This is a genomic window from Streptomyces sp. NPDC085481, assembly GCF_044541845.1.
Classification (GTDB): domain Bacteria; phylum Actinomycetota; class Actinomycetes; order Streptomycetales; family Streptomycetaceae; genus Streptomyces.
Genome location: NZ_JBITTJ010000015.1, coordinates 1 through 113,829 on the forward strand (window position 1 = coordinate 1; position 113,829 = coordinate 113,829).

The 113,829-nt window shown below is 72.3% G+C and carries 89 protein-coding genes, 1 tRNA gene and 8 pseudogenes (1 of these 98 only partly in view); 41 read left to right on the top strand and 57 right to left on the bottom strand.

Features of this window, described 5'->3' with window-relative positions; genetic code table 11:
- From ACIGEZ_RS27465 to ACIGEZ_RS27480, 4 genes are all read left to right on the top strand, one after another.
- On the top strand, window positions 1-339 hold a 339-nt coding region (locus ACIGEZ_RS27465), incomplete at its 5' end, for a DUF4097 family beta strand repeat-containing protein (protein ID WP_399835885.1).
- A 528-nt stretch (window positions 340-867) separates the two neighbouring features.
- On the top strand, window positions 868-2,685 hold the full coding sequence (locus ACIGEZ_RS27470; protein WP_399835888.1) for a protein kinase: 1,818 nt from the start codon (window positions 868-870) through the stop codon (window positions 2,683-2,685).
- A gap of 332 nt (window positions 2,686-3,017) precedes the next feature.
- On the top strand, window positions 3,018-3,539 hold the full coding sequence (locus ACIGEZ_RS27475) for an ATP-binding protein (RefSeq protein WP_399835890.1): 522 nt from the start codon (window positions 3,018-3,020) through the stop codon (window positions 3,537-3,539).
- Window positions 3,540-3,898: 359 nt separating this feature from the next.
- Window positions 3,899-4,108 (top strand): hypothetical protein, encoded by a 210-nt coding sequence (locus ACIGEZ_RS27480; protein WP_399835893.1) that lies wholly within the window; start codon window positions 3,899-3,901, stop codon window positions 4,106-4,108.
- A gap of 61 nt (window positions 4,109-4,169) precedes the next feature.
- Here ACIGEZ_RS27480 and ACIGEZ_RS27485 read toward each other — a convergent pair whose 3' ends face one another.
- From ACIGEZ_RS27485 to ACIGEZ_RS27500, 4 genes and pseudogenes are all read right to left on the bottom strand, one after another.
- Complete coding sequence (locus ACIGEZ_RS27485) at window positions 4,170-4,706, bottom strand: hypothetical protein (protein ID WP_399835896.1); 537 nt, start codon at window positions 4,704-4,706, stop codon at window positions 4,170-4,172.
- A gap of 38 nt (window positions 4,707-4,744) precedes the next feature.
- Window positions 4,745-4,849: pseudogene (locus ACIGEZ_RS27490) on the bottom strand (helix-turn-helix domain-containing protein); the annotation flags it as partial.
- Window positions 4,850-4,934: 85 nt separating this feature from the next.
- The gene (locus ACIGEZ_RS27495; RefSeq protein WP_399835898.1) at window positions 4,935-5,603 is read right to left on the bottom strand and encodes a class I SAM-dependent methyltransferase; all 669 of its coding nucleotides are present in this window, start codon (window positions 5,601-5,603) and stop codon (window positions 4,935-4,937) included.
- Window positions 5,604-5,664: 61 nt separating this feature from the next.
- Window positions 5,665-7,122 carry an MFS transporter gene (locus ACIGEZ_RS27500; RefSeq protein WP_399835901.1) on the bottom strand — a complete coding sequence of 486 codons (1,458 nt, stop codon included), beginning with the start codon at window positions 7,120-7,122 and terminating at the stop codon, window positions 5,665-5,667.
- 251 nt (window positions 7,123-7,373) lie between these two features.
- Here ACIGEZ_RS27500 and ACIGEZ_RS27505 point away from each other — a divergent pair, with 251 nt between their 5' ends.
- From ACIGEZ_RS27505 to ACIGEZ_RS27515, 3 genes are all read left to right on the top strand, one after another.
- The gene (locus tag ACIGEZ_RS27505; protein WP_399835903.1) at window positions 7,374-8,654 is read left to right on the top strand and encodes a GNAT family N-acetyltransferase; all 1,281 of its coding nucleotides are present in this window, start codon (window positions 7,374-7,376) and stop codon (window positions 8,652-8,654) included.
- A gap of 109 nt (window positions 8,655-8,763) precedes the next feature.
- Complete coding sequence (locus ACIGEZ_RS27510; protein WP_399835905.1) at window positions 8,764-9,489, top strand: dienelactone hydrolase family protein; 726 nt, start codon at window positions 8,764-8,766, stop codon at window positions 9,487-9,489.
- Between the two features lie 309 nt (window positions 9,490-9,798).
- Window positions 9,799-11,070, top strand: a complete 1,272-nt coding sequence (locus tag ACIGEZ_RS27515) for a ricin-type beta-trefoil lectin domain protein (protein WP_399835907.1) — start codon at window positions 9,799-9,801, stop codon at window positions 11,068-11,070.
- 73 nt (window positions 11,071-11,143) lie between these two features.
- Here the strand turns inward: ACIGEZ_RS27515 and ACIGEZ_RS27520 are convergent, their stop codons facing one another.
- From ACIGEZ_RS27520 to ACIGEZ_RS27530, 3 genes are all read right to left on the bottom strand, one after another.
- The gene (locus ACIGEZ_RS27520; protein WP_399835910.1) at window positions 11,144-11,530 is read right to left on the bottom strand and encodes a VOC family protein; all 387 of its coding nucleotides are present in this window, start codon (window positions 11,528-11,530) and stop codon (window positions 11,144-11,146) included.
- Between the two features lie 362 nt (window positions 11,531-11,892).
- Window positions 11,893-13,005: an ABC transporter substrate-binding protein gene (locus ACIGEZ_RS27525; protein ID WP_399835912.1), complete on the bottom strand. Its 1,113-nt coding sequence runs from the start codon at window positions 13,003-13,005 to the stop codon at window positions 11,893-11,895.
- 287 nt (window positions 13,006-13,292) lie between these two features.
- Window positions 13,293-13,859, bottom strand: coding sequence for an NADPH-dependent FMN reductase (locus tag ACIGEZ_RS27530; protein ID WP_399835914.1), 567 nt, complete (start codon window positions 13,857-13,859; stop codon window positions 13,293-13,295).
- Between the two features lie 193 nt (window positions 13,860-14,052).
- Here ACIGEZ_RS27530 and ACIGEZ_RS27535 point away from each other — a divergent pair.
- The 3 genes and pseudogenes from ACIGEZ_RS27535 (at window position 14,053) to ACIGEZ_RS27545 (ending at window position 15,999) form a co-directional block, all read left to right on the top strand.
- Window positions 14,053-14,870: pseudogene (locus tag ACIGEZ_RS27535) on the top strand (lipase family protein).
- A 208-nt stretch (window positions 14,871-15,078) separates the two neighbouring features.
- Window positions 15,079-15,579, top strand: a pseudogene (locus tag ACIGEZ_RS27540) (hypothetical protein); the annotation flags it as partial.
- A gap of 66 nt (window positions 15,580-15,645) precedes the next feature.
- On the top strand, window positions 15,646-15,999 hold the full coding sequence (locus tag ACIGEZ_RS27545; protein ID WP_399836380.1) for a helix-turn-helix domain-containing protein: 354 nt from the start codon (window positions 15,646-15,648) through the stop codon (window positions 15,997-15,999).
- 76 nt (window positions 16,000-16,075) lie between these two features.
- Here the strand turns inward: ACIGEZ_RS27545 and ACIGEZ_RS27550 are convergent, their stop codons facing one another.
- From ACIGEZ_RS27550 to ACIGEZ_RS27565, 4 genes and pseudogenes are all read right to left on the bottom strand, one after another.
- Window positions 16,076-16,681, bottom strand: a complete 606-nt coding sequence (locus ACIGEZ_RS27550) for a DUF998 domain-containing protein (protein ID WP_399836382.1) — start codon at window positions 16,679-16,681, stop codon at window positions 16,076-16,078.
- 159 nt (window positions 16,682-16,840) lie between these two features.
- A pseudogene (locus ACIGEZ_RS27555) lies at window positions 16,841-18,448 on the bottom strand (MFS transporter); the annotation flags it as partial.
- Entirely contained in the window at window positions 18,445-18,603 is a 159-nt protein-coding gene (locus ACIGEZ_RS27560; protein WP_399835916.1) for a hypothetical protein, read from the bottom strand. The pseudogene ACIGEZ_RS27555 and the gene ACIGEZ_RS27560, both read right to left, overlap by 4 nt.
- Window positions 18,600-19,851 (bottom strand): annotated as a pseudogene (locus tag ACIGEZ_RS27565) (glycosyltransferase). Before ACIGEZ_RS27565 ends, ACIGEZ_RS27560 begins: the two are co-directional and overlap by 4 nt.
- 578 nt (window positions 19,852-20,429) lie before the next feature.
- Here ACIGEZ_RS27565 and ACIGEZ_RS27570 point away from each other — a divergent pair.
- The gene (locus ACIGEZ_RS27570; RefSeq protein WP_399835918.1) at window positions 20,430-20,978 is read left to right on the top strand and encodes a rhodanese-like domain-containing protein; all 549 of its coding nucleotides are present in this window, start codon (window positions 20,430-20,432) and stop codon (window positions 20,976-20,978) included.
- Window positions 20,979-21,037: 59 nt separating this feature from the next.
- Here ACIGEZ_RS27570 and ACIGEZ_RS27575 read toward each other — a convergent pair whose 3' ends face one another.
- From ACIGEZ_RS27575 to ACIGEZ_RS27585, 3 genes are all read right to left on the bottom strand, one after another.
- Window positions 21,038-21,964 carry an LLM class F420-dependent oxidoreductase gene (locus tag ACIGEZ_RS27575; protein ID WP_399835921.1) on the bottom strand — a complete coding sequence of 309 codons (927 nt, stop codon included), beginning with the start codon at window positions 21,962-21,964 and terminating at the stop codon, window positions 21,038-21,040.
- Between the two features lie 92 nt (window positions 21,965-22,056).
- A complete protein-coding gene (locus ACIGEZ_RS27580; RefSeq protein ID WP_399835924.1) occupies window positions 22,057-23,115 on the bottom strand; it encodes a hypothetical protein in 1,059 nt (352 codons plus the stop codon).
- Window positions 23,116-23,532: 417 nt separating this feature from the next.
- Window positions 23,533-25,098, bottom strand: coding sequence for a phospholipase (locus ACIGEZ_RS27585; RefSeq protein WP_399835926.1), 1,566 nt, complete (start codon window positions 25,096-25,098; stop codon window positions 23,533-23,535).
- A 212-nt stretch (window positions 25,099-25,310) separates the two neighbouring features.
- Here ACIGEZ_RS27585 and ACIGEZ_RS27590 point away from each other — a divergent pair, with 212 nt between their 5' ends.
- Window positions 25,311-26,210, top strand: a complete 900-nt coding sequence (locus ACIGEZ_RS27590; RefSeq protein ID WP_399835929.1) for an NAD-dependent protein deacetylase — start codon at window positions 25,311-25,313, stop codon at window positions 26,208-26,210.
- A 291-nt stretch (window positions 26,211-26,501) separates the two neighbouring features.
- Window positions 26,502-28,445, top strand: a complete 1,944-nt coding sequence (locus ACIGEZ_RS27595; protein ID WP_399835931.1) for a calcium-binding protein — start codon at window positions 26,502-26,504, stop codon at window positions 28,443-28,445.
- Between the two features lie 119 nt (window positions 28,446-28,564).
- Here the strand turns inward: ACIGEZ_RS27595 and ACIGEZ_RS27600 are convergent, their stop codons facing one another.
- Both ACIGEZ_RS27600 and ACIGEZ_RS27605 read right to left on the bottom strand, forming a co-directional pair.
- Window positions 28,565-29,107, bottom strand: a complete 543-nt coding sequence (locus ACIGEZ_RS27600; RefSeq protein ID WP_399835934.1) for a hypothetical protein — start codon at window positions 29,105-29,107, stop codon at window positions 28,565-28,567.
- Window positions 29,101-35,310: a DNRLRE domain-containing protein gene (locus ACIGEZ_RS27605; RefSeq protein ID WP_399835937.1), complete on the bottom strand. Its 6,210-nt coding sequence runs from the start codon at window positions 35,308-35,310 to the stop codon at window positions 29,101-29,103. The genes ACIGEZ_RS27600 and ACIGEZ_RS27605 overlap by 7 nt, the downstream gene beginning before the upstream one ends.
- Before the next feature lie 373 nt (window positions 35,311-35,683).
- Between ACIGEZ_RS27605 and ACIGEZ_RS27610 the strand changes: the two genes are divergently transcribed.
- The gene (locus ACIGEZ_RS27610; protein WP_399835940.1) at window positions 35,684-36,226 is read left to right on the top strand and encodes a GNAT family N-acetyltransferase; all 543 of its coding nucleotides are present in this window, start codon (window positions 35,684-35,686) and stop codon (window positions 36,224-36,226) included.
- A 98-nt stretch (window positions 36,227-36,324) separates the two neighbouring features.
- Window positions 36,325-39,093 carry a S8 family peptidase gene (locus ACIGEZ_RS27615; RefSeq protein ID WP_399835943.1) on the top strand — a complete coding sequence of 923 codons (2,769 nt, stop codon included), beginning with the start codon at window positions 36,325-36,327 and terminating at the stop codon, window positions 39,091-39,093.
- 96 nt (window positions 39,094-39,189) lie between these two features.
- Here ACIGEZ_RS27615 and ACIGEZ_RS27620 read toward each other — a convergent pair whose 3' ends face one another.
- From ACIGEZ_RS27620 to ACIGEZ_RS27635, 4 genes and pseudogenes are all read right to left on the bottom strand, one after another.
- Window positions 39,190-39,627: a hypothetical protein gene (locus ACIGEZ_RS27620; protein WP_399835946.1), complete on the bottom strand. Its 438-nt coding sequence runs from the start codon at window positions 39,625-39,627 to the stop codon at window positions 39,190-39,192.
- On the bottom strand, window positions 39,624-42,863 hold the full coding sequence (locus ACIGEZ_RS27625) for a M36 family metallopeptidase (protein WP_399835949.1): 3,240 nt from the start codon (window positions 42,861-42,863) through the stop codon (window positions 39,624-39,626). The genes ACIGEZ_RS27620 and ACIGEZ_RS27625 overlap by 4 nt, the downstream gene beginning before the upstream one ends.
- A gap of 170 nt (window positions 42,864-43,033) precedes the next feature.
- Entirely contained in the window at window positions 43,034-47,092 is a 4,059-nt protein-coding gene (locus ACIGEZ_RS27630; protein WP_399835951.1) for a hypothetical protein, read from the bottom strand.
- 105 nt (window positions 47,093-47,197) lie between these two features.
- Window positions 47,198-47,383, bottom strand: a pseudogene (locus ACIGEZ_RS27635) (metallophosphatase); the annotation flags it as partial.
- Window positions 47,384-47,757: 374 nt separating this feature from the next.
- Here ACIGEZ_RS27635 and ACIGEZ_RS27640 point away from each other — a divergent pair.
- A complete protein-coding gene (locus ACIGEZ_RS27640) occupies window positions 47,758-48,141 on the top strand; it encodes a tyrosinase cofactor (protein WP_399835954.1) in 384 nt (127 codons plus the stop codon).
- Window positions 48,142-48,164: 23 nt separating this feature from the next.
- Window positions 48,165-48,992 (top strand): tyrosinase family protein, encoded by an 828-nt coding sequence (locus ACIGEZ_RS27645; protein ID WP_399835957.1) that lies wholly within the window; start codon window positions 48,165-48,167, stop codon window positions 48,990-48,992.
- 45 nt (window positions 48,993-49,037) lie between these two features.
- On the opposite strand, the gene ACIGEZ_RS27650 is transcribed toward ACIGEZ_RS27645, so the two are convergent.
- The 4 genes from ACIGEZ_RS27650 to ACIGEZ_RS27665 all read right to left on the bottom strand — a co-directional run bounded on the left by ACIGEZ_RS27650 (window position 49,038) and on the right by ACIGEZ_RS27665 (window position 53,164).
- Window positions 49,038-49,184, bottom strand: coding sequence for a hypothetical protein (locus ACIGEZ_RS27650; protein ID WP_399835959.1), 147 nt, complete (start codon window positions 49,182-49,184; stop codon window positions 49,038-49,040).
- Window positions 49,185-49,208: 24 nt separating this feature from the next.
- Window positions 49,209-50,795: a carboxylesterase/lipase family protein gene (locus ACIGEZ_RS27655; RefSeq protein ID WP_399835962.1), complete on the bottom strand. Its 1,587-nt coding sequence runs from the start codon at window positions 50,793-50,795 to the stop codon at window positions 49,209-49,211.
- Between the two features lie 58 nt (window positions 50,796-50,853).
- Window positions 50,854-51,783: a 5'/3'-nucleotidase SurE gene (gene surE / locus ACIGEZ_RS27660; protein ID WP_399835964.1), complete on the bottom strand. Its 930-nt coding sequence runs from the start codon at window positions 51,781-51,783 to the stop codon at window positions 50,854-50,856.
- 106 nt (window positions 51,784-51,889) lie between these two features.
- On the bottom strand, window positions 51,890-53,164 hold the full coding sequence (locus ACIGEZ_RS27665) for an MFS transporter (protein ID WP_399835968.1): 1,275 nt from the start codon (window positions 53,162-53,164) through the stop codon (window positions 51,890-51,892).
- A gap of 594 nt (window positions 53,165-53,758) precedes the next feature.
- On the opposite strand from ACIGEZ_RS27665, the gene ACIGEZ_RS27670 reads away from it, so the two are divergent.
- The 3 genes from ACIGEZ_RS27670 to ACIGEZ_RS27680 all read left to right on the top strand — a co-directional run bounded on the left by ACIGEZ_RS27670 (window position 53,759) and on the right by ACIGEZ_RS27680 (window position 57,302).
- Entirely contained in the window at window positions 53,759-54,475 is a 717-nt protein-coding gene (locus ACIGEZ_RS27670) for a phosphatase PAP2 family protein (RefSeq protein ID WP_399835971.1), read from the top strand.
- A gap of 126 nt (window positions 54,476-54,601) precedes the next feature.
- On the top strand, window positions 54,602-56,152 hold the full coding sequence (locus ACIGEZ_RS27675; protein ID WP_399835974.1) for a carboxylesterase/lipase family protein: 1,551 nt from the start codon (window positions 54,602-54,604) through the stop codon (window positions 56,150-56,152).
- Between the two features lie 142 nt (window positions 56,153-56,294).
- Window positions 56,295-57,302 carry a LacI family DNA-binding transcriptional regulator gene (locus ACIGEZ_RS27680; RefSeq protein WP_399835977.1) on the top strand — a complete coding sequence of 336 codons (1,008 nt, stop codon included), beginning with the start codon at window positions 56,295-56,297 and terminating at the stop codon, window positions 57,300-57,302.
- 22 nt (window positions 57,303-57,324) lie between these two features.
- On the opposite strand, the gene ACIGEZ_RS27685 is transcribed toward ACIGEZ_RS27680, so the two are convergent.
- The 3 genes from ACIGEZ_RS27685 to ACIGEZ_RS27695 all read right to left on the bottom strand — a co-directional run bounded on the left by ACIGEZ_RS27685 (window position 57,325) and on the right by ACIGEZ_RS27695 (window position 59,319).
- Window positions 57,325-57,657 carry a hypothetical protein gene (locus tag ACIGEZ_RS27685; RefSeq protein ID WP_399835980.1) on the bottom strand — a complete coding sequence of 111 codons (333 nt, stop codon included), beginning with the start codon at window positions 57,655-57,657 and terminating at the stop codon, window positions 57,325-57,327.
- A 266-nt stretch (window positions 57,658-57,923) separates the two neighbouring features.
- The gene (locus tag ACIGEZ_RS27690) at window positions 57,924-58,229 is read right to left on the bottom strand and encodes a hypothetical protein (protein ID WP_399835982.1); all 306 of its coding nucleotides are present in this window, start codon (window positions 58,227-58,229) and stop codon (window positions 57,924-57,926) included.
- Window positions 58,230-58,368: 139 nt separating this feature from the next.
- Window positions 58,369-59,319 (bottom strand): alpha/beta hydrolase fold domain-containing protein, encoded by a 951-nt coding sequence (locus ACIGEZ_RS27695; RefSeq protein WP_399835985.1) that lies wholly within the window; start codon window positions 59,317-59,319, stop codon window positions 58,369-58,371.
- A gap of 206 nt (window positions 59,320-59,525) precedes the next feature.
- Here ACIGEZ_RS27695 and ACIGEZ_RS27700 point away from each other — a divergent pair, with 206 nt between their 5' ends.
- The 9 genes and pseudogenes from ACIGEZ_RS27700 to ACIGEZ_RS27740 all read left to right on the top strand — a co-directional run bounded on the left by ACIGEZ_RS27700 (window position 59,526) and on the right by ACIGEZ_RS27740 (window position 69,394).
- Complete coding sequence (locus ACIGEZ_RS27700) at window positions 59,526-60,002, top strand: ATP-binding protein (protein WP_399835988.1); 477 nt, start codon at window positions 59,526-59,528, stop codon at window positions 60,000-60,002.
- 113 nt (window positions 60,003-60,115) lie between these two features.
- A pseudogene (locus tag ACIGEZ_RS27705) lies at window positions 60,116-61,777 on the top strand (AMP-binding protein); the annotation flags it as partial.
- A gap of 189 nt (window positions 61,778-61,966) precedes the next feature.
- Window positions 61,967-62,320 (top strand): annotated as a pseudogene (locus ACIGEZ_RS27710) (acyl-CoA thioesterase); the annotation flags it as partial.
- Entirely contained in the window at window positions 62,311-64,611 is a 2,301-nt protein-coding gene (locus tag ACIGEZ_RS27715) for an FAD-dependent monooxygenase (protein WP_399835990.1), read from the top strand. The pseudogene ACIGEZ_RS27710 and the gene ACIGEZ_RS27715, both read left to right, overlap by 10 nt.
- A 14-nt stretch (window positions 64,612-64,625) precedes the next feature.
- Window positions 64,626-65,657: a carbon-nitrogen hydrolase family protein gene (locus tag ACIGEZ_RS27720; protein WP_399835992.1), complete on the top strand. Its 1,032-nt coding sequence runs from the start codon at window positions 64,626-64,628 to the stop codon at window positions 65,655-65,657.
- Complete coding sequence (locus ACIGEZ_RS27725; protein WP_399835995.1) at window positions 65,654-66,781, top strand: cupin domain-containing protein; 1,128 nt, start codon at window positions 65,654-65,656, stop codon at window positions 66,779-66,781. Before ACIGEZ_RS27720 ends, ACIGEZ_RS27725 begins: the two co-directional genes overlap by 4 nt.
- Before the next feature lie 18 nt (window positions 66,782-66,799).
- Window positions 66,800-67,708, top strand: a complete 909-nt coding sequence (locus ACIGEZ_RS27730; protein WP_399835998.1) for a fumarylacetoacetate hydrolase family protein — start codon at window positions 66,800-66,802, stop codon at window positions 67,706-67,708.
- Window positions 67,709-67,798: 90 nt separating this feature from the next.
- Entirely contained in the window at window positions 67,799-68,506 is a 708-nt protein-coding gene (locus ACIGEZ_RS27735; RefSeq protein WP_399836385.1) for an Asp/Glu racemase, read from the top strand.
- A 60-nt stretch (window positions 68,507-68,566) separates the two neighbouring features.
- A complete protein-coding gene (locus ACIGEZ_RS27740; protein ID WP_399836000.1) occupies window positions 68,567-69,394 on the top strand; it encodes a PaaX family transcriptional regulator C-terminal domain-containing protein in 828 nt (275 codons plus the stop codon).
- A 24-nt stretch (window positions 69,395-69,418) separates the two neighbouring features.
- On the opposite strand, the gene ACIGEZ_RS27745 is transcribed toward ACIGEZ_RS27740, so the two are convergent.
- Window positions 69,419-70,069: a dihydrofolate reductase family protein gene (locus ACIGEZ_RS27745; protein WP_399836004.1), complete on the bottom strand. Its 651-nt coding sequence runs from the start codon at window positions 70,067-70,069 to the stop codon at window positions 69,419-69,421.
- A 154-nt stretch (window positions 70,070-70,223) separates the two neighbouring features.
- Here ACIGEZ_RS27745 and ACIGEZ_RS27750 point away from each other — a divergent pair, with 154 nt between their 5' ends.
- Both ACIGEZ_RS27750 and ACIGEZ_RS27755 read left to right on the top strand, forming a co-directional pair.
- A complete protein-coding gene (locus tag ACIGEZ_RS27750; protein ID WP_399836006.1) occupies window positions 70,224-70,472 on the top strand; it encodes a DUF6400 family protein in 249 nt (82 codons plus the stop codon).
- Window positions 70,456-70,686 carry a hypothetical protein gene (locus ACIGEZ_RS27755; protein ID WP_399836009.1) on the top strand — a complete coding sequence of 77 codons (231 nt, stop codon included), beginning with the start codon at window positions 70,456-70,458 and terminating at the stop codon, window positions 70,684-70,686. Before ACIGEZ_RS27750 ends, ACIGEZ_RS27755 begins: the two co-directional genes overlap by 17 nt.
- Before the next feature lie 3 nt (window positions 70,687-70,689).
- Here the strand turns inward: ACIGEZ_RS27755 and hypE are convergent, their stop codons facing one another.
- The 18 genes from hypE to ACIGEZ_RS27845 all read right to left on the bottom strand — a co-directional run bounded on the left by hypE (window position 70,690) and on the right by ACIGEZ_RS27845 (window position 88,890).
- On the bottom strand, window positions 70,690-71,763 hold the full coding sequence (hypE, locus tag ACIGEZ_RS27760; protein WP_399836012.1) for a hydrogenase expression/formation protein HypE: 1,074 nt from the start codon (window positions 71,761-71,763) through the stop codon (window positions 70,690-70,692).
- 4 nt (window positions 71,764-71,767) lie between these two features.
- Window positions 71,768-72,907: a hydrogenase formation protein HypD gene (hypD, locus tag ACIGEZ_RS27765; RefSeq protein ID WP_399836015.1), complete on the bottom strand. Its 1,140-nt coding sequence runs from the start codon at window positions 72,905-72,907 to the stop codon at window positions 71,768-71,770.
- Complete coding sequence (locus tag ACIGEZ_RS27770) at window positions 72,904-73,224, bottom strand: HypC/HybG/HupF family hydrogenase formation chaperone (protein WP_399836018.1); 321 nt, start codon at window positions 73,222-73,224, stop codon at window positions 72,904-72,906. Before ACIGEZ_RS27770 ends, hypD begins: the two co-directional genes overlap by 4 nt.
- Window positions 73,225-73,234: 10 nt before the next feature.
- The gene (gene hypF, locus ACIGEZ_RS27775; protein WP_399836021.1) at window positions 73,235-75,694 is read right to left on the bottom strand and encodes a carbamoyltransferase HypF; all 2,460 of its coding nucleotides are present in this window, start codon (window positions 75,692-75,694) and stop codon (window positions 73,235-73,237) included.
- Window positions 75,691-76,386: a hydrogenase nickel incorporation protein HypB gene (gene hypB, locus ACIGEZ_RS27780; RefSeq protein ID WP_399836023.1), complete on the bottom strand. Its 696-nt coding sequence runs from the start codon at window positions 76,384-76,386 to the stop codon at window positions 75,691-75,693. The genes hypF and hypB overlap by 4 nt, the downstream gene beginning before the upstream one ends.
- 2 nt (window positions 76,387-76,388) lie before the next feature.
- The gene (hypA, locus tag ACIGEZ_RS27785; RefSeq protein WP_399836025.1) at window positions 76,389-76,832 is read right to left on the bottom strand and encodes a hydrogenase maturation nickel metallochaperone HypA; all 444 of its coding nucleotides are present in this window, start codon (window positions 76,830-76,832) and stop codon (window positions 76,389-76,391) included.
- 116 nt (window positions 76,833-76,948) lie between these two features.
- Entirely contained in the window at window positions 76,949-77,065 is a 117-nt protein-coding gene (locus tag ACIGEZ_RS27790; protein WP_399836028.1) for a DUF6893 family small protein, read from the bottom strand.
- A gap of 20 nt (window positions 77,066-77,085) precedes the next feature.
- The gene (locus ACIGEZ_RS27795; protein ID WP_399836030.1) at window positions 77,086-77,601 is read right to left on the bottom strand and encodes a hydrogenase maturation protease; all 516 of its coding nucleotides are present in this window, start codon (window positions 77,599-77,601) and stop codon (window positions 77,086-77,088) included.
- A complete protein-coding gene (locus ACIGEZ_RS27800) occupies window positions 77,598-78,995 on the bottom strand; it encodes a hypothetical protein (protein WP_399836033.1) in 1,398 nt (465 codons plus the stop codon). Before ACIGEZ_RS27800 ends, ACIGEZ_RS27795 begins: the two co-directional genes overlap by 4 nt.
- Entirely contained in the window at window positions 78,992-79,630 is a 639-nt protein-coding gene (locus ACIGEZ_RS27805; protein WP_399836035.1) for a DUF6084 family protein, read from the bottom strand. Before ACIGEZ_RS27805 ends, ACIGEZ_RS27800 begins: the two co-directional genes overlap by 4 nt.
- Complete coding sequence (locus tag ACIGEZ_RS27810) at window positions 79,627-80,274, bottom strand: DUF5947 family protein (protein WP_399836037.1); 648 nt, start codon at window positions 80,272-80,274, stop codon at window positions 79,627-79,629. The genes ACIGEZ_RS27805 and ACIGEZ_RS27810 overlap by 4 nt, the downstream gene beginning before the upstream one ends.
- Before the next feature lie 17 nt (window positions 80,275-80,291).
- Window positions 80,292-80,852, bottom strand: a complete 561-nt coding sequence (locus tag ACIGEZ_RS27815) for a hypothetical protein (protein WP_399836040.1) — start codon at window positions 80,850-80,852, stop codon at window positions 80,292-80,294.
- Complete coding sequence (locus ACIGEZ_RS27820; protein ID WP_399836042.1) at window positions 80,849-82,633, bottom strand: nickel-dependent hydrogenase large subunit; 1,785 nt, start codon at window positions 82,631-82,633, stop codon at window positions 80,849-80,851. Before ACIGEZ_RS27820 ends, ACIGEZ_RS27815 begins: the two co-directional genes overlap by 4 nt.
- A 94-nt stretch (window positions 82,634-82,727) precedes the next feature.
- On the bottom strand, window positions 82,728-83,810 hold the full coding sequence (locus tag ACIGEZ_RS27825) for a hydrogenase expression protein HypE (protein WP_399836045.1): 1,083 nt from the start codon (window positions 83,808-83,810) through the stop codon (window positions 82,728-82,730).
- A gap of 58 nt (window positions 83,811-83,868) precedes the next feature.
- Window positions 83,869-85,566, bottom strand: a complete 1,698-nt coding sequence (locus tag ACIGEZ_RS27830; protein WP_399836047.1) for a hydrogenase maturation protein — start codon at window positions 85,564-85,566, stop codon at window positions 83,869-83,871.
- Between the two features lie 242 nt (window positions 85,567-85,808).
- Window positions 85,809-87,335 carry a carboxylesterase/lipase family protein gene (locus ACIGEZ_RS27835; RefSeq protein ID WP_399836050.1) on the bottom strand — a complete coding sequence of 509 codons (1,527 nt, stop codon included), beginning with the start codon at window positions 87,333-87,335 and terminating at the stop codon, window positions 85,809-85,811.
- A 9-nt stretch (window positions 87,336-87,344) separates the two neighbouring features.
- Window positions 87,345-88,037, bottom strand: a complete 693-nt coding sequence (locus ACIGEZ_RS27840; protein ID WP_399836054.1) for a TioE family transcriptional regulator — start codon at window positions 88,035-88,037, stop codon at window positions 87,345-87,347.
- A gap of 91 nt (window positions 88,038-88,128) precedes the next feature.
- Window positions 88,129-88,890, bottom strand: coding sequence for a class E sortase (locus ACIGEZ_RS27845; RefSeq protein ID WP_399836057.1), 762 nt, complete (start codon window positions 88,888-88,890; stop codon window positions 88,129-88,131).
- Window positions 88,891-89,167: 277 nt separating this feature from the next.
- Between ACIGEZ_RS27845 and ACIGEZ_RS27850 the strand changes: the two genes are divergently transcribed.
- Window positions 89,168-90,703, top strand: a complete 1,536-nt coding sequence (locus tag ACIGEZ_RS27850) for a fascin domain-containing protein (protein WP_399836060.1) — start codon at window positions 89,168-89,170, stop codon at window positions 90,701-90,703.
- A 43-nt stretch (window positions 90,704-90,746) separates the two neighbouring features.
- Here the strand turns inward: ACIGEZ_RS27850 and ACIGEZ_RS27855 are convergent, their stop codons facing one another.
- The gene (locus ACIGEZ_RS27855; RefSeq protein WP_399836063.1) at window positions 90,747-91,181 is read right to left on the bottom strand and encodes a VOC family protein; all 435 of its coding nucleotides are present in this window, start codon (window positions 91,179-91,181) and stop codon (window positions 90,747-90,749) included.
- A gap of 196 nt (window positions 91,182-91,377) precedes the next feature.
- Between ACIGEZ_RS27855 and ACIGEZ_RS27860 the strand changes: the two genes are divergently transcribed.
- From ACIGEZ_RS27860 to ACIGEZ_RS27875, 4 genes are all read left to right on the top strand, one after another.
- Window positions 91,378-91,866: a DUF1269 domain-containing protein gene (locus ACIGEZ_RS27860; protein WP_399836066.1), complete on the top strand. Its 489-nt coding sequence runs from the start codon at window positions 91,378-91,380 to the stop codon at window positions 91,864-91,866.
- A 98-nt stretch (window positions 91,867-91,964) separates the two neighbouring features.
- Window positions 91,965-93,059 (top strand): chemotaxis protein, encoded by a 1,095-nt coding sequence (locus ACIGEZ_RS27865; RefSeq protein WP_399836068.1) that lies wholly within the window; start codon window positions 91,965-91,967, stop codon window positions 93,057-93,059.
- 99 nt (window positions 93,060-93,158) lie between these two features.
- Entirely contained in the window at window positions 93,159-93,299 is a 141-nt protein-coding gene (locus tag ACIGEZ_RS27870; protein ID WP_399836071.1) for a hypothetical protein, read from the top strand.
- Window positions 93,300-93,386: 87 nt separating this feature from the next.
- Window positions 93,387-93,887, top strand: coding sequence for a DUF1269 domain-containing protein (locus ACIGEZ_RS27875; RefSeq protein WP_399836073.1), 501 nt, complete (start codon window positions 93,387-93,389; stop codon window positions 93,885-93,887).
- 124 nt (window positions 93,888-94,011) lie between these two features.
- Here ACIGEZ_RS27875 and ACIGEZ_RS27880 read toward each other — a convergent pair whose 3' ends face one another.
- The 5 genes from ACIGEZ_RS27880 to ACIGEZ_RS27900 form a co-directional block, all read right to left on the bottom strand.
- Window positions 94,012-95,226: an MFS transporter gene (locus tag ACIGEZ_RS27880; RefSeq protein WP_399836076.1), complete on the bottom strand. Its 1,215-nt coding sequence runs from the start codon at window positions 95,224-95,226 to the stop codon at window positions 94,012-94,014.
- A 90-nt stretch (window positions 95,227-95,316) separates the two neighbouring features.
- Entirely contained in the window at window positions 95,317-95,784 is a 468-nt protein-coding gene (locus ACIGEZ_RS27885; protein ID WP_399836078.1) for a MarR family transcriptional regulator, read from the bottom strand.
- Window positions 95,785-95,987: 203 nt separating this feature from the next.
- Complete coding sequence (locus ACIGEZ_RS27890; protein ID WP_399836081.1) at window positions 95,988-97,256, bottom strand: ThuA domain-containing protein; 1,269 nt, start codon at window positions 97,254-97,256, stop codon at window positions 95,988-95,990.
- A complete protein-coding gene (locus tag ACIGEZ_RS27895; protein WP_399836083.1) occupies window positions 97,253-99,514 on the bottom strand; it encodes an RICIN domain-containing protein in 2,262 nt (753 codons plus the stop codon). The genes ACIGEZ_RS27890 and ACIGEZ_RS27895 overlap by 4 nt, the downstream gene beginning before the upstream one ends.
- A gap of 45 nt (window positions 99,515-99,559) precedes the next feature.
- Entirely contained in the window at window positions 99,560-100,927 is a 1,368-nt protein-coding gene (locus ACIGEZ_RS27900; RefSeq protein ID WP_399836086.1) for a ricin-type beta-trefoil lectin domain protein, read from the bottom strand.
- A 280-nt stretch (window positions 100,928-101,207) separates the two neighbouring features.
- Here ACIGEZ_RS27900 and ACIGEZ_RS27905 point away from each other — a divergent pair, with 280 nt between their 5' ends.
- The gene (locus tag ACIGEZ_RS27905) at window positions 101,208-102,179 is read left to right on the top strand and encodes a LacI family DNA-binding transcriptional regulator (RefSeq protein ID WP_399836089.1); all 972 of its coding nucleotides are present in this window, start codon (window positions 101,208-101,210) and stop codon (window positions 102,177-102,179) included.
- 145 nt (window positions 102,180-102,324) lie between these two features.
- Window positions 102,325-105,411: a glycoside hydrolase family 3 protein gene (locus ACIGEZ_RS27910; RefSeq protein ID WP_399836092.1), complete on the top strand. Its 3,087-nt coding sequence runs from the start codon at window positions 102,325-102,327 to the stop codon at window positions 105,409-105,411.
- A 76-nt stretch (window positions 105,412-105,487) separates the two neighbouring features.
- Here the strand turns inward: ACIGEZ_RS27910 and ACIGEZ_RS27915 are convergent, their stop codons facing one another.
- The 5 genes from ACIGEZ_RS27915 to ACIGEZ_RS27935 form a co-directional block, all read right to left on the bottom strand.
- Window positions 105,488-106,558 (bottom strand): tetratricopeptide repeat protein, encoded by a 1,071-nt coding sequence (locus ACIGEZ_RS27915; protein ID WP_399836095.1) that lies wholly within the window; start codon window positions 106,556-106,558, stop codon window positions 105,488-105,490.
- Entirely contained in the window at window positions 106,558-107,628 is a 1,071-nt protein-coding gene (locus ACIGEZ_RS27920) for a tetratricopeptide repeat protein (RefSeq protein ID WP_399836097.1), read from the bottom strand. The genes ACIGEZ_RS27915 and ACIGEZ_RS27920 overlap by 1 nt, the downstream gene beginning before the upstream one ends.
- Window positions 107,625-108,950: a tetratricopeptide repeat protein gene (locus ACIGEZ_RS27925; protein WP_399836100.1), complete on the bottom strand. Its 1,326-nt coding sequence runs from the start codon at window positions 108,948-108,950 to the stop codon at window positions 107,625-107,627. The genes ACIGEZ_RS27920 and ACIGEZ_RS27925 overlap by 4 nt, the downstream gene beginning before the upstream one ends.
- Window positions 108,951-109,074: 124 nt before the next feature.
- Window positions 109,075-109,629, bottom strand: a complete 555-nt coding sequence (locus tag ACIGEZ_RS27930; RefSeq protein ID WP_399836102.1) for an HPP family protein — start codon at window positions 109,627-109,629, stop codon at window positions 109,075-109,077.
- A 435-nt stretch (window positions 109,630-110,064) separates the two neighbouring features.
- The gene (locus ACIGEZ_RS27935) at window positions 110,065-110,739 is read right to left on the bottom strand and encodes a DUF5701 family protein (protein WP_399836104.1); all 675 of its coding nucleotides are present in this window, start codon (window positions 110,737-110,739) and stop codon (window positions 110,065-110,067) included.
- Between the two features lie 139 nt (window positions 110,740-110,878).
- Between ACIGEZ_RS27935 and ACIGEZ_RS27940 the strand changes: the two genes are divergently transcribed.
- The 3 genes from ACIGEZ_RS27940 to ACIGEZ_RS27950 all read left to right on the top strand — a co-directional run.
- Window positions 110,879-110,952: transfer RNA gene (locus ACIGEZ_RS27940), tRNA-Pro, on the top strand.
- Window positions 110,953-110,955: 3 nt separating this feature from the next.
- Window positions 110,956-113,397, top strand: a complete 2,442-nt coding sequence (locus tag ACIGEZ_RS27945) for a hypothetical protein (RefSeq protein ID WP_399836106.1) — start codon at window positions 110,956-110,958, stop codon at window positions 113,395-113,397.
- Between the two features lie 201 nt (window positions 113,398-113,598).
- Window positions 113,599-113,829, top strand: the 5' portion of a protein-coding gene (locus ACIGEZ_RS27950) for a cytochrome P450 (RefSeq protein ID WP_399836108.1). It continues 960 nt past the right edge of the window; the window shows 231 of its 1,191 coding nt (coding positions 1-231); its start codon is at window positions 113,599-113,601; its stop codon lies beyond the right edge, outside the window.

Here is a 113,829-nt window from a genome sequence, read left to right on the forward strand (position 1 = left end):
GCCGCCCAGGCCACCGTGAAGCTCGACGAGACCGCGAGCACCCGCGTCACCCTCCAGGCCGGCGACATCACCATCGGCCGCCTCACCGGCCCCGCCCAGATCGGCACCCAGAAGGGCGACCTGACCATCACCGAGGCCCACCGCGGCACCGTCACCCTGCGCACCGAATCCGGCGACATCACCGTCGGCGCCGCCCGCGGCACCTCCGCCACCCTCGACGCCGGCACCACCTACGGCCGCATCCACAACGCCCTGACCAACACCGACGGCACCACCGCCGGCCTGAACATCCACGCCACCACCGCCCACGGCGACATCACCGCCCGCAGCCACTCATGAGGAGGAAGCGCACGCCTCATGGGCAGCTGAGGCTGCCCGAGTGGCGCGGCCTGCGCCCTCAGGAACGTACCGAGGACGGCACCTCCGCCTCCGCCCGGTACAACCGGCGCAGGCGGACCACACCGAGGTCCTGCTGGTACGTTGACGCCCCGCTGGTCGGTCTTCTCGGAGAAGCAGCCGCACCCGGTCTCCCGGATGCGGAACTTCGCAAGCATGGAAGCGTCAGGCCCGACGTACGGCACTCGACCCCAAACTCCTCGTCTTCACCGGCCCGTTCGACGGCGGGAGCGGCGAACCGCTCCAGGCGCAGTCGCCCTCCGGGGAACGTTCTCCACGGCCGCGAGGAGGGGTTCGGGTCCGCACGGCCAAAGTCCTGATCTCAGGTGAGATGTCTTGCCGATCACGGCTGTTGGAGGTGCGATCTGCCTGCCGAGGGCTGGGCCGTGCGCACTCGCACATTCGCGAACCCCTACCCTGGTGCCCGCCACACGGCGAATTTCGAACAGTGCGACGAACGGGATGTGACAGGTGACGGGGGAGAACGGCGCGGATCTGACCGGCGAGGTTCTGGGCGGGCGATACCGCGTGACCGCGACGATCGGCCGCGGTGGCATGGGTGTGGTCGCCCGGGCGGTGGACCAGTTGCTGAACCGCGAGGTCGCCGTCAAGGTCCTGCGGGCCTATACCGACGCCTCCCCGGCCGAACTGGCCGACCTGCGGGTCCGGATGCAGAGGGAGGCCCAGGCCGCCGCCCGCATCCGGCACAGCGGTGTGGTCACCGTGCACGACGTGGTCGAGGAGCAGGGGCTGCCGGTCATCGTCATGGAGTTGGTCGACGGGCCGTCCCTCGACGACGTGCTGGCGGAGCGCGGCTCACTTGATCCGCGCGAAGCGGCCGCGATCGGTGCCAAGCTGATGGACGCGCTCGACGCGGCACACCGGGCCGGGGTCCTCCACCGGGACGTCAAGCCCGGCAACGTACTGCTGGAGCGTGGGGGCACCTCCCCTGCCGGAGGCTATGGGGGAGGCCGGGTCGTTCTCACCGACTTCGGCATCGCCAGCATGGAGACCTCCGGCGACGAGGCCCTGGCCAAGCTGACCCAGAGCGGTCAGATCGTCGGCTCTCTCGACTACCTTCCACCGGAGCGCGCCCAGGGCCAGGTACCGGGCGCCGCATCGGACATCTGGGCGCTCGGCATGACGCTGTACGCGGCCGTGGAAGGGGCTTCGCCCTTCCGTCGTACGTCGGTGTGGTCCACGCTGGCGGCGATCGTCGGCGAACCGCTGCCGGAGCCCCGGCGCGCCGGACCGCTCGCCCCGGTGCTGCGGGCGCTGATGGCCAAGGACCCGCAGCAGCGGCCCGACGCCGCGCAGGCGCGCGAGATGCTGGAGGCGGCCGCCGGCGGCAGGAGGGCGGACCTCGCGGCGGCACCGGCGCCCCAGCCCGTCACTCCCCCCGGCTTCGGTCCCGCCGTCGCCGCGCCGTTCTCCCAGCCCGCTCCCCCGCCCGTCGCTCAGGCGGGCTTCGGTCCCGCCGCCGCACCGCTCTCCGGGCCCGCCCCCCAGCCCGTCGCTTCCCCCGTGTCGGCCGGCGTCTACGCCGCTCCTCCGGCGGCGGGCGCACCGCAGCCTGGCATGGCGCCCGGGATACCCGCCGGTCACTACAGCCGTTCCGAGACCCGTGCCACGATGGTCCGGGCGCGGCGCCGGCGCACCCGTACCATCGTCGCGGTGGCGGCCGCCACCGTCCTCACCTGCGGCGGAGTCGCCTACGCCCTGATGGACATGCGGGGCGTCGAGGGCGGCGGCGAGCCGGACACGGCACTTCCCGCGGCGAGCACCACCGCCGGCGGTGACCTGTCCGACGCCGGCGACACGACCGGCGGTCCGACCTCCCCGGGGGACTTGACGTCCGTCAACCCCGGCGAGACGCCGTCCAGCACCCCCTCGAAGAAGGATGAGGACCAGCAGACGGGTCCCACGCCGGCGCCCAGCGACCGAGGTGACAAGCCGGCCGGGAGCCCGGCAGCCTCTCCGAAGGCGACGCCGAAGGCAACGGTGAAGGAGCCCACCCCGGTATCGACGGCGTGCACCGGCTGGGCCCACTCGAACAGCAGCAGCGGCTACGGCCGGGCGTCCCAGAACACCCACCTCTACACCGGGCCGTACGCGGAGTGCTCCTATGTGACCGAGCTCAAGTCCGGCACGAAGATCTCCTACGAGTGCTATGTCACCAACGCCCATGCCAACAAGTGGATCTACGCCCGTATCTCGGGCACGGACACCGAAGGCTGGGTGTTCGGCGACAAGTCCACCGTCGACGGCGGCACTCTCGCCCGCTGTTGACGCTCCGCCGCCGGCTCGCCGCCCGGGCGGAAACCGGCACGCCACGGGGCAGACCGCCACGGGGCCTACCGGAGCCGGGACGCGGACCGCGGTCACGCGAACGGGGCAGGCGGTGCGGACGGCGCTCGTGACCTGCGAGCGCTTCCGCGCGAAGACGACGAGGCGCACCGCGAACCGCGCGACACCGGCGAGCGCGGAGGCGGACAGGTGGACGACCTGCTCGAGCACCGCACCGGGCTGCGCCATCAGGTGATGCAGGACGGACATCGCCACGCAGGTCACCACGTACGCGGCTGCCGCACACCGACCTGCTGACCGCTAGCCTCGGCACCATGATTGTTTGGCTCAACGGCACCCACGGCGCAGGCAAGACGACGACCAGTGCGCTTGTGCGGCAACTGATCCCGGATTCACGGGTGTTCGACGCCGAGAAGGTCGGCGAGACACTCATGGACATCACGCCGGGGCTGCCCGCCACGGACAACTTCCAGCACTGGCCCCCGTGGCGGCCACTCGTGGTCGAGACCGCCCGCCGCGTCCTCGACTACACCGGCGGCACGCTGGTGATGCCCATGACCGTCCTGGTCGAGGAGTACTGGCGCGAGATCAGTACGGGCCTCGCCCGCCATGCCATTCCGGTACGGCACTTCGTCCTCCACGCCGATCAGGACACCCTGCGCGGACGCATCGAGGGGGACGTCGTCTTGGGCCCCTCATCCTTCCGCCTCCAACACCTCGAGCCCTACGCCGAGGCAGCCCGCACGTGGCTGCACGGCGAGGCCGAGGTCGTCGACACCACACACCTCACGCCCGCCCAGGCCGCCCTGCGGATCGCCGAGGCCGTCACGGGGTGAGGCCGCCGGCCCGGCTGCCCGCTCGCCATCGGGGCGGGCGTACGAGCGCCGCGGCGATGGCGGGCGATCTCGACACCCGCGTACAGCCCAAGGGACCGCCCGAACTCGGCCGTCGAGCGGATCACCCCGAGCGGCGACACCAGCGGCGGACCCTCCGGCGGGCACGCGAGTCGTGGTCGGTGCGCCTATCCGGGTCACTTCCGGACGTCCCCCGAGCGGGAGACGCCCGGTGGGGGTAGGTCGTTTCGCGCAAGGTGGCCTTGGGACTCACGAGGAGATCAGCGATGTACGCGGTGATTCGGCGTTACGAAGGAGTGACCGACTCTGCCGAGGCAGGTCGCCGGGTGGACGAGGGATTCGTGCCTCTCCTCCGCCGGGTCCCCGGTTTCGTGGCTTACTACTGGGTGGACGCGGGGGACGGAGTGATGGTCTCCACCAGCGTCTTCGAAGACCGGGCCGGGGCCGAAGCGTCGGTCAGGGAGGCGGCGGACTTCGTCAGGGACAACCTCGCGTCGCTGCTCCCCAACCCTCCTCAGGTCACGGCCGGCCCGGTCGTGGCTGCCGGGTAGCGCCCGGCGAAGGAGTCGCCGGGCCCCGACCGAGCGAGCGGGCTCCGGGTAGGGCGCGGGTTCAGTCGGTGATGTACCAGTCCTTCTTGAGGTACTCCAGGGTGTAGCTGCCGAGGTCGCTCTCGGAGAACGTGGCGGAGGCCCGGACCGCTTCGACCGGCATCTCGATCTTGTCCGGCGTGCGCACGACGATCCGCTGCGGGTCGACCGTCGCGGTCTGCAGGGCCTTCTTCTGCGCGGGCGAGATCATCTGGAACACGGCGACGTACGTCGACGTGCACGGGCCGAACCCCTCGTCCTGTGCCTTCTTCGCGGCCGGCCCGGCCACTTCGCAGACCGTGTCGATGTCCTCACGGCCGAGGGCGTGGAGGTACTGCTCGTACCGCCGGATCGCGCCCTCCTTCGTCCTGGGCGCGAGCTGGTCGCCGGCCGGAGGGGCCGACGGCTTCCCGGTCCGGGCGGACACGGACGGCGCGGCCGACGGCTCCTTCGCCGGTGTGGACGCCGACGGCTGCGAAGGCTTCGCACCGGCGTCCTCCTGCGACTTCCCCGGACCGCACGCGCACGCCACCAGCGCCACACAGGCCGATACCGCCACGCCCACGATCGTCCGCGCTCTCATCCGGTCCCTTCCGGTCGCCTCGCGTCGTTGCAGACCACCCGCGCACACCCGAACGCCCTGGCCGGCGCGGAACGCTGAGGCCCGTTCGGATGGCGGCGGAAGGAATGGCGAAGCTGCATGCCCATCACCGTACGCCAGTTGGTCTACGGCTTGTGCACGGAGGGCGCAGTGCTTCCGTGCCGGGCGTGGCGCCCCGACCGGTCCTCAGGCGGGGCGCCTGGCCATGATGACCACGCCGGGCCCGCTCTGCTCGTCCGCGGGGAGCCGGAGTTCGGCTACCGGGCGCAGTCCGGCCTGCTCGATCAGGTCCACGAACTGTTCCGGCCGCCATTGGTGAGTGGTCCAGCGGACGGGCATTGCCCCGTAGGCCTCGGTGCGCACCAGGTCTTCGTCGCCGACGTGCGTTGCGGTGATGAGGTGGCCGCCGGGCTTCAGGGCACGCGCGAAGTGAGCGAGAACCTGGGGAAGGACGTCGCGGGGGAGGTTGAACAGTGACCACCACCCGAGCACGCCGCCCAGGGAGGCTTCTCCGAGGTCGAGGTCGGTGGCGGAGGCGACGCCGAAGCGGCATTGCGGATGGAGGCGGCGCGCGTTTTCGATCATGCGGGGTGAGAGATCGACCCCGGACACGTCGAGTCCGCGTTCGGCGAGGTAGGCGGTCACCGTTCCGGGCCCGCAGCCGACGTCGAGGACGGGCCCAAGGCCGCTCACGGTGTCGGCGAAAGCGTCGATCGATGCCTTGAGCCATGGGTGGGTGCGGATGTCACCGACTCCCGTCGTCACCACCATGTGGGCGTAGTTGTCGGCCACGCGGTCATAGGACTCTCGGACGACGTCGAGATCTGCCGGGCGGTCGATTCGGTGTGCGCGCATCAGCCAACGATAGGGTAGCCGTCTCGAGGAGCATCGGCTCCGCCGAGTCGTCGGGCGGCTGTCAGCAGCGCCGGCCCTGGCGCGGTGGCAGCGACGCCGCTCGGGGTCCTTCCCCGAGCCGGAACAGGGCGACGAGGAAGGTCAGGGCGATGCCCGCCGCCACCACGAACAGGGCGTCGCTGATCCCTTGGGCGGTGCCCTCGCGCAACTGCTGCCCCGTGAGTCCGTCGAGGCCCGCCGTCGCCACCAGCACCAACAGCGCGAGGCCCACGGCGGCGCCCATCCCGGAGCCGGTGGAGGCGATCCCCGCGGCGATGCCCTGATCCCGGTCGGACACCCCGGTGCCGGCGGCGATGAACATGCCCGTGAAGACGATGCCGTCACCGGCGCTCAGCGCGACAAGGCCCGGGACCAGTTCTGCGTACGAGCCGTCCGGGGAGACTGCCGCGCCGAGCAGCAGGGCACCGACCGCACCGACGGCGAGGGCGCCGAGCAGTGTGCGTCGCAGGCCGAAACGCGTCACGAGCTGCCCCGCGATCGTCGATCCCGCGACGACGACCGCTGTCGGGACGACGAAGCCGGCGCCGGTCTCCAAGGCGTCGTAGCCGAGGACCTGCTGGAAGTGGAGCGAGAGGAAGTACAGCACCGAGCCGAAGGTCGCCATGAACATGAACCCGATGACGACGCTCGTGACAAGGCTGGCGTTGGCCAGCAGCCGTGGCGGCACGAGTGGGTCGCTGCTCCGCCGCTCGACGAGCACGAAGACCGCCAGCAGGAGGAGTCCGGCCGCCGCACTGAGCAGGATGCCGGGCGAGAGCCAGCCGAGCCCCGGTCCCTGGACCAGCGCGAACACGATCAGGGTGACCCCGAGGGTGACGCTGAGCGCACCGGGCAGGTCGAATCTGCGGGTCCGGTCGCGCCGCGGGTCACGGGGGATCAGGACGAAGGCGAGGAGGAGTGCGGGGACCGCGAGGGCCACGTTGACGAGGAACACCGCCTCCCAGCCGAAGGCGTGGGTCAGCAGCCCTCCGAGGAGTACGCCGACCACCAGTCCGGCGGCGCCGGCACCGCCCCAGATCCCCAACGCGCGGTTGCGTACGCGGCCTTCGCGGAAGGTGACGTTGATGAGGGCCAGCGTGGTGGGGAAGACCAGCGCTCCGCCGAGGCCCTGGACCGCGCGGGCGGCCAGGAGCGTTGCGGGCGCGGTCGCCAGTCCGCCCACGAGCGCCGCGGCCGCGTAGAGGGCGAGGCCGGTGGCCAGGATCCGGCGCCGCCCGAGGAGGTCCGCGGCCCGTCCGCCCAACAGCAGGAAACCGGCGGAGGAGACGGCGTAGGCGCTGATCACTGATTGCAGGGTCTGCGCGGAGTAGCCCAGGTCGAGGGCGATGTCGGGCAGTGCGACGACGACGATGTACTGGTCGAGCGAAACCGTGAACATGGCGAACGACAGCAGCGCGAGGATCGCCGTGTCACGGTTCCAGCCGAGCCCGCTGGGTCGCGTCGCCCCGACAGATGCCACAGCAGCACTCCTTGGCGGGGAGCCCGTAGGGTTCGGCACGTACAGGAATGCACCAGTATGTCACGAAGGTCCCTGATGGCGGCGCGCGTGGGAGGTGGCAGGCGGTGTCGCGGGGGCGGGTCCGGGCTGTGCTGTGACCCCGGCCCGCGGGCCCCCGCCGTAATTCGCTTGCCGTGGCCGCGGGTCGACGATGCACTGTGGCCGGGCGCCACGAGAGGTGGAGCCGGAATCCCGAGGAGGCAACCGCAGCAATGGAGATCCGTTCCACGACCGATGACGACCTTGACGTCTTCGTCGACACCGTCCATGCCGCGTTCGGGCGCTTCCCGGAAACCCCGGTCGAGGGCGGTGGGCTGTGGTGGTCGGCACTCGAAACGGACCGGTGCCTGCTCGCCGTGACGGCGGAGGGGCGGCCCGTCGGCACCGCCGCCGCGTACTCCTTCGATCTCACCCTGCCCGGTGGGAACCCCGTCCCGGCCGCCGGGGTGACCGCCGTCGGCGTCCTGCCCTCGCACCGTCGCCAGGGCGTGCTCAGCACGATGATGCGGCATCAGCTCGCCGAGTTGCAGGCCCGTGGGGAGTTCCTCTCCGTGCTGCTGGCCTCTGAGGCCCCGATCTACGGCAGGTTCGGCTACGGCCCGGCCACTTACACGCAGCGGCTTACGGTGCGGCGCGACCAGGCGGCCCTCGCCGTTCCCCGGGCGCGTACGACGGCCGACGGGCCAGGCGCCGGCTCGGACTTCGGCTCGGGCAGCAGCTCGGGCCTCGGCCCGGACACCGGCTCGGACACCGGCTCGGTCGAGGTGCTGCGTCGCGCCGAGTGCGGCGGGATTCTGGAACAGGTCTACGACCGCTACCGCCGCGCACAGCCCGGCGCGCTGTCCCGGCCGCACCGCTGGTGGGCGCTGCGCGCGGGGCAGCCCCCGATCTCGCCGGCGCCGCGCTACGTCGCCGTCCACCGGGACGCCGACGGCGTCCCGGACGGGTACGCCAGCTACTCGGTCGGCGACCCCGCGACCTTGACGGTCGACGAGACCATCGCCACCGACGACGCCGTCTTCACGGCCCTGGCCCGGTTCGTGCTCGGACACGACCTGGTCTCTCAGGTCGTGTTCAAGCACGTCCCGCCCGAGCACCCGCTGCGCTGGCAGTTCGCGGACTTCCGCGCCGGCGAGGTGAGCGGCGACACCGACTGGCTCTGGGTGCGGCTGCTTGACGTCCCGCGTGCGCTGACCGCGCGCGGCTGGTTCGCCGACGGCGAGGTCGTCCTCGATGTCGACGACCCGTTCCTCGGCGAGCATGACCGGTATCTGCTGACCGTCCGGGGCGGCAAGGCCGAATGCGTCGCGACGGACCGGAAGCCCGACCTGTCCCTGGACGTGAGCGACCTGGGCTCGGTCTACCTGGGCGGCACCGCCCCGAGCACTCTCGTGCGTGCCGGACACATCCGGGCCCACCACCCGGGCGCGGCCGCTCTCGCTGACACCCTCTTCCGCGCCGAGCGCTCCCCGCACTGCCTGCACTGGTTCTGACCGCGCGCTCGCCACGGGGCCGGCTCTCTGACGTCGCCACTCGACGGCGATGTTCTGCCGAGGGTGAAGACCGGCCCGACCACGCTCGACAGTCAGTACCGTCAGTCTCATGACGACAGTCACCACGCGCACGGTCGAATACCCGGCCGACGGCCTGACGATGATCGGGCACCTCGCCCTCCCCGACGGTGGCGACCGCAGGCCCGCTGTCCTGATCGGGCCCGAGGGGACGGGCCTCAACGACTTCCAGCGCCGCCGGGCCGACGCACTCGCCGAACTCGGGTACGTGGCGCTGGCCTTCGACATCCACGGCGGGCGCTGGTTCACCGACCCACAGGAGATGCTGGCGCGCGTCACCCCGCTGCTCGCCGACCCCGGCCGGATGCGGGACATCGGCCACGCGGCACTCGATGTGCTGCGCGCCGAACCGCGGACCGACCCCGACCGCATCGCCGCCATCGGCTACGGCACCGGGGGCGCGATCGCGCTGGAACTCGGGCGGAACGGCGTCGACCTGCGCGCGATCGGGACGGTCAACGCGCTCACCACGGGCCGACCGGGCGAGGCGGCGCGCATCCGTTGCCCCGTGTGGGCCGGGGTGGGGTCGGAAGACCCCATCATGTCGCCCGCGCAACGGGAGGCGTTCACGGCCGAGATGCAGGCCGCGGGCGTCGACTGGCGCCTGGTGGTCTACGGCGGAGCCCTGCACGCCTTCCACCACCCGCCGGTCGACCAGGAGGTGGTCCCCGGAGTCGGCTACCACCCACAGCACGCGCAGCGAGCGTGGCGCGACATCGTCGAACTGCTCGCCGATTGCCTGCCCGTGGCGCCATGAGCCAGAGCGCGCCGGGCGCACGGACCCGCCGCCGGTTCGGGCCCGCGGCGGCGGTTTCCGGTCGCGGGGAGTAGCGCGTGCTGGTGAGCGTCGACCCGGTTCCGGGCGGCGGGGCCAATGCGTACGCGTACCCCACCGGCGCCGGCCCGACCCGGTGACGGCAGCACGAGCACGTCGGTGTCCGGCCGCGTCGCGCGACGCGGCCGGACACGCGCGACTGAGAGCGCTCCCAAACTCTTGACCGGGGCACGACAACAGGGTTCACTCGACCACGCTCAAGTCCAGACCTTCCTGGAATCGAGGCCCTCCATGTCCGTGCCTTCACTCAGCCGTGCGTTACGCCTTGCGGCGGTCGCCACCGCCGCTCTGACCCTCGCCCTCAGCTCGGGACCCGCCACGTCGGCCACCCCGCGACCCGCTCCGGCGGCGGCCGCCGGCGCCGTCACCTTCGAGGACACCTTCGACGGCCCGGCCGGCGCGGGTGTCGACCCCGGCAAGTGGCAGATCGAGACCGGGGACAACGTCAACAACCATGAGCGGCAGTGGTACACGCCGGGCGCGGCCAACGCCGCTCTCGACGGTGGCGGCAATCTGGTGATCACCGCCCGGCGCGAGAATCCCGGCAACTACCAGTGCTGGTACGGCCGGTGCGAGTACACGTCCGCCCGGCTGAACACCGCCGGCCGGTTCACCCAGACGTACGGGCACGTCGAGGCCCGGATGAAGGTGCCGCGCGGGCAGGGCATGTGGCCGGCGTTCTGGATGCTCGGCCATGACATCGGCCAGGTCGGCTGGCCGAACAGCGGCGAGATCGATGTCATGGAGAACGTCGGGTACGAGCCGTCGACCGTCCACGGCACCCTCCACGGGCCGGGGTACTCGGGCGGCGGCGGGATCGGTGCCGCGTACACCCTCTCGGGCGGCCGCGCCTTCGCCGACGACTTCCACACGTTCGCCGTCGACTGGGCGCCGGGCTCCGTCAGCTGGTCGGTGGACGGGCAGGTCTACCAGCGCCGCACGCCCGCCGATCTCGGCGGCAGGCAGTGGGTGTTCGACAAGCCGTTCTTCCTGATCCTGAACCTCGCGGTGGGCGGCGACTGGCCGGGCAACCCGGACGGGTCGACCCCCTTCCCGAGCCGGCTCGTCGTCGACTACGTGCGCGTCACCACGTCGGACGGCGGCGGGGGCGGCGGTCCCACCGGCACCTTCGTCGGCCTGGCGGGCAAGTGCCTGGACGTGGCCGGGGCGCAGTCCGCCAACGGTACCCAGGTCCAGCTCTACACCTGCAACGGCACCGCCGCCCAGCGCTGGACGCTGCCGGGCGACGGAACCGTACGGGCACTCGGCAAGTGCCTGGACGTCAACGGCGGCTCCACCGCATCGGGCGCCAAGGTCCAGCTGTGGGACTGCAACGGCACGGGTGCCCAGCGCTTCGACTACAACGGCACCACCCGGGACCTGGTGAACATCCCGGCCGACAAATGCGTGGACGTCCGCGAGAACAACTCGGCCGACGCGACCCCGGTACAACTCTGGTCGTGCAGCGGGAACCCGAACCAGAAGTGGACCTTCACGGGTTGACCCCGGCCGCCCGGCTCGAGACCGACCTCGCCCAGCGAGTCACCCTGCGCCGCCGCGTAGCGGGCCGACTGCCTCAGACGTCGGCGTCCTGCGGGTACCAGCGCAGTTCGACGGTGTTGCCGTCGGGGTCCTTTACATAGACCGACTGGGCCGAGCCGCGGGCGCCCCAGCGCGGAACGGGGCCCTCGATGACGTCGAACGTTCCGGAATCGATGACCTCCTGCCAGTCGAGGGGGTCCACGACCAGGCAGATGTGGTCGACGTTGGACTCGCCGCGCGGGCGGGCGAAGAGGTCGATGACGGTGCTCTCGTCGATGCGTATGGACGGGAAGGACACCTTGCCGGCCCGCCACTCCTCCACCCGCTCGGGTGCCAGGCCCAGAGCGCCGGTGTAGAACTCCAGGGCCTTGTCGACGTCCGTCACGTTGAGGACGAGATGGTCGAAGGCTTTGACACGCATGAGGGATCCTCGGGTCGTGTGGGACTGCCCCACCACGGGCCGGCGACCGGCCGTGCGGGTGGTGCCGGTCGGGCACCAGGGATCTTTCTACCTTGTTGATCACCAGCGCGTGCCGGGACCGCCGCGAAAGCCGCACCCGCCTCCCCCGACCTCATCAAGTCGGGCCGGGCCGGGCCGGCGGTTTCGCACCGGTGGCGAGGAGGCCGTCGACGAGGATGAGCAGCTGATCGGCGGCGAAACCGGGGCGGGCGTGCCCGAGGGCGGGCGACGAGTCCGTCCATGAACAGGCCGCGGAGGGTGCGCCGGTAGGCCTGGGGGTGACCTCGTCCGAGTAGATCCGGGCAGTCGGACCTCCCGCGCTCTCAGCCGGCGTGGAGGACGCGCAAGTGGTCGGGCTTCTCCGGGTCTCGGTCGACGACTTGGATGGGCGTCCCGGTCCATTGCCACACACCGACGCCCGGCGTGCGCGAGAAACGGATCCTTCCGCGGGTGCCTTCGACGGCGACGTGCGGCCAGGCTTCGGCGATGCGCGCCCGGTCCGTGCCGTGAGAGCGCAGCAGATCGGCGAGGACGGCGATCGTGTCGTAGCCCTCGAAGGCGACGAAGGAGGGCGCTTCTGCCAGCCGCTCGCGAAGGGCCTTCTCGACTCGTGCGCCGAGTGGGGTGAGGCGCTCGGGCAGGTAGCGCAGGAACGGGATCCCGGCGCCGTCGTCGCCGAGCGATGACGCCCATTCGGCGAGCTCCGGTTGCCCGGCAGGAGCGCCCATCACGATCTCGGCGAGGCGCTGGTCGTTGCGGACGGACTTGACGATCGACACTGCCGGCTCCGGGTGGCCGACCAGGAGGAGGAGAGCGGTCGCGCGTTGGTCGACGAGTTCGTCGCACACCGCCGCGGGGGTGAGCGCACTCATGTCGAGCTCGAAGACGGAGCCGCCGCGCGGAGCGAGGTAGTCCCGCAGAATGCGGGTCCCGGATGCCCAGTAGACACTCGGCTGGGCCGCTACGGCGATCCGGCGGTGGCCCGCGCCGAAGAGGAAGTCCGCGTAGACGTGCCAGCCGCGGGACTGCGGCGGGCAGAGGCGGGCCACCCACCCAGTCGGCTGTTCGGTGAGCGCGTCGAGAACCGCTGACGAGCAGAGGTACGGCAGGCCGAGGGCGTCGGCCCTGGCAGCGGCGGCGCGAGCGACGACGCTGTGATACTCCCCCGCCAGGGCAGCCACGCCCAGGCCGGCCAGTTCGTCCACGACCGCCGCGGCCCGCTCCGGATCGGCCGCGGTGTCCCGGACCACCAGCTCGAGCGGCTTTCCGGCGATTCCTCCGGCGTCATTGACTTCGCGTACGGCCAGCTCGAGTCCGGCCGACAAGTGCCGGCCGGCCTCGACCCAGCCAGGCCGGGTCAGCGGAGCGAGGGCGCCGATCCGCACGGTCGGTCCGTCGGTCCGCTCCGCTCCCGGTGGCGATGGTGGCGTGGTCATACGACGGCGTCTCCCCAGTGACGGTTCGGAGGCAGCTTGCCCACACGGCTGAGTGGACGTCAGTGGCGCCGAGAGTAACGGAGCCGTTGATGGCCGGTTTCGGCAGCCCCGGCCCATGACCCCGCCGGCCCCCGGGCCCCAGTCCCTGCAACAGGACCACGCAGCCCCGCCGGGCAGTCGTGTGAGGTGGTGGCTCCTGACGTCGACCTGCCGCGGGAGCGGGCAGGGCGGCGATCGGCTCCGGGAGCTCGGGAGGGTGTCGCACCACGGTCCTTCCTTCCCGGGAGTCACGCGCGGTCCGGTACGGCCACCTGCTCTGCGGAGGCCGACAGGAGCCCGAGGGCCTCGCCGAGGCGCCGGCGGGCCTCCGGATCGGTGATGAGCCCGTCGGCAGCGAGCGTTCCCCGGTCCACCGGGAGCCTCAGACAGGCCGGCAACACCACGTGGGCGCCGGTGTATCCGAGCACGGTCCGCAGGGTGGCCTCCGCTCCCTGACCGCGGCCGGGGGCGGCCGCGTTGACCCAGGCGGCCGGCTTGTCGGTGATCTCGGTGCCGCCGACCGTCCAGTCGAGCAGGTTCTTGAACGACCCCGGCAGCGTCCCCGCGTACTCGGGGGTGCAGATCAGGAGGCCGGCCGCCTGCTCGATGACCGCCCGGAGCGCGGTCACGGGCGCCGGAAGCGGGTCGGTGTCGTCGTCGGGGCTGAAGTGCGGAAGGTCCGCGAGGCCCTCGTAACGGACCGCGCGCAGTCCGACCGAGGGAGCGAGCGCTTGCGCGGTGCGCAGCACGGCCTCGTTGGTGGAGGCGGCCCGCAGGCTTCCCGACAGCAGGAGGATCAACGGTGGAGTCGACATCCTCCCAACCTAGGCAGATCGTCGGGCCCTTGGCCAACGTGTTGTCGCCGGGGGGCTCGGCGGGGCGCACACGTGCCCCGCCGAATACGTTCGTGCGCCCGCCGAATGCCTCGCACCCTTCCCATGCCGCGACCTCCGCGAGAGCCAAGATCGACGAACGTCTCCGGCTCGTTCGTCGAAAGGTCGACCCGCCGTGTCCGTCCCCGCCCCGGATCACTCCGCTTCCGGTTACTCCCTGTCTCATGCCTATTGGCTCGCCCAGGCCGCCCGTGCCGCCTACAAGACCCCGGAAGAGGCCGAACGGCAGGCCCGGGAATGGGGGTTCGACCGGTTCCGGCACTTCACGTCCCCGCACACGATGCCGTTCCCGATCGAGGACACCCAGGCCTACGTCGCCGCCTCGGACCGCATGGTGCTGGTCGCGTTCCGCGGCACCGAGTCCCAGCAGATCCGCGACTGGCTCACCGACACCACCACCCCGCCCGTCCCCGGCCCCGCCAGGAAGGGCTTCGTCCACTTCGGCTTCCACCGCGCCCTGGACGTCGTGCACCCGCAGATCCGCGACACCGTCGCCGAATTCAAGGACGACGACCAGACGGTGTGGTTCACCGGGCACAGCCTCGGTGGCGCTCTGGCCATGCTCGCCGGCGCCCGCATGTACTTCGAGGCTCCGAACCTGACCCCTCACGGCGTCTACACCTACGGTCAGCCCCGTACGTGCGACCGGCTGCTGGCCACGGCGTACGACGCCGCGCTCAAGGGCCGCACCTTCAGGTTCGTCAACAACAACGACATCGTCCCCCTGGTCCCTCCGGCCCCGCGTTCCACCACGTCGACGCGGTTCGCTACATCGACTCCGCGGGCCGGGTCCACGACCGCATGCCCGCCGTCGGCCTGCTCGCCGACAAGATCAAGGGTGCCACCGCGGACCCCTTCGCCCCCACCAGCGACGGAGTGCGCGACCACGCCATCGACCGCTACATCACGCACCTGCGCAACAACCTCACCTGACCACGGCCACGCAGCGGCGCCTGAGGCCCACGCACCCGCCCGGCCCGGGCGCCCGCCGCCTCCCGGAACGCCTCCCGGAACGCCTCGCGAATCGTGCCGGATAATCGTTGGAGCGCGGCGAGAGCAGGGGACGTACGTGGAATCAGAGCATCAGCAGACAGGACGATCCACCTCGACCGAGAAGTTCGAGTGGTTCTGTGACACCGTGTCGAACCACGTCATGCCCGTGCGGCTCAGCGCCTTGCACGCGGCAGGCTTCGACGCGGAGGTGTCCGAACTCGATCTCGGGGCCTTGCGACTGTCGACGGTGAGCTGCTCGCCCGTGCTGTCCTACCGCACGACGGCGCATGTCCGCAGGGGGGATCCCGAGCACTACCAGCTGGCACTGGTCACTCGGGGGCCGTTCCGGATAGCCCAAGGGGACCGTCAGGACTCCGTGGCGACCGGCAACCTCGTGCTGACGGACACGTCACGGCCGAGTGAGGGCTCCAGCACGGAGGAGCGGTCCGAGACGGTCATTCTGCAGATCCCCCGCTCGATCCTGCCGTTGCGGCAGGACAGGGTCGACGAGCTCGTCGCGCAGGGCATCCGCGGCGACACGGGGACCGGGGCGATCCTTGCCGGCTTCCTGAAGACCCTGGTCGACCACGGCCCGAGCTGTGGGCCGTCGGAGCTCGCCGGCATGGGGTCCGTCGCCCTCGACCTGGCGACGGCGTGTCTGGCACAACAGCTCGGCAGCCCCCGCGCGGCGCCGGCCGAGGTCCGCGCCCAACTGATGCTTCAGCGGGTCACCCGTTTCATCGAAGACAACCTGGGTGACCCGGACTTGACCCCTCAGGCGATCGCCGACCGCCACAACATCTCGCTGCGCTCCCTTCACTCCCTCTTCAGCGGCCGGTCCCTCAGCGTGGCGGCGCACATTCGTGCGAGCCGGCTCGAGCGCGCACGCGAGGATCTCGAGCGTGTGGAGTTGAGCGGCGTGCCGGTGCAGGCGATCGGGGCTCGCTGGGGGTTCTCCGGTCCCAGCGTGTTCAGCCGGACCTTCCGCAACGCGTACGGTGTGGCTCCTGCCGAACACCGCGCGGTCACCGTCCGGGCGAGGACTGGAAGCGGGTTCGAGCAGTCCTGACCGTGATCGGCCCAGGCGCGGCGCGACGCGACGGTGGACCGGGCGACCGACGCCGACGCTGGACCTGCCACCTCGATCAGCGGCCGCCCCGGTCCCCCGCCGGAGTCCTGGAAGTGCGCCACGCGGAGAAGGCGATGACCGCACCGGTCGCGATGATCCACAGGATGCTGGGCCAGGCGGACGCGCGCTCGAACGCTCCTTGGTCGCTGGGGTCGGGTCTGACCCCCGTGAGCACGGCGCAGACGACGGACACGACACCGCACACGATGCCGACCGAGCCCCAGTACGGCCGACGCGCCCGCCGGAGCATGACCCCCAGCAGCAGTACGCCGACGGCTCCGAAGAAGAAGCACGTTCCGGCCGACAGCAGATGCAGCTTCGGGCGGAGGTTGTAGGGGTTGAGGCCGGTGGACACGAGTCCCAGTCCGCTGACGACCAGTAGCCCGAAGGCCGCGTTCCTGAGACGGCCCGGCGGGAGGAGGGCCGCGTTGAGGACGGCGCCGAGGGTCAGGCACAGTCCCCCGACGATCCACGCGACGTCGGCGGCCTCGTGCCAGGGGGAGCAGAACCGGAATCCTTCGATGCGACTGCATCGCGTGACTCCGAGCGCCGAAATGATCTGGCGCACCACGTTCCGACTCGTGGCGTGGGGAAGGACGATCACGTTGTTGACCACGAGCATCTGGACCAACGACGCCCAGAGCAGGCCCCCGACTGCGAGTCTCCTCGACGCCGTGACGGTGAGTCCGCGCAGGCGTCGCTGGTCCACGGCCTTCCCCGTCACGGCCTTCCCCGTCACGGTCCTGCCCGTCACGGTCCTCCCCGTCTTCGTGACCGCGGGCGCGGATTCGCCCGTGACCCGCGTCCCCGGGTGGAGCAGCGTGCACAGGTACGCCACCCCCATCGCGATGGCCATCCCGTAGAACACCCACCGGTTGGCCTCGGCGAAGTCGAGGCGGATGTCCTGGATGGAGTCGCGCATCGCCGTGGCGGTCGGCCCACTGCCGGTGGGCTGATGGTCGTCCGGGTGTCCGGTGATCGTTTCCGCGATGCCGCGGGCCAGGCCGTGGGCTTCGCCCTCCGCCATGCCCTTCGCAGTGAGCGTCTGCGCGACCCGGCCGGTCGTGACGTGGGTGAGGAGTGTGCCGAAGACCGCCATGCCGACGGCGGCCGCGTAGTTGCGTACCGTCTGGGTGATGCCGGTGACCTCGCCGTACGAGGCTCCGATCGCCCGGTTCACGGCGTCGGTGGAGGCCGGAGAAAGCAGGAGGCCGATGCCGGCGCCGGCGAGGCAGGCGTAGGGCCACTGGTCGTGGGCCGACAGGTCCGTCAGTCTGCTCGCCCACAAGGCGAATCCCACGCAGCCCAGCGCCGTACCGAGCCTCATGGCGGGCCGGGCCCCACGCTTGTCGAGGATGCGGCCGCCCCACTGGGCGGCGAGACCGAAGCCGGCGAAGAAGTACAGGATGTAGAGACCGGCCTGGTTGGGCGATGCGCTGAGCGAGACCTGCGCGTACACCGAGACGAAGAACATCACGGGGACGAACGCGAGCGTCGAGAAGAAGAGCACCAGCGTGTCGGCCGTGAACGCCCGGTCGCGGAAGACGCTCAGCCGGATGAGCGGTTCTGTGGTGCGCAGTTCGTACGTGCAGAAGATCGCGAGGACGACGAGCCCGCCGATGATGCACGCCCAGGTGGCGGGATGGCTCCAGCCCCAGGCGGATGCCTGCTGGAACCCGAGTACGTTGAGCCCGATACCGGCTGCCACGAGCACGGCGCCCAGCGTGTCGATGCGTTCGCGCCGGCGGACGTCGGGGAACCGGGCACGGGCGGTGAGGACGAGCGCGACGACGGCGACGGGAAGGTTGACCCAGAACACGGCGCGCCAGGTCCACGCGGTCAGCCAGCCGCCGAGGAGGGGTCCGAGGGCGGTGAGCGCTCCGGCGAGGACGTAGAACAGGGCGAGCGCCCGACCCCGTTCGCCGACCGGGAAGACGGCGACGACGACGGCGAGAGCGGCGGGGAAGACCAGGGCCGCGCCCAGTCCTTGGGTGGCGCGGAAGATGACGAGCCAGGTCTGGGCGAAGCCGCCGGCCGGAACCGAGCCGCAGAGGACGGACGAGACGACGAAGACGAGCATGCCCGCCACCAGTACGCGGCGGTGCCCGAGGATGTCGGCCAGCCGCCCGCCGAGGGCGAAGAAGGCGGCGAGCGCGAGCAGGTAGGCGTTGACCACCCGCTGCATCCCGGAGGCGGAGAGGCCGAGTTCCTCGGTGATGCTCGGAGCTGCGATGCTGACGATCGTCTGGTCCACGAAGACCATCGCGACGGCGAAGACCATGGCCGTGAAGGCGAGGGTCCGGTTCTTCTCCTGTCCCCTGGACAGGGCGGGCCCCGGGGGATGCGACCCCCGCCCGGCGGATGCGACCCCCGGGGCCCCTTCCCTCATCCTGCGGCTTCGACGAGCGGCTCGGCGGTGCGGGACTCGTTCCTCGGCGACCTGGAGCCGAAGGCGCGTTCGAGGGAAGGGAAGCCGCCCTCCCGGACGACCCCGTAGCGGTCGCGGTCGCGCCACAGGCTGCGGCCCGAGCGCTCGGTCTTCATTCACCCTCCAGGCCGCGCGCCTGGCGAGAGAGCGCCGCCTGGACCGGCGCCACGCCGTCTTCCTGTCGGAGTCGCTCGGCGAGGGCGGTGGCTCGCCGGCGGTACGCCGGATCGCGGGTGGCGGCGGTCAGCGCCGCGGCAAGGGTGTCCGGTGCGGTGAACCCGCTCAGGGGTACGGGGCCGGGTGAGACGCCGAGGGCGGCGAGCCGCGATGCCCAGAACGCGCCGTCGAACCACATCGGCATGGGTACGGCCGGCACACCGGCCCGCAGTCCCGCGGCCGTCGTCCCGGCTCCCGCGTGATGCACCACGGCCGCCATCCGAGGAAACAGAAGGGAGTGCGGCACCTCTCCCACGGCCAGCATGTCGTCACCCTCGGCGGCCAGGCCGCTCCATCCGGACTGGATCACCCCGCGCAGTCCGGCCGCGCGCAGCGCGCGCACGAGCAGGTCGCTCACTCTCCGGGGGTCGACCACGGTCAGGCTGCCCAGGCCGACGAACACCGGCGGAGGGCCGGAGTCCAGGAAGTCGCGGAGCTTCTCGGGGAGTTCGGCGGTCGGCGAGTCGTACGGCCACCAGTAGCCGTCGACCGTCAGGCCCGGGCGCCAGTCGGCCGGGCGGGAGACCACCGACGCGCTGAAGCCGTGGTGCACCGGCCAGCTCCGGCGCTCCCGGTTCCGGCGCCGGGCCTGGGTACGGTGACGGGGACCGCCGAGTTCGGCCTCGACGGCACGCGCGGCCTTGCCGAACGCGAGTTCCAGAGCGGCGCTGACCGCCCGCCCCGCGAGCCGGTTGCCCGCACCGCCGTAGGAGCGGGTGCCGGTGACCGGCGGGGGAAACGCCTTTGTGGGCGCGAGCGGCTGCAAGTACACCCCCCCTGCTCGGCAACCCCAGGCCCTCCGCAATGGCGTGGCCCAGTGGCGCGACGGAGCCGGAGAGGAGGAGCACGTCGCTCTCGCGCGCCGTGTCCACCATTCCCGGCGCTATCGCCTCGACCAGTCGACGGGCCATGGCCAGGATCCAGGCCAGCCGCCCGGGACCGTTCCGGCTGGTCAGCAGCCGCCGGCCGTGCTCCGAGCGCAGCTCGGCCTGCGGATCGACAGGCAGGCCCCGGAAGCCAAGCCCTGCTTCGCGTACGAGGCCGGCGAAGGACTCATGGGTCACGAGGGTGACATCGTGACCCGCGCGCATCAGCCCGTGCCCGAGCCCGGTGAAGGGCGCGACATCACCTCGGGAACCCGCTGTCATCAGTGCAACACGCATCGCGATCAGTATCGGGGGCGAGGTCCTCCCCGCCAAGAAGGCGCTCCCAGCGGCGGGACGTTAGCGGGACGCAAGTGGGGCGGCAGTGGCGCGGCAGGACGGCGGCGGAGCCTGGATACCGACCGCGTTCATTGACCTCGGACAGGAATCCCATGCCTCGATCCTCACCTCACGATTGCCCCGTCGGACCACGACCGGGGTTTCACCGGCCGGCACACGTGGTGACGAGCGATGCCTCGAACAATCTCATGGCTGCGAACACGGCCGACCGGATGAAGAACCTCGGAGGCGACGGGGTGACCCAGGACGCCTGCCCGAAGTGGCGCCGGCCTTGAACACGACCTGACGACGGGTTTGCCGAGCACATCACCCGATCACCATGGCCAGTCCGTCCCCGCGGGGTTCCGTTTCGACTTGTTGCCGCGGCGTGGCGGCCGCATGGCAACCCCATGGCGACACCGCCCGTCGTGGCCGCCGCGCGGTGTCGCGCGTCTAGCATCTCGGGAACGGCCCTGCTTGCAGTGCGGGGCCGGTCCCCCCTCGCTGCCAAGGGCAGGTTCGTCATGAGCATCTCCCCCACTCTCACCGTCGGCGAAGCAGAGCCGCGACTGCCCGAGCTGAACGTGGTCGACGTCCGTACGCCGGGCGAGTTCGCCTCCGGCCGTCTGCCCGGCGCCGTCAACGTCCCTCTGGACCGCATCGAGGACAGTCTTTCCGACCTGCGCGACGCCTCCGCGAGCAAGCCGCTGCTGCTGGTGTGCGCCTCCGGTGCCCGCTCCGGGAAGGCCGCCTCGGCGCTCGCCGTCCACGGGGTCGCCGCGGCGAGCCTCACCGGCGGCACCCGGGCCTGGACCGCCGCCGGGCACCGTCTCGAGTACCCGCCCGGCCCCGTCCGGTCGGTCTGGGGGATGGAGCGTCAGGTGCGCTTCGCCGCCGGGGCCCTGGTGCTGCTCGGCCTTCTCCTCGGGCTGCTGTTCCACCCGGCGTTCCAGGTGCTGTCGGCCGGGATCGCCGGAGGTCTGGTGTTCTCGGCGCTGACCGACACCTGCGGCATGGCGGTGGTACTCGGCCGGCTTCCCCTCAACCGGCGGGGCGCGGCGCCTCAGGGGTGAGGCGCGCCGCCGCAGGCCGCAAGGCGTGGTGACGACTCCCCGGCCTATGGGGGCCGGGCTCAGCCCCGTGAGAGTTCGCCGAGCAGCTTCCAGGTGCGGCGCCGGTCGTCCTCGCCGCTGAGGTCCGTCGCGGTGAACACCACCTCCGTGGCTCCCGCCTCCCGGTAGCGCCGCACCTCGGCGGCGACGGTCTCCTCGTCGCCGAGGACGGCCAGGTCGGCGGCCCGGTCGACGCCGGAGAGTTCAAGGACGCGCTGGTAGGAGGGAATGCGCTCGTAGAGCGCCAGCGACTCGACCGCGCGCTGCCGCACGCCCTCGGCATCGGCCGTGACCGCGCCGGGCACCAGAGCCACGATCCGGGGCGCGGGCCGGCCCGCCGCCTTCGCGGCGGCCGTCACGGCCGGGACGATGTGCTCGGCGAGTGCACGGGGACCGGCCAGGAACGGCAGGATGCCGTCGGCGAGTTCGCCGCTGACCCGCAGGGCCTGCGGCCCCATGGCGGCGACGAGCACCGGTACCGGCGGCTGGGCGCCCGGAACCGCCGCCGAGTACGGCGTCGTCGCCGTCAGCAGCTCTCCGTGGAAATCGACTTCGCCCGTTTCGAGGAGGGGCCGCAGAGCGGTCAGGAACTCCCTGAGCAGACCGATGGGACGCTGGTACGGAAGGCCGAAGCCCGACTCGGTGAGGTGCCGGGTGCCGAGGCCGAGGCCGAGGTGATAGCGGCCGCCGGTGGCGGCCTGGGCCGTCTGTGCCTGGCTGGAGACGAGCAGCGGATGACGGCCGAATATCGGGATCGCGGCCGTCCCCACGTGCAGGCCCGGCACCTCGCGCCCCACGATCGCCGCCAGCGAGGGCGAATCGTACGCGAAGGACTGGCCGAACCACGCGGAGTGCAGGCCGGCGTCCCGCGCCTCGCGCGCGAGCGCCACGGTGCTGTCGAGGGAGAGCTGCCGGGAGGTCGAACTGAGCGTTACTCCAAGGGTCATGTACGCCACAACCGGCAGAGCACGTGGCGGCATTCCTGCTTCGTGTGAACGTCATGTGGCGCGCACCAGGGCGGTGCGCGCCACATGAGAGGTCAGCCGGTCGGCAGACCGAGGCCGTAGTAGGTGACGTGGTAGCCGTCCACGTACCCCGCCTCACCACCGACGATCAGATCGGTGGGATCGGTCGCCCCCGCCGCCCTGGCCGTCGCCACCATCATCTCGGCGATCGCGCGTCCCTTCGGCTCGCCGGGGCCGCCCGCGTCCACGCGCCACACCGGATCGTCGTCGCTGAAGACCGATGCCGTGAGCGGGTGCTCGGCGACCGTGCCCCAGCCGAGTGCCGCCGGATCGACATCGTCCGGCGCGAAGCAGCCGATCGAGAGCCGGTCGCCGCACGCCACGTCGAACAGGAGGGGCGCGCTGCGGCCGTTGCGCCCGTAGATCGGCATGCCGATCCGGATGCCCAAGGCGGTGGTCTCGGCGGGCAGCGATCCCAGGAAGTCCCCCAGCGACCGGGTGACGGTTTCCCAGCTTCGGGCGGTCCAGCCGCCGGGGAAGCCGAGGCCGACGTTGGCCTGGTCGCGGTTGCTGCCGAAGAAGCCGCTGATCGAGTGTTCCTCGCCGACCCCCTGACGCCAGAACCAGTTCTCCGCCGGGTCGGTGGGCTGCAGCACCAGCTCCGGCCCCGACTTCCCGGCGCGCAGTTCGAGAGTGTCCGGCCTGCCGCGCCAGCGCAGGAAGGGCGCCCCCCAGAGCGGTCCGTTGTCGTAGAAGGGGCCCATGTCGCCGTGCGAGCCCATGATGGACGGCGCGCCCAGCGCGGCGGTCACCTCCTCCTTCGCGGCGCGGAAGGCGGCTGCCTGCGCTGCGGCGTCCGGCGCGGGAGCCGCCACCGGGACCGCGATCTCCACGTACGACTCGCCGTCGACATAGCGCTTCTCGTAGGTGCCGACCGGGCGCAGGCGGGCATCGCCCGAGGGCCGACCCGTGATCAGCACGGGAGCGTCCGGCGTGCCGCTCCAGGCCCACCCCAGCTCCGCCGCCACGGCCCTCAGGCCCTCCGGCGTCCAGCCGTCGGTGTCCGCCGCGACGAGTCGCCGGGCGAGCTCCCCGATGGATTCCTGTTCAGTGCTTCCCCGTTGTGCGTTCATCGGGCCATCGTGCCGCACCACGGGCCGGCCGCTTGTGGCGGGGTGGGCAGGGGCAAGGCCCCGCCCGGCGCTCCTCCGGCCCTTGTGTCGCTGTGGTGAGGGCGAGTACGGCGGTCACTCGCGGTCTCCCTTGTGGCGCCGGACGAAGAAGTGCCAGCCGGCGACGAGCAGGGGTTGGACGGCGAGCCAGATGAGGAGCCATCCCCACCACGTCACGACTCGGATCCTTCGGCCGCCGGGGCCGACCGCAATGACATCTCGTGTGCTCCTGAAGGACGGGCGGGCGATGTTGCCGTGCACAACGAGACGACGGCGTTCTCCGAACGCCCCCTGAGGGCGGGGAGACGACGAGGTTCGTCGACGTCCCCGCGCGCACTCGGGTCGGCGCACCGGCCGACCCGAGGTGCCGGACGGCCGTCAGCCCTGGCAGACGCCGCGGGTGTAGTCGTACGTGGCGGTCGCCTGCGAGTACTTCCACTGCGGGGCCAGCAGTCCGTCCGCCAGCTGGCGTGCGGCGGCGGGGCTCTCGATCACGTAGCCGAAGTCCTGGAGCCAGGACGGGTACAGGTTCTTCGAGCCGATGTAGAAGGCCGCGTCGTCGACCGAGACCAGCTTGTGGTGCTGGGCGTACGGCTTGCCGTCCGCCCAGGTCTCCTTGTCCGAGGCGCGGAACGTCGCCAGCTGCAGGCCCCCGCACATCGCGGCCTTGGCCTTCCGCTCGTCGCCGGTCAGGGCCTTCAGGCGGCCGCGCAGGGCGTCGCTCACCTCGGAGAGCGACTTGATCTGCGAGTAGCCGCCGCTGCCGATGGTGCCCCGGTTGGCCGGGTCGCTGACGACGATGCGTACCTTCACACCGGCGGCGAGCTTCGCGGCGAGGGTGTCGTAGAGCCGGATGTCGTAGCGGGGCAGGGGCGGGCAGGTCGCGTTCATGTCCTGCTGCGAGATCTCGACGTGCTCGGTCGCGCTGGCGACCAGGGCCCGCAGGGCGCTCTCCTCCGGGTTGACCGTGTCGTAGTCCCGGTCGGAGTTGGTGTAGTCGTGCACCCCGATGCCGCACGTGGTGTCGGAGGCCGTCGGCAGGACGGGCTTGAACGCCGAGCTCGGGTCGCTCTGCCGGATCCCGACGCCGAGGCCGCCCACCGCGAGGGCGGGGATGTCACCGCCGGACGCCGGGGCGGCGGGCCGGGGCAGCGTGGGCAGGCAGCCCGCGCCATTGGAGGAGGCGAACCAGACGGTGGTCCAGCTGCTCTTGTTGCGGCAGGTCCAGTCCCACAGGGTGTCGAGGTAGCGGCCGGCGGAGCCCGCCGCCGGGCCGGACAGCGCGAGGTCGACGTCGTTCACCGGGTGGGTGGTGTCGAGGTAGTCGTCCTTCCAGCTGTTGATGCCGCCCGTGATCACCGAGGCGCCGTCCACCACCACCAGCTTGGAGTGGTTCCAGGAGAAGCCGGTCTTCGAGGTCGTCATCGAGGCCACGTTGAGGGTGACGCTCGCGGCCGCAGGGCCCAGCTTGCGCACCAGCTCGTCGCGGTAGGAGGACGGGATCACGTTGGCGTGGTAGATCGGCGCGGCGCCGACCATGACGCGGACCTGGAGCCGGTTGCCCTTCTGCGTGGCCTCCTTCAGGCCGGCCACGATCGCGCCCTGGAAGCCGCCGTTGGGGAACGGGGCCAGGGTGGATATGTCGACGCTCTGGCGGGCGTTGGCGATGTCCTCGCGCACCTTCTCCAGCAGGCGTCGGGAGCCGGAGCGGTCGGCGCAGGTGGGATCGCCCCAGCAACCAGGGGTCTGGAGCAGCCAGTCGGAGCCGCCGGGGGTGGAGGCACCCAGCCGGTTACCGTTCGTCCGCTCCCAGACCGAGCCCTCCAGGCCCGGGGAGACCTGGCGCAGGGACTGCTCCACCGCGTCCAGGTGCGGGGTGGGAGCGTCGGCGAACGCGGGGGCGGCGGACAGCAGGAGGGTGGAGAGCGCGAGAGGGAGGGCCATCGTGCGGATGGTGCGTGCCAATGTGGTTCCTTGATTGGGGGGGGTGGCTCGGGCCGGCGGCGCCGCGAACGGGGCCTCGGCCTTGATCAACTCGCGCAAGTTACCAGTTGGTAGCCTGCGTTCACCGCAGCCCCGACTGCTTTCGGCCGTTGTCGCAGATCCCGTTGAGCGGCCGGAAGGACTCAGGTGGGCCCGTTCCGTACCCTGGCGGCATGCGCGTACGCCCCACTCTGAGCTGGACCCCCTCCGAGGACCTCCCGCCGGGCACCACGGACCCGGGGCCGGTCGCCGATGCGCTGAGTGCCGGTGGGGTGCTGGTGCTCAGCGGGGCGGGCATCTCCACGGAGTCGGGCATCCCCGACTACCGGGGCGAGAACGGGAGCCTGAGCCGGCACACCCCGATGACCTACCAGGACTTCACCTCCAGCGCCCAGGCCCGGCGCCGGTACTGGGCCCGCAGTCACCTCGGCTGGCGCACCTTCGGCCGCGCCCGCCCCAATGCCGGACACCGGGCCGTCACCGCTTTCGAGCGGCACGGCCTGCTCTCGGGGCTGATCACCCAGAACGTCGACGGCCTGCACCAGGCCGCCGGCAGCGAAGGTGTCGTGGAACTCCACGGGAGCCTCGACCGGGTCGTCTGCCTCTCCTGCGGCGGCTTCAGCCCACGCCGCGAACTCGCCCGACGGCTCGAGGAGGCCAATCCGGGCTTCGCCCCGGTCGCCGCCGCGATCAACCCGGACGGTGACGCCGACCTCACCGACGAGCAGGTCGGCGACTTCCACGTGCTGCCCTGCGCCTTCTGCGGCGGGGTCCTCAAGCCCGACGTGGTGTTCTTCGGCGAGACGGTGCCACCGCGGAGGGTCGAGCACTGCCGCGCGCTGGTCCGCGAGGCGACCACGCTGCTGATCCTCGGTTCCTCACTCACGGTGATGTCCGGACTCCGGTTCGTCCGCCAGGCGGCCGAGGCCGGAAAGCCCGTGCTGATCGTCAACCGGGACCCGACCCGAGGCGACCGGCACGCCCGCGCCCGGGTCGCCCTCCCCCTGGGAGCGACCCTGACCACCGTCGCCGGCCGGCTCGGCATCCCCCTCGATGGCCAGGCCACGGCCTGACGGGAGCGCTCGGCCGCGACCCGCCTCCGGGCGACGCCGACCGTCAGCACGCACACCGACCACTCACCCCCCTGAGTGGGATTGCCTCGCCCAGCGAGCGCAGTCCCGCGAGCCGCTCCGCCGCCGCCCACGGCGCCGACTGGAAGCTGTGCCCCGTCACTGACGGTGGCCGTCCGTGAGGCGGCCCCAGGCGGAGAGGCCCGTATGTCCACACTCATTCCTGGCCGTGGCGGGACACGGAAGGGCACGCGAAGACGAGACGGGCGGGGCCGGAACACGGCCGCGTTCGTCGTGGGAGTCTCCCTGTCCCTCGTCCTGAGCCTGCCCGGAGTCGCGACGGCGGCGCCGGGCGACCTCGACACGAGCTTCAGCGGAGACGGAAAGGTCCCCTTCGGTGTCGCCAATGTCGAGGCCAACCAAGATGTCCTGGTCCAGCCGGACGGCAAGATCCTCACGCTCGGCACGGGGTTCGACTTCGACGGCCCGAGCGACTTCCTGCTGGTGCGCCACAACGCGGACGGCAGCAGGGACACGTCCTTCGGCGGCGGCGACGGCGTCGTCGTCACCGACTTCGGGGGTGGCACCGACGACCAGGCCCGGGCGCTGACGCTGGTCGGCAGCGACATCGTCGCGGCCGGCAGCAGCACAGCGGAGGCCGGGCCGGCCCAGGTCGCGGTGGCCCGCTACCACGCGGACGGCTCCCTGGACACCTCCTTCAGCGGAGACGGCAAGCTCGTGACCGGTCTCGGAGGCACGACGGCCACCTCCGCCAACACGGTGACCACGGGGACCGACAACCGGATCCTGCTCGGCGGCGTCTACGGCGGTGACGCGATGGTGGCCGCCATCACCCCGGCCGGCGTCCCCGAGGCCGGCTGGGGCGACGACGGATCGGGCAAGACCGTCTTCCCGTACGCGGGCGGCGGCTCCGCGGTCAACGCCCTGACGCCGGCCGGAGGCGAGACCTACATCGCGGCCGGGTCGAGCCCCGCCGGCTTCGGCCTCATGCGCTTCTTCCAGGAGTTCGGCGGCACCGACCCGTCCTTCGGCGACAACGGAAAGGTGGCGACGCCGTTCGGCAACGAGATCCGGGGCGTGGCGCTGGCGAGCGGGCTGAAGATCGTCGCGGGCGGAACGACCGGCAGCGGGGTCGGCGCCCAGTTCGCCGTGGCCCGCTACAACCCCGACGGCACGCTGGACACGACGTTCGGCGGCGGCGACGGCACCGTGACCACGAACTTCGGCGGGAACGGCGCTGTCGGGAACGACATGGAGATGCAGGGCGACGGGAAGATCGTCGTCGCGGGCGGATCCAGGGGTGACTTCGCGGTCGCGCGCTACAACGCGGACGGTTCGCTGGACACCTCCTTCAGCGGCGACGGCCTGGTCACCACCGACATCGAGACCTTCTTCGACGAAGGTCAGGCCGTGGACCTGCAGTCCGACGGCAAGATCGTCGTCTCCGGTTCCGACGGCGACCACCAGGCCGTCGTCCGCTACCTGGTGAGCGGCGCCCCGCAGCCGCCCAGCGTGGACCTCTCGGTCACCAAGACAGGGCCGTCGACCGTCAGCCTCGGCGACCAGGCCACGTACACGATCCGGGTGACCAACAACAGCGCCACGACCAATGCCACCGGGGTCGCCATCTCGGACACGCTCACCGGTGGCTCGGGCACGCTGCTGTCGGCCACGCCCAGCCAGGGCGGGCCGTGCACGGTGAACCCGACCACGATGAAGTGCACTCTGGGCACGCTCGCCCCGAGCGCCTCGGCCACCGTCACCGTGGTCGCCGAGCCGCGCGCCACGGGCACCCTGACCGACTGGGTGGCGGTCGGGGCGGTCGAGGCCGATCCGACTCCGGCGAACAACAACGCCAACGCGGCCACGACCGTGAACAACGCGCGCGGCTGCACGATCGTCGGTACGAGCGCCACCGAGACGATCAACGGCACCTTCGCCAACGACGTGATCTGCGCCCTCAGCGGCAACGACACGGTCTACGGCAACGGCGGCAGCGACACCGTGTACGCCGGCGCCGGTCACGACTGGGTCAGCGGCGGCAACGGCAACGACCGTCTGATCGGCCAGACCGGCAACGACCGGCTCCGCGGCGACGCCGGCAACGACAACCTCGACTCCCGCGACGGGGTCGGCGGCAACGACGCCGTGGAGGGCGGCGTCGGCTTCGACACGTGCACCACCGACGCGGGCGACTCCCGCTCCAGCTGCCCGTGACCGGTCCCTTGGCGACGCGACCGCGGTCAGCCGCCACATGAGGATGCGGGGCTCCGAGTGGAGCCCCGCATCCCGTTTCCTGCCGTCCCTCCCATGGCTGGACGGATCAGCCGGTCAGCTCATCGCCGGAGTCCGGCCCGTTCGGCCGGACAGGACAGTTGTCCGTCGATCTCCTCGGCGGTCATGGGGTGTCCCTTGATCGTCCAGAACTCGTTCGCCGGCTGGTGCTTCGCTGCCTCGCCCAGGTCGACGAGGTCCCCGACGGAGTCGTCCTGGCCCGCGTAGGTGACGGACACGTCGACCCGGGGCGGGGGCGGCGAGGGTTTCCCGGCCGTGGAGGCCTTGCGGTAGTCGTCGGGTGACCAGAGTCGCAGCAGACCGTGGTCGGCCGATCGGTCCTGTGGGCCCTCGGCCCACCACAGCAGTCTCTCCTTCTTCGTCTCGTCGCCCGGATCCCATACCTCGACCCGGGACAGCTTCTCGCCCGCGCACACCGGGACCTTGACCTCGATCGCCTGGTCCGTGACCCGGAAGCCGAGCACCAGGCTCTCGTCACCCGGGTGTTCCGGCAGCACCGGGCCACACGCCGTGGTCAGCACGCCGACGAGGAGAGACAGTGCCAGGCCGGTGGCCTTCGACGTGCGCCGGCCGTGCCTCAGCACCGGTAGCCGCCGTTCCGCCATCCCGCCTTGCGCTCCCACCGGTTGCGGCAGGGGTTCGCGCCCGCGCGCAGGTAGCGGATGCCGAAGCCGAGGCCGTAGCGCAGCCATTGGGACCTGTGCCTCTTCTCGTGCCTGATCCGGTCCCGTGTGACGTAGGAGCGGTTGTTCGAGGTGAAGTACGTCGTACCGAGAGTGGTGCCGCCACGGGCGTGGAGGCCCCAGCCACCTTGGCACACCCTCATGCCGTACCGGTACCGGCACTTGTAGCCCATGAATCGGCTGACGCCGGCGAGCCCGTAGCCCAGACCGCGCGCTCCCCAGCTGCGGACCTTCTTGTACCGCCAGAACTTCCACGTCCAGCGCTTGCCGTCGAGGTCGAACTGGTTGATCGGATCGCCGGGGTAGGCGTACGCGTTGGCGCCGCCGCCGAAGACGGGGTCGACGGACAGGAAGCGGCCGGTGCGGGGGTCGTAGAGGCGGACGCCCATGAGGATGACGCCGTTGGGGGTCTCGGCGGAGCGCTGCTTGCCGCCGAGCCAGCCGTAGCGGGCGGGGTCGGTGCCGGGCAGCGGGTTGCCGTACTCGTCGTAGGTGTTGACGACGGGGGTGCTGCCGTCGGCCAGCGGGATCCGGGTGCCGATGTCGCCGTGCAGGTTGGAGAGCTGCAGGACGGCGTCGCCGGTGGCGCCGGTGGTGGCGACCAGGTTGCCTGTCAGGTCCTCGACGCAGCGGCTGATGCCGTTGGTGTCGGTGGTCCAGTCCGGGTTGTCGCTGTCGCCGCCGTAGTGGTTCGTCCTGGTGACGGGGGCGCCCCAGGTGCCGTCCTCGGCCTGCTCCTCCGTGGTCCAGGAGGCGAGGCGGCTGCTCGCGTCCAGGTTCCAGGTGGTGCGCTTGCCGTTCGCGGTGATCTGGCGGGCCAGGTCGTTGGCGTAGTAGCCGGTCTGGGTGCCGTCGGCCTGGGCCGTGGTGCGGCCGAAGGCGTCGTAGACGGTGCCGGCGGCGATCAGCCGGTCGGCGCTGTCGTAGGCGTAGTTGACGGTGTTGGTGGTGGGGGCGCCTCCGTCGACGTCGTCGACCGTGGTGGTCCGCGCGGTGCGGTTGGTGTTGTCGTCGAAGGTGTACGCCCGGTGGGTGGTGACGCCCGCCACGGAGTCGTCGGCCTTGGTCAGCCGGCCGGCCGCGTCGTAGGTGTACTGGTGGAAGGTGCCGCCGCCGGTGTAGACGGTGCGCGTGACGACCTGGTCGTGGATGTTCTGGCTGGTGGACTCACCCTGGATGGTCCAGCCGGACTCCCAGTGCCAGTAGCGCGAGGTCTCGCTGCCGGTGGGATCGAGGTTGAACTGGACGTCGATGTTCCACGGCAGCACCTCCTTGTACAGGCGGCCGTCGGAGTCGTACGAACCGGTGACGTCGCCGATCGTGCCGAGCACCGAGTCGTGGACCCGGGTGGGCAGCCCCGCGGGGTTGTCGTAGTCGTACGTGACCGTCGACGGCGCCGAGTCGGAGACGCGGGTCCTGCGGCCGCGGCTGTCGTACTCGGTACGGGTGATGTTGCCCGCGCCGTCGTCGTACGCGATCTCCCGGCCGAGCAGGTCGGCGGTGTGGGTGATGGTGGCGGTGCCGTTGGCGACGCTCGCCACGTCACCGGTCGTCGCGTCGTACGTGGTGGTCTGCGCCGGCACGGCCGTGCCGGTGCCGCCCGTCACCTGGGTCTGCTTCACGCGGCCCGCGGCGTCGTAGGTGCTGACGGTGGTGCGGGTGACGCCGTTGGCGGTCTCGGTGAGCTTGGCCGGGTTGCCCCAGCGGTCGTACTCGGTGGTCTTCACGGGCAGTTCGGAAGGGTTGGCGCCGCCGCCGGTGATGGCGCCGGCCGGGCCGGTGGAGCACACGAGGTCGGCCCAGGCCGGGCGGCCGGCGCACTCGCCGGTGCCGGTGGCGGACCAGTAGCGGGTCACGGTCGCCCCGGCGTCCGTGCCGGTGGACTTCGGCAGCGTCGTCTTGATCACGCGGCCCTGGGCGTCGTAGCCGGTGGTCTTGGTCAGCTTCAGCCCGCTCGGGTCGGTGATCTCGCTGGTGGGAAGGCCCTTGACCCAGTCGTAGACGGTGGCGGTGGTGCGCACGTCGCCGTCACCGGGGTAGCCGTCGATCCAGGCGCCCACCTTCACGGTGGTGACCTGGTCGCTCACCGTCGCGGTGCCGTCGGTGGGACGGCCCTCGTCGTAGCTGCTGACGGAGTGCTCCCGCGCGGCGACCTGGACGCCGGCCGGAAGGTCAGGGCTGTCCGTGTCACCCGCGAGGGCGCGGGTGAGGGTGACCAGGTGCAGCGGGCCGGACTCCTCCAGCTTCCGCTTGCCGTCGGCCGAGTAGACGGAGACGGTCCCGAGCAGCCGGGCGCGCTCGGCCGGGGAGGCCGCGAGAATGCCCAGTTCGCTCTGGGTGTTGACCTGGTAGTCCGCGCTGCCCACGGCCAGCTCGCGGTTGGTCGCCGTCAGCTCGAGGAGCGTGTTGCCGAAGCGGTCGTACTGCTTCACGGTCAGGTGCCGGCCGGGCAGGCCGGTGTTGACCTCGCGCCCGGAGGGGTCGGTGTAGGTGAGGGTCGCCTTGTCGTAGTCGGCCGCGCCCAGGGCGCCTCCGTCGTGCGACGCCGGGACCTGGTCGGCGGGGAAGACGGCCGTGGCATCCGTGGGCGCGTCGGTCTGGCCCCAGGCGACGGTGTCGCCGGGCGCGACCTGGTGGGGCGCCGTGGTGCCGGACAGCGGCACGTCGTAGACGACGGACGTGATCGCCCGGGTGCCGTCCTGCTCGTCCTTGGAGCCGGCCTTCAGGTTCGGGCGGGACACCGCGAGCAGCATGCCGTCGCCGGCCACCGCGCTGTTGCCTGCCCTGCCGTATTCGAACGTCCACGGCAGCTCGCCTGCCGGGGTGAGGGTGGTGACGCGGCCGGCGGTGTCGTAGCCGTACGCGGTCTTCAGCGCCGGGGAGACCCGCGGGTCCCACTGCTCGCGCAGCCGGCCCTGGTCGTCGTAGGCGTACTGGGCGATCGGCGTGGCGGTCGCGGCCGAGGCACCGGGGTCGGTGGCCCACAGGCGGATCTGCTTGGCGTGCCCCGCGAAGTCGCCGAAGGTGCCCGACGTGGCGGTGGTGGAGGTCGCGTAGACGTACTCGAGCATCCGGCAGCCCGCGGTCGACGGCGTCGCCGCGCAGATGTCCGCCGTGACGGCCGACGTCGGAGCGATCACGTACCTGGGCCGGGCCAGCGTCTTGCCGGCCACCGTGACCTTCTCCGAGATCACCGTGGTGGTCGACTTGTCCGTCGGGAGGTAGGAGCTGGCCAGCTGCCAGGTGGTCGCCGTGGCGTCGACCTTGGCGAAGACGGAGGTCGTGCCCTCGGTGTCCTTCAGGGTGAACGAGCCCGTCAGGCTGCCGGTCAGCGTCAGGTCCTCCGCGCCGGTCTCCGGCTTCCAGCCTCCGCTGGTCGCGGTGAAGCCGGTCTCCTCGCCGTCCACGTCCACGATCGCGACCGAGGTGGCCGAGGTCTTGCGCACGTAGGCCCAGTCGCTGTCGCTGATCTCGGCGGTGGTGCCGGCGGTCCACTGCGGACCGAAGATCGCCGCCTGCCCCTCCTGCTGGGCGCCCTTGGCCGGGCGCCGGGAGGAGAAGGTCCGCGAGACGCTCATGTCGAAGGCGGAGGCGTCCGTCGACGACAGACCGAAGTCACCGGTGAGCGTGTTCACGCTGCCCGGGCCGACCTCTTCGCTCGGCGCTTCGCCGGCATCGCGGTCCACCGTGATCCGGGTGGCCGGGGAGGCGTCCGTGGTGGTGCCGTCGGTGAACACCGCGCGGACGTCGACCGGGCCGTCCTCGCTGAAGGTGTCGGTCACGTTCCAGGTCAGCGCCTCGGCGTTGCCGCCCGTGACGGTGGCGGGCCAGGCGGTGAGGGTGGAGCCGTCGGCCTTGCGGCGGACGTCCTGCGTGGGGATGTCCTGCCAGGTGTCGGTCTCACCGCGCCGGTACTGGTAGCGCACGCCGTTGTCGGTGGCCTTGCCCTGGCCCGTCAGGTCCGCACGCCGTGCCGGTCGGTCGCCGTCGCCCGGCGTGAGGAGCGCCGCGCCGGAGCCGGCGTAGAACGCGTAGGCCGTGGTGGCCGAGACGTTGCCGGCCGCGTCCTTGGTGCGCGCGGTCAGGGTGTGCTTGCCCGCGCGGAAGACGGGGTTGACGGTGACGGCGGTTCCGGTGGTGGCGGCCGACTGCCAGGCGTCGCCGTCCAGGTTCCACTGCACCTCCTTCACATCGCCGGCCGGCGGGGTGAAGGTGAACGTGCCGGTGAAGTCGCCGTTGGCGTCCGGTGTGCCCGACCACTGCCCGGCCGGGAAGCCGGTCGAGGACACCGCCGACGTGGCCGGGGCCGTGGTGTCGACGGTGAAGGTCCGGAAGGCCGACCAGGCGCTGGTCACGCTGCCGTCGCCGGCCCGTACCCGCCACTTGTAGCCGCCCACCGGCAGCGCCGCCGGCGTCCAGGTGGCCGTCGCACCCGAGGCGACGGCCGCGCTCGAGCCGGAGCGCAGTGCGGAGGTGCCGCCGGTGGCCCACACCTCGTAGTCCAGCGTGAGCTGCGAGCCGTCCCCGTCCAGGGAACTCGCCGACAGGGTCGGCGTGGTGTCGTTGGTGGCGCCCTGGTTCGCCGGGGAGACCAGCGTCGGTACGGCGGGTATGGAGTTGTAGGTGACCGACAGGTAGGGCGTGTTGGCGGCGGCGTTGCCGGAGTTGAACCGCTTCCAGCCGTACGGGTCCGCCTCGTCCGAGGCCCGCAGGCCGAGGTGGTTGGAGCCGTTGCCGTTGGCCGCCCATGCCGCGACCATCGAGGTCACGTCGGCGTTGACCCAGCCGTCGTTGCAGGAGCTGGAGAAGCCCTTGGTCTGGGTGCTGGTCGCGTACTTGGTGCCCCAGGTGGGCTGGCTGGTCCAGCGGGTGCTCGTGGAGGCCGCTCCCGTCGTCCACACCTCCCAGCCCTTGGCCGTGCACGACCAGGAGTGGAACTCGTACAGGTTCAGCTTCGCCGCGGTGATCTGCTTCCCGGTGATGTTGGCCATCGGGAACGACAGGAACGAACGGGCCACCTGCGCCGAGCCGTTGTTGCCGATCTTCAGCTCGGTCGCGGTCGACTGGTCCGTGCCGTAGCCCTGCTGGACGAAGGTGTCGAAGCTCGTGCCGACGTTGATCGACGGATCGATCGTGACCGGGAACTGCGTCTTCGCGTCCGCCAGGAAGGTCGCGTCCGGCGTCAGCGTGATCGTGACGGTGTCGCCGTCCTGAGCGACCTTCACCCCGACCTTCGCGGTGTGGGTGTGCTCGCCGGAGTGCCGGTCGGTCCGCGCGTCCCACATCACGGGCGCGGGCAGCAGACCGGCGGTCTTGCCCTTGGCGTCGGTGAAGGTGACCGCGCCGTCGTCGTGGGCCTTCGCGGTCAGCCCCTTCGCCGTCAGGCTGTAGGTGACCTGCCCGTTGGCGCCGACCGCGGAACGGTCCTTCAGCTCCAGGAACTGCTCGTAGCCGGTCCGCGTGGACTCGATGAGCAGGTCCGTGGCCGGCAGGGCCTCCTTGTAGCGGGCGACCGTGTTCTCGGCCCCCTCGATCGTCGGCCTGGGCAGCGCGCCGTACCAGCCGAGCTGCAGCTGCCGCCCCGCGCGGTCCTTCACCGTCACCAGCGGCACGGGGTCGGCGGCGCTCTTCGCTCCGGCGGCCTTCAGGCCCTTCGGAGCGGCCTTCCTCCCCGCGAGGGCCAGCCCGTGCGGGTGGCCCTTGGCCCGGATCGAGCCGTCGGCGGCCTGGACCAGCGACGGATCGACGTCCTGCCACGTGCCGTCGGCGGCCTTGAACCGGATCGGACCCGCGTACGCGTCCTCGGTCACCGTGCCGTCGGGGTTCACGTACGTCGTCGACGTCTCCGTACGGGCATCGGTGACCTCGATCCGTCGCTTCTGGATCCTGGCCTTCAGGCGGGCGGCCGCCTCCGAATCGGCGGTGGCGGGACCGAGGTCGGCCGATGCCCCCGTGGCCGCCTTCGTGCTCGCCGCTACGCGCGGCAGCGCGACCGCCTGGCCGGTGTCGATGACCAGTGCGGCCTCGAAGGCCATCAGCAAGGTGAGCGCCGCGGCGACGGTGCGTGGGGGTTTGCGCCGGGCTCTGTGAAAGAGAGATGACATGCGAATCCTCACTGGCGCAGTGACGTCTGCGCCGGTTCGTGATCTTCACATGGGGTGAACTCCCTGTCATGGACCCATCCTTGCAAGAACCTGAATGCCTGCCGTCACGGTCGCGACGGCCCAAGCGAAGTACCCGTTCTGCGCTGATAGATGACCGGGAGCAGTGGCCTCGATGTCGGGATATACGCGTTAAGTGAGGGCCCGCCGATGCCTGAGCTTTGAGTAACTCTTTACCGGTGGCGGACGACGAAGTGTGCGGGCAACGCCCCAATTGCGGGGATCGATCAGCCGTCTTCGGTGGCTGGAAATCGCCGCTCACGGTCGAGGGCATATTGGTTTGCCGCCCGCCTGCCCGGTCGTATAGGAATCTCACATGCTTAGGGGCAACAAGGTCGGGCTGAGGGCCCGACACCAGGACGACATCCCGATCCTGCGGACAGAGCTCTACGACGACGTGGTCAACTCCTCGCGGGCCGAAGGCGGGCCGTGGCGGCCGATCACGCCCGACTCGAAGGACCCGCGGCTCTTCGTGGACGACAAGGAGCAGGGGCACGTCCCGTTCTCCGTGGTGGAGCTGGAGGGCGGCACGCTGGTCGGCAGCGCGAACCTCTGGGGCATCGACAACCACAACCGGTCCGCGCACATCGGGCTTGGACTGCTGCCGGCCGCCCGCGGCAAGGGATACGGCACCGACGTGGTCGCGGTGCTGTGCCACTACGGTTTCGTCGTGCGCGGCCTGCACCGGCTGCAGATCGAGACGCTGTCGGACAACGCCGCGATGCTGCGCTCGGCCGAGCACAACGGCTTCGCCCGTGAGGGCGTGCTGCGATCCTCGGCCTGGGTGATGGGCGAGTTCCTGGACGAGGTGCTGCTCGGACTCCTCGCCCGGGACTGGAAGCCGGGCCCGGTGGCCTAGGGGGTCCCAGCAACGCTCGATAGGCCGTTCGATACCGTGTCGCCCTCTCATGCATGATCCGCGGGCATCCCCCACTGCCCGCTTCGAGATGGAGCGACATGAAACGACCTATATGGTCCACGGTCGTCACGGCGCTGATAGCCGTGACTCTCGGCGCCGTACCGGCCCACGCCGCACCGGCGAGCGCTGCGACGGCAACCCCCACGACGGCCGACCCCGTCGACCCCGCCCTCCGTAGCGAGGCCGCCGGCGGCGGCACGGTGCGGGTCAACGTCGTCACCAGGAGCCGTGCCGACCTGCCCGCCGCCGCCCGCGCCGGAAAGACGGGCAAGGCCCTGCAGACCCTGTCCACGGTGCCCGTGACCACGCTGCGCGTGGACAAGGCCGGCCTCGAGCAGCTGGCCGCCCAGCCCGGCGTCGTGAGCGTCACCGAGGACGTGGCCGCGTCCCCCGCCCTGGATTCGACCATTCCGGTCATCGGCGCGGACAAGACCATCGCCGCCAGCCGGACCGGCGCCGGCACCGCCGTGGCCGTCATCGACACCGGCGTCGCCGTCCACCATCCCTTCCTCGGCGGCCGAGTGATCGCCGAAGCCTGCTTCTCGACCAACGACGCCGCCGCCGGCGACACCAGCCTGTGCCCCAACGGCACCGAGCAGCAGGAGGGGCCGGGCTCGGCCGACGTGGAGACCGGGCCCTGCGCGGGCACCCGCATCTGCGATCACGGAACCCACGTCGCCGGCATCGCCGCCGGCAACGGGCAGGGCCTGACCGGAGCCCCCAAGACCGGTGTCGCCCCCGCCGCCGACATCATCGCCATCCAGGTGTTCCACAAGAACAGCACCGAGGCGGTCTGCGGCGCGGGCAAGGCGCCGTGCGTGAAGGCCTACACCAGCGACCAGCTCGCGGGCATGGAGAAGGTTCTGCAGCTCCGGCAGTCGGGTCTGCCGATCGCCGCGGCCAATATGAGCCTCGGCACCGGCACCGCCTACTTCCAGCACTGCGACACGGACGTCCGCAAGCCGGTCATCGACAACCTGCGCGCCGCCGGCGTCGCCACCGTCATCGCCGCCATGAACGAGGCCCAGCCCGCGGTGGGCGCTCCCGCGTGCGTCTCCTCGGCCATCGCGGTGGGCAGCACCACCGACGACGACCAGCTGTCCTCCTTCACCAACCGGGGCCCGCTGCTCGACCTCTTCGCCCCGGGCAGCAACGTCGTCTCCTCGGTCAGCGGCAACACCTACGCCTCGTACAACGGCACCTCCATGGCGACTCCGCACGTGGCGGGCGCCTTCGCGGTGCTCAGGCAGGCGTACCCGAAGGCGAGTGTCGCCGAGCTCGAGTCGCTCCTGAAGGCCACCGGGAAGCCCATCGCGAACACGACCGGCACCACTCCGCGCATTCAGCTCGACCAGGCACTGAAGCCGCTGATCACGGACTTCAACGGCGACGGCGTGGAGGACACGGTCGCCGGCGACCCGAAGGCGACCGTGGGCGGCGACGTCAACGCAGGTCTCGTACGGGTGGTGTACGGCGCCGGCAAGGGCACTGCCGAGATCAATCAGGACCTCGCCGCCGTGTCGGAGGGCGCCGAGCCCAGCGACTGGTTCGGGGAGACCTTCGCCACCTTCGACCACGACAAGGACGGCTACACCGACCTCCTGGTGGGCGTCCCCGCCGAAGACGTCGGCACGAACACGGACGCCGGTTCCGCCCAGATCTTCTACGGCGCCCCCGGCGGCCTTTCCACCGGCAAGGCCCCGCTCAACCTCGTCCAGGGCACCGGTGCGGGCTCGATCCTGTCCTCCGCCCCCGAGGCCGGAGACCGCTTCGGCGCCGCCGTCGCCGCCGGTCGGACCACCGCTGGTGAGCCGTACCTCGTGATCGGCGTGCCCGGCGAGGACCTGGGCAGCGTCGCGGACGCGGGCAGCGCGCACTACCTGCGCGGCAGCGTCAACGTCGCCGTCCACCAGGACAAGCCGGGCATGGGCGGCGCCGCGGAGGCCGGCGACAAGTTCGGCGCCTCTGTCGCGGCCTCCGCGAACCACATCGTCATCGGCTCGCCCGGCGAGGCGATCGGCACCCTGGCCAACGCGGGTGGCGTGCAGATCCTCAAGCACGAGCTGAGCGCCGACGGCATCCCGACCCCGGTCCAGGGCATCAGCCAGGACGACGACTTCGTGTCCGGCGGGTCCGAGGCGGGCGACCAGTTCGGCGCGTCCGTCTCGGCCGTCGCGTACGCGCCGTCCGCCACCTCGGCCGCGACCGACACCCTCTTCGCGGTGGGCTCCCCCGGTGAGGCCCTGGCGGTCGGCACCACGACCGTCAACCAGGCGGGCGCCGTCCAGGCCTTCCGCGTCACCGAGGCGGGCGCGGTCACCCAGACCGCCAACTTCAACGCCGAGGTCGTGAACGTGCAGGGGTCGGCGGAGGCCGGCGACAAGTTCGGCCAGAAGGTCGCCCTCGCGAACCTCGCCCCGCACGATCCCGGCGCTGCGGGGACCCTCGTCCTCGCGGTCGGCATCCCGGGTGAGGACGTCGGCACCACCGCGGACGCGGGCGCGGTGCAGACCTTCTACCCGTTCGGGGCTCCCGGCGACACCGACTTCTGGCTGGAGGCGGGCAACGCCTCCAGCCTGGTCGGCGCCCCGACGGCCGGCCACGCCATCGGCAACTACCTGGGCGCCACGGCCTCCCGGCTCTACGTCGGCGTGCCCAACTCCGCTCCGTACGGCGTCGCGCAGGCCCTGCCGTGGGGCAACGCCACCGGCGGCCGCACCGGTGCGACCGGCACGGTGACCGTCCACCAGCCGGGCCAGAACGGCCTCCCGGCGGCGGGCGCCGGATTCGGCTGGGCGATCGGCTGAGCGTGACGGTGATCCGGTCCTGACCGGACGCCGGTGACAAGTGAGGCCCCGGAGGATTTCCCCTCCGGGGCCTCGTCCGTCCTCGGATGTCCATCCTCACCGGACCCGGAAAGCGATCCGCAGCGGCCGCTCGCCCGGCCCTCCGGTGGTGTGCAGTTCCGCCTCGCCCCGTCCGGTGGCACGGATGTCCCAGGCGCGGAAGCCCGGATCGGTCTCGTAGCCGACCGGCACGAGGACGATCGCCGTGCCGTCGACGGCCGGGGTGGCCCCGCGCCAACTGCCGGAGAGGCGCAGCTGCGTGGTGCCGCCGGGAGGGAGTGTGATCGTGCGGCCGGCGTCGTCCTGGGTGAGGACGGCAGGGGCGGGCGGCGCGGGGGCGGAAGTGGTCGGCGCGGGGGCGGAAGTGGGGTCGGGGGTGGTGGTTCGGGCGGGCGGGGGCGGACGGTCGGGCGGGGGGCTGTCGGTGCAGGCGGCCGCCGCCACCCCGAGGAGCAGGGCGGCGACGGCGCGCGGCAGGAACGTCATCCGGGTCATACGAGCGGGATGTTGACGCAGGTGAGGATGGCCGCCTGGGCGGAGAGCTGCTGTCGGGTGGCGTGGGGGTCGAGGCGTACCTTCTCGGCGTTCTGGAGGACCTCCAGGAAGGGGGTGTCAGCCTTCAGGTCGCTGTCGGTGTCGACGAGTTCGTCCGGGTCGAAGGCACCGTTGGCGAAGTTGAGCCAGGCGGCGAGCAGTTGGCGGTCGAGGGAACGCTGGGGGTCCAGGAGCAGGTTGAGGAAGAGGACGTTCGCGGCCTTGTCCTGGGTCGACACGTCGACCTTCTCGGAGAACACCGCGCTCGCGTGCCGGACGATCTTCAGGTAGCAGTCCAGTGTCTGCTTCCCGAGCCCGGTGAGGTCGCCGGTCAGGTACTTGACGTACCAGACGTCGGCGAGCAGCGACAGCGGGGCGTTCCCCTGAACGATGACGGACATCCCGTCGCTGCCCGTGCCCCCGTCGTCGTCGCGTGCCGTGTAGGACAGGTCGTACAGGCAGGGCTTGGTGTACGTGTGGGCCTGGGCGTCCGTCAGGTCGCGCGGCTGGACGCTGGGGCTGCGGGCGGGATCGGGGTCCGGCGGGTTGACGAGCGAGGTTGTCGTGGTGGGCGGTGTCCCGTCGCCCCAAGCCCAGGTCATGGTCTCGTCGTCGCTGCCGGGGTCGGTGACCCGGGCGGTGTACCGCTTCTCCTCGCCCGCGTGGACGACGAGTGTCCGCCCGCCCGCGAGCGGCACGGCGCCGGTCTTGTCGATGGCGGCGGTCGGGTCGACGTTCGCGACGGTGACCGCGGCCTCGCGGCAGGTGGTGGTGTCGTCGTCGCTGCCGCAGACCTTCACGGTGAAGCTGCCGTTGTCGCCGAAGACGAGCTCGCGGCTGAAGGTGAGGGTGGCGTCGGGACGGTTGTTCTCCAGCTGTCCGGGCAGGGGCACGGGCTTGCCGTCGCCGGGGTCGATGGTGGCGGTGAGCGGGTCGAGCCAGCCCGGGTCCGTGACCGTGCCGGAGACGGTGAGCTTGCCGCCCTCCTCGCGCAGGCCCTGGACGGTGAAGGTCACCGTCGGCGCCACGTTGGTGACGGTCACGGTCGCCGTGTCGGAATCGGCTCCGGCGGCGTTGCCGACACGCAGTCCGACGGTGTACGTGCCGTCCTGGCCGACCCGGTCGAAGAGCGGGCTGACGCCGGTCGCGTCGTCGTAGGCGCCGTCGCCGTCGAAGTCCCAGCGGTAGGTGCCGCCGCCACCGGGGACGGTGGAGCCGCTCGCGTCGAGCCGTACGCCGGTGCCCTCCTTGGTGGCGTACGGCCCGCCCGCGTCGGCGGTGGGCCGGCAGCTCGCGGGGAGGTCGGTCGCGGGGTTGGCCTGGCTCTGGCTCGGTGAGGTGGCGCTCGCGCCCATGCCCCGGCGGGCGAACACGCCCCACAGCAGGCACTGGTCGGCACCGCCGTTGTCGGCGCGGTCGGCGGCGAGGATACCGTCGCGGGCGTCCAGGAAGTCGGGCGAGGACGGCGTCAGCTTCATGCCGTCGACCATCAGCTGCTCGTGCCGCTGCTTTCCGGTGGCGGAGCCGTACGCGCCGACGAGCGCGGTGCGCATGTCCCACATCGCGGTGGCCCAGATCTCGCCGTCGTCGTGCTCCTCGCAGCTGCCGTCGTCGCAGAGGTCGGCGTAGGTGAGGTCGCTGTCGTCGTAGGCGACGCGGCGTACGCCGGTGGCCCGGCCGTTGTTGTACTCGCCGTACACCGGGTCGTTCCACATCGAGGTGGCGATCGCGTCGCCCCAGCCCTCGCCGAGTGCGCCGGTCTGCGCGCCGTCGCCCATGTCGCCGCCGCCGACGAGCCGGTGGGACAGGCCGTGGCTGTACTCATGGGCGATGGTGTCGCCGTTCATGGCCCGGTGCACGTTGTGGTTGCCGCAGGAGGTGCGGCCGACGAAGAGCCGCATCGTCGGGTTCTGGCCATCGCCGGGGGTGCTGAAGTTGGCGTTGCAGGCGGAGTCCCCCTGTGCGTCGAAGTCGACGTACACCTGGGCGCGGTCGCTGCCGGAGCCGCCGTTGCCGAGGTTGTCCTCCTGGAAGTTGCCCGACGCCTCGTCGAAGCCGAGCCCGTAGAGGTGGTCGTGCATGCGGTTGGCGTAGTAGAAGGCCTGGGTGACGACCGCGTCCCGGTCGGTGGTGAGGTCGGTGCCACCGCTGGTGCGGAAGGCGTCCGTGAAGGTGTAGGCGAAGTGCTGGTACGCCGGGTCTCCGGCGGCCGGCGTCTGCGGCTGGTGGCCGAGCGTCTCCTGGCCGTCGAGGTCCTGGGAGACCTCGGCGTTGTTGCCGGTGGTGACCCGGCCGGTGACCCAGGAGCGGCCGAGGCCGCTGAAGGGGACGGTCGTCGCGCTGCCGAGGGTGGGGTTCTGGTCGGTGAAGACCCGGCCTTCAGGGCCCTCGTTGCTGGTGAGGTCGGTGCGCAGGAGGACGGTGCCGTTTCCGGCGTCGACGACGGTGTCGTACAGGTGGTGGTTGTCCGCGGTGATGGTGGTCCGCCAGGCCGGGCGGGCGGTGCCGTCGGCGAGCGGGAAGGTGACCCTCGTGGCGCTGGCGGTGCCGGGCGGGGTGTCGGTGCCGACGGAGGCCGCGGCCAGGTCCAGCGCGGCGCCTTTGTCGAGGGCCACGGTCCCGGTGGCCCGGGCGTGCGGGACGAGGCTGCCGGTGACCGTGAGGATGCGGCCCGCCGCGTCGACGGCGACCGACAGGCGCGCGCCGTGGACGGGGACGCCCCGGTCGCTCTGGCCGATGAAGACATGCCGTACGCCGTTGTGCTCGGTGCGGTACGACTTGACGACGGCGAGGGTGTCCAGGTCGGCGGCGGAGAGTCCGTAGAGGGCGGCGTGGTCGCGTATGTGGTCCAGCGCCAGGGCCTTCGGGTCGGTGGCACTGGTTCCGGTGAGGGCGTTGCGGCCCTGCGGGGTGAGCAGTCTCGGCGTACCGAACCGGCTCCAGCGGATCGCCGTGCCGTCGAGTTCCTGTGCGGCGCGCAGCTGCCCGGCCGTGGGCGCGACGCGCTTGTCGCCGCGTACGTCGATGTTCGGATACGGCCGATCCGGCTGTTCCTGGGCCGGTCGCTCCTGCGTCCCGGCGCGGGCGCCGGCGGTGGCGGTGGCGGCCGCCGGTGTGACCGTGACCGCCGGCAGTGCGAGCAGGATTGCTCCGATGAGCAGTGACCGTGCGCGCGCCGATAAGCGTGTGGGTGGCATCAAGCGTGTGGGTGGCATCGCTCTCCCCCGTCCGTTGGCTCCCTGACTGCGGACCGGGACACGGTACGTGTGCACGACAAGCCGGCGAAAGGGCGCGTCCAGGCCCGGCCGGAGCAACCAACTCCCTTGGGGAGGGCGCTGGTTGCCCACGGGCACGGAACACCGGCAGGTCAGGTCCTCCGGGCTTCCCACGCCCGCGTGAACAGTGTGGGCAAGGGGGCGGAGGGCACGGCCGCCATGTGCGACGTCGACCGGTGCTCCCTGGCCAGCGGCAACAGTCCGAGCTTCGCCACCTCGATGGGGAGGCGTGGCGGCTTCCGCTCCTGCCAGGCGCCCGGCAGGAACAGGGAGCGACCCGCTCGCGGCCTGGTGGCGCTCAACACGCGGCCCGATGCGGCCAGTTCGGCCTGGGCGGCTTTGAAGCGGGTGGACTTCCACCCGGTCCACGCCTTGACGTTGCGGTCCGAAGGGTCCGGCAGGGCGAGCAGCATCAGGTAGAGCGCCGCCGCGTCCTCGTTCAGCCCGAAGGCCTTGGCGCACTCCGCGACGAGATGCGGCACGGAGCGCGCGGGGTCCTGCTCCCAGCCCGGGGGCCGCTCGCCGTCAGTGGTCAGGTGTTCCCCGAGCGCGGCGAAGTCGTCGCTGAGCAGCAGCCGCAGATCCGCGAGGGCGGGCAGCCCCGAGGGGCTGGGCAGCCACTGGGAGGGCAGTACGGAGTCGAGGTAGGCGTCCAGGGCGTCCAGCAGCGGATCGTCGGGCCCCTTGAGCGCGGCGGGGTCGACCCGCAGATGACGCACGTCGAAAGCCGCGTCCGGCACCTCCGTGACCGCCGGATGAGCGGTGAGGGCCTCGGTGGAAGGAGGCTCCCCCATCAGGTAGTTGCTCTGCAGTGAGAAGAGGGTGAGCGGGCCCGGAGCCGAAGCCAGGTCCTCGCACAGCCTGGCGATCGCCGCACCGGCCACGGCGCGCAGCGGATCGCCGGCCGGAGTGCGGTAGGCCAGCCAGGCGGCGATCCTCGGCAGGGCCGGCACCTGGGGTTCGCCGACCAGGCCCGCCCCGTGCCGGTCGAGGCAGTGCGCCCCGGCGGCGAGCCGCCCCAGCAGCGCGGGGATCCGCAGGGCGGGCCACCAGCGCTCGCCCCGGCGCTCCGGCCGTGCGAAGGCCGCCTCCCCCTTGGGCGGGAGCATCTCCTTGGCTGCGAGAGGCAGTAGTGCGGTGGGTACGGGCAGGGGGCTGCCCAGCTCCTGCAGCCACCACTCGGCGGCGCGGTCCACGTCGGGGCCCGTGGTCCAGAGCTGCTCGGGATCGTCGGGGAGCAGCTTGTCGTAGAACGTCGTGAAGAACCGGGTGCCGAGCGCGGATGTCAGTGCGGTCACCGCCTGTTCCGCCTCGCTCCGCCGGATCTTCCAGGGCTCCAGATCAGCGGAGGGGTGGCGGGAGTGGTAGTCGTCCAGCTCCTCCAGCTGGTGTGGCGCGCAGGGGACGTGTGCCATCAGCAGCACGGTGGCCTCCGCCGTGGAAAGGCCCAACCGCTCGGCGAAGGCTCCGGCGAGCTCCGGACGGGCCGGCGCCGGGCCGTGCTCGCGGTACAGCGCCGCGAAACGCGCGAACCAGGCGGACGGACGCGCCGGCTCGAGGACATGGGCCCGCGTGAGCGTCACCCCCGCGGGCGCCAGTGGACCGTCCTCGGCGAAGGCGCCGTCGGGGGCGTACTCCCACAGCGTCCGGCGCGGCTTTGCCCCTGCGCTGCCCAGGACGAAGGCGACGGAGGTGGCCGTCCGGAAGACCTGCCCCAGGACCGGGGCGTAGTCGGCACGGCCGCCGGGCGCCTCGCAGTGGACGATCCGCCATCGACCCGGTTCGCCGGTGGCGACGGGGTGGGCGGCGTACGTCAGCAGCGACTGGGCCGCCGAACCGGACACCCTGTTGGAGACGGCGCACAGGGCGAGTGGCGCGGTGTAGGCGTGCCCCTGGTGGAACCGGTCGATGCGGAGCGACGTGTCGTAGGTGGTGCTGGGCGCCGCGAGATCACCTCCCCAGACGCCGGTCCCGTGCGTCGCGAGCCTCATCATCTGACGGCTCACCCGGAGGAAGGGCGCCTCCCGCCCGGCGTCGGGGTCCGGCCTCGTGTCGTCCTCGCCGGGGGTGAGGCGGCGGACGAGGCGCTCGATCCCGGCACGGCAGTTGACGGCCATGACCAACGAGCGGGCGGCCCGGCTGTTCATCGGTTCGCCGAGCTGCGGCAGTGCTTCCAGAACCGGTCCGCGAGCGGGGCCCCGGACACCCTCCCGCTCCACGTAGGAGGGCTGGAGCCGGCCGATCAGCTCCTCCACCTGGGCACGGGACACGGTGTCGGGCAGCTCGGCCATCAGCAGCGTCGTGACGTCCACGGCCGCGAACTCCGCTGCGGCGTCCGCGTCCTTGAGGAGCAGCTCCACCGCCACGCCCACGTGGACGAAACGGCCGAGCAGCAGGACCAGCTCCTCGAAGTCGACCCCCGCACGCAGCCTCGCCCGCTCGCGGTCGCACCAGGCGCGGATCTCCTCGTGCCCGATCGGGTTGTCGAACAGCTGGGGAACCTGCTGCCAGCCCTTGTTCTCGTGCGGCTGGTACCAGCTGTTGGACGCCAGGTCCTTGGTGGTCATCTCCAGATCGGCGCGCACCCGTGCCCGCAGCTCGCGGGCGAAACGCTCGTCCGCCTGCAGATGCTCGAGCCTCGGCCGGCGGTCGAGCAGGAGGTCGTGCAGAGAGGTCGGGCCGAGGAGCTCCGGTGGGTCGGCGACGGGCGCGCCGTGCTCCAGCAGCAGGTCGATCAGGTCGAGGGGCGTCCTTCCGTCGCCTCGTTCGCCCATCCGCCGATAACGGAACTCCACGGGGACGCCGTCGGCCGCCAACCGCGGCGCGATCCTCTCGGCGATCTCGTACACGACGCGCCACGGGCCGTTCCGGCCGCTGTTTCTCCGCACGCACGCGGACAGCCAGGCCGCGGCCTCGCCCACGGGCAGCCCCCCGGCCTCACCGGTGAGCCGTGCCAGCGCACCGGTGCGCTCCAGCAACTCCCGCCACAGTGCCGGGGAGTCTCCGAATCGGCCTGGACGCAGGTTCAGCGTCTGCTGCACCGCGGTGGGGGCGTGTTCGCCCAGGAGGTCCATGGCCGGGCCCTTGAGGCAGTCGGTCCAGAACTTGACGTCGGACAGCGAGACGGCGCCTGCGGCGAACATCTCTCCGAGCAGCACGGCCAGTTCCCGCTCGGGGTCGAGGCCGGCGGCCTTGGCGATCTTGCGTACGTCGACGGCGAGCTGCGGGTACACCTCGGACGAGGCCTGGACGCGGCGGATCACGACCCGGCGGAAGCCGGCGAGGTCCGCCTCGGTCGCCACTCCCTTGACGGCGAGCTCGCGGGCCCAGGCACGCAGGACCGTGGCGGAGAGGGCCTCGCCCTCGGCGTAGGCGAGGTAACGGCCCAGCAGCCACTCCTTGTCGACCTTTCGCGCCTGTATGCGCTCGGCGGTACGGGCCCGCCCGAACCAGGCGGCCGCGGTCGGCCGCTCGCGATCGCGCAGGGCCAGGTCGGCCATCTCGTCGAGAAGGGTGATCAGCAGCGCGGGAGCCGACTCCTCAAGGCCGTGGAGGACACTGTCGACGTCCGCCTTGAAGACGTACTGCCACTCGCTCGTGCGTCCCTGCAGGCTGAGGAGCTTTTGCACCGCGAGGTCCTCATGGCCCGGATGGGCGGCGACGACCCGTTCGGGGAAGGGGAGCGCACCGTCGGAGAGGTCCGGTATGCCGGTGGAGAAGAGGCCTTCCGGCTCCCAGTGCTCCTCGCGCATCAGGCGGTCCCGGTACGGGATGAGCTGTTCGGGAAGCAGCTGCGTCAGCGTGCGGCCGTCGAACCCGGCGTACGTACGGGCCCACAGGCCGCCGTCGCCCAACTCGTCACCGAGCTCGACGCCCTCGCTCTCCAGGGCCTCCTGCCACAGCGGATCGGCATCGGCCAGTGCACGCGGCACGCTCGCCCCGGCCAGTGCCCACTCGGCCGCCTGCCTGCGGCACACCTCACGCTGCTTCCTCAGATGCCTCCGTGCGTCGAGCAGCGCATCGAGCCCTGGCGCGCCGGCGATGGGGCCGGGGAAGGTCTTCAGTCTCCGCCCCTGCGGATTGCGGTAGACGATCTCCAGATCGTCCGTCAGTTCTGCGGTGTAGCCGTTGTTCTCGACACGCGTGCCCATGCGCCGGTCTCCCCGTGGTGCTGATCGATGGCTACACGCTATGCGGAGCCACTGACATCGCCCCTGCCAGGTCACGCGCTTGACGCTGACGTCCGCCCCGGTGGGTCAGTCCCTGCGGTACTGCGCCGGCGAGTTCTTCGCCGCCGGGCCCTCGTACGAGCCCGCCTGCCCGCGGTCCACATGGAAGGTGGTCAGCGCGCCGACGGGGGACGCCGGGTCACGGCGGTCGTCGATCACCCGCATGTGGGCGCTGAAGCGCTCCGGGGTGACCTCGTAGACGTCGTAGCCGTAGCCGTCCCACTGGTCGGTGAACATGAACGAGCCGCCGGGGCCACGCCGGAGCTCGCGACCGGGATCGGCCGCCCGGGGCGCGGCCGGATCCGGACAACCGTGCGGCGTGGGCCGCGCCACACCTCACACCCGGGTCCTGAAGATCGTTCACGAGATGATCACTTTCTCCGCAAGACTTTCGCTCCGGAGCGATCTCGCCCGTCCGGACAGCAAGATCAACTCCGTTCAACGCTGCACTTTTTACGACAAGTTGTCCGTATCGCAGCCAACCGGCCGCCGGCGATTTCTGCCGCGCCGAAACCCCCGGGTACTGATGGGTCCTGCCGGGGGCATATGACCAATCCCCGGACGCACCATCACCAGGGGGTTTCCTCATGTCCAGCATCACCCGCCGCACGGCACTCGGCGTCGCCGCCGGAGCCACCGCAGGCCTCGCCCTGGCCGGGTCGGCCGGCGCCGCCACACCGCGCGCCGCCACCCCGGCGGCCGGCCCGGCCCCGGCGTCCTTCGAGGAGGTCTACCAGGGCCGCCGCATCAAGGGCGGCCCCGCGCACGGCGGCGGCCACCACGGGGGACACCACGGAGGCGGCTACTCCGTCACGATCGATGGCGAGGAACTGCACGTCATGCAGAACGCCGACGGCACCTGGATCAGCGTGATCAACCACTACGAGCCCGTCGCCTCGCCCAAGGCGGTCGCCCGCGCGGCCGTCCGCGAACTCCAGGGCGCCCCGCTCGTTCCGCTCACCTTCGCCTGACCCGATCCAGGAGCCGCACCACCATGACCGTACGCAAGAACCAGGCCGCCCTCACCGCCGACGAGAAGCGACGCTTCGTCAGCGCCCTCCTCGAACTCAAGCGCACCGGGCGGTACGACACCTTCGTCACCACGCACAACGCGTTCATCATGAGCGACACCGACAACGGCGACCGCGTCGGTCACCGGTCGCCGTCGTTCCTGCCCTGGCACCGGCGCTTCCTCATAGAGTTCGAGCGGGCACTGCAGTCCGTCGACGCCTCCGTCGCCCTGCCCTACTGGGACTGGACGGCCGACCGCACCGCCCGTTCCTCGCTCTGGGCACCCGACTTCCTCGGCGGCACCGGTCGTGCCCGCGACGGCCAGGTCACCGACGGAGCGTTCGCCCGCACCGGCAACCGCTGGGCGATCAACGTCCGCGTCGACGGCCGCGACTACCTCCGGCGCGACCTGGGCGCCGGCGGACGCCAGCTGCCCACCCGCGCCGAAGTCGACTCCGTCCTCGCCATGGAGACGTACGACGCGGCTCCCTGGAACAGCTCATCGGACGGCTTCCGCAACCACCTCGAGGGCTGGCGCGGAGTGAACCTGCACAACCGCGTCCACGTCTGGGTCGGCGGCCAGATGGCCACCGGAGTGTCCCCGAACGACCCCGTCTTCTGGATGCACCACGCGTTCATCGACAAGCTGTGGGCCGAGTGGCAGACCCGCCACCCCAAGTCGACCTACCTGCCGGCCGCCGGCACGCCGAACGTCGTCGACCTGGGCGACACCATGCGCCCGTGGAACGACGTGACCCCCGCCGACATGCTGGACCACACCCGCCACTACACCTTCGACACGGCCGCCTGACGATCCACGGCCGCCTCGGCGACGTGCGGTGCGGTCAGGTCCGGATCACGCGAGCGGCGGCCCCGGAAACAGGCCGCCGCTCGCGTCGGCGACCCGGCCGGTGATCCAGCGTGCCGCGTCCGAGGCGAGGAACGCGACCAGCGGGAGGAGACGTCGGGCGCTGCCGGGCGCCGGTACCCACAGCAGGTGCACGGCGCCCGGCGGCGCCTCGTCGGGCTACAGCGGTGGACGCGGCGGGCGGGTCTTCCAGAATCCGCACTGGTGGCCCGCGGTGAAACGCGAACTCGTCCGCGTCACCTGGGGGTTGAGTGTGAGTACGGTTCCCGCGCCGGTCGTGGGCCAGGGGGTCTGCCCCGGGACGGTCGGCGCGCCGAAGCGGGCGAAGGCGCCCCAGTAGCGCTTCATCCGCGTCGCGAGCGCCACCTGGACGGGGGTCAGGGGACGGTCGCCCGCCGTGAAGTCGTGCAGGTACGCCAGCTCGGCGCTGTGCGCGTTCGACATGTCGAGACCGGGCACCTGGGCGCCGGCCAGGGTCGGGGAGTCCGGGTCGTCGAACTCGTAGACGTACGTGGGTACTTGTGTGGCGAACTTTTGAGCCGTCCAGGCGGTCTGACAGGCGAAGGTGGAGTCGGTCATGACCGCGGAGAGGGCCAGGTACGGCGATCCGAACGCGGACACCGGATAGCGGGCGAGCACGTCGGGGCCGTGGGCCCCGTAGCCCGCCAGAATCTGCGCCGTGTACTCCTCCTCCGTCAGCCGCGGCTGCGACAGGGCCACGAACAGCCGGGACTCGGAGCGGGTGCTGCCGATCAGCACCGGCACCTTGTTCCAGTCCCCGCTCCCGATCGCGGCGCCCGGATCCACCGGCAGCAGCCCGTCGCCGGAGGCCGGCCCCGAGGTCGGCCGCGTGCGCGCCGCTTCGACCAGCGTCGCGGCCGGGGCGGCACGCAGGCAGGCGGCGGCCCCGGCCGGGTCGGCGCAGCCCGCCGCCGCGGCGAAGGCCCGGGCCTGCTCCGCGGCCCGTGCGGTGTCAGGCGTCGGGAGCAGGGTGCACGGCCCGCTCTGCAGGACGGCGCGGTGGAACAGGCCGGCCGCCGCAGGCGCCGCGAGCAGTCCGCAGACCGACGCGCTGCCCGCCGACTGCCCCGAGACCGTGACGTTGCCGGGGTCGCCGCCGAACGGCGCGATGTTCTCCCGCGTCCAGCGCAGCGCCTGGACCTGGTCCATCAGGCCGAAGGAGCCGGAGCGGCGGGGGTCCTCCTGTGCGATTTCGGGCAGGGCCAGGTAACCCAGCTGGCCCAGGCGGTAGTTGATGCTCACCACGACGCTGTTCGTGAGGTCGGCCATCGTCCGGCCGCCGAACTGGGTGCCGGTGCCGATGGTGTACGCACCCCCGTGGATCCACAGGATCACCGGAAGCCTGGCTCCCGCACGGGCTCCCTCGGGGCGGTACACGTCCAGGTAGAGGCAGTCCTCACTGACGGCCGAGGGGTCCGCGAGACCGAACGGCGCGAACTGCACACAGGCCGGCGCCTGCCGGTCCGCCTCCCGTACGCCGCTCCAGCGGCGCGGCTCCCGCGGCGCCCGCAGCCGGGCCTCGCCGACCGGGGGTGCGGCGTAGGGGACACCGAGGAACTCCTGCGCTCCGTCGTGGTTCCGGCCGCGCAGCGGGCCTTGCTCGACGGTGACCACCGGCCGCGGGGACGCACCTCGGTCGGAGGCCGTGGCCGTCGAGGCCGGGAGTGCCGACGCGAGCAGCGTGAGCAGGGCGAGAGCCGTACCGAGCAGGGGTCTTGCCGGCATCGGCCGTTTTCCGGGTCGCTTCATCCGTCCTCCTGACGTGGCTGGTGTGGAGCGGTGGTCACGGGCGCAGACCGGCGATCAGGGCCGAGGTGGTGGCGTGGTCGGCGGGGCCGGTGTTCCAAGTGGCGTTCATCGGGCTGACGGCGATCCTGTCGGCGATGACGGCCTCGACGTCGCCGCCCTTCGCCGGCGTGCGCAGATCGACTGTCACGCCGACCTTCCAGGTGCCGTCGCCGGAGTCGGTGAAGTCCGGTTCGAGGATGGTCTGCGGGTCCTGGAAGGTGGTGGCCACGCCGGCGGCGGTGCCCTTGCCGTCGGGGCCGACGACGGGGTGGTTCACGTTGAGGCCGACGCCCTGGGGCAGCAGCGGTCCCGACCTCGCCCGTGCCCGCAGCCGGTCGATGAGCTTGACGGCGAAGTCGAGCGTCGGGCCCATCGCGTTGACGGTGGCGACCGGATCGGGCACCGAGACGCCGCCCGTGCTCAGCGCGATGGCGGGTACGCCGGACTCGAGCGCGGCGACGGCGCCGCCGACGGTGCCGGAATGGGTGGCGAGCCCGGCGACGTTCGGTCCGAAGTTGGTGCCGGACACCACCAGGTCGGGGGCGCGGCCCTCGAACACCTCGGAGAGGCCGAAGGCCACCGAGTCGCCGGGGGTGCCGTCGACGGCCCACACCTTCGGCTCGGGGTGCTTCACCGTGATCGTGGTGGCGCTCATCATCCTCGTACCCGCGCCGGTCTGGTTGGTGAGCGGGGCGACGATGGTGACGTCGTGTCCGGCGGCGGTCAGCCGCTCGTACGCCTTGCGGATGCCGGGCGCGTTGTAGCCGTCGTCGTTGGTGAGCAGGATGCGCAGCGGCGCCGGGGACGTCGTGCTCGGCTTCGACGCCGGGGCGGTCTGTGGCGAGGCGACCGCGGGCGCCGTTCCGGCGAGTGCCGGCGTACACAGCAGCAGGGCGGCCAGCGGCAGTACTCGCTTGCGTTGCACGGAGCGCTCCTTCGAGTGGGAGGAAGGCGAGGGTCGGAGATGAGGGGTGACCGGCGGGCGCACGACCCTCGGCGTGTGCCCGCCGGAGCCTGGGCTGTCGCCTGCGTCAGCGCACGCTGCGGATCGGGAGGATGGCGAGCGCGCCGATCAGCGACAGGGCGCCGCCGGCCAGGAACAGCGGGGTGTATCCGCCCAGGGCGGTGACGATGGCGGAGGCGACGAACGGGGCGACGATCTGCGGCCCGGCGTTCGCGATGTTGAGGACGCCCATGTCGCGGGCCGCGTCCTCCGCCCGGGGCAGGACCAGGGTGACGAGCGCGGTGTCGACGGCCATGAAGCAGCCGAAGGCGAGGCCGTTGAGCGCGCTGAACACCAGCATGCCGGTCCAGGTCGGGCTGACGACGGGGACCGCCATGACGAGGCCGGCCAGCGCGGCCGACACACCGACGAACACCTTGCGGCGGTTCCAGCGGTCGGAGAGCAGGCCGCCGACGACGGTGGACAGCGCGACGGCGACCATCGACACCGGGGTCAGGATCGCCATCGCGGCGGGCGGATTCAGCCCGGCGGGCAGCGCGATGTGGTCGCCCAGGATGTACAGCTGGTAGCCGACGACGGAGAAGTAGCCCAGCACCATCAGGGCGCGGCCGATGAAGGCCCAGCGGAAGTCGTGATTGGCCAACGCCGAGAGGAACGCGGCGAGTTGGGCGCCCTTGGGGGCTCTGGTGGTGGGTTCCGCCCGTGGGGTGTCACGGCAGAAGACGGAGAGCAGCAGGGCGGCGAGGGCCACGATCGCGCCGAAGACCAGGTACCCGGCGCGCAGGTGCGTCGCGGTCTGCGAGGCGACGAGAACGCCGGCGGTGCCGCCGATCGGCAGGCCGAGCCCCACCAGGGCGGAGGCCGTTCCCCGGCGGGCGACGGGGATGCGGTCGGGCACGATCGCGGTGACCGCGGCCTGGTAGGTGTTCATCGTCGCCTGGACCAGGCACCAGCCGATGCCGACGAGCAGCGCGGTGGAGACGCTGCCGAGGAAGGCCAGGGCGAGCAGCGAGGCGAAGGCGCCGCCGAGGATCCACGGGTTGCGGCGGCCGCTGCGGTCGGAGAGGGCGCCGGCGATGGGGTTGAAGGCGGTGGCGAAGATCGCGCTGATGCCGCCGATCAGGCCCAGGACGGCGACCTTGTCATCGGGGGCGATCGCGGCGACCTGGGTGGGCAGGAGGACGGATCCGACGCCCATGTAGAGCGCCATCATGGCCGAGTTGGCGACCAGGAGCAGGAGCATGAGCCCGCGCCGGCGCGGGGCGTCCGGCGCATCGGGGGTGGTGGCGGGGCCGGCGTCGGCCGGCGGGTCGATCGGGTCGGTGAGCTCGTTCGTGGCCATGACGACTCCTCGGGGGACGGAGCGGGGAGGTGGCGGGATCCGGGGACCTGGGTGCGGTCTGCTGAGGGGTGCGGTGCCGGTTCCGGTACGGGGTACGCGGGTGGGCGTTGCTCGGGTGAGGGAGGCGCCGCGTGAGCGGTCGCGGGGGCGGCGGTGTCACCGGGAGCCGCCGCGGACGGCTGCGGTACGGCGTGTTGTTACACGTGTCACTCGCAGCGCTTGGACCCTGTGTAGCACCCATTTCCGGCCCCCGCCAGAGCTTGTGCCGGGTCATTGCGCAGATCGCGACCCGAGCCGGGGCCCCACGTGGGGCACGTGTAACCAGCCGGTCGGCCGTGCGGACCAGGGCCATTGCGGCTCGAAACCCTCTTGCTCTTGTGGCGGCAGTCACCGTTCCGCAATACTCCGTGCCGCACCGTGACGGCCCCAACGGCTCCGGTGCTCCGGCGCGCCATCGGCCCCGTACGCTCACCGGCCGCCGGCCACTCCCCTCCCAGCCCCCCCTCTTCCGCGTACCCACCTTCCGCCGCACCCCCGCGCCCGCCTTCCCGCGTGCCCCCACCGCCCCGGGGTGAAGACCGTGAGAGGCCCGCCATGCCGCTTTCACCCGACGCCGCCCCGCCCCCGCGCCCCGCGCACCCTCCCCGCCACCACCTCCCGGCCGCTCCGCCGCGCCACGCGCTCGCCTCCGGGACCGCGTTCCTCGGCCCAGCACTGCTGATCGGCCTGCTGCTCCGGGTCGCCGACCGCCCCTTCTTCCAGGGCCTCGACGATCGCTGGGCGGCCTCCCTGGAAGGATCTCGCTCCGGCGCGGCCACCGACCTCGCCACCGTGCTCGACCGGCTCGGCGGCCCGATCGGCACGATCCTGCCTCTGATGCTGGTCGGCTGCCTCTGCGTCTACGGCCGCTGGCGCTCGGCGCTCTACGTGTTCTCGGCCGCGATCGTCGCCAACCTGGTCGTGGTGCTGCCCCTCAAACAGCTCGTCGACCGGCCGCGGCCGCCGCACGTCTGGGTCCTCGTCAACGACGGCTCGTACCCCTCCGGCCAGGTCTTCGGCGCCGTCACGCTGGTGGTCGCGGCCGCGGTCGTGGTGTTCCCGCCGCGTGCCCGGCGCTGGTGGTGGCTGTTCGGTGCCCCGTACGTCGTCACCATGATGTGGAGCCGTACCTGGCTGCACGCCCAGTGGCTCAGCGACACCCTGGCCGGCGCACTCGGCGGAGCCGGAGCCTGCCTGCTGCTGTGGCGGGCGTTCGCTCCCCTGCTGCGAACGGAGGCCGAGCGGACGGCGGACAACAGCCTCTGGACCTGACGGCCACGCACCGGCGGCCACCGCCAACGTTTATCGCGAATTATTGACGCTCGAAGAATCCACGCCATACCCTCGGACGTGTCGGGTGGGCGCGTGTTCGGCGCGCGACCCAGGAAGGATTGACCCATGGCTCTCACCCCAGGCCCTGAACACCCGCTGGTCGACCTCCCGGCAGGGCGCCTGCGCGGCGCGGTGGAAGGCGGGGTCGCCGTGTTCCGCGCCGTGCCCTACGCCGCTCCCCCGGTCGGCGACCTGCGCTGGCGCCCCGCCCGGCCGCACCCGGGATGGAGCGGCACGCGGGACGCGACCGCCGACGGGCCCAGCGCGCCGCAGCTCTACCTGGAGGGCGGGGACCCGGTCCTCGGCAGCCACGGATCGCCGCCGTTCGACGAGGACTGCCTGACCCTCGACGTCTGGACCCCGGCGGTCGACGAGGCCCGCCGCCCGGTGCTCGTGTGGATCCACGGCGGCGGCTTCGTCTCGGGCTCCGGATCACTGCCGAACTACTCCGGCGAGACCTTCGCCCGGAACGGCGACCTCGTGGTGGTGAGCGTCAACTACCGCATCGGACCGCTCGGTTACCTGTACACCGGCCCCGCGGAGGACAACCCGGAAGGCGCCGGCAACCCCTGGCTCAGCGACCAGCTGGCAGCCCTGCGCTGGGTCGCCGCGCACATCGCCTCCTTCGGCGGCGACCCCGGGAACATCACCGTCGCCGGGCAGTCGGGCGGCGCCCTGTCCACGGCCGCCCTCGCCGGACTCCCCGAGACCCGGGGCCTGATCAGGCGCGTGATCCTGCAGAGCCCGCCCTTCGGCCTCGATCTCCCCGGGCCGGACGCGTGTCTGGAGCGGACCGCCGCCTTTCTGGAACTGGCCGGCGTCAAGACCGTGGCGGAACTGCGCGAGGTGCCCTGGCCCGCGCTGATGGGCGCGACCGGCGGGCTGTTCGCCCGGACGACGCGCTGGGGCTACTGGCCGACCCCGTTCCTGCCCGTGATCGACGGGGTCACCCTGACGCGCCATCCGGTGGAGTCCCTGCTGCACGGCGCGGCGACCGGCGTCGACGTGATGATCGGCTGGACCCGCGAGGAGGCCAACTTCGGCTTCGCCCTCGACGCGGGGTACGCCACCGCCGGCCGCGAGCAGGTGACCGCCCGGATCGCCGAGACCCTCGGCGCCGAAGCGGCGCCCGGGGTGTACGCGGCGTACGAGCGGGCCCGGCCCGGCGCACGTCCCGTCGACGTGCTCATGGACCTGATCACGGACGAACTGTTCCGTGTCCCCGCCCTCCGGCTTGCCGAGGCCCGGGCGGAGTCGGGGCAGCCCGTCCGGGCGTACCAGTTCGATCTCCCCACGCCCGCGCACGAGGGTCGCCTCGGCGCCGCCCACTGCCTTGAACTCCCCTTCGTCTTCGACAACTTCGACCGGTGGGCGCACGCGCCGTTCCTGGCCGGGATCGACCCCGCGGTCCGCGACGGCCTGGCGCACATCATGCACCGGGCGTGGATCGCCTTCGCCCGCGGCGGCGACCCCAACCACCCGGCGATGCCGACGTGGGACCCGTACGACACGGACACGCGCACGACGATGCGCTTCGACTCGGTGGTGACCGCTCTCGGCGACCTCGCCGGTGACGCGCGCCGCCTGCACGGGGCGGCGCCGGGCCTCTTCTCCTAGCGGGCAGGGAGGCGGCCTCGCGGTGGGTCGCGGCACGACCGCGCGGCCCACCGCTCCCTTGACTTAACTCGTGTAACCTCGGCGGTGAAAGAAGGCACGCACGAAGGCACGAAACCCACCGCAAGGAGCGTCAAGGGACGTCATGGCCGAAGAAACCCCCGTCCCCGCCTCGATCACCAGCGCCGACGTGGCCCGCCTCGCCGGGGTCTCGCGCGCCACCGTCTCCTTCGTCCTCAACAACACCCAGGGCCACCGGGTCAGCGAGACCACCCGCGCCCGCGTGCTCGACGCGGCCCGCCGGCTCGGCTACGTACCGCACGGCGCCGCCCGCTCCCTGCGCGCCGGGCGCAGCAATCTCGTCCTGATGCCGGCGTCGATCTCCGCGATCGGCCGGCTCGTCAGCGACTGGGTCGACGACCTGCACAGCGAACTCGAGCGCCACGGCTACACGGCCGTCCTCCACGCGGGCCGCTACGCCGACCCCGTCGACGCCGCACGCGCCTGGGCGGAACTGCGTCCGGCAGCGGTCGTCGCCCTCGACGGCGACCGTCTCACCGCGCAGGCCGCCGAGCTGCTGCACCGCGCCGGGGTGCGCGGGGTACTCGCCTTCGCGTCCCGCCCCGTACCCGGCGTCCACACCGTCGGATTCGACCACGCCCACATCGGCGCCGCGGCCGCCGAGCACCTGATCGCCCGTGGCCGCACCCGGATCGGCGTCGTCATGCCCCAGGAGCGCGGCCTCGGCAGCCTGGCCCGGCCGCGCCTCGCGGGAGCCGAATCGGTGGCCGCCCGGCACATGGCCACCGTCACGCCGCTGGAACTCGCCTACACCCGGGAGTCGGCGACCGCGCTCGCCCGGCGCTGGGCGGAGCTGAACCTGGACGCGGTCTTCGCCTACAACGACGAGTACGCGGCGCTGCTCCTGCACGCGCTCCGGGCCGAGGGCATCGCCGTACCGGACGAGGTCGCGATCGTCGGCTCCGACGACCTCGTCCTCTCCGCGCTCCAGCAGCCGCCCCTCAGCACGATCCGCCTGGACCTGGCCACGCCCGCGCAGATCGCGGACGCCCTGCACGAGCTGATCGAGACCGGTACGACGCAGCCGCTGCCCGCGATAGAGGCCGTGCTGATCCAGCGTCAGACCTCCTGAGGGGGACCGACCGCCTGGAGTCCTACGGGTTGAAGCCGCTGCACTCGGTCAGTACGCCGCCCTGCCGGACGGTGTACTGGGCCGGCGGGACGTTGTAGATCTGGAAGCCGCCGTTCTCGGCGATCTCGACCGTCCCGCCCAAGCCTGTCGAACCGTGCCAGTAGGCGGGTCCCGGTGTGAAGCCGCCGCCGGACAGGTGGACCTTGCCGTTCGCGAGGACGCCGGAGACGGAACAGGTCGCGGCCGGGACGACGGACGGCACGGAATGGGGAACCGCTGCGAGGGCGGCGGGGGCCACGAGGAACGAGGCGGCCACGAGGAAGCCCAGGGCGAGGGGATGGGCGTGCCGGTTCATGGTTCTTCCTCTCCGTGAGGATGCGGGAAGCCGCGGGCCGCGCGCTCGCTGTCGGCAAGGCCCGGTGGGCCGGCGGTGCGGGTCCGGCACGGCCCCCCAGGCCGCACGCCGCGCGGAGAGGCCCTCTTCCTGCGGGGGCGGGGGCGGGCGGAGAGCGACATCGGCCCCTTCCATCGTCGCGCCGTCCTTGCCCGGGTGCGACCGGGACCACGCGACGGCGGCCCCCGGTCCCTGCGGGCACGGACCAGGAGCCGCCGTCGAGCGCTCTATGGAACCGCGGGGGTCGGGGCGGGCGCGCCCGCCCCCCGACGGTCGCGCGCGGATTCCCGGGCGAGAGCGGGGGCGCAGAGCCACCACGCCACCAGGCCCGCGCCGGCGCCGGCGTCCAGCAATCGGTCGTCCAGGTCCTGGAACGGCGGGTTCGCCGGGTCCGGCCGTACGACGAGGGCCGGCAGCGTGGCGACGGCGAGCAGCAGGAGCCCGGCCGCGAGGGCCCCGGGGCGGCGCCGGGTCGCCGCCCCGGGGGGTCTCTCGGTCAGGGGCGGCACAGGGATGACGGGGGTGCTGGACATGGGGGCCTCTCGCGACCGCGGGGGTGTCCGCGGCTCTGGGGTGGTCGACGTGCCGGCGGGGCCGGGGCGGGCCGGGTTCCGCGGGGACGGGAGGGAGGGGGAAGAGGAGGAGATGGCGAGGGAGCGGGTGCCCGGGGGCTCAGGCCCCCGCGTCCATGTGACGGGCCAGGAACGCGACGCTCTCCGCGACGATCCCCGGAATGTCGGAGCAGCCCAGGAAGATGTGGTCGGCACCCTCGACGGGTCGCAGGGTCACCTCGCCGCCCGCCCCCGCCAGGGCCGCGGCGAGGGCCTCGCTCTGGCTGTACGGGACCAGGCCGTCCCCGGTGCCGTGGATCAGCAGGAACGGCGGCGGCGTCGGGCCCTCGGCGTACGTCACCGGGCTCGCGGCCCTGGCAAGTGCCGGGCGCTCGGCTTCGGTGCCGCCCAGCAGGGCCTCGTACGGGTCGGGGAAGTCGACGCCCGGAATCACCGGCATGGGGTGCTCGGCGATGGCGACGAGGTCGGAGACCCCGTACCAGTCGACGACGGCCCGGACACCGGTGTCCCCGGCGCCTACTCCGTGCGCGCCCTCCAGCGCCTTCGCGTCCGCGCTGTCCGGTCCGACGAGGCCGGCCAGGGCCGCCAGGTGGCCGCCCGCCGACTCGCCCCACACGGCGATCCGGTCCGGGTCGATGCCGAGGTCGGCGGCGAAGTGGCGGACGTAGCGGATCGCGGCCTTCACGTCGTGGAGCTGGGCGGGGAAGGGGGCTTCGAGGCTGTGCCGGTAGTCGATGGAGACGAGCGCGAGTCCGGCGGCCAGGACCGCTCCGTGCAGCAGAGATGCGGGGACTGTGGGCGGCGGGTAGCGGCGGTCGCCGTCCAGCCAGCCGCCGCCGTGGATCCATACGACCGCCGGGAACGGCCCTTCCCCGGGCGGGACTTGGACGTCGAGCAGCCGGGGGCGGTAGCCGGGCGTGGTGGCGTAGGTGACCGCGTCGAAGCGGCGCACCCCGTGCTCGTCCGTCACGGGCGGCACTGGGGGGTGGTAGGGCGGGGGCGGCCAGGTCATGTCGGCCGGGTCGAGCTCGGCCGGGTGGGAGTGCGTCATTGCGGCCCTTCTGCCGGCCCCGGGTACGTAACGCTTTGTCCGAAATGCTTGCGCGTGACACCCGGGGAGACGTAACGTGTTACACGTGTTACCAAAACTCTAGCGACGCATTTCCGCCGATGACAAGCCCATCGCCTGCCTTGTCTTCGGGTTGGTTACACGAGTGACTCCATGAGCGTCGCGCATCCCCTCCCTGGGAGCACGTCATGCTCACCACCACCGCCGCTCACCCCGCACTCCCCGTTCCGGCGCCGGCCCGCGCCCACACCCCCGCCCGCGCCTTCGCGCACTGGGTCGCCGAGCCCACCACCGAGACCGTTCCCCTGGTGCGCAGCCGCGTCCGCGCCGTGCTCGAGGGCTGGCGGATCGCCACCGACACCACGGACACCCTCCTGCTGGCCGTGAGCGAACTCGTCGGCAACGTCGTCCGGCACGCCGCCGCGGCGACCGGCCGGATGCGCGTCGGCATCTCCTGCGACGGGGGCTGGCTGCGCCTGGAGGTCGCGGACGGCGCGGACGGCCTGCCCCGCGTGCCGGACCCCTCGGTCGAGGTCGATCCGGATGCGGAGGACGGGCGCGGTCTGCTCCTGGTCCAGCTCCTCGCCACCGATGCGGGCGGTGAACTCGCCGTTGCGGTACGCGAGTTCGGCAAGTGCGTGCAGGTGCGCGTCCCCGCCGCCTGAGCCCTTCCGGCAGCACCGCCACCGCTCGATTTATCGCGAAAGATTGACGGCCGCCAAATTGTCGAGATACTTGCACCATCTCCCCCGCTGCTCCCTGATCGAGGTGCCGCCCCATGGAGCTCTCCCCTTCGGCACATGCCGATTCCTTCTGTCGCGACCGGCTGCCCGACTTCTCTCTCTGGCCCGAACTCCACTTCGAGCTACCGGAGTTGGCGTATCCAGACCGGCTCAACTGCGCCCGCCGCCTGCTCGACGACGCCGTCGAGCGCTGGGGCCCCGACCGTCCCTGCCTGCTGACCCCGACCGAGCGCTGGACCTACGGCGAGCTCCAGCGGCGCGCCGACCAGGTCGCCCAGGTGCTCACCGAGGACCACGGGCTCCGGCCCGGAAACCGCGTCCTGCTGCGCGGGCCGAACAACCCCTGGCTCGTCGCCGCATGGTTCGGCGTGCTGAAGGCCGGCGGTGTCGCCGTCACCACGATGCCGCTCCTGCGCTCCGGCGAACTCGCCGAACTGTGCGAGATCAGCCGCCCCACGGTCGCCCTGTGCGACCACCGCTACGTCGGGGAACTCGAAGCGGCGGACCCGCCCGGCCCGTCCGGACACCCCGGCCCGCCGAACGGGCCCGACGCGTCCGGCCCTCCCCGCCTGCCGGTCATCCCGTACGGGGGCCCTGGCGCGGCGGATCTGACCGCCCGCTGCGCCGCGAAGGAGGGCCGGTTCGCCGCCGTGGAGACGGCCGCCGACGACGTGGCGCTGATCGCCTTCACCTCCGGCACGACCGGGCGGCCCAAGGCGACGCTGCACTTCCACCGGGACGTCCTGGCCAACGCCGACACGTTCTCCCGGCACATCCTCAAACCCCGCCCCGACGACGTCTTCACCGGCACACCGCCGCTCGCCTTCACGTTCGGCCTCGGCGGGCTCGTGGTCTTCCCCCTGCACGTGGGCGCCGCGACCCTGCTGATCGAGCAGGCCACCCCCGAGCAGCTGGCCGACCTGGTGGCCGCGCACGGGGTGACCGTCCTGTTCACCGCGCCCACCGCCTACCGGGCGCTCATGGCCGCCGGGGCGACCGGGCGGCTGTCCGGCCTGCGCCGCTGCGTGTCCGCCGGGGAACCCCTGCCCGCCACCGTGTGGGAGCAGTTCCACGCAGCCACCGGCCTGCGGATCATCGACGGCATCGGCGCCACCGAGATGCTCCACGTGTTCCTCTCCGCCGCCGACGAGGACATCAGGCCCGGATCCACCGGCCGGCCGGTCCCGGGATACCGCGCCGCCGTGGTCGACGACCGGGGCGATCCGGTGCCGGACGGGCAGCCCGGTCTGCTGGCCGTCACCGGGCCCACCGGCTGTCGCTACCTCTCCGACCCGCGCCAGACCACGTACGTCAGGAACGGCTGGAACATCACCGGCGACACCTACATCCGGGACGCCGAAGGCTACTTCTGGTACGTGGCCCGCAGCGACGACATGATCGTCTCCGCCGGGTACAACATCGCGGGCCCCGAGGTCGAGAAGGCCCTCGCCGCCCACCCGTACGTCGAGGACTGCGGGGTCGTCGGCGCCCCGGACGAGCGACGCGGCATGCTCGTGAAGGCGTACGTCGTGCTGCGCGAGGGCGTCCCGGCCGCCGAGGCCACCGTCCGCGAGCTCCAGGCGCACGTCAAGCAGGCCATCGCGCCGTACAAGTACCCGAGGGCCGTCGAGTTCGTCACGGAACTCCCGAAGACGGCCAACGGCAAGCTCCAGCGCGGTGAACTACGGCAGCGCGCCCGGGCCGAGGCCCGCGCCCAGGACACCCGTGCTGAGGCGCCCCGCGCCGACGCCACCGAGAGCAGGTGCGCCGCCGGCGCCTCCGAGGCGCTGGTCCCGAACCTGCCCAGCGTCGTCGTGGAGCGCCGCGTCGAATGGCCGGACACCGACGCCGCCGGCCACTACCACCACTCCACGGTCGTGCGCTGGGTCGAGGCGGCCGAGGCCGTACTGCTGCGCCGCCTGGGCCTCTCCCATCTCTTCGGCAGTACGCCCCGCGTCCACTTCGAGGCCGACTACCATGCCCGGCTCTGGTTCGGCGAGGCCGTCCGTACCGAGCTGCGCGTCACCAAGGTCGGCGCGAGCTCCCTGCACTACGCCTTCACGGTCCTCGGCGAGGAGGGCACGGAGGCGGCCGCCGGCCGCATGGTCATCGCCCACTCGGCGGCCCGTGCCACCGGCGCCACGCCCTGGCCGGCCGATGTCCGCGAGGTCCTCACCACGTCGGGCCCGCAGGCCCCCGAGCTGATCACCGTAACCACAGGAGTCACCCCATGCGCGTAGCAGTCATCGGAGGAGGGCCCGGCGGCCTGTACTTCGCGGCCCTGGCCAAGCAGCTCTCCCCGGACTGGGAGCTCACCGTCTGGGAGCGCAACGCACCCGACGACACGTTCGGCTTCGGGGTCGTCTTCTCCGACGAGACCCTCGACGGCATCGCGACGGCCGACCCGGTCGTCCACGCCGCCATGTCGGCGGAGTTCGCCCGCTGGAGCGACATCGACGTCCGCTACCGGGGGCAGACGCTGACCTCCGGGGGTCACGGCTTCGCCGCGCTCGGCCGCCGCCGCCTGCTGCGGATCCTCCAGGACCGGTGCGCCGCCCTCGGCGTGGACGTCCGCTACCGCACCCAGGCCCCGCCGGCCGGCCGGCTCGTCGCCGAGTACGACCTGGTGGTGGCCTGCGACGGCGTCCGCTCGGCCACCCGCGCCGCCTACGCGGACACCTTCGGCCCGGAGCTGGACGAGCGCTCCGGACGCTACATGTGGCTGGGCACCGACAAGGTCTTCGAGGCCTTCACCTTCATCGTGGCGGAGCACGACTTCGGCACCCTGCAGGTGCACGCCTACCCGTACGACGACACGCGCTCCACCTTCATCGTCGAGCTGGACGAGGACGCCTGGCGGCGCGCCGGGTTCGCGGGGTCCGCCGACCGCGCGTCTTCGCCCGGCGCCAGCGACGAGGAGGGCATCCGGCGCTGCGAGGAGCTGCTCGCCGGGCACCTGGACGGGCACCGGCTGCTGCCCAACAACTCCAAGTGGCTCCGCTTCACGACGGTGCGCAACCGCACCTGGCGGCACGACAACGTGGTGCTGCTCGGGGACGCCGCCCACACCGCCCACTTCTCCATCGGCTCCGGCACCAAGCTCGCCATGGAGGACGCCCTCGCGCTCGCGGCCTGCCTGCACGAGCACCCGGACGACGTCCCGGGCGCCCTGGCCGCGTACGAGGACGAGCGCCGGCCGGTCGTGGAGTCCACCCAGCGGGCCGCCCAGGCCAGCCTGGAGTGGTTCGAGAACATCGACCGCTACACCGGCCAGGAGCCGCACCAGTTCGCCTTCAACCTGCTGACCCGCAGCCGCCGCGTCACCTACGACAACCTGCGCGTCCGAGACGAGGCCTTCACCACCTCCGTCAACACCACCGCGCCCGTCCCGCCGATGTTCCGGCCCTTCCGCGTCGGCGGGCTGCGGCTGCGCAACCGGGTCGTCGTCCCGCCCACCGCACTCGCGACGGCCCGCGACGGCATCCCGGGCGACTTCGACCTCGTCCACCTGAGCACCCAGTCCCTCGGCGGGGCCGGCCTGGTCATCGCCGGCATGACCGCCGTCGCCGCCGACGCCCGCCCCGACGCCGGGTGCCCCGGTCTGTGGAACGACGAGCAGGAGGCCGCCTGGCGGCGCGTCACCGGCCTCGTCCACGGCCAGAGCGACACCTGCCTCGGCGTCCAGCTCACCCACGCGGGCCGCCGTGCGGCCGCCGGACCGCCGATCGCCGCCTCTCCACTGCCCTGGGACGAGCACGGCCCGGTGCCGCGCGAGGCCACCCGGCACGACATGGACCTCGTCGTGCGGGACTTCGTCCGCGCCGCCCGGCGCGCCGACCGGGCGGGCTTCGACGCCCTGGAACTCCAGTACGGGCACGGGCATCTGCTCTCCGGGTTCCTCTCGCCGCTGACCAATCTGCGCGGCGACGAGTACGGCGGCAGCCTGGAAGGACGGCTGCGCTTCCCGCTGGAAGTGCTGCGCGCCGTACGGGAGGCCTGGCCCGCCGGCAAGGCGCTGCTCGTCCGGATCTCCGCCGCCGACTGGGCGGACGGCGGGCTGAGCGAGGCCGACGCCGTGGGCGTCGCCCGCGCCCTCGCCGATGCGGGAGCCGACGCGATCGACGTCTCCACCGGCGAGGTCGTGCCGTACGAGCGGCCCCGCTTCGGCCGCAGCTACCAGACCCCGTACGCCGACCTGATCCGGAACGCCACCGGGGTCCCGACCATCGCCGTCGGCGCCATCTCCACCTACGACGACGTGAACTCGATCATCCTGGCCGGCCGCGCCGACCTGTGCGGCGTCGGCCGCGCCCAGCTGCACGACCCGCTGTGGACGCTGCACGCGGCCGCCGCACAGGGCTACCACGGCCCCGCCGCGCCGTGGGCACCGTCCTGGCGGGCGGGCAGTGGCCGCCCGCCTGCGGCCCGCACCGACCGGGTGCCGCCGCGCCTCGAGCTCCTGCGGCAGCCCGCCGCGCCCGTGCACCAGCGGTGGTTGCCGCGAGTGGCCACCACCGCCCGTGCCCGATGAAAGGGGGAAACCCCGTGCGACAACAACCCCTCGACAGCCTGCCCCGGTTCACCGCGGCCGCCGTTCAGGCCGCGCCCGTCTACCTCGACCCCGCCGCCACCGTCGACAAGGCCGTCGCCCTGATCGCCGAGGCGGCCGGGAACGGCGCCCGACTGGTCGTGTTCCCCGAGGTGTTCGTCCCGGGATACCCGTACTGGAACTGGACGATGAACCCCGTCCAGGGCTCGCCGTGGTTCGAACGCCTGCAGCGCGCCTCCGTCGACATCCCGGGCCCGCACGTCGAAGCCCTGCGCGCGGCGGCCCGGCAGTACGGCGTGGTGCTCGTGATCGGCGTCAACGAGCGCGCCGCCCACAGCCTCGGCGTCCTCTACAACACCCTGCTCACCATCGGCCCGGACGGCGAACTACTCGGCGTGCACCGCAAGTTGGTGCCCACCTGGGCCGAGAAGCTCACCTGGACCGGCGGCGACGGCAGCTCGCTGCACGTCCACCGGACCCCCGTCGGACCGCTCGGCGCCCTCGCCTGCGGCGAGAACACCAACACCCTGGCCCGGTTCGCGCTCCTCGCGCAGGGCGAACTCGTGCACGCCGCCTGCTACATCGCGCTGCCCGTCGCCCCGGCCGACTACGACATGGCCGACGCGATCGCCGTCCGGACCGCCGCACACAGCTTCGAGGGCAAGGTCTTCTCCGTCGTCGCCTGCTCCACCGTCTCCCCGGAGATCGTCGATGCCCTCGCCGGGGACGACGGCGAACTGCGCACCCTGTTCCAGCGGCAGCGCAGCGCCCTGTCCGGCGTCTTCGGCCCGGACGGCCGTCCCGTCACCGAGCCGCTCGTCGACGACGAGGGCATCGTCTACGGCGAGATCGACCTCGGCCGCTGCATCCAGCCCAAACAGATGCACGACATCACCGGCCACTACAACCGCTTCGACATCTTCCGCCTCGAAGTCGACAACACCCCGCGCCCGCCGGTGACTTTCACCGCGCCGCCGGCGGTCCCGTACCAGACCGTCACCACCACCGTTACCGAGGAGGACGTATGACCATCGAGCAGGACGACACCGCGCTCGGCCGCGCCCGGGTCTCCGACACCCCCGAACTCACCGCGTACTACGGCGAACTCGAAGCCCTCGACGCCGGCGCCCTGTGGACCGTCGCCAACGACATCGAGCCCTGGTACCCGCAGCCCAGGTCCGTTCCCGTGCTGTGGCGTTACGAAGAGCTACGCCCGCTCGTCCACAAGGCCCTCGGTCTGGTCGACGCGGACGACGCCGGGCGCCGCGTCGTCATGCTCGTCAACCCCGGCCGCAGGGACGTCAGCGCCGCCGCCGGACTGCTCTACACCGGCCTGCAGATCATGGGCCCTGGCGAGGCCATGACGGCTCACCGGCACCAGGCCGCCGCCCTGCGCTTCGTCCACGAGGGCAAGGGTGCCTGGACGATCGTCGACGGGCAGCGGCTCGAGGTCGGTCCGCGCGACTTCGCCATCACCCCGAACGGCACCTGGCACGAGCACGGCAACGACGGGACCGACGCCCCGGTGATCTGGCAGGACGGCCTGGACATCCCGCTGGTCAACGCCCTGGACGCCGGGTTCTACGAGGTGCACCCCGAGCTGCACCAGACCCCGGGGAAGGTGGTGAACTCCACCGTCCTCACCTACTCCGGCACCCTGCTCCCGTACGGGACGGAGAAGTGGACCCGGCCCTACTCCCCGCTGCTCGCCTACCCGTGGGAGCCGACGTACGAGGCCCTGCGCGGCCTCGCCAAGGCGACCGAGGGCTCCCCGTACGACGGCGTCATCGCCGAGTACACCAACCCGGTGACCGGCGGCTCGGTGATGCCGACCATGGGCGCCCGCATGCAGCTGCTGCGCCCCGGGCAGGCCACCGCGGCCCACCGGCACACCGGTTCGGTGATCTACACCGTCGCCAAGGGCCGCGGCGCCTCGGTGATCGCCGGACGGCGGTTCGAGTGGCGGGAAGGGGACATCTTCTGCGTCCCGTCCTGGGCGTGGCACGAGCACCGCAACCTCGACCCGTCCGAGGACGCCTGCCTCTTCTCCTTCGACGACTTCCCCGTCATGCGCTCGCTCGGCTTCCACCGGGAAGAGGCGTACCCCGACAACGGCGGCCACCAGCCCGTCACCACCGAACCCGCCGCCTGACCCAGAAGGAGCCCTCCCATGCGTCTGCTGACCTTCACCCCCGCCGCCGAGCCCGCCGGCGCCGCACCGCGGCCGGGCGTCGAGACCGACGGCCACGTCCTCGACCTCGCAGCCCTCGCCGACCACGCCGGCGTGCCGCTCCCGCACGACCTGCTCGGCCTCGTCCAGGCCGGTCCGAGCGCCCTGGACGCCGCCCGCGGGCTGCTGGACGGGGACCGGCCCGCCCATGCCGTCCACCGGACCGAGGACGTGCGCCTCGTTGCCCCCTTCCGTCCCGGAAAGATCATCGGGGTGGGGCTCAACTACGTCGAGCACGTCGAGGAGTCCAGCCGCAGTCTCGATACCGACAGGGAACTCCCTTCCCGACCGGTGCTGTTCAGCAAGCCCGCCACCGCCGTGACCGGCCCGGGGGCGCCCATCCTGCACAACGCCGACCTCACCGCCCAGCTGGACTGGGAGTGCGAACTCGCCGTCGTCATCGGCCGCACCGCGTACCGGGTCAGCGAGGAGGACGCCTACGACCACGTCTTCGGCTTCAGCATCGTCAACGACATCAGCGCCCGCGACCAGCGCCGCTCCGGCCAGTGGTTCTTCTCCAAGGGGCAGGACTCGTACGCGCCGTTCGGCCCGGTGGTCGTCACTGCCGACGCGATCCCCGACCCCATGGCCCTGGACCTCTCGCTGCGCGTCAACGGTGTCACCAAGCAGAAGTCGAACACCCGGCACATGCTCTTCCCGATCGCCCGCCTGATCGCCGACATCAGCTCCGGCGTGACCCTGGAGCCCGGCGACGTCATCGCGACGGGCTCACCCTCCGGCGTGGGGGCCGGCATGGTCCCGCCCGAGTTCCTCGTGCCCGGCGACACGGTGGAGGCCACGGTCGAGCTGATCGGCACGCTGACCAACCCCGTCGTCGACGCCCGCTGATCCCCGTACCGAGAACAAGGAGTGCCCGTGCCGCCCCGCACCCCTCGCACGTACCGCATCGGCCAGATCGTGCCGAGCTCGAACGTCACCATGGAAACCGAGATTCCGGCGATCCTGCGCGCCCGCGCGGCCATCGCGCCGGACGAGCGGTTCACCTTCCATTCCAGCCGGATGCGCATGACCCATGTGACCCCCGAGCAGCTCAAGGCCATGGACGCCGACTCCGACCGCTGCGCCGTGGAGCTCTCCGACGCTCGGGTGGACGTACTCGGCTACGCCTGCCTCGTCGCCATCATGAGCATGGGCCCCGGCTACCACCGGCTCTCCGAGGAGCGGCTGCACCAGCGCACGGTCGAGAACGGCGCCCCGGCGCCCGTCGTCACCAGCGCGGGAGCCCTGGTCCACGGGCTGAACACGATCGGCGCCAAGAAGATCGCCCTGCTCGCCCCCTACATGCGGCCCCTCACGCGGACCGTCGTGAACTACCTCACCCGGGAGGGCATCGACGTCCTCGACCACCGGGCCCTGGAGATCCCGGACAACCTGGAGGTGGCCGCCCACGACCCGGCCAGGCTGCCGGAACTCGCCCGCGCGCTGGACTACGCCGACGCCGACGCGGTCGTCCTCTCCGCCTGCGTGCAGATGCCGTCGCTCGGTGTCATCGAGGAGGCCGAACAGGTCCTGGGCAAGCCGGTCGTGTCGGCGGCCGTGTGCACCGCCCACCAGATGCTGCGCGCCCTTGGCCTCCCGGCCGTGGCACCCGGGGCCGGACACCTGCTGTCCGGGGCCTACGCCTGACCGGACCGGTCCTGGAGGGGGCCCCGATATGATCGCGACCGCGTACAACGGAAGGCGATCATGTCGGACAGCCCCCTCAGGCCCAGCTCGTTGATCAACACGGTCTACGGGGCGTTCCTGCGTCGCCTCGGCGGCTGGATCTCCATCGCCGACCTGATCACGCTGATGGGGGAACTCGACGTCGACGGCCCGGCGGTGCGCTCGGCGATCTCCCGGCTGAAGAAGCGCGGAGTCCTCGAACCGGAGCGCCGGGGCGCCAGCGGCTACCGGCTGAGCCCGGCCATGCTTCCCGTCTTCGACGAGGGCGACCGGCGGATCTTCGCCAGCCTGGAACCCGCCGACCTGGCGGACGGCTGGGCCATGGCGGTGTTCTCCGTTCCGGAGTCGGAACGCTCCCACCGCTACCAGCTGCGCACCCGGCTGACCTGGCTCGGCTTCGGCAACATCGCCCCGGGCGTGTGGCTGGCCCCGGGCCGGCTCCTCGACGACGCGCGGAGCATGCTCGTGCGGCTCGGCCTCAGCGAGTACGTCCACCTGTTCCGCGCCGAATACGCGGCCTTCAGCGACCTGCCGGGCACGGTGAGCGCGTGGTGGGACTTCCCGGCGATCCAGGAGCAGTACGCGGAGTTCACCGACACCTACGCCCCGGTGGCCGCCCGCCTGGCGCGGGCCGAGGCGGAACCCGGGCCCGCCGAGGCGTTCCGCCACTACGTGCCGCTGCTCACCCGGTGGCGGCGCCTGCCGTACCTGGACCCGGGCCTGCCCACCGAACTGCTTCCGGCGGACTGGAACGCGGTGGCGGCCCGGCAGGTCTTCCAGGAGCTGCACGGGATCCTGCTCGACCCGAGCCTGCGTCACGTCGGCGAGGTCACGGGCTCGCGGGGCTGAGGTCCGCCGTCCGGAGGCCCGGCGTCATCTCCGCCAGAACAGGTAGTGCGTCACGCCACCGCCGGGGCTGGGCACGATGTCGAGGTGGAACCGGTCGAGCAGCTCGTCGGGTGACTCCCAGAGGCGTGACCCCGATCCGATCTCGATCTCCGGCGAGACCGCCACGTGCAGGGTGTCGACGAGGTCGGCGTCGAGGAACTCCCGGATGGTGGCGGCCCCTCCGCCGAGCCGTACGTCCTTGCCCTGCGCCGCCGCCTTCGCCCGTTCGAGGACCGTGGCCGGGTCGCCGCCGACGAAGTGGAACGTGGTGTCGGAGAGCGTGAACGAAGGACGCGGGTGGTGGGTCACCACGAACACCGGGGTGTGGAACGGGGGCTCGTCGCCCCACCAGCCGCGCCACTCGTGGTCCTGCCAGGGCCCGCGCTGGGGGCCGAACTTGTTGCGGCCCATGATCTCTGCGCCGATGTTGTTCCTGAAGTCCCGCGTGAGGTAGTCGTCGAGCCCGCGGCTGCCCCCGGGGTCGGCCCGGTTGGGCCAGCTCGCCGTGGCGCCGGCCCAGGCGAACATGGCTTCGGGATCGGCGTCCCCGAAGGGCCTTTCGAGGCTCTGGCCTTCGCCGGCACCGAATCCGTCACGCGAGACGTTGAAGTTCTGGACTCTCAGCAGCTGCCCCATGGATCTCCTCCTGTGTGGTCGACAAGCACGGACTGGGCGTTCGAACGTGAGGTGCACCACAGTGGACGGCGCCCCTTCCACACCCGACGCCCGCTCTGATAGACGTGGCAGAAGCCGTTCGATTTCCGCCGAAAGCACCATCGAAAGCACCTCCATGAACCAGGGCAACCCCGATCACGTCACCTTCACCATCGACCTCACCGCCGAGGAGGCCCGCCGTCGGGCCGAGGTCGTGGCGGCGCTGGGGCCCGACTGGGACCCGGTGGCCGTGCTCCAGGCGGAGGAGGCCGCGCACGCGCTGCTCTACTCGGGCCTGGACGAGGAGCAGCTGCGGATCCACGCCATGCTGGTGGCGGCTGGTGTGCTGCCGGGGCAGGAGCCGGGTCATGCGGCTTCCCATTGATCCCCACGCCGACCGGGCCCGCCGCGCCTGGGTCGCCTGCCCGGGGTGCGACGACGCCCGCGACTGCGCACCCTGCGCGCAGCGCCGTAACTGTGCGGAGCACTGGCGCTACCTGATCTCCAGCAAGGGGCACCGGGTCCATCTGCAGTGCCCGAACTGCACCCACACATGGACCCTCGACACCGCCCGCGGCCGCGGAGACACCAGGGGCTGAGGCTCAGCAGATCCGGGGCAGCTGCTCACCGAGAGGCATGTCCACCACCCGCGTGCCACCGAGCCCGGTGCGGGCGACCACCATGCCCGGATGCTGCTCGACGGCCTCCCCGATCACGGCCGCCCCCGCGCCCAGCGGGTGCGCGCGCAGGGCGGCGAGCACGGCGTCGGCATGCTCACGTGGGACGAAGGCCACGAGCTTGCCCTCGTTCGCCACGTACATGGGGTCGAGGCCCAGCATCGCGCAGGCGCCGGCCACGGGGGTGGGGACGGGGACGGCCCGCTCCTGGACGACGACGCCGGTGCCCGAGGCGGTCGCGATCTCGTTGAGCGAGGCGGCGAGGCCTCCCCGGGTGGGATCGCGCAGCACGTGCAGGTCCGGCGTCACCGCGAGCATCGCCTCGACCAGGCCGCCGAGCGGCGCGCAGTCGCTCTCGATCTCGACCCCGAACTCCAGACCCTCGCGCACGCTCATGATCGCCACGCCGTGGACGCCGATGGGGCCGCTGACGATCACCACGTCGCCGGGTACGACCCGCTCGGGCCGGAGGTCGACACCCGGCGGGATCAGACCGATGCCGGAGGTGTTGATGTAGACACCGTCGCCGTGGCCGGCCTCCACCACCTTGGTGTCCCCCGTGACCACCTGCACGCCCGCCGCGCGCGCCGCCGACCCGAGAGCCTGGGCCACGCGGGCCACGACCTCGGTCTCCACCCCTTCCTCCAGGATGAAGCCACAGGACAGGAACGCCGCGCGGGCCCCGCTCATGGCGAGGTCGTTCACGGTGCCGTTCACGGCCAGGTCACCGATGCTGCCACCGGGGAAGAACAGCGGGCGCACGACGAAGGAGTCGGTGGAGAACGCCAGCCGGGCGCCGCCGAGTTCGACGGTCGCGGCGTCGGTGGTGACCGAGAGCGCGGGTCCGCCGAAGGCGGGCGCGAAGATCTGCTCGACCAGTTCGGCGGACAGGGCGCCTCCCCCGCCGTGGCCCATCACCACACGCGGCTGGTCGCGCAGCGGTGCCGGGCACGTCCAGGCGAGCATGTCGGGCGCCTCGTCCCGAGCGGTCTCGCGCATCAGCTCAGACAACGGAACTGCCCTCCAGGGTCGTGGACTTCTGCGCCGGTGCCCCCAGGTCGAGCCGCCGGTAGAGGTAGTACGCGGCGCACGCCCCCTCGCTGGAGACCATCGTGGCGCCCAACGGGGAGCGGGGCGTGCACGTCGTACCGAAGGCCTCGCACTCGTGGGGCTTCAGAAGCCCCTGCAGGACCTCGCCGCTGCGGCACTCGGCCGGCTCACGCGTGTCGATCCCCTCGACGGAGAAACGGTATTCGGCGTCGTGGTCGCGGTACCGCTCCGACAGCCGCCAGCCGCTGTCCGGGATGACGCCGATGCCGCGCCAGGCACGGTCGGTGACCTCGAAGACGTCGTCGAGCATCGCCCGGGCGGCCGGGTTGCCCTCGGGCAGCACCGCACGCGGATAGGCGTTGTCCACGGTGTGTTCGCCGCGCTCCAGCTGGAGGACGGTCCGCCGTACGCCTTCCAGGATGTCCAGCGGCTCGAAGCCGGTGACCACGATCGGCACGCGGTGGCGCTCGGCGAGTTCGGGGTACTCCGCCGTGCCCATCACGCTGCACACGTGGCCCGCCGCCAGGAAGCCCTGGACGCGGCAGTCCGGGGAGCGCATGATCGCCTCGATCGCCGGGGGAACCCTGACGTGGGAGACCAGCAGGCTGAAGTTGCGGATGCCCAGCTTGCGTGCCTGATGGACCGTCATCGCATTGGGTGGAGCGGTGGTTTCGAAGCCGATGCCGAAGAACACGACCTCGCGGTCCGGGTTCTGTTCGGCGATCCGCAGCGCGTCGAGCGGGGAGTAGACGACCCGGACGTCACCGCCCTGTCCGCGGACCTGGAAGAGGTCCCGGCCGGTGCCCGGCACCCGCAGCATGTCCCCGAAGGAGCAGAAGATCACGCCGGGCCGGGAGGCGATCTCCAGTGCCTTGTCGATCACCTCCAGCGGCGTCACACACACCGGGCAGCCCGGCCCGTGGATCAACTCCACCTCAGGCGGCAGGAGTTGGTCGATGCCGTGCCGGATGATGGTGTGGGTCTGACCGCCGCACACCTCCATCAGCGCCCAGGGCCGGGTCACCGTGGGCCGGATCTCGTCGAGCAGCCGCCTGGCCAGCTCGGGGTCCTGGAACTCGTCGATGTACTTCACCGCCGCACCTCCCCGGCGACGCCCTCGTGCGCCGGCCGCTCGTCTCCCGTGGCTTCGGCGGCCGACTCCCACGGGTCGCCGAACTCCTCCTGGAGCATGCCGAGGGTCTCGAACAGCTCCAGCGTCCTCCTGGCCGACTCCTCGTCCAGCCGCTGCAGGGCGAACCCGACGTGGACGATCGCGTACTCACCGGGCTTCAGGTCCGGCAGGTACTCCAGGCACACCTCCTTGACCACGCCTCCGAAGTCGACCGTGGCCATCCGGGTGCCGTCCCGGTCCGCTACGTCCAGCACTCTTCCGGGTACCGCCAGGCACATGGGTGCCTCCTCACTGTCGCTCTCGTCGTGGTGTGCCGGCAGCCGCCCGGTCCGTGACACGTGCCGCCACGACGAGCTGGCCGAGGGCCAGGCCGCCGTCGTTCGGCGGGATCCGGCGATGGCGCAGCACGGTGAATCCGTCCGCACGCAGTCCCTGTGCGCAGGCCGAGGAGAGCAGCGTGTTCGCGAACACTCCCCCGGTCAGCGCGACGGTCTCCACACCGGTCTCACTCCGGGCGGCGGCGCAGACCGTACGGACGAGGCGCGCCACGGCGTGCTGGAAGCGAGCTGCGACGACGGCCGCGGGCGTGCCGTCGAGCACGTCGTCGACCGCCGCCTTCAGCAGGGGCGCGGGGTCGGCGGCGAGCGGCCCACCGGGCTGCCGCGGGTACGACCGGAACGCGTAGCGGTCGTCCTCCTTCACATCCGGTGCGCGCAGTGCCGCGGCCTCCAGCTCGATCGCCGCCTGTGCCTCGTATCCGGCGTGGTGGCAGATCCCCGCGAGGGAGGAGACCGCGTCGAAGAGGCGTCCCATGCTCGACGTGGGCAGACAGTTCAGGCCGGCCGTCAACTGCTGCTGGAGTACGGGGAGTTCCCCGGGTGGACAAGATCGTGTGCACGGCAGCCCCGGGTCGGCGGCGAGGCCCGCGGCCCGCAGGTGGGCCAGGGCCATGCGGTAGGGCCGCCGTACGGCCGCGTCGCCGCCCGGCAGGGGTACGTAGGCCAGGTGCGCGAACCGGGTGAACCCGGCGTAGTCCGCGACGAGGAACTCGCCGCCCCACACGGCGCCGTCGAGACCGTAGCCGGTGCCGTCGAAGGCCACGCCGATGACGGGCCGCGTGCCGTCGAGGCCGTTCTCGGCCATCGCGGCGGCGACGTGCGCATGGTGGTGCTGCACCGGGACGACGGGCCGCCCGGCAGCATGCTGCCGGGCCCAGCGGGTGGAGCGGTAGGCGGGGTGGCGGTCCGCGGCGAGCAGTCCTGGGCGTACGCCCGTGACGGACTCCAACTGCCGCTCGGCGGAGGCGAAGGCGTGCTGCGTGGCGAGGTCGTCCATGTCGCCGACGTGGGCGGACAGCCATGCCTGGCGTCCCTCGCCGAGGCAGAAGGTGTTCTTCAGGTCCCCTCCCACGGCGAGCGCGGGGGCGACCTCGACGGGCAGCGTGACCGGCAGCGGGGCGTACCCACGGGAGCGGCGCAGCGTCAGCTGCTCGCCGTCGCAGACGCGGACCACGGAGTCGTCGCAGGGCACGTGGATGGGGCGGTCGTGCAGCAGCCAGGCGTCCGCCAGACCGGCGAGTCTGGTCATGGCCTCGGCGTCGTCGGTGACGATGGGTTCGCCCGAGAGGTTGCCGCTGGTCATGACCAGCAGCCTGGGCCCTTCCCGGTCCGGTGCGCCGAGGCCGAGGAGCAGGTGGTGCACCGGGGTGTAGGGGAGCATGAGGCCGAGGTCCGGGCTGCCGGGTGCCACCGCGCGTGCCGGGGCGGCCCCGCAGCGCGGCCGGGCGTCGTCGCGGCGCCGGAGCAGTACGACGGGGCGGACCCTGCCCGTGAGGAGCTCGAGTTCGAGCGGGCAGAGGTGGACCAGGGGCTCGATGTCGGCGAGGTCGGCCGCCATCATCGCGAACGGCTTGTCACCGCGCGCCTTGCGGCGGCGCAGTTCGGCCACCGCGTCGGCGTTCGTCGCGTCGCAGGCCAGGTGGTAGCCGCCCAGGCCCTTGACCGCGAGGATCGCGCCGGCCGCGAGCATACGGCGGGCGGTGGTGATCGGGTCGGGGGCGGGGCCCCGGGAAGCGCCGGAGGCGGCGCCGGTACGGGGCTCGGTGCCGGGCTCGGGCGGGGCACAGGACCCGTCCGCTGCCGTGACCAGGCGCAGCGTCGGCCCGCAGCGTGGGCAGGCGACGGGCTGTGCGTGGAAGCGCCGGTCCGCCGGGTCGGCGTACTCCCGGGCGCAGTCCGGGCACATCGGGAAGCCGGCCATCGTGGTGTGCGCCCGGTCGTAGGGCAGTCCGGTGACGATCGTGAACCGCGGGCCGCAGTGCGTGCACGTGACGAACGGGTGCAGGTGCCGCCGGTCGGCCGGGCCCGCGAGCTCCGCGAGGCAGTCCTCGCAGGTGGCCGTGTCCGGCGGGACGAGGGTGCGGACGTCACCGCCCTGGCGGGAGGGCACGATGGTGAATCCGCCGGCGCCGATCGCGGCCACCTCCGCCGTCTCGACGGACTCCACCCGGGCCAGCGGCGGCGCATCGGGGGCGATGCGGGCACAGAAGGCCGCCACGTCCGCGGGGTCGCCCTCGACCTCCGCGACGACGCCGTCGGCCGTGTTGGTGACATGGCCGGACAGGCGAAGGCCGGTGGCGAGGGCGTAGAGGTACGGCCGGAAACCCACGCCTTGCACGACTCCGCGTACGACCACCCGGCTGCGCCGCGGCGCCGCGGCGGGTGCGGGCCCCTGCCGCGCCGTGGTCACGCGCCGGCCCGGGCCATCACCGGGGAGTGCACGCGGTCGCCGTCGGCCGCGGCCAGGGCCCGGTCGAGCAGGATGCCTCCGCCCCGTCCGTCGCGCACCGAAGTGAGGACGACCTCGACACCAGGGTTGACCTGCTGCACATTGCTCCGGAAGGCCGTCTCGTCGAACTCCGCGGGCCCGGCCATGTCGGCCTTGGTGACGATCACGAGCTGGGCGAGGCCGAACGCGGTGGGGTACTTGAGGGGCTTGTCCTCCCCTTCCGTGACCGAGGCGAGCACGACCCGGAGTGACTCACCCAGGTCGTATCCGGCGGGGCAGACGAGGTTGCCGACGTTCTCGACGAACAGCAGCCGGGTGGATTCGGGCAGCCAGTCGTGCAGGTGCCGGGCGACCATGTCGGCCTCCAGATGGCACAGGCCGTCGGTGAGCACCTGCTTGACGGGTACGCCCGAGCGGGCGAGGCGCCGGGCGTCGTTCTCGGTGGCCAGGTCGGCGGTGAGCGCGGCGGCGCTGACCCCCCGCCCGCCGGCGAGCCGCAACTCGCGCTCCAGGAGGGCGGTCTTGCCGCTTCCGGGGCTGGAGAGGAGATTGACCACGGTGGTGCCGCGGGCGGTCAGTTCGGTGCGCAGGATCTGTGCCGCGGCCTCGTTCCTGGCGAGGACGGCGCGCTGGAGATCAACGGCTCGGCACATGCTCAGCTCTCCTCGGTGATCGTCTGGCGGCGCCGCTCGCGTCCCGCCACGGTGTCCGTCCGGGTGTCCGTCCCACTGCGCCGCTCGGGTCCCGTCTCGGGATCGGCCCAACGGACCTCCCGGATCCGCAGTTCCCGGCCCGAGACGAGCTCGTCGGCAGCGGTGCCGCAACCGGGACAGAGCAGCCGCGGCGGCATGCCGACGGCCCAGTCCTCGGCGCACCGCTCGCAGCGCGCCGTGGCCGGGACCGTACGGGTGATCAGCTCGGCGCCCTCGACGACGGTTCCGGCGCAGGCGAGTTCGAAGCAGAAGGCGAGCGCGTCGGCGACGACGCCCGCCAGCTCGCCCACGTCCAGTCGGATGCTGCTCACGCCGACGGCGCCGCGGGACCTCGCCGCCGATTCGACCTGGTCGACGACGGCCACCGCGACGGACATCTCGTGCATCGGTCTCCGTCCTGGGCGCGGGGTGTGTCTCGGGCGCCATTAGAGGACGGGCGGGCGACGGGGAGCCGCCCGGCGCGCCGGGATCGTCCGGCGGTGTCGTCCGTTCGGTGCAGTCGTCACATCCTGCTGATGCGCAGATAGCGCCGGAGGTCGGGGAGAACTCCGGCGACGACGGCCACGACGGCCAGCGCGGTGCAGACGACGGCAGCGGTGCCGAGGACGTTCCTGTGCATGGTGCTCTCCCTTTCGGTCTTCATACGACGGCTTCCTGGCCGACCAGTTCGGTCACCATGCGCACCGCCTCGGGCACCGCTGCGGCGACCTCCGGGCTGAGCCCGATGCCCTCGTCGAGGCAGGCCGGCTCGCAGCCGACGACGAGGATCCGCCGGGGCGGCGTCGCACCCGTTCCCGCGCACAGCGTGTCGAGCAGGGCGAGGACGGCGTCGGGTGTCATCCGGTGGCCGTCGAGCGGTGCGGGTCCCCCGCCGGAGGTCCGCTCGCCGGGCGTGGCGGCGTCGATCAGGTACAGCGTCCCCGGTCGGCCGCCACGGGCGGTGACGTCGACGAGGACGAGCGTGTCCCAGCCGTCGAGGACCTGGTAGGCGAGGTGGACGCCGCGCACTCCGACGTCGGCCACCTCGACGTGAGGGGGAAGTACCTCGCGCGGGAGCCGCCGTACGGTCTCGACACCGAAGCCGTCGTCGCCGAGGAAGATGTTGCCGACGCCGGCCACGAGCGTACGGGCCGTGCCGGGCCCGGGGCCGTTCACCGGTCCTCCAGGGCTTCGACCTCGTCCGGCTGGAAGTAGAGGAACCGGCCCTGTTCGCGGCGGATGTCGGCGCCGGGATCGTCCTCCACGGTCACGGCGATGTGGACACCGCCGTCGACGTCGTGCAGGACCGCCTCGACCAGGGCTGCGCGGCCGTCCAGGAACAGGTCCTGGGCGTCGGTGCGGCGCAGCCGTGGGCGCAGCAGGACCCTGCTGCCCGCGCGGACGGCGTGTCCGTCGACGAGGACGTGATCGCGGCCCGGATCGACGCCGGTGTCGCCGCCCGGGTCCCACCAGGGTGTGTCCGGTTCGAGGAAGTCCGCGTTCGGTTCCCGCGCCCCGGTGACGCTCCGGAGGCTGCGTACGGCTCCGTGCAGGCGCTCGAGGACCTCGGGCGGCATGGTGTCGGCCAGTTCGATCACGGCGGCCGCGCGGGCGTCGGTCCCTCTGGCCTCGCGTTTCTCCTCGTCGGTCAGGGCCGCGGTGCGCAGCGCGAGGATCTCGTCGATCTCGGTGGCGTCGTAGAGGGCGCCGGGGCTCTCGGGTGCGATGGCCGGGTGGTCTTCCAGGATGATCGGCGAGGAGAGGACGAGATCGTCGCGGCCGGGTTCGCCGGCCAGGACGGGCCAGGTGTGCAGATTGCGGCAGCCGGCGACGGCGCCCTTCGCCCATTGCGGCGGGTCCGTCATCGACAGGAACGATCCTGCGTCGAGGCGGAGCAGCGTGTGCGTGGCGACCAGGGAGTACGGCAGCGCCGCGTGGCGGTCGGCGCCGGGCCGCACGGTCCAGGCGCTGGTGTTCGCCACCGTGACCGCGAGGCGCTGGACGCGGTACGGGCCGTCGAGTTCGGCCGCCGAGATCCGCAGGGTGCCGCTGATCTCCTCGCGTCGCCGTACGAGCCTGCCGAGGATGCGTCCGTCGGCGTCGGTGACCTCTTCGATCTCCTCGGCGGCGGGGCGGGTGAAGGGCAGGACGGTGCCGTCGCCCGCCAGCTCGGCGACGGGGACGACGAGGGCGACGCGCTCCTCGACGCCCTCGTCCCACGCGACCAGAACCCGGTCGTCCAGGCGGAGTTCGGCGACCGGAGCGAACGAACCGTCCGCGCGGAGCTCCTCGACCGTCCGCCGCTGGGCACGCAGGAACCGTACCTCCACGGCGAGTTCGGCACCGGTCCTGGGCTCCATCAGGCATTCGGTGCGCTGGACGTCGGGCTCGTCGGCTACGCCGCTCCAGACCGGTGGCACGAGGACCCCGAACTGCCAGCGCAGCCGGTTCTTCGCGGCGGACGCACGGTACGGGTAGAGCACGTACCCCTCGAAGAGGACGGCGTCGGCGACGTGCCGGGCGACGGCGAACCGGGCCTCGGTGCCGGGGGCGAAGGCTACGGTGGTCATCGCGTCCTCTCCCCCGCCGCTTCGAGCAGGGTCTGCACGGTGGCCTGCCAGGACGGGAGCGCCCGGCGCGACCGGTAGGCGAGCAGGGCGTCCATCGTCTCGGCCGGGAGCCGGATCCATCCGCAGCCGGGGAAGTGCTGGTCGATCATCTCCCGCCAGGTCTTCACGGGCATCCGGTAGGAGACCTCCTTGTCCCAGGGCACGGGCTCGACGTGGAAGCCGCCGGCGCCGGTGAACGCGGTGCCGGAGAACAGCAGGAGCAGCGGGACGTCGCCGTCGGTGAGGGCCCGGAAGTAGCGGGAGGCGGCGATGTCGGTGTCGTAGGTGCACGGCACGACGAGGTCGGTCTCGATCTCGCCGGTGAATCCGGGCACCATGACGGAGACCTGGGCGAACTGGACCGGGTTGAGGCTGCTGCCCCAGCGGGAGCGCTCGCCGAACAGGTCGCCGAGTGCGTCGGCCTCCGTGTCGTCGTAACCGCGCCGGGCGGGCTCGATGCGGATCTGGCAGCGCAGCGCCAGGGCGTGGACGCGGGTGCCGCCCGAGGCGGTGATGCGCAGCCGGAAGACGAGGGTCGGGCCGGCCGCGTAGGGGTCGGCGCGGACGTCGGTGCAGGCGAACGAGAAGTCGGTCACGGCCGGCTCCCCTGCGGCTCGCGCGCCTGTTCGCGTACGTGGGCGAAGAGGGCGTCGAGGTCGGCCCGGGCCTCGGCGCCTCCGTCGAAGCCCTGCCAGTGCAGGCGCATGCGGCCGACCAGTTCGTAACAGAGGTCGATCGGTACGAGGAAGCACTCGGTGCGGCCCTCGTGGCGGCGCAGCAGCAGGGCTTCCACGTCGGGTTCGAGGTGGGCGGCGAGCCGGGTGGCGTCGAGGACGGACGACCAGGCCGATTCCTCCAGTTCGCTCTCGGTGGCGCCGGCGGGGCTCGGGTAGAGCGCCACCGGCCGGCCGAGGGCGGAGTTGCGGAAGAAGAAGGCGACGGAGACCGGGATCCGCAGCGACTCCCACGCCTGGTCGTCGATGCGGTGTCCCGGGTCGTTCAGGAACCGGCCGGGGACGGCACGGAAGCGGCCCCGACCGGAGTCCTGGGATCCGCCGGAGCGGTCCATCAGCTGCGAGCAGGGGCCGCAGGCGCAGACCAGGGCGCGCTGGTCGACGTCGACCAGGTGCCGGTGACGCTCGTCGGCCAGCTGCGCCCCGCACAGTTCGCAGCGTTCCTCGCGCGGCGGGCGCGGGGTGGTGAACCGGCGCAGACCGGTGGGCCGCGGGGCGCGCGTCATGCCGGTCGGGGGCCCGTTCACGAGGCGGCGACCGATGGGCGGCCGCTCGGAGCGGCGGGCGACGGACGGGTGCCGATCTGGAGCAGCGCCGGCTCGCGCGGACCGGCGGGCTCCAGCTCGACGTCGGTCACCTCGGGGGCGAAGCACGCGAGGGCGTCCACGGCCGCCTGCCGGGTGGCCTCCTGGGTGCTGGGGCAGCCGCAGCCTGACGTGGCGGCGGCCCGTAGTCGCAACACCCCCGTCGCCGCGTCGAAGCCGGCGTTCTCCACGGACTGCGGCAGGGCGGCGAGGGCGCGGTCGATGCGGGTCGGCACGTCCTCGGGGTGCAGTCCGTGCAGATTCAGCAGGCTCGCGACGAGTTCGTCGGCGAGCAGCGGGCCCAGCGGGTCGGCGGGCGGGCGGGCGGCGGGGCGCGCCAGGAGGTCGACGACGCGGGCGAGCCCGCTGCCGTAGAACTCCATGAGGACGCGTACGACGTCCTCGGCCGCCGCGCAGGCGTCGGCGTCCCCGCTCTCCGCGAGCCGGTCCAGGACCTCCTCGATCCGCCGGCCCGCCTGCTCGGCGGTGGTCGCGCTCATCCGGCGAGCCCGCTCAGGCCGGTGGGCACGTGCATCGACTTCACGGTCCTGCCGTTGCCCGTGTACATGTGGACGCCGCACGGCAGGCAGGGGTCGAAGCTGCGCACGGCGCGCATGATGTCGATGCCCTTGAAGTTCTCCGGCGTGTTCTCCTCGAAGATCGGCGTGTTCTGCACGGCGTCCTCGTACGGCCCGGGGGTGCCGAACGTGTCCCGGGTGGAGGCGTTCCACGGGGTGGGCGGATAGGGGTGGTAGTTGGCGATCTTGCCGTCCCTGATCACCATGTGGTGGGAGAGGACGCCCCGGACGGCCTCGGTGAAGCCGACGCCGATGGACTCGTCGGGCACCTCGAACTTCTCCCAGGTCTGGGTGCGTCCGGCGCGGACCTCCTCCAGGCCCTTCTCGGCGCAGTGCAGGGCGACGGCCGCCGCGTAGGCCTGGAAGTAGGTCCGGGCGCGGTTGCGCTCGAGGGCGTTGCTCCACTGCGGGATCTTCCACTCGAAGGTGGTCTCCGGCTTGGTCATCGTGCGGGGCAGGTTGATGACGACGCTGTGTCCGGTGGCCTTGACGTAGCCGATGTCGACGAGGCCGGACAGGGCGGTGGACCACAGGCGGGCGATGGGGCCGCCGCCGGTGTCCAGGGCCAGGTGGTCCTTGCCGTCGAACCAGCGCGGGGACATGACCCAGCTGTACTTGTCGTCGAAGTTCCGCTTCTGCGGGGCCGGGATGGTGTGCTGGTTCCACGGGTGACGGGGGTCGACCGGGTTGCCCAGGGGATCGTGGGTGACGAACTGCTCCTGCCCCTCCCAGTCCTCGTAGTAGGAGCTGCCGAGCAGGATGCGGATGCCGAGGTTGATCTCGGTGAGGTCGTTGGTCACCAGCTTGCCGTCGACCACGACGCCCGGGGTGACGAACATCTTCCGTCCCCAGTCGGTCATGTTGGCGTAGGTGAAGTCGCAGTGTTCGGGGTCGTTGAGCGCGCCCCAGCAGCCGAGCAGCACGCGGCGGCGGCCGACCTCCTCGTAGCCGGGCAGCGCCTCGTAGAAGAAGTCGAAGAGGTCGTCGTGCAGCGGGACGACCCGCTTCATGAACTCCACGTACCGCATGAGGCGGCTCATGTAGTCGGTGAACAGCTGCACGGAGGCGACCGTGCCGACGCCGCCCGGGTAGAGCGTGGAGGGGTGCACGTGGCGCCCCTCCATCAGGCAGAACATCTCCCGGGTGTAGCGGCTGACTTGCAGCGCCTCGCGGTAGAACTCACCCTCGAGGGGGTTGAGGGAGCGCATGATGTCGGCGATCGTGCGGTAGCCGTGCTCGGCGGCGTGCGGGGCCTCGGTGCGCTCGGCGAGTTCCAGGACCCCGGGGTTGGTCTCGCGGACCATCTTCTCGCAGTAGTCGACCCCGACCAGGTTCTCCTGGAAGATGTTGTGGTCGAACATGTACTCCGCGGACTCGCCGAGGTTGATGATCCACTCACCGAGGTGCGGCGGCTTCACTCCGTACGCCATGTTCTGCGCGTACACGGAGCAGGTGGCGTGGTTGTCGCCGCAGATGCCGCAGATGCGGCTGGTGATGAAGTGCGCGTCGCGGGGGTCCTTGCCCCGCATGAAGACGCTGTAGCCGCGGAAGACGGAGGACGTGCTGTAGCACTCCGCGACGCGCTTCTGCTTGAAATCGATCTTGGTGTGGATGCCGAGGCTGCCCACGATCCGGGTGATGGGATCCCAGGCCATCTCCACCAGTCCGGAGCCGTCACCCGTCGTCTTCGCGCGAGGTGCCATGGTCGTTGCAATGCCCTTCGTCAGCTCTTCGACTTCGCGAACAGTGGAGTGGATGGGAGGTCCAGCGGGGTGCGGGGCGCGATGACGTGACCGGTCACCAGGGCGGCCGGTAGCCGGTGGTGATGCGCTCACCGGTGTGCCGCCACTTCGGCTCCTTGTCGACGGTCTTCGCCGTGATGGTCCGCAGGCGGCGGATGACGGAGCCGTACACGCCGCTGGCGGTGCTGGAGACCTTGCCGCCGGGGGGCTCGTCCATGAACGGCATGAACTTGTCCGGGAAGCCGGGCATCGTGCAGGCGATGCAGATCCCGCCGACGTTCGGGCAGCCACCGATTCCGTTCATCCAGCCGCGTTTGGGGACGTTGCACTTGACGACCGGTCCCCAACAGCCCAGCTTGACCAGGCACTTGGGCGAGTCGTACGTCGAGGCGAACTGGCCCTGCTCGTAGTAGCCGGCCCGGTCGCAGCCCTCGTGTACGGTCGCCCCGAACAGCCAGGTCGGGCGGAGCTTGTCGTCCAGCGGGATCATCGGGGCGGATCCGGCAGCCTGGTAGAGCAGGTAGGTCAGGGTCTCGGCGAAGTTGTCCGGCTGGATGGGGCAGCCGGGCACGCACACGATCGGGATGCCGGCCTGCGACTTCCAGTCCCACCCGAGGTAGTCCGGCACACCCATCGCGCCGGTCGGGTTCCCCGCCATGGCGTGGATGCCGCCGTACGTGGCGCAGGTGCCGATCGCGACCACGGCGAGCGCCTTGGGCGCGAGCCGGTCGATCCACTCGCTCGTGGTGATGGGCTGACCGGTCTCCGGATCGTCGCCGAAGCCGCACCAGTAGCCCTCCTGCTTGATGGCCTCGTTCGGGATCGATCCCTCGACGACCAGCACGAACGGGTCGATCTCGCCGCGCTCGCCCTTGAAGAACCACTCGATGAACGTGTCGGCGCCGCCCACCGGACCGCACTCGAAGTCGATCAGCGGCCAGTGGACCGCGATCCTGGGCAGTCCGGGCAGCCCGGCGAGGGCGATCTCCTCGATGCTGGGCTGCATGGCAGCCGTCAGGGCCACCGAGTCGCCGTCGCAGCTCAGACCCGCGTTGATCCAGAGGATGTGGATCGGCTTCTCTTCGCTGCCGGGGGCGGCGCCCTGTTCCTCGACCGGAACCGGCGTTGCTGCACTCATGAGTGGCCTCCTGAGGAGGGGTGGGGCGAAGGGCCGCCTTTCGGGACCCACGTCCTGGTCAACACTCGGCCGTTACGGCGGCGCCCGCACCTCGGGCGTCCGTGGACGGCGCGCCCGCGGCCTCCTTGCGGGTGAAGGCGCGGCGCAGCGCGTGGTAGGGCGCGGCGGGGTCGTCGAAGATCCGCCGCATGTGGGAGAGCTCCTGCTCGCGGTGGGCGGTGACGGGTTCCCGGCGCTCGTGTTCCGCCTTCTTCGCCGCGATGCGCGACTGGACGCCTGGTCCGGATGCCAGCCGGGCGGCCAGTCGGGTGACCTCCGCGGTGTACTCCCCCGGCCCGCAGTCGACGACCCGGTCGACGAGCCCCATGCCGAGCGAGGCCGCCGCGGACACCGGCCGGCCCTCCTCGATGAGCCGTGCGGCCATGGCCGTACCCACCTTGCGGGGCAGCGTGTAGGTCCAGTACTCCGACCCGTACAAGCCCATCCCCCGGTAGTGGGGGTTGAGCACCGAGCCCGACCGGCACCAGACCTCGTCGGCGGCGAGGGCCAGCATCACCCCGCCGGCAGCGGCGTTGCCGCCGACGGCGCTGACGACGACCCGGTCGGTGGTGGTGAGGACCGCCTCGACCAGGTCGTTCATGGCGTTGATGTTGGCCCAGGACTCGGCGGCGGGGTCTGCCGCGGCCTCGATGACGTTCAGGTGGATGCCGTTGGAGAAGAAGTCGCGCCGGCCCCCCAGCACGAGCACGGAGGTGGGACGCGTGCAGGCCGCCCGGTAGGCGTGGAGCAGGCGGCGGCAGTGGTCGGTGCTCATCGCCCCGCCGGGGAACGCGAAGGACAGGACGCCGACGGGTCCCTGCTCGCGGTACTGGATGTCGGACCAGGTCCTGCGCCCCCTGCCGGACGGCCGGGTGGGCGGCGGCAGTTCGGGGAGGTCGGGCAACCGGCCGGCGAGGGCCAGGGTGGCCGGGAGTTTGCAGGCACGCGGCCGGCCGGCGCCGGTGCGGGCCCGGATCTCGGGGATCCACACCGCGCCGTCCACCGTGGCGCGGCAGACCGCGCCCGCCCGGGTGGCGAGCAGCTCGCCAGGACGGCCGCGCAGGCCGTCCTCCGCGTGGCCGCCGTGCAGGAACCACTCGGCGCCGAGCAGCTCGTCCCGAACTCCGGGCTGTGAGTCGGCGGCTCGCAGGGTGCGCAGTACGGTCTCGGTGCCGTCCTCCTCCCATGAGATCCTGCGCTGCTCCTGGCGGAGAGCGGGACGGGCCCGGATCCTGCCGCCGGCTTGGGGACGCGGGGTGTATCCGGCGGCGACCCGCTCGACGGCGAGGAGCACGGCGGACACGGCGGCATCGGACAGCTCGTTGCGGTACAGATCGCTCTTGCCGACCTCGGGGACGCGGAAGGCGGCGGTCGCCCAGACGTCGCCGGCGTCCATCTCCTCGTCGGCCTGGAGGACGGTGACGCCCCATTCGGTGACACCGTCGCGGATCGCCCAGTCGAGGGAGGACGGACCGCGGTCGCCCACCGGCCCCGGGTGCACGATCAGGCAGCGGTGCGCCGTCCACACGTCCTCGGGCACGACGGCCTTCAGCATCGGGGCGACGATCAGCTCGGGCGCATGGCGGGAGACGGCATCACGGATGGCGGCCCCGTCGGGCGTGACCTGTACGGGAACGGTGTGCCCGCGGTCCCGCAGCTCGACCAGGACTCGCTGGGTGAGGCTGTTGAAGCTGCTTGCGATGAGCAGGATGCGCATGGCGGCCCTCCGGGTTGCTGTGGACTCGCACGTCCCGGGGACGTGCGACCCACCGACCGCCAGCGATCATCGGGCACGGCCGTGCGCACACGAGGGCGACGGCGCCCTCGTCTCACCCGTTCGACGCGCGCGTCCCGCCGATTGGCGGTCGGGGCCGGGGTTCGAAGGGTCTGCCCCCGGGCCGTGGCCCGGGGTCCGAGGGGCCGGTTCCCCGGGTCACGGCCGAGGCGATCGCCGGGAGATCAACCGATGTCCTTGCTGCGGAGGAGATCGAACGGCACTTCCCGCCACAGCGCGCGTACGCGGGAGGTGGCGTCGTCGACCACGTCGTCCTCGGGGACGGCCCACCTCTTCACCGTCGTGGCGCCGGCGGTCACCGGTGCCCAGCCGGGGTCGCCGGAGGCGGCGAAGTCGGCCCATGCGCGGAGCATGCGGCGGGAGAGGGCGTGGTCCTGCTCGTCGGGGGTGCCGCCGATGAGGAAGGCGGCGCCGTCCGCGTCCAGGTTGCCGAAGGCGAACGGGACGTCCGCGGTGTGCCAGGGCCGGGCCTCGCCGCCCGGGCGTACGCGCCTACGGGCGAAGCGGGACAGGTACGCCAGGCCGCCGGCCTGCGCGTGGTGTTCGGCGAGCCGGCTGCTGTACTCGCCGAACGTCGCGTCGCCGAACAGCGCGAGGTACCGGTCGAGCACCGGGGTGCCGGGCATGAGCACGCGGTAGCCGTCGACCACGGGGGCGGGGACACGGAGGGCCGCGGCGAACTCGGCGAGGCCCTGCTCCGAGGTGACCTCGCGCACTGCTCCGACCTCGTGCAGGAACCAGTACTCCTCCAGGGTGTGGCATACCAGGAGGTCGACGTCGCGGGAGGCACCGGACGCCAGTGCGGTGAGCGGATCCGTGGGCAGCACGTCGCCGTCGACGACGGGCTGGAAGACCACCGGGTCGTACGCCTGGATCGCCGTCACGGGGTCGGCCCCGCACTGTTCGGCGACCTTGTCGGAGGCGGTCACCAGGTCCTGTGGCGAGGCGGAGAGCAGTCCCTCGGCCGTCGGGGCGACCCCGGCCGCGGACGCGATCCTCGACGTGGTCGAAGCGGCGACCTCGGTGGTGAAGAAGGCGTTGGGCACGCTGTGCGCGATCGCCCTGCGGAACAGCCCGCGCGCCTCTTCCACGGCCATCAGGCAGGCGACCGATCCCGCTCCGGAGGAGTGCCCGGCGACCGTGACCCGGTCCGGGTCGCCGCCGAACGCGGCGACGTTCTCCTGGACCCAGCGCAGGGCGGCCGCCTGGTCGAGCAGCCCCCGGTTGTCCGGGAGGCCCGGGACATGACCGAAGCCCTCGAAACCGACCCGGAAGTTGCAACTGACCACGACCACACCCGCCTTGGCGAGCGCCGTGCCGTCGAAGTCGGGTTGGGCGGAGGAGCCGAAGGTGTAGGCGCCACCGTGGATCCAGAACAGCACCGGCAGCGGGCCCGCGTCCGGCCGCGGCTCGACCCAGACGTTGACGGTGAGGATGTCCTCGTCTCCGGGGCGCCACACCGGTGAGCCGGGCAGTTCCGCCGACTGCGGGGCGATGGGGCCGAAGCCCGTACAGTCACGCGGCGTGCTCCAGCAGACGACCGGCTGTGGACGGCGGAATCGGTGCGGGCCGAAGGGCGCCGCGGCGTACGGGATACCGAGGACGGCGATGACGCCGTCGGGCGATCGCCTGCCGCGCACGGCGCCGCTCGTCGTCCGGAATTCCGTCCCCGCCCGTGAGATGTCGATCATGGGCCAAACCTACGTGATGCGTGGGCCCAGGTAGGTGTCGAGGGCGGCGGCGGCCGTCAGCAGCGCGCGGCCCCGCGCCGTGAGGCGTTGGTGCCACTGACGGAGTGTCGCCTGCAGCGGTTCCGGCCCGCCGGCCGTGCGGACCTGGTCAAGCACCCGTGCGATGTGTTCCAGGCCGTGCCCGCCCCGGCGCAGTTGGTGGGCCAGCAGCGCGTCGCGCACGTCGTCGGGGGTGTAGACGCGGTAGCCGGTGCGCGGGTCGCGGCGGGGCACGATCAGCCCGGCCCGTTCCCAGGTGCGCAGGGTCGCCGGGCGGATGCCGAGCCGGCGTGCCAGCGGTCCGATGAAGGTGACGCCCGGTTCCGGTTCGTGCGGCGGGGTGAGGCCGGCGAGTGCGCCCTCCACGTCCTGAAGGGTGCCCCGGTCGCCGGCCAGCTGCGCGTGGCTCTCGTCGATCAGCCGTAGCGCCTCCTCGACCTCGCCGTCGTTCACGGCCCGCATGATCGCCACCGCGCGCGCGTGGCCGTGCGCGGGCAGCAGCGCCAGGAACGTCCGCAGCGCTGCCGCGTGGCGCGGGGCGTAGTGCCGGTAGCCGTGCGGCGAGCGTTCGGCGGGCGGCAGGATGCCGGCCTCCTCGTAGTTGCGCACCGCCTGTGTGGAGAGGCCGTGCTCGCGCGCCAGGTCGATGGGCCGCAACCGCATGTGAGCGTTTTCCCGTCCGGCAGCAGAATCGGGCCACACCTTACAGCGGAGTCCACGCACGTGGCGTGGTGGCCTTGCGCGGCCACGGCCGTTACGGCGTACCCGCCGCCGACCGTACCGAGACCAGGACGCCGATCTTGTCGATGCGGTGCTCGGGGTTGCCCTGAGCATCACGCCAGAAGTTGCCCGCAGCGTTGTCCTCCGGCGTCGCGCAGGTGGAAAGCGTGATCATCGCCTGCGTGGGCTTCTCGTCCGGCGCCCCGGGGACGGCGGCTCGCTGTTCGGCCAGGGACCGGGCCGAGCGGAAGGAGGTCGTCCTGGTCTCGACGATCTTGTACTCGTACACCTTGCCGCCGGCCGTCACGAACACCCGGTCACCCACCTTGACCTCGGGCAGGTCGTGCAGCGGTCCACCTGCCGAGAGCCGGTGCGCCGTCACCAGATAGTTGCCTACGTCGCCGGGGCCCACGCCACCCCGCTCGCCGTACGGGCTGGCAGCCACGCCGCGGTCCTGGATCCGTGTACCGGCACCGTCATCGGTCGTCCCCTCGTACGGCACGACGCGCAGGTGGGCCACGCCGATCGACGGTATGTCCAGGTCGGCGGGCTGGGGACGGACAGGAGGGCTGGGGGTGGGAGTGGGGGCGGGCCTGGGCGGAGGTGCGGGCAGCGCCACCGGTGCTGCCGTGCTGGGATCAGGGGGCCGGGACGACGGGGCCCCGGCCGGCGCCAGGGAGGACGTCTCAGCGGCGCTCCCCACCACGGAAGCCCGGCCCACCAGCACACCGAAAACCGCTGCGGCGGCGGCCGCGACGACCGCCACGAACCAGCGAGCACGACGAGAACGGGTCATGGACCTCGACCGCCCGAGCATCGACACAGTCTTCACCTGCTTAACGACGCGCCGGAACGCCGTATTCCGTCGGCCGCGAAATCGATGCGCGACGCAGCCCGAGAAGCGGTGCGCCGGGAGAGCGTGGTCGTGATCGATCACCCGGCCCATCCGGCACGCCTGGTCTCAGAAGGCCGGTCCTCAGGTGCCTGGGTCCGAGGAGCCGGTTCTATGATCCTGCGGACCCTGTTCACCTGAGTCCCCGTCGAGGGGATCTCGCCCCGAAGAGCCGGCGGAAATGAGACGTCCTCACATAGCCTTCCTCACCTTGATCCTGCTGCTCGCGGGATCGTCGTCCTTCCTGACCGCCCCTCCGGCAGTCGCTGCCGCCGACGCCCCGAAGTCCTCGGCGGGGCAGCGGTGGGCGCTGAAGGTCAGGGACGGGGTCGCGGGCGCGTCGTATCTCGTGGCGGCCGAACTGAGCGACACGCTCAGCGAGGCCCAGAAGGGCAAGCTGCGGGCCAGGACTCCGGAGTCGTCGCCGATCGGTACGTGGGAGACGTTCACCCTGCACACCGTCGACGACGGTGCGACGGTGTCGTTGCGGAACGAGCGGAACGGCCGCTACGTCGCTACCGAGATCAACTACCCCAGCCCCCAGACCGACATGCTGCGCGCCCGCTCGGAGACCATCGGCACCAGCAGTACCGCCTGGGAGAAGTTCGTCCTCACGGCGGACCCGAAGGAGCCCGGCACCTACGACTTGTGGTCCGTGGCCGCCCACGCCTACGTGACGGCAAAGTTCAGCCTGGCCGGCGACCCGGGGCTGCTCCTCGCGAGCGCCACGTCGGCGGCCGGGTCGTGGGAGCGTGTCACGCTCGTGCCCGTTCCCGGTTCCGGTGAGTACGGAGGCCATGGCGAGCCGCCGGCGACGACCGGCAGCCCTGCCGGTGCGGTGAGGAACGTCGTGTCCTGGAACGCCTGCTCCAACAACAACGCCGACTGTTCCCTGGAGAAGGCCGAGGTCGCCACCGTCGGCGAGACCGTCGCCGCCCAGGCGCAGACCGCACAGGCTGACGCGCTGTTCGTCCAGGAGTTCTGCGAGAAGTCCGCCGATCCCCTGGAGACCCGGCTCGAGCAGCGAACGGTCGGCGGCTTGCAGGACTGGGACGTGCGCTTCACGCCCGTCTACCGCAAGGTGAAGGACACCGGCGTCCTCGCGCAGAAGCACTGCGCCAACTCCAAGACGGGCGCCGACCGCGGCGCCTACGGCATGGCCGTCGCCCTGCCCGGCGGGAACACGTGGTACCGCTCCTGGGTGCTGGAATCCCGCGACACCGCCGAGCAGCGCCCGCTGCTGTGCGCGACGGTGCCCTCGCTGGGCACGGCCTACTGCGGCGGGCACTTCAGCGCCGGCATCACCGGCGACGACCTGTACCAGAAGGACGCGAACGACCACCCCGACGGCTACTACCGGAACAAGCAGGCACAGGCCGCGGTCGCCACGGCCTCGATGCTCCGCGCCCGCGGCTACCAGGTCGTCTTCGGCGGCGACCTGAACGCCTCCCCTCCCGACGCCGAGCCGGGCCCTGGCACCGTCGGCCCCTGGGTGCTCGAGCCGCTCTACTCCCCGTCGGACGGCGCGGGCTTCGAGGAGTGCGACCAGTCGGCGCACGGCGGCCTGCGCACCGGTGACGCGACCCATGTGAGCGCGACGTCACGCCTCAAGCTCGACTACGTCTTCGGACCGCCGACGGCGGACTACTCCTGCACGATCACGGACACCCGCCTCTCGGACCACTACCTGATCCGGGCCAGGGTCGCCTTCCCGTAGCACGACTCGCTGCCCCTCGACGGGCCTGTCCGGCGGACAGGCCCTAGAGGGAACCGAAGTCCGGGATGGTCAGGGAGCCGTCCTCGGCCAGGGGGAAGCCCGGGTTGTGGGCGATCTCCCACAGGTGTCCGTCGGGGTCGGCGAAGCACCCCGCGTAGCCGCCGTAGGACGTCGGCCCGGCCGGCTTGGTCAGGGTGGCCCCGGCCTCCCGCGCTCCTGCGAGGAGCGCGTCCACGTCCTTGGCCGAGCGCACGTTGTGGGCGAGGACGATGCCACCGAAGCCGGTCCCGCGGGCGTTGTCGAGGCCACAGTCGCGGGCGAGCTTCTCCCGGCCCCACAGGACGAGGCCCAGGCCACCGGCCTGGATGAAGACGGTCTCCTCGACCTCCTGCCCCCGCCAGCCCAGGCTCTCGTAGAACGTCCGGGAGCGCCCGAGGTCGGCGACGCCCAGGGTGATCAGACTGACCCGTTGCTCCATGACCGGAAGCTAGCACGGGATCGAGCCCGCCCCCGGAACTCCTCCGGTCGAGCCGTGCGGGGCGCCTCACCACGGACACCACCAAGTCGCGAGACCTGACATATCGGGACAATATGGGCCGTCGTGGGCCCCGTGGGGTCCGTGTGCTGTGTGGCTTCGGTCGTCCTGGCGGGGCCGCTCGACCAGGAGGCGGGAAGTGGCTGAGCTCATCGTCATCGGGTACGACGACCCCGAGGTGGCCGACAAGGCGTTCGCCACCGTGCAGGAGCTGCAGCGGGACTACGTCGTGCACCTGAACGGCCTCGCGGTCGTCTCCGTGGACGAGGACGGCAGGACCCACGTCGACACCGCGAGCCGTATCGTCGGCGTCTCCGCCGCCTCCGGCGCCCTGTGGGGCGCGATCTTCGGCGTGCTGTTCCTGGTGCCCGGCCTCGGTCTGCTGACCGGGGCGGCGCTCGGGGGCCTCGTGGGCAAGCTCAGCAAGTCCGGCGTCGACGACCGGTTCCGTCAGCAGGTGGGCGATCTTCTCAGACCCGGCTCGGCGGCGGTCGTGATCATGGCCTCGAAGGTCACCGACGACAAGTTCACGTCGGCGATGCAGCGCCACGGCGGCACCGTCCTGAAGACCTCGCTCAGCGACGAGGACGAGAAGGAACTGGCCGAACAGCTCGCCGGCCCCCCGTAGCCGCCCCGTCCCGCGGCCTTCCGGACCGCCGGACCGCCGCCGGACCCGCCGCGTGCCGGAACCGCGCCACTCGCCGCAACTCGCCAGGAAGGCCATCCATGGACCCCGTGCTCACCCCGGACGTGCTCGCGAAGCTGCGCCGAACCCGCCCCTACCCCGCCCTCTCCCTCCTGATGCCGACCCACCGGCGCGAGCCGGACAACACCCAGGACCCCGTACGCCTCCGCAACCTCGTGGCCGAGGCGGAGGAGGCGCTCGACGCCGACCCGGCCGTGTCCCGGGAGCGGCGGGCGGACGTCCTCGACCAGCTGCGCCAGGCCGTGGGCGAGGTCGACCTCGCCCACGCGGAGGACGGCCTGGTGGTCTTCGCGGCCCAGGGCGAGCACCACGTGTGGTCGGTGTCCCGGACCGTCCCGGAACGCGTCGTCCTGGCGGACACCTTCCTCACCCGTAACCTCGTCGCCGCGCAGGCCGCAGCGCAGCCGTACTGGGCGCTCGCGCTCGCCTCCGACCGCGTCTCGCTCTGGAACGGCAGTCCCGCGAGCGCCGACGAGCACACCGGGGACGGCTTCCCCCTCACGCGCACCCTCGCGGACCCTGACGCGGACCGCAAGGAACGCATCGGGGACCTCCCCAGCACCTTCCAGGACGAGGCCACCCGCCAGTTCCTGCGCGAGGCGCACGACAAGCTGCGTGCCGTCCTCGCCTCCGAGCCCCGGCCGCTCTACGTGATCGGCGCGCCCGCCGCCCTTTCCCTCCTGGAGAGCCTCGGCCCGCTGGCCCCGGGCACGCTGACGATCCAGCACGGCGGGCTCGCCGACGGGCCGTCCGCCGCCGTACGGGAGGCGGTCGAGCCGGTACGTGCCAAGCGCGAGGCCGCTTCGACGGCCACCGTCGTCGCCGAGCTGAACACCGCGCGGGGCAGGCGGGAGTTCGCGGGCGGCATCGACGAGGTGTGGCAGGCGGTGAAGGAGGGGCGGATGCGGCTGCTCGCCCTCGAGGAGCACTACCGGACGGTCGTACGGGACGAGGGCGGCCACCTGGAGCCGGCGGACCGGTCGGATGACGGCGCACGCGACGACATGGTCGACGAGATCGTCGAGCAGGCCCTCGAAAGAGGCGCCGAGGTCCGGTTCGTCCCCGACGGCACGCTGAGCGATCAAGGGCGCATCGCGGGAGCCCTGCGCTACTGACCCCCACCCGGCCGTGGCCGGCAGGACCGGGCGGACGGCGGCGGGACCGCGGCCGCCCTCGACCGGATTCGGCCTTCGACCCATCAAGGAGACGGAGCCGTGAACCCCACACCGCAGCGAGCCGACCGCCGGGTCCGCGCACGGGCCGCGAGCGCCGCCGCCGCGGTCGTCCTCATCGGCCTCGGCGCGGCGGCCCTCGTCTCGTGCGGCGACGACGGCGACACGAGCAGCCCCTCGTGATCAGCCGGCAGCCGGCCGGGCCCGTACTGACGGCGAGCCTCGCCAAGGCGCAGCGGTACTGACACCCAGCTCCGAAGGAGAATCCGCATGTCCGAACTCATCGTCATCGGCTACGAGGACCGTGCGATCGCCGACAAGGCGTTCGCGGCGGTGCTGAAACTGAAGGACGAACACGTCGTCGAGCTGAACGGACTCGCCGTCGTCTCGGTGGACGAGGACGGCAAGACCCACGTGGACACGCCCGCCAGGACCGAGGAGATCGCCCTGTCGGCCACTGCCGGCGCCCTGTGGGGCATGGTCTTCGGCATGCTCATCCTCACTCCGGCCATCGGCGTGGTGGGTGCCGCACTCGGAGGCGTCATCGGCAAGCTCAACCAGATGGGCGTCGACAACAAGTTCCGGGGGAAGGTGCAGGAGTTGCTCAAGCCCGGCTCGTCGGCGGTCGTGATCATGGCGTCGAAGATCACCGAGGACAGGTTCGCCGCCACGATGGGGCCGTTCGGCGGAACCGTGCTCAAGACCTCGCTCCCGGAGGACAGCGAGCGCGAACTCGCGGAGCAGCTGGCCGGTCCCGAAGCAGCCGGATGACCCGTGCGGAGGCCGCCGGCCCCTTGGGGAATCGGCGGCCTCCGCACGCGTCTGCCCGCCCCCTCCCCTCGGGGACCGGTGTCTCGGGGGCGCTGACCGCCCGGGCGGTGGCGGGCATCGGGGACTACGACCGCTTCGTCCTGTCGAGTGGCTCCCCCACTCGCACCGGCCGACGCAGGAGGTAGGCGCCGGCGGAGGCGACCAGCAGCAGCATGCAGGCGATGAACACGAGCCCCGCACCCTCCAGGCCGAGCGGATCGGCCAGCAGGCCGACGCCGATCACCGGGATCGAGATTCCCGTGTACGCGACCACGAAGAGAGCCGAGATCACCGCCGCGCGCCGGTCCGCCGGGGCGGCCGAGGCGACGGCGGACAGCGCCGCCCGGAAGGCGAGGCCCTGGCCGGTGCCGCCGACGGCGGCGGACAGGACGACGAGCGCCAGGAGGTCCGCGTACAGCGCCCCCGCGAGGAGGAGCAGGCCGGTGAAGAGCACGGCGCAGCCCAGTGGCAGTGACCGTGCCACGCCGACGCGGCCGACGGCCAGTTGTCCGGCGGTGGAGGCGAAGAAGGCCAGCGCGACGATCAGGCCGCTCACGGCGTGGTTGTCCACGTGCAGATAGCGGGCGAGGAAGGCGGGGCTGACCGAGGTGAACACCCCGAACAGCGCGAACCCCACGAAGGAGGCGATCGCCGCCGGGACGAACACGGCCCTCACCCCTTCGGGCAGGGCGGGCCGCTGCGGCCGTACGGTGGACAGGGGCTGCCGCCGCGCCACCGTCTCCGGAAGCCGCAGCAGGACGACGAACGAGACGGCCACCAGGGCGAGGTGCACCGCGAACGGCAGCAGCAGGGGCTCGGGGGCGTACTCCGCGAGCAGGCCGGCGAGCAGGGGGCCGCAGCCGAGCCCGCCCATGTTGGCGGCCGTCGCGACCAGCGTGGCCCGGGACGAGCCGCCGGGCGGGGCCAGCTCCATGACGTACGCGGTGGCGGCCCCCGTGAAGAGGCCGGCCGACAGTCCCGACAGCAGCCGGCCGGCGTACAGCCAGCCGAGGCCACTGGCGCAGAGGAAGCAGACGGCGCTCGCCGCGGCGAAACCGAGGCCCCACAGCAGCGCCGGCCGTCGGCCGACCGTGTCCGAGGCGTTGCCCGCCAGCAGCAGCACTCCGATGACCCCGAAGGCGTACACGGCGTACACGACGGTCACGGTCAGCTCGGAGAACCCGAACTTCTCCTGGTAGAGGGGGTAGAGCGGCGTGGGCAGCGTGGTGCCGGCCATGCACACGACGAACACGGCCCCGGCGAGCAGACACCGGAGCCAGCCTTGGCGATCGTCCTCCATGCCGCCGACCGTATCCCCGGAGGACGCCCGCGCTGCGGCGGCACGGCCCGCCGTGTCGATCGGACCAGTCCGCCGCCCACCCCTTGCCGGCTACGGCAGGGTGCCGCCGGCGTTCCGGATGATCTGCTGGAGCACCTTCAGGGTGATGACGTAGTCGGCGTCGTCGATGCCCCGCTGGAGGTGCTCGCGGATCTCCGGGGCGTGGCGCCTGAGGTCCGCCCTGGCCTCGTCCCCCGACTCGGTGATCCACAGCCTTCCGTCGCCGTCACGGCTGATCCAGTCACGCTCCAGCAGCTCCTCGGCCGCGACTTCGAGCTCGTCCTCGGGCCTGAGGTAGCTGCTCATGGCCTGCTGGAGTTCGGGGATCGTCATCCCGTGACCGTCGGGTGAGAGGTCGTTCTTCGAGAGGTTGCGCAGCAGCCAGAACTGAGGCTGGGTGAAACCGAGTTCGGCCAGCCGGACCCGGGTGAAGCCGATGGCGGCCTCGTAGGCGAGTCCGGTCCAGTAGGCGGCCGGCTGCGCGGCGAGCTCGGCGTCGGAGAGGTGATGGGTCGTCATGTGGAGTACCCCCGGTGGGTGAAGGACCGACATGAGGACCGTAAAACCTGAAGTGGAGTTGAGGTCAAGCCGGATCGTGGTGGGAACACACTCCACGCCGACCCGGTGCGTGGAGCGAGCAGGCGGAAGGCGCCACCGGCTCGGCCCCGCGAGCAGGCCGAGCCGGCGGCGCCTTCGTCCGGCGTCGGGAGTAACCGGGCTCCCTAGGGCTGTGCGGTCAGGCGGAAGCTCTGGGGCGCCGTGTTGTCGCAGGGTCTCTGGGTGAGCTGGACGCCGGTCGTCGGGGTGCCGGTGGTGCTGAGGCACTTCCCGCTGTGGCGGGCCGTGAAGTGGTAGCGGCCGGAGGGCTCCTTGACCGGGCGCCACTGCTGGTTGGCTCCGCGGGCGTAGGACCACAGTTGCAGCCCCGCGCCGTCGGCGGTCGACACGTCCTTCACGTCGATGACCTGCCCCGGGCTGTTGCGTACGCCGATGCGGGTGTAGTCGCTGTCCGTCGGGGTGAAACGGAACTGCTGGGCCACGGTGCCGTTGCAGGTGTACTGCTGGACGGCGGTGCCGTTGGCCGTGGCCGCCGCTCGGGCGTCCACGCACAGGGCGTTGGCCTCGGAGGTCAGGGTGTACCAGGAGTCGTCGGGGGTGGGCGGTGGGGTGGGGGTGCCCGCGCCTCCCAGCCACCTCAGCGCGTCCGTCAGGAGGCGGTTCTGGGTGGGGCCGGCGAACGTGGAGGACAGGCGGGTGTTGGTGGTGTAGTTCATGGCGTTGTGGCCGAAGTTGGCGTACAGCATCCGGTACTGCGTGTTCGTCCACACGACGGGGTAGTCGCCGCTGTACCAGGTCTGGTCCGGGTCGGTGCCCAGTGGGAAGCCGGCCGGGTCGACCGACGCCAGGACCTTGATGGAGGGGTTGGCCCGCAGGTTGTTGGACCAGCTGTACCACTCGCTGACGGCGGAGGTCCACGTGGCGGGCAGGCCCGCCGCGGCCGGGTGGGTGGGGTTCTCCGTACGCAGCAGGGCGGTGGTCGGGCCCCAGGTGTTGGAGCGGAAGTTCCCGCTGCCGAGGAACTGGTTGTAGTACCAGTTCCAGCCGGAGGCGTTGGTGGTGAACGCCGAGACGTGGAAGCCGAGCCAGGCGCCGCCACCCCGCATGTAGCGTTCGAACCCGGCGCGCTGGGCCGCGGTCTGCGGCGCGTCGTCGAGGAAGAGGACGACGTCGTAGGCGTCGACGCCCCCGTTGGCCAGCAGGTTCCAGTCGGTGGTCGCCGTGTACGCGAAGTTCTCGGCGGCCGCCGTGCGCGGGAACCAGTCGTTGGCCTCCTTGACGAAGTCGATGTGGGCCGCGTCCCAGGTGCCGTTGTAGAAGGCGAGGACGGTGAAGTCAGGTGCCGCCGCCGGGGTCGCCGCCTGGGCCGGGGCGACCGAGGGGCCGAGGACCAGCATCACGAGGGCCAGGAGTCTGATCGCGAGACGCTTCATGGGTAGCTCACCAGGTTGGCGACGTTGGTGGAGGAGTCGGACGGGCCGCCGCGGTCGTTGATCACGTGCCGGATGGTGCCGGTGCCGCCGAGGGACACGGTGACCATGCTGCGGAAGCGGACGTCTGGGCGGTTGGGTGCCTCGATGGCGTGCTCGGCGGTGACTCCGGGGTTGACGTTGAAGTAGCAGTAGCTGCCGAGGCCGTAGGCCTGATGGCTGGTGACGCCGTCGGCGACCTTGTACGCGGCGTAGCCCTGGGTGCCGCCGTTCATCCAGGCGGCCTGGTTGGGCGGGTCGTACGGCATCTCGTTCTGGTAGAAGTACGTGCGGCCGCGGTTGCCGTTCCAGAGGGTCTGGTGCTTCTGGTAGTGCTCCACGAACAGGCCGTACATGGTCACGTCGTCGCCGTTGACGACGAGTCCGGTGTCGGCGGTGTTGGTGTTCCAGCCGACGCCGCTGCCGTGGTCCGCCCGCCAGATCCACATGTGGTCGCCGATGACGTGGTCGCTGTTGACGACCAGGCTGGTGGTGGCCTTCCCGACGGCGGCGCCGCCGACGCGGAAGTACACGTCGTGCAGCGAGGTCGGGTTCGCCGCGTGGGAGGCGGCCGATCCGGCGGGGCCGATCTCCAGCAGGGTCGGCGAGTTGACCGTTCCGGCGTCGAAGAGGACGCCCGCGATCTTCACTCCGTCGACGTCGGCGACCGTCATGGCGGTGATGCCGTTGTCGGGGACGAAGGTCGCGAGGCCCAGGCCGAGGATCACGGTGTCCGGGCGGGTGACCCGAAGGGTCTGGCTCAGGTGGTAGACGCCGGGGGTGACCAGGAGGTCCTTGCCGGCCGCCAGCGCGGCGTTGATCTCGGCTGCGGTCGCGCCGGGCTTGACGACGTGGAAGCGGTCCATGCCGAGCGCCGTCCCGGCCGGGGTGCCGCCGGCGCTCCAGGTGGTACCCGTGGAGTCGCTGCGCGCGGCGGGTACGAACACCTGGTAGGCGCCGCTCGCGTCGACCGTGAGGAAGGGCTTCTCGCGTACGACGGGGCTGCGGTCCACGGTGGTGTACGGCGGGTTGGGGAACGTCTGGCCGGGCACGCCCTGGCTGCCGACGAAGACCATGTTCCAGTTCGAGCCGGTCCAGCTGCCGAGCTGGGAGTTACGGGTCAGCCACTGCTGCTGCGTGCCCGAGCGGACCTGGCCATCGATCTTGGTGTCGGCCATGAAGCCGCCGCTCGACCAGCCGCCGTCGCTGAGCTCCAGGTTCCCGCGCACGTGCATCCGGCGGTAGGCGGAGGCCTGCGAGACGGCCCAGCGGTCGGTGCCGCCGGTCGGGTTGACCGAGAGGTTCTCGGCGCCCCGCCAGAAGTTCTGCGTGGCGTTCTGCGGCGGGAACCAGTCGGCCTCCACGTGCACGGCGCCGTTGATCGTCACCGCGTCGGGCGACTGGCCGAGGCCCAGGACCTGGGTGTAGAAGCCGACGTTGACGTCGTTGGCGTACGTGCCCGGCTTGAACAGGACGGCGTATCGCTCCTGCCCGAACTGGTTGGTCTCCTGGCGCTGGAAGATCGTGTTCAGCCGGCCCTGGATCGTCGAGGAGGACATCGACGGGTCGAGGACGACGACGTTCGGCCCGAGGTCGACGTCACCGGGCGCGGTGCTGACCGGCGTCACCTGGAAGCGCTGGGCGGCCGTCCCGTTGCAGGTGTACTGGACGAGCTGCACGGCGTCGGCGGCGGACGCCGAGGGGACGTCGAGGCACTTGCCGCTGTTGCGGTTGACGAAGCGGTACGCCCCCGCCCCGTCCTCGACGGCCTGCCACTGCTGGTTGAGGCCGCCGCCGTAGGTCCATAGGTGGACGGCGGCGTTGTCGGCGGTGGAGACGTCGCTGACGTCGACGACCTGGGCGGAGTCGTTGCGGTTGCCGATCCGTGCGTAGCCGTCCGAGGTCGGCGTGACGCTCCACTGCTGCGCGGTCGTGCCGTTGCAGGAGTACTGCTGTACGGCGGTGCCGTTGGCGGTCTGGGCGGCTCGGGCGTCGAGGCACTTGCCGCTGCCGCTGTTGACGACCGTGACCCAGCCGGTGGGGAGCGCGGCCGCGGCCAGGGCGGTGGACTCGGCCGATGCCGGGGCGGGCGAGAGGGCGACCAGGGCGGAACAGACCGCTGCGCCGGCGGCGAGGACGGCTCCGAGGCGGCGGCGGTGCGATGCGCCGCGCCGGTGGGGTGTGCTCCGCCGGCGTGCCGGCGCGAGCTCGGGTATGGGCATGGGGCTCCTTGAGGGGGATGGGAGGGCGTGCCGTGTGCGCGGTCGTCAGCCGGTGTACGCCGCGAGGATCCTGGTGAAGTCCCACGGCTGCTGGGCGACGCCCGAGCAGGTGTCGGCGCCGCCGCCGGTGCACGGACGGTCGCGGTTGACGGACCAGAAGGTCAGGCGGGCGAGGTGGCGCTGCTGCGCGTAGGCGAGGATGGTGCGGAAGTCGTCCTGGGTGATGGTCTCGCCGACGTCGGTGACGCCGTTCATCGAGGAGATGCCGGTGTGGCGGTAGGCCTGGTCGTCGCTGTAGCCGTACGCGTTCTTCACCGCGGTCTTGAGGCCCTCGGCGGCCCGGGTGGTCAGGGTGCCCATGTTCTGGCCGTTGCCGCCGAAGTCGAAGGGCATGATCGTCCAGCTGTCGACCGTGAGGCCGGCCGCGGCGGCACGGTTGATGAGGCCGGTGTCGGGTCCGTTCTGGCCGGTGCCGAAGGTGACGTACACCTTGATGCCCGGGTTGCCGGCCTTGACGGTCTTGAGCGCGTCCACCGTGCGCTGCTGGACGGTCGGGCTGTCGTAGGCGGCGGCCTCGATGTCGATGTCGATGGCCTTGAGGCCGTACGCGTTGATCACCTTCTGGTACGCGGCGGCGAGTTCGCCCGCGCTGGAGCAGGAGCTCTCCAGCTTGTTGCCGCTCCACCCGCCGAAGGACGGGATGACGTCGCCGCCGGCCGCCCGGACGGTGTTGACGGTCTGCTGGTCGACGCCTCCGACGAGCGGGCGTCCGCCGTCCCACTGCGGGTTGCAGTAGCCGTTGCTGAGGACGAACGCGAGCGTGAACCACGTGACCCCGGTGGCGTTCATGACGGTCGTCGGGCTCGGCGGGCTGCCCCAGCCGTTGTAGAGGTAGGGAGCGACGGCCATGTTCCCGCCGGGTGCGGGATCCGTTCCGCCGGGCGAGGGCGCCGTCCACTTCTGGTTCGCGCCGCCGGTGCACGTCCAGATCTGCAGCCGGGTGCCGTTTGCGGAGCTGTTGCCCGTGGCGTCCAGGCACTTGTCCGCCTGGGGGTTGACGATGTCGCGGGCCGCGGTCACGGTCCAGCGCTGCGCGGCACTGCCGTTGCAGTCCCACAGCTGCACGGTCGTGCCGTTCGCCGTCCCGGCGGAGGTGACGTCCAGACACTTGCCGAGTGCCTTGATGGTGCCGTCGGCGCCCACGTCCCAGTTCTGGGCTGCGGTGCCGTTGCAGTCGTAAAGCTGCACGGGGGTGCCGTTCGCCGGGTTGGCTCCGGCGACGTCGACGCACTTTCCGCCGATTCCGGTGATCCGGCCGACGGCGGCTTCGGCGGGCGCGCCGGAGGCGAAGGTGATGCCGCCGGCGGCGAGGGCAAGGACGGCCGCGGCCAGCGGCAGACGTGTGCGCTTCATGTGGGGGGTCCTCTCAACGCGGCGGGCCATTCACGGACATGAACGCAATCCCGCTTTCTGAGCGGCGAAATTAAAGGTCTGAACCAGTCGCGTCAAGACTTCGCGTATTCAGATCCTGAACGCACATGACGCACCCAACTGCCCGCACCCCTACTGAACTTGGCTTATGCAGCGAGCTGACGTGAAGTCTTGACGGCATGCGCCCACCGTTGTTGACTCTCGCCCACCACGTCGGAACCGGTTCCGACAGCGATGTCAGATCCGCTGGGGAGGACTCTCGATGCGTGTCACGATCTCCGATGTCGCACGTGCGGCGGGGGTCAGCAAGACCACGGTGTCCCGGGTCCTCAACACCAGGGCCGAGGTCGACGCGGCCACGGCCGCCCGCGTTCGTGAAGTGATCGACGTCCTCGGTTACGTCCCCAGCTCCGGCGCCGTGGGCCTGGCACGCGGCAGCAGCCAGACCATCGGGATGCTCACGCCCTCCCTCACCTGGCCCTGGATGGGCGAGGTCCTCCAGGGCGTCGCCGACACCGTCGAGGCCGCCGGCTACGGCATGCTGCTGTTCACCTGCAACCGCGGCGCCGACTCGGTCGCCCACTTCGCCACCCAGGTCTCCGCGCGCGCCTTCGACGGGCTGCTCGTGATCCTGCCCGAGGGCACCCTCGACACCGTCACCGCCCTGCACCGCCGCGGCATGCCCGTCGTCCTCGTCGACGACCACGGGCACCGCCCCGCCTTTCCCTCGGTGGCCACCACCAACCACGCCGGCGGCGCCTCGGCCGCCGCCCGCCTGCTGGCCACCGGCCGGTCCCGTCCGCTCGTGATCACGGGACCGGCCCGCTTCGGCTGCGTACGCGAGCGGCTCGACGGCTTCACCGACGCCCTGCCCACCGGACTCGTCGTCGCCGGCGAGTTCACCGAGGACACGGGGCGCGACGCCGTCGTCCGGGCCCTCGCGGAGGGCCGGGAGTTCGACTCCGTATTCGCGCACAACGACCTCATCGCGGCCGGCGCGCTGCGCGCCCTCAGGGCGGCCGGACGGAGCGTCCCGGACGACGTCGCGCTCGTCGGTTTCGACGACCTGCCGATGGCCCGGCACACCGAACCGCCACTGACCACCGTCCGCCAGCCGATGCGGGCGATGGGCGAGGCCGCCGCCCGGATGCTGCTCGCCGGGCTCGGCGGCGGGCCGATGCCGGACGAGCCCCTCGTGCTGCCCACCGAGCTGGTCGTACGGCGCTCCGCATAGCCCCCCCTCACCTCACCTCCCCTCCTCGCCCCCTCCCTTCGCGTCCCCCCTCGCCCCTCCCTTCACCTCCCTGAGTACGGCGGTGCGCGCCGCCTGCCCACGATCGGTACGACCTGTCTCCCCTCCCCTGTCCAAGGAGCCCCGCATGCCACGCAAGCGATACCGAAGGACGACCGGTGCGGCGGTGGTCGCGACGACCGCCCTGCTCGCCGGTCTGCTGACCGGCGCCCTGCCGAGCGCCTCCGCAGCGGAGGAGCCCGCGCCCCGGGCCGTCGACCGGTTCGAGGGCGAGGTGCCCTTCGCCTCGCCGCCTGCCGAGGGCCTGTTCACCTGGGGCAGCGACGCCGACGACCATCCGCGCCTGGAACTGACCGAGCGCGCCGACGCCCCCGAGGGGGACAAGGTCCTCGAAGGACGCTTCGACATCAGCGGCTGGGGCGGCTTCACCCACGACTTCGCCTTCGACCGGCCCGCACAGGACTGGACCGCCTACAAGGGCGTTCGCTTCTGGTGGTTCGGCCGGAACACCGCGCCGCTGCCGCCCGGTTCGGGCAAGCGGATCAACTTCGAGATCAAGGACGGCGGGGCGAACGGAGAGGCGTCCGAGCTGTGGACGACCTCCTTCACGGACGACTGGGAGGGCTGGCACCTCGTCGAGATCCCCTTCTCCGACTTCCGCTACCGGACCGACTACCAGCCCGTCGGCGGCATCGACCAGGTCCTCGGGCTCAACGCGATGTGGGGCTACGCCCTCACGCTGCCGACCGGCGCACCGGGGGCGTTCGCCCTCGACGGCGTGGAGCTCTACGGCAAGGCCGAGCCCGCCCTGAACACCCGTGTCCTCACCCGGTCCGTCGTCCATCCCGTCGACGAGGGCGGCACCGCCCGCATCGAGCTGTCGGTGACCACCACCGGTTCCGTGCCGCTCGCCGAACCCGTCACCGTGACGTACGCGACGGACGACAGCCGCGGTGGCGGCGCCGAGCCCGGCAAGGACTACACCCCGGTCACCGGGAGTGTCGTGTTCCCGGCCGGCACGCCCTCCGGCGCTACCCGCTCGGTCACCGTGCCCAGCCTGAGGGACGGCGCCGCCGAGACCGCCGAGACGATCCCGCTCACCCTCACCGTCGACGGCGCCAAGGCCCCGGCCGAGACCCCGCTCGTCGTCGTGAACGCGCACGGCCTGCCGTACCTGGACAAGCGCCTGCCGGTACGCAAGCGGGTCGCCGACCTGCTCGGGCGGATGTCGCCGGCGGAGAAGGCCGGCCAGATGACCCAGGCCGAGCGCAACGCGCTGCGCTCGCCCGGCGACATCGCCGGCTACGGGCTCGGCTCCCTGCTCTCCGGCGGCGGCTCCGTGCCGACCCCCAACACCCCCGAGGCCTGGGCCAGGATGGTCGACGGGTACCAGTTGCGCACCCGGGCGACCCGCCTGCAGATCCCGTTGATCTACGGGGTGGACGCGGTGCACGGCCACAACAACGTCGTCGGCGCGACGATCATGCCGCACAACATCGGCATCGGCGCGGGCCGCGACCCGGGGCTGGCCGCCAGGACCGGCGCCGTCACGGCGAAGGAGGTACGGGCCACGGGCGTCCCCTGGGACTTCGCGCCCTGCCTGTGCGTGACCCGCGACGAGCGCTGGGGGCGCTCCTACGAGGCCTTCGGCGAGGACCCGGCCCTCGTCACCGCCATGGAGACCGTGATCAACGGGATGCAGGGCGCTCGGGACGGCAGGGACCTCGACCGCAACGACAAGGTGCTGACCACCGCCAAGCACTTCGTCGGCGACGGCGGCACCGAGTTCGGCTCGTCGGCCACCGGCTCGTACACGATCGACCAGGGCGTCACCCGCGTCACCCGGCAGGAGCTGGAGGCGGTCCACCTCGCGCCGTTCGCGGAGGCGGTCCGGCGCGGCACCGGCACGGTCATGCCCTCGTACTCCTCGCTCGACGTCCTCGGCGACGGCGTGGGCCCGGTCAAGATGCACGCGAACGCCGAGATGATCAACGGGGTGCTCAAGGACCGCATGGGCTTCGAGGGCTTCGTCATCAGCGACTGGCAGGCCATCGACCAGATCCCCGGCGACTACCCGAGCGACGTGCGCACGTCCGTCAACGCCGGTCTCGACATGATCATGGTCCCGACGAACTACCAGGAGTTCACCCGCACCCTCGCCGCCGAGGTCGGGGCGGGCCGGATCACCGCCGCCCGTGTCGACGACGCCGTCGCGCGCATCCTGACCCAGAAGTTCCGCCTTGGTCTGTTCGACAAGCCGTACGCGGACACCGCGAACCTGCCGTCCGTGGGCTCGCCCGAGCACCGCGCCGTGGCCCGCGAGGCCGCCGCCAAGTCGCAGGTGCTGCTGAAGAACGAGGGCGCGGTGCTGCCCCTGAAGCCTTCGCAGAAGGTGTACGTGGCCGGGTCGAACGCCGACGACCTCGGCAACCAGACCGGCGGCTGGACCATCAGCTGGCAGGGCTCCTCCGGCCGCACGACGACCGGCACCACGATCCTCGAGGGCATGCGCAAGGCGGCTCCCGCGGCCGGCATCGCGTACTCGAAGGACGCCTCCGCGTCGACGGACGGATACGACGTCGGCGTCGTCGTGGTCGGCGAGACCCCGTACGCGGAGGGGGTCGGCGACGTCGGCAACGGCAACGACCTGGAACTGACCGCCGCGGACAAGGCGGCGGTGGACAAGGTCTGCGGTGCGATGCCGTGCGCGGTCCTGACCGTGTCCGGACGGCCGCAGCTCATCGGCGACCGGCTGCCCGCCATCGACGCGCTCGTCGCGTCCTGGCTGCCCGGCACGGAGGGCGACGGCGTCGCCGACGTCCTCTACGGCAAGCGGCCGTTCACCGGCCGACTGCCCGTCACCTGGCCGAGGTCCGAGGCACAGCTGCCCGTCAACGTGGGCGACCGGAGCTACGACCCGCAGTTCCCGTACGGCTGGGGGCTGACGACCCTCGCCAAGGCGCCGGCCGGCGGCGAACCCGTCCTGCGGGCCCTCGGCGTCGCGGCCAAGGTGCTCCAGTCCGCCGGTCGGGGTGACTCCCCCGAGAGCCGGAGGCTCGTCGAAAGGGCTCGTCTGATCGTGCAGGAGAGGATCGGTCAGGACGTCACCGAGGCCACGGCCAGGCCGTTCGCCGAGGCCGACCATCTGCTGCTCACGGGCGACCCGGCGGGCGCGGTGCGAAAGCTGACGGAGGCGTACCGGGCAGCGCACTGACGCGGGGAAGCACGCACGGACCGCGCCTGGAGGCCGCCGTCCCCGGCCTCCAGGCGCCGCTTCCCTGGTCCCTGCCCTACGACTTCGGCGCGCGCTGCTGGAGGGCGGTGCGGCCGGCCACGGCAGTGACGAGAGCGAAGAAGAACAGCGGAATCGCGAGCGCGCTGAAGAGGGCGCTGTGCCACAGCACCAGGGTCAGGGCCGAGTGGACGACGAGAAGAGCGACGGCGAACGCCATCCCGACGACCGGCCGGCAGCCGCGCGACACCAGCAGAAGGGGCCGGCGCAGATGGGGCGGGACCCGCCGGGTGAGCCACATTGCCCAGCCTCCCCATGTGCCCAGGAGCACGGCCGCGCACACCAGGTAGGTGACGAGGGCGTCGGTGCCGTCAGCGCCGGCACGCAGGTGGGCGGAGCCGGACGTCACCGCGACGATGCCGGCCAGCGCCACCCAGCGGGCCGCCGCGACCGTGCCCCAGGCCATGGTCTCCAGGTTGTAGCGGGCCTGACGGTCGTTCAGGTCGAGGGCGGCGGACTGCACGAAGCCCTCGGCGGCCTTGGTCCACGAGCCGGGCCGGAGCCAGGTGCGGCGCAGATGGAGCAGCGAGAGGTTGTTGTGGGCCTCGCTGCTGTCCGGGTTGAGGCGCAGCGCCGTCTCGTAGGCCTGCCGGGCGACGCGGTGGTTGCCGGTCCGGTGGGCGGTGAGGCCGACGAGGAAGTGCGCGTCGCTCTCCTCGGGGGCGAGGGCGACGGCCGTGCGGGCGGCCTCGTACGCGGCCCGCTTGCGTTCGACGCGGACGGAGCGGTCGAGGACGATGCCGAGCGTGTAGTGGCTCCCCCAGTACTGGGGGTCTATCTCGACGGCGCGCCGGGCGGAGCCCTCGGCCTGCTCGTACTCCTTCAGGGCGAGCAGGACGTGGGTGTGCAGCAGCCAGGCGCTCACCGACTCGGGTTCGACGCGCAGGGCCTGTTCGACGGCGGCGAGCGCCTGCTGTTCGTCGCCGAGGCGGTGCCGGCAGCGGGCGAGCAGCACGAGTGCGGTGGCGTCGTCGGGGTCGCGGCCGAGGTGCTCGGCGGCGAGCGCGGCGGCCTGTTCGTAGCGCCCCAGATCGAAGAGGGCGTCGGCCTGTTGCAGGGTTCGGCTCATCAGATTTTGTCCCGGTCGTGGGTGATGCTGAGCAGGTTCGGTACGAGGGCCAGCCAGAACAGGACCTGGGGGACGGTGCGCTCGCTCCATGGAACGGTCACGAGCAGCAGCGCGCACAGGGTGGCCCAGGTGGCCTGGCCGAGCACGACCCTGGGCCAGAAGGAGCGTTCGCGAGGGCCGCGGAGGAGGGCGAACACCGTGAGCCGGGCCCCGGTCCGCATCCGTCGGTACCGGCGCCAGGCGCCGAAGCCCCACACCACGGCCATCAGGGTGAGCGCCCACAGCCGGGTGCCGGGATGGACCGGCAGCTCCTTCGCCTCGCCCCCGGTGGGGAAGACGTCGAGCGTGACGGCGGCCATGACCAGACAGAGCAGGGCCGGCCAGCGGGTGCCGCGCAGCATCCGGTAGACGGCCTGGTCGAGGTCCTTGCGGAGCGCGTCGGAGTGCGGTGCGGCCGCGAGCCCGCCCGCGTACAGGTCGGCGGCCCGGGCGGCGGAGGTGCCGGCCTTGGCGGCCTCGCGCTCGGTGGACACGGTGACGGCGAGCGTGTGCGTGGGGTCGATGCGGAGGATCTGCCGGATGGCCTCCTCGGCCGGTCCGGTCCGCTCGTGGAAGGTGGCGACCTTGTGCAGGGTCGCCCACGTGCTGGTCTCCTCCGCTCCCTCCCGCACCGCGACCTCGGCGTGCTCGAGCGCCTCCTCCGGGCGGTCCGGGGCCAGCTCCAACAGCAGCTCGGCGAGCTGCCGTCGCGGGCCCCAGGCGTACGGATCGATACGGATCGCCAAGCGCTGCGCCGCCTCCGCCTCCTCCAGCCGGCCCAGGTAGCGCAGGGCGTAGCCGCGGACGAAGTGGGCGTCGAGGAAGCCCGGTTCGAGCCGCAGCGACTCCATCGCGGCGGCGAAGGCCTCGGAGTACCGGCCCAGGGTCAGCTGGCACTGGCCGAGCAGGCTCCACGCCTGGTGGTCGTCGGGGTCCTCGGCGAGGCGGCGGCCGACCGCCTCGCGCGCCTCCTCCGGACGCATCATCTCGTAGAGCGCCCGGGCCCGTTGGACCTGTGGGTGGGTCGTCACAGCTTGCGCTTCTTCTTCAGGTAGGCGACCAGGTCGTCGTACGTCCCGCCGTCGTTGGCGAACATGGCGACGTTCCGGGCAGAGGCGAACCAGGACTCGCTGGACGGCTTGATCTGCTTGGCCGCGTTCAGGAGGTCCTTGGTGCCGATCATGCGGACGGTGCCGGTACGGGCGGAGTCCAGGAGCGCGTACTCGGCCGCGGTCTCGCAGACATGGGCGAGATCGGCGCCGGAGAAGTCCTCGGTGACCTTGACGATCCGGCCCAGATCCACGGATTCGATGGGGCGCTCGCGCAGGTGGTAGCGGAGGATCGCCTCCCGGGCCGGGGCGTCGGGCGGCAGCACGAGCAGCGTGCGGTCCAGGCGGCCGGGGCGGCGCAGGGCGAGGTCAACGTCCCAGGGGACGTTGGTCGCGGCCAGCACGAAGACGCCTTCGTTCCGGCTCGCGTTGATGCCGTCGAGCTCGGTGAGGAGCTGGTTGACGACGTTGCGCAGACCGCTGTGGTGCGAACGCGAGCGCTTGGCGCCAAGCGCGTCCAGCTCGTCGAGGAAGACCACGCAGGGCGCCTGGCGGCGGGCGGCCTCGAAGATGTGGTGGACGTTTCTCTCCGACGTGCCGATGTACATGTCGAGGATGTCGGAGAGCGAGACCGACATGAAGCCGGCGCCGAGCTCGCCGGCGACGGCCCGCGCGATGAACGTCTTGCCGCAGCCGGGCGGGCCGTAGAGGAGCAGGCCGCCCCGGAGCGACTTGCCGTACAGCTTGCGCAGTTCGGGGTTGCGCATCGGGGCGAGGAAGGCGGCTTCCAGCCGGTCCTTGACCTCCTGCATGCCGCCGACGTCGGCGAGGCGGATGTCGCCGGGGGCGTCGATGTCCCAGGCGGCCGCGTCGCCCGGGTCGCCGCTGCCGTCCGCGGTCAGGGGGGCCTCGGTGCGGTCGCTCGCGTCGGTGGCGAAGCGGGGGCCGACGACGTCGGCGACTTCCTGCTCGGCGGCGTCCCAGTCGAAGCCGGGCGGTCGGGTGCCGTCCGTGGCGGGCGCGGGGGCGGCGGCCGGGGCGGCCGGGGGTGTGGTGCCCGGGGACGGGGTTGCGGCGGGCGCGGGCGGGCCGGCGGTGGGCAGTTGCATGGCACGGACCATCAGGTCCCGTACGGCTTCGTCGCCCGGCGCGTGCTGCAGCGCGACCGCGGCTTGCGCGACGGCCTCGTCGTGCCTCCCCTCCGCGAGCAGCAGTTCGGCGAAGTGCAGCCGCAGGGGCACGTCTTCGGGAGCCGCGGAGACAGCGGCCCGCAGGCTACGGATGAGAGGAGACTCGTCGGACATGGGGCCAGCCTAGAAAGCAGTCGGCGGCCCTTGTTCACCGGGGGCGGTCAAGATCAGCGGGGGCGGTGAGCGCGCCGGTCCGGCGGCTTCCCCGGGGGCGGGGAGCCGGTCCGGAGGCCTCCGGCTACCACCAGTACGCGGGATACCTCGGTGCCCCACGGCGTACGCGCGAGGCGGCGCAGCCCGTGAGGACCAGCAGGATCGTGGACCCGAGCAGCAGGGGAACGAAGCGGAGCGGCTGGGGCGCCTGGAGGACGATCACGACGGCGGTGGCGCAGCCCGCGGCGTGCGGAGTACGGGCGACCGTGGTCAGCGCCATGGTCAGTCCCGCGGCGAGGGCGGCGACCCACGCGCCGCCGCCCGCCACGGTCAGCGCCGCGTAACCGGCGACCGCCCCGAGCAGGTGGCCCACCACGACGCTGCGGGGCTGGGCGAGCGGGAGCGTGGGGGCGTTGTGCACGAGGGCGGCGCTCGCCGCCAGCGGCGGTATCAGTACCGGTTCGTGGAGGACGGCGCCTATGCCGACGAGCCCGAGCAGGACGGCGGTCGCGGCGCTGATGCCGTGCAGTGCCGCGCCGGGCGCGGGCCGCGCCGGGGCCCGGCCGGTGACACGTGGCCGGCGTGTTCCGTCGGGGGCGGCGGGGGCGGTCAGGGGGCGCGGAGGGGCGGCGTTGCTCATGGTGCTGTGTTTCCGGGGCTGGGGCGAGCGGGGTGGGGTGTCGTACGGGGCTCTGTGGTCGACAGCCTGCCCGCGCGTGCGCCGCACCTTGGTGCGGCGGCGCAACCGTCCACCACTCTAACCAGCGGGTCTCTCCCACGAGGGGGCGGGGTCGGCAGGCGCGGGGCCCGCCGGGTTTCACTCATCGTGCACGCGAGGTCCTGGCCGGCCTCGGCAAGCCCCGTACGGTCGCCGCCTCCGCCCTCGCCGAAGAGCCCCTGACCGGCCGGCACCCGTCGGCAAGCCCGGCCGTAGCCGGCCGGCCGCCGTTCTGCTCGCGGGCGCTGGTTTGCCGCTCCTGCTCAGCGTCCCCGTCGGGCTGGTGGCCCTCATCGCCGGACCCGGACCAGAGGCCTGCACGCTGTACGGCTCTGGTCCTGGTCCGCCGGACAGGCTCTAGGACGGGCCCTGGGCCGTACGCCCCGTGGCGGAGCCGAAGCCCAGCCAGGTGTGGCGGTTGCCCCACCAGCACCAGCCGACCTTCGGTGCGTTGCGCCGGTCGCGGCCGTCGCGGCCCGTGCCGTTGCTGATCCAGATGGCCGGGGTGCGGGCGTCCATGGCGCCGTTCGCCTTGCGCAGCCGGGAGCCGATGGTCATGAAGCAGCGGTTGCGCTCCAGGACCGCCGGCTGCTGGAGCACCCAGTGGATGCCCTCGGTGAGCAGCAGCGGAGTGCGCTCCCGCTCGGTGAGGGCCGGCAGGGCCTCCTCCGGGCTCCAGTTGGCCATGTCGTCGCCGCGGTCGAGGCCCGTCACGAGGTAGAGCGGGGCGTCGGCCAACTCGACCGTCTCGGGGGCGAACTGGTCGACGTCGGGCATGTCGACGACGACGAAGCCGGGCTTGCCGTCACGGCGGAGCAGCGGCGCGAGCGCGGACGCCGGGGCGCGGTCCGGGTGGACGGCCAGCAGGGCGTCGACGCGGTCGCCACCGGAGTCTTCGGCGAAGGCGCGCAGCTCATCGGCGGGTATCCCGGCGAGTGCGTGCACACCGAGCTCGATCAGGTGCTCCGCTTGGGCGGCCAGCGGGGGAAGGGGGCTTTCGGGGGTGGTGACGGCGGGAGACGATTCGGGCAAGGCACTCCTCGGGGCGCGGGCTCGACGGGGCTCGGGACGATCAACGACTCGGCAGCCGGGAATGTTCCCGGCTGCCGTCGGGCCGAGCGGAATTCGATTGCTGCCCGCCGGAGCGGTCTCCTAAGGTCTCGGCAACCGACGGCGTGTAGCTCAGCGAGTCAGAGCGCCGGGCTTGGCACCCGGAGGGCGCAGGGGCGGAACCTGCCACGTCGGCTTATGAACGAGATCGCTGATCAGCAGCTCCCGACGACCGTCGACCCGGCTTACGCCGCTGCGCAGTTGGCCCTGGCCGTCCGCACCTCCCTGACGCACTCCGACACCGCCACGCGTGAGCGTGCGCAGGGCCGGATGCTCCAGTGGCGGAAGGTACTGGCCGGTATCGCGGACGGTCGGCTCACCATCGGCTCGCGCACACCTGTCGCCGGGCTGCCGGGGTGGGTCACGCCCGAGGTCGTACGGGGCGGGTTCGCCACGGGTACGCCCGCGGCGGGCGGTCCCCTCGTCGCGTACGAGGAGGAGGCGGCGCGGCACGCCGGTGTCCCCGCCACCCGCGAGGCGCTGTTCGCGCACGCGCTGACCGAGGACGGCCTCGGCCGGCTGTGGGACCTGCTGGACAGCGGGTGTTACGAGGCCGCCCTGCCCGAGGAGACCGCGCTGCTGACCGTCGCCTGGCTGGTCCGGGCCGGTGACATCGAGGCCGCGGCACCACTGGTGGCCGAGCTCCAGCCGTACGCGGACCGACTGCGCTTCCTGCCCCGCCCGTCGGACCGTCCGGCCGTCGCCCCGACCGCGGTGCACCGCCGCACGGTCGGCGAGGTGACCGCCGAGCTGGCGGCCCGGCAGCCGAAGACGGCGATCGAGGCGCAGCGGGAGGCGCTGACGGTCTGGCGGCCGTTCGAGGACGAGCTGCTGGCGTACTGGCTGCGTCACGGTGCGGACGGAGCCGTGGGGGCGGGCGGTGCTTCGGACCGGGAAGGCCGGGACCGGACCACCGCGGCTGCGGACCGCGGCGACGGTGTCCCGGAACGGGCGCGCCGGGCCCACGCCGCCGCGGACCGTGCCGAAGCCGCCGCGCTCCTCCAGCGCTACGAGGCGCTCTCCGCCGCCCACCCCCTGTGCGGCAAGCACCGGAACCCCAAGTCGAACGCCGGCATCCTGCGGCGCGCCCTGGCCGAGGTGGCCGGCGGGCGGCCGGTGCCGCCCCGCCTCGCCGGGTTGCTGCGGCACGCGGTGGCGTCGATGGTCGCCAAGCGCGGGCTGCCCGGTTCCCCCGAGCACAGCCGGCTGCGGCGCGAGCAGGCGCGGCAGGCCGCGCTGCCCTCGCACCACCGGATCGCCGCGCTCGTGGTGCGCCGGCTCGCGGTCCTGGACGAGCGCAGCGGTACGCCCGACGTCGAGACGCCGGTCGTGCCCGTGACCGCCGCGGAGGCCGACGCGACCGGACTGCCGGTCGGCACCGTCGTCCCCGCGCGGCTGCGGCAGTCGGTGGGCTCCGCGCTGAGCGCCCCGCTGGAGACCCTGGTCGAGCGGGGAGTCGTACCGTCGGCGGAGGTTCTGGCCACGCTCGTGCCGCAGTTGGTCGCCGCGGCGACGGCGCGGCGGTACGCCGACCCGTCGCTGCGCACTCTTGCGGCGGCCACGTACCGCGCTTTCCGCAATCGTCGATCCCTGCTGCTTCTGAACCTGGAGCACCAGGTCCGTGTGGACGAGCTTCCGTGGGTACGGGCGATCGCCGGGCACGGCACCGACGCGGGCGCGGCCGAACAGGCCCGGGGCGCGGCCGAGTCGGCGCTGCGGCAGCTCGGTGACCTGGCGGTCGGCGCGTTCCCCGGCACCCTGCTGCCGAACCCGCTGGTGCGCGAGCTGTCCCAGTTGGCGCGGCAGGCCGAACTCGCGGCACCGTTCGTGGAGGAGCTGGCCGCCGACATCTTCATGGGCGCGTTCACTCCGAAGTTCCTCGACTCGGCCCGCGCCGCCGCCGATCTGCTCGACGGAACGCTGTACGCCCGCTATTACGCGATCGACTGCACGGCGGTACGGAGCCTGGCCGTCGTCCAGGCCGCGGAGGGCCTCGCCCGCCGGCATGGATCCCCGCGTACGGGATCCCCCGAGCCCGCACGCGAGTTCGGCCGGATGTGTGCGGAGCGGGCCCGGGACGCGACGGCCGGGACGACCGGTTCCGGCCACGACGCGGAGTCCTGGTCGTACTCCCCGGCCGCGAACGGCACCGTGATCGAGCAGGCCCAGATCCTCACCACCCACAATCTCGCGGTCCTCGTCCACCGCGCCGGTGTCGCCCCTGCGGCCGGGTGGGAGGCGCTGGCGCGGGACTGCTTCGCGACCGTGTGCCGACTTGTGACGCGACTCGAAGGGCATCCGCGACCGCTCGGCACGGTCAAGGACGCGGCGTACGCGTGGCGGCAGATGCTGTTCCACCTGTCGCTGTGCGCCCCCGACCGCCAGGCGGCCGTCATCGAGTGGGCGGCCGCCGAAGCCGCCGGCCGGCCGTGGCACGCCGCGGCCCGGCTGGGCCCGGCGGTGGCCGGGCTGCGACTGGTCGCTTCGGGTGGCGCGTTCGGCCCGGACGGGACCGCCCATGGCGGCCTGGCCCGGCGGTTCCTGGGGTGGAGCCGGGGCGGGGGCCACTGGATGGCGTGACCGGGCGGACGGATGGCCGGGCGGGGGCCGCTGGATGGTGACCGGACGGACGGATGGCCGGGCGGCCGCTCGCGGGCCCACCGAATGGACGAACCCGTTCCGGTGGATTGGCCGAACTGTGCATAGACCGGATAGATGCCTGAGGCATGTAGTGGTGACGGCACCACCGTGTAAGCCGCCGATTCGCTTTGCGAGGCCCCCATGACGGAAGCCGTGGCATTTCCCCAGGACCGCACCTGCCCCTACCACCCGCCGACCGCCTACGATCCGCTGCGCGAGGAGCGCCCGCTGTCGCGGGTGACCCTGTGGGACGGGCGGCCGGTGTGGTTCGTCACCGGACACACAGCCGCCCGGGCGCTGCTGTCCGACCAGCGCCTGTCCTCCGACTCCACCCACGACAACTTCCCGCTCCCCACCGAGCGGGCCGCGAAG

Excerpts from the sequence above, each read along its gene's own strand:
- ACIGEZ_RS27475 (WP_399835890.1), top strand. The coding sequence starts at position 3,018 with ATGATTGTTTGGCTCAACGGCACCCACGGCGCAGGCAAGACGACGACC.
- ACIGEZ_RS27495 (WP_399835898.1), bottom strand. The coding sequence starts at position 5,603 with ATGCGCGCACACCGAATCGACCGCCCGGCAGATCTCGACGTCGTCCGA.
- ACIGEZ_RS27505 (WP_399835903.1), top strand. The coding sequence starts at position 7,374 with ATGGAGATCCGTTCCACGACCGATGACGACCTTGACGTCTTCGTCGAC.
- ACIGEZ_RS27510 (WP_399835905.1), top strand. The coding sequence starts at position 8,764 with ATGACGACAGTCACCACGCGCACGGTCGAATACCCGGCCGACGGCCTG.
- ACIGEZ_RS27515 (WP_399835907.1), top strand. The coding sequence starts at position 9,799 with ATGTCCGTGCCTTCACTCAGCCGTGCGTTACGCCTTGCGGCGGTCGCC.
- ACIGEZ_RS27520 (WP_399835910.1), bottom strand. The coding sequence starts at position 11,530 with ATGCGTGTCAAAGCCTTCGACCATCTCGTCCTCAACGTGACGGACGTC.
- ACIGEZ_RS27525 (WP_399835912.1), bottom strand. The coding sequence starts at position 13,005 with ATGACCACGCCACCATCGCCACCGGGAGCGGAGCGGACCGACGGACCG.
- ACIGEZ_RS27530 (WP_399835914.1), bottom strand. The coding sequence starts at position 13,859 with ATGTCGACTCCACCGTTGATCCTCCTGCTGTCGGGAAGCCTGCGGGCC.
- ACIGEZ_RS27545 (WP_399836380.1), top strand. The coding sequence starts at position 15,646 with ATGCTTCAGCGGGTCACCCGTTTCATCGAAGACAACCTGGGTGACCCG.
- ACIGEZ_RS27550 (WP_399836382.1), bottom strand. The coding sequence starts at position 16,681 with ATGCTCGTGGTCAACAACGTGATCGTCCTTCCCCACGCCACGAGTCGG.
- ACIGEZ_RS27560 (WP_399835916.1), bottom strand. The coding sequence starts at position 18,603 with ATGAAGACCGAGCGCTCGGGCCGCAGCCTGTGGCGCGACCGCGACCGC.
- ACIGEZ_RS27570 (WP_399835918.1), top strand. The coding sequence starts at position 20,430 with ATGAGCATCTCCCCCACTCTCACCGTCGGCGAAGCAGAGCCGCGACTG.
- ACIGEZ_RS27575 (WP_399835921.1), bottom strand. The coding sequence starts at position 21,964 with ATGACCCTTGGAGTAACGCTCAGTTCGACCTCCCGGCAGCTCTCCCTC.
- ACIGEZ_RS27580 (WP_399835924.1), bottom strand. The coding sequence starts at position 23,115 with ATGAACGCACAACGGGGAAGCACTGAACAGGAATCCATCGGGGAGCTC.
- ACIGEZ_RS27585 (WP_399835926.1), bottom strand. The coding sequence starts at position 25,098 with ATGGCCCTCCCTCTCGCGCTCTCCACCCTCCTGCTGTCCGCCGCCCCC.
- ACIGEZ_RS27590 (WP_399835929.1), top strand. The coding sequence starts at position 25,311 with ATGCGCGTACGCCCCACTCTGAGCTGGACCCCCTCCGAGGACCTCCCG.
- ACIGEZ_RS27605 (WP_399835937.1), bottom strand. The coding sequence starts at position 35,310 with ATGTCATCTCTCTTTCACAGAGCCCGGCGCAAACCCCCACGCACCGTC.
- ACIGEZ_RS27610 (WP_399835940.1), top strand. The coding sequence starts at position 35,684 with ATGCTTAGGGGCAACAAGGTCGGGCTGAGGGCCCGACACCAGGACGAC.
- ACIGEZ_RS27615 (WP_399835943.1), top strand. The coding sequence starts at position 36,325 with ATGAAACGACCTATATGGTCCACGGTCGTCACGGCGCTGATAGCCGTG.
- ACIGEZ_RS27620 (WP_399835946.1), bottom strand. The coding sequence starts at position 39,627 with ATGACCCGGATGACGTTCCTGCCGCGCGCCGTCGCCGCCCTGCTCCTC.
- ACIGEZ_RS27625 (WP_399835949.1), bottom strand. The coding sequence starts at position 42,863 with ATGCCACCCACACGCTTATCGGCGCGCGCACGGTCACTGCTCATCGGA.
- ACIGEZ_RS27630 (WP_399835951.1), bottom strand. The coding sequence starts at position 47,092 with ATGGGCACGCGTGTCGAGAACAACGGCTACACCGCAGAACTGACGGAC.
- ACIGEZ_RS27640 (WP_399835954.1), top strand. The coding sequence starts at position 47,758 with ATGTCCAGCATCACCCGCCGCACGGCACTCGGCGTCGCCGCCGGAGCC.
- ACIGEZ_RS27645 (WP_399835957.1), top strand. The coding sequence starts at position 48,165 with ATGACCGTACGCAAGAACCAGGCCGCCCTCACCGCCGACGAGAAGCGA.
- ACIGEZ_RS27655 (WP_399835962.1), bottom strand. The coding sequence starts at position 50,795 with ATGCCGGCAAGACCCCTGCTCGGTACGGCTCTCGCCCTGCTCACGCTG.
- ACIGEZ_RS27665 (WP_399835968.1), bottom strand. The coding sequence starts at position 53,164 with ATGGCCACGAACGAGCTCACCGACCCGATCGACCCGCCGGCCGACGCC.
- ACIGEZ_RS27670 (WP_399835971.1), top strand. The coding sequence starts at position 53,759 with ATGCCGCTTTCACCCGACGCCGCCCCGCCCCCGCGCCCCGCGCACCCT.
- ACIGEZ_RS27675 (WP_399835974.1), top strand. The coding sequence starts at position 54,602 with ATGGCTCTCACCCCAGGCCCTGAACACCCGCTGGTCGACCTCCCGGCA.
- ACIGEZ_RS27680 (WP_399835977.1), top strand. The coding sequence starts at position 56,295 with ATGGCCGAAGAAACCCCCGTCCCCGCCTCGATCACCAGCGCCGACGTG.
- ACIGEZ_RS27685 (WP_399835980.1), bottom strand. The coding sequence starts at position 57,657 with ATGAACCGGCACGCCCATCCCCTCGCCCTGGGCTTCCTCGTGGCCGCC.
- ACIGEZ_RS27690 (WP_399835982.1), bottom strand. The coding sequence starts at position 58,229 with ATGTCCAGCACCCCCGTCATCCCTGTGCCGCCCCTGACCGAGAGACCC.
- ACIGEZ_RS27695 (WP_399835985.1), bottom strand. The coding sequence starts at position 59,319 with ATGACGCACTCCCACCCGGCCGAGCTCGACCCGGCCGACATGACCTGG.
- ACIGEZ_RS27700 (WP_399835988.1), top strand. The coding sequence starts at position 59,526 with ATGCTCACCACCACCGCCGCTCACCCCGCACTCCCCGTTCCGGCGCCG.
- ACIGEZ_RS27715 (WP_399835990.1), top strand. The coding sequence starts at position 62,311 with ATGCGCGTAGCAGTCATCGGAGGAGGGCCCGGCGGCCTGTACTTCGCG.
- ACIGEZ_RS27725 (WP_399835995.1), top strand. The coding sequence starts at position 65,654 with ATGACCATCGAGCAGGACGACACCGCGCTCGGCCGCGCCCGGGTCTCC.
- ACIGEZ_RS27730 (WP_399835998.1), top strand. The coding sequence starts at position 66,800 with ATGCGTCTGCTGACCTTCACCCCCGCCGCCGAGCCCGCCGGCGCCGCA.
- ACIGEZ_RS27735 (WP_399836385.1), top strand. The coding sequence starts at position 67,799 with ATGGAAACCGAGATTCCGGCGATCCTGCGCGCCCGCGCGGCCATCGCG.
- ACIGEZ_RS27740 (WP_399836000.1), top strand. The coding sequence starts at position 68,567 with ATGTCGGACAGCCCCCTCAGGCCCAGCTCGTTGATCAACACGGTCTAC.
- ACIGEZ_RS27745 (WP_399836004.1), bottom strand. The coding sequence starts at position 70,069 with ATGGGGCAGCTGCTGAGAGTCCAGAACTTCAACGTCTCGCGTGACGGA.
- ACIGEZ_RS27750 (WP_399836006.1), top strand. The coding sequence starts at position 70,224 with ATGAACCAGGGCAACCCCGATCACGTCACCTTCACCATCGACCTCACC.
- ACIGEZ_RS27755 (WP_399836009.1), top strand. The coding sequence starts at position 70,456 with ATGCGGCTTCCCATTGATCCCCACGCCGACCGGGCCCGCCGCGCCTGG.
- hypE (WP_399836012.1), bottom strand. The coding sequence starts at position 71,763 with ATGCGCGAGACCGCTCGGGACGAGGCGCCCGACATGCTCGCCTGGACG.
- ACIGEZ_RS27770 (WP_399836018.1), bottom strand. The coding sequence starts at position 73,224 with ATGTGCCTGGCGGTACCCGGAAGAGTGCTGGACGTAGCGGACCGGGAC.
- hypB (WP_399836023.1), bottom strand. The coding sequence starts at position 76,386 with ATGTGCCGAGCCGTTGATCTCCAGCGCGCCGTCCTCGCCAGGAACGAG.
- hypA (WP_399836025.1), bottom strand. The coding sequence starts at position 76,832 with ATGCACGAGATGTCCGTCGCGGTGGCCGTCGTCGACCAGGTCGAATCG.
- ACIGEZ_RS27790 (WP_399836028.1), bottom strand. The coding sequence starts at position 77,065 with ATGCACAGGAACGTCCTCGGCACCGCTGCCGTCGTCTGCACCGCGCTG.
- ACIGEZ_RS27800 (WP_399836033.1), bottom strand. The coding sequence starts at position 78,995 with ATGACCACCGTAGCCTTCGCCCCCGGCACCGAGGCCCGGTTCGCCGTC.
- ACIGEZ_RS27810 (WP_399836037.1), bottom strand. The coding sequence starts at position 80,274 with ATGACGCGCGCCCCGCGGCCCACCGGTCTGCGCCGGTTCACCACCCCG.
- ACIGEZ_RS27815 (WP_399836040.1), bottom strand. The coding sequence starts at position 80,852 with ATGAGCGCGACCACCGCCGAGCAGGCGGGCCGGCGGATCGAGGAGGTC.
- ACIGEZ_RS27820 (WP_399836042.1), bottom strand. The coding sequence starts at position 82,633 with ATGGCACCTCGCGCGAAGACGACGGGTGACGGCTCCGGACTGGTGGAG.
- ACIGEZ_RS27825 (WP_399836045.1), bottom strand. The coding sequence starts at position 83,810 with ATGAGTGCAGCAACGCCGGTTCCGGTCGAGGAACAGGGCGCCGCCCCC.
- ACIGEZ_RS27830 (WP_399836047.1), bottom strand. The coding sequence starts at position 85,566 with ATGCGCATCCTGCTCATCGCAAGCAGCTTCAACAGCCTCACCCAGCGA.
- ACIGEZ_RS27835 (WP_399836050.1), bottom strand. The coding sequence starts at position 87,335 with ATGATCGACATCTCACGGGCGGGGACGGAATTCCGGACGACGAGCGGC.
- ACIGEZ_RS27840 (WP_399836054.1), bottom strand. The coding sequence starts at position 88,037 with ATGCGGTTGCGGCCCATCGACCTGGCGCGCGAGCACGGCCTCTCCACA.
- ACIGEZ_RS27845 (WP_399836057.1), bottom strand. The coding sequence starts at position 88,890 with ATGACCCGTTCTCGTCGTGCTCGCTGGTTCGTGGCGGTCGTCGCGGCC.
- ACIGEZ_RS27850 (WP_399836060.1), top strand. The coding sequence starts at position 89,168 with ATGAGACGTCCTCACATAGCCTTCCTCACCTTGATCCTGCTGCTCGCG.
- ACIGEZ_RS27855 (WP_399836063.1), bottom strand. The coding sequence starts at position 91,181 with ATGGAGCAACGGGTCAGTCTGATCACCCTGGGCGTCGCCGACCTCGGG.
- ACIGEZ_RS27865 (WP_399836068.1), top strand. The coding sequence starts at position 91,965 with ATGGACCCCGTGCTCACCCCGGACGTGCTCGCGAAGCTGCGCCGAACC.
- ACIGEZ_RS27875 (WP_399836073.1), top strand. The coding sequence starts at position 93,387 with ATGTCCGAACTCATCGTCATCGGCTACGAGGACCGTGCGATCGCCGAC.
- ACIGEZ_RS27880 (WP_399836076.1), bottom strand. The coding sequence starts at position 95,226 with ATGGAGGACGATCGCCAAGGCTGGCTCCGGTGTCTGCTCGCCGGGGCC.
- ACIGEZ_RS27885 (WP_399836078.1), bottom strand. The coding sequence starts at position 95,784 with ATGACGACCCATCACCTCTCCGACGCCGAGCTCGCCGCGCAGCCGGCC.
- ACIGEZ_RS27890 (WP_399836081.1), bottom strand. The coding sequence starts at position 97,256 with ATGAAGCGTCTCGCGATCAGACTCCTGGCCCTCGTGATGCTGGTCCTC.
- ACIGEZ_RS27895 (WP_399836083.1), bottom strand. The coding sequence starts at position 99,514 with ATGCCCATACCCGAGCTCGCGCCGGCACGCCGGCGGAGCACACCCCAC.
- ACIGEZ_RS27900 (WP_399836086.1), bottom strand. The coding sequence starts at position 100,927 with ATGAAGCGCACACGTCTGCCGCTGGCCGCGGCCGTCCTTGCCCTCGCC.
- ACIGEZ_RS27905 (WP_399836089.1), top strand. The coding sequence starts at position 101,208 with ATGCGTGTCACGATCTCCGATGTCGCACGTGCGGCGGGGGTCAGCAAG.
- ACIGEZ_RS27910 (WP_399836092.1), top strand. The coding sequence starts at position 102,325 with ATGCCACGCAAGCGATACCGAAGGACGACCGGTGCGGCGGTGGTCGCG.
- ACIGEZ_RS27915 (WP_399836095.1), bottom strand. The coding sequence starts at position 106,558 with ATGAGCCGAACCCTGCAACAGGCCGACGCCCTCTTCGATCTGGGGCGC.
- ACIGEZ_RS27925 (WP_399836100.1), bottom strand. The coding sequence starts at position 108,950 with ATGTCCGACGAGTCTCCTCTCATCCGTAGCCTGCGGGCCGCTGTCTCC.
- ACIGEZ_RS27930 (WP_399836102.1), bottom strand. The coding sequence starts at position 109,629 with ATGAGCAACGCCGCCCCTCCGCGCCCCCTGACCGCCCCCGCCGCCCCC.
- ACIGEZ_RS27945 (WP_399836106.1), top strand. The coding sequence starts at position 110,956 with ATGAACGAGATCGCTGATCAGCAGCTCCCGACGACCGTCGACCCGGCT.